This is a genomic window from Burkholderia sp. WSM2232 (genome assembly GCF_000472545.1).
Lineage (GTDB): Bacteria > Pseudomonadota > Gammaproteobacteria > Burkholderiales > Burkholderiaceae > Paraburkholderia.
Genome location: NZ_AWZV01000010.1, coordinates 1 through 113,691, shown reverse-complemented (window position 1 = coordinate 113,691; position 113,691 = coordinate 1). Strand labels below are relative to the sequence as shown.

General features: G+C 62.3%; 107 protein-coding genes and 7 pseudogenes (1 of these 114 only partly in view). 49 read left to right on the top strand and 65 right to left on the bottom strand.

Annotated elements, in window-relative coordinates; all coding sequences use genetic code 11:
- Positions 1 to 889: the 3' portion of a LysR family transcriptional regulator gene (locus F757_RS0110625; protein ID WP_027211377.1), read on the top strand. The gene continues 20 nt to the left of window position 1, outside the view; 889 of the gene's 909 nt are visible here — the last part of the coding sequence; its start codon lies off the left edge, out of view; its stop codon occupies positions 887 to 889.
- 212 nt (positions 890 to 1,101) lie between these two features.
- Here F757_RS0110625 and F757_RS0110620 read toward each other — a convergent pair whose 3' ends face one another.
- The 5 genes and pseudogenes from F757_RS0110620 to F757_RS0110605 form a co-directional block, all read right to left on the bottom strand.
- Entirely contained in the window at positions 1,102 to 1,863 is a 762-nt protein-coding gene (locus F757_RS0110620; RefSeq protein ID WP_027211376.1) for an SDR family NAD(P)-dependent oxidoreductase, read from the bottom strand.
- 27 nt (positions 1,864 to 1,890) lie between these two features.
- Entirely contained in the window at positions 1,891 to 2,631 is a 741-nt protein-coding gene (locus tag F757_RS0110615) for an SDR family oxidoreductase (protein ID WP_027211375.1), read from the bottom strand.
- Between the two features lie 206 nt (positions 2,632 to 2,837).
- Positions 2,838 to 2,960, bottom strand: a pseudogene (locus F757_RS36515) (aldehyde dehydrogenase family protein); the annotation flags it as partial.
- A 16-nt stretch (positions 2,961 to 2,976) separates the two neighbouring features.
- Positions 2,977 to 4,074: an ABC transporter ATP-binding protein gene (locus F757_RS33320; protein WP_035466626.1), complete on the bottom strand. Its 1,098-nt coding sequence runs from the start codon at positions 4,072 to 4,074 to the stop codon at positions 2,977 to 2,979.
- Positions 4,075 to 4,085: 11 nt separating this feature from the next.
- Entirely contained in the window at positions 4,086 to 5,474 is a 1,389-nt protein-coding gene (locus F757_RS0110605; RefSeq protein ID WP_027211374.1) for an aminotransferase, read from the bottom strand.
- 134 nt (positions 5,475 to 5,608) lie between these two features.
- Here F757_RS0110605 and F757_RS0110600 point away from each other — a divergent pair, with 134 nt between their 5' ends.
- Positions 5,609 to 6,286: a GntR family transcriptional regulator gene (locus tag F757_RS0110600; RefSeq protein WP_027211373.1), complete on the top strand. Its 678-nt coding sequence runs from the start codon at positions 5,609 to 5,611 to the stop codon at positions 6,284 to 6,286.
- A gap of 94 nt (positions 6,287 to 6,380) precedes the next feature.
- Here the strand turns inward: F757_RS0110600 and F757_RS0110595 are convergent, their stop codons facing one another.
- From F757_RS0110595 to F757_RS0110555, 9 genes are all read right to left on the bottom strand, one after another.
- Complete coding sequence (locus tag F757_RS0110595; RefSeq protein WP_051376737.1) at positions 6,381 to 7,421, bottom strand: ABC transporter substrate-binding protein; 1,041 nt, start codon at positions 7,419 to 7,421, stop codon at positions 6,381 to 6,383.
- 53 nt (positions 7,422 to 7,474) lie between these two features.
- Positions 7,475 to 8,497, bottom strand: a complete 1,023-nt coding sequence (locus F757_RS0110590; protein ID WP_027211371.1) for a histone deacetylase family protein — start codon at positions 8,495 to 8,497, stop codon at positions 7,475 to 7,477.
- Between the two features lie 16 nt (positions 8,498 to 8,513).
- Complete coding sequence (locus F757_RS0110585) at positions 8,514 to 9,272, bottom strand: SDR family NAD(P)-dependent oxidoreductase (protein WP_027211370.1); 759 nt, start codon at positions 9,270 to 9,272, stop codon at positions 8,514 to 8,516.
- Entirely contained in the window at positions 9,263 to 10,189 is a 927-nt protein-coding gene (locus tag F757_RS33315; protein WP_035466623.1) for an aminotransferase class IV, read from the bottom strand. Before F757_RS33315 ends, F757_RS0110585 begins: the two co-directional genes overlap by 10 nt.
- A 16-nt stretch (positions 10,190 to 10,205) precedes the next feature.
- Positions 10,206 to 10,961, bottom strand: a complete 756-nt coding sequence (locus F757_RS0110575) for an ABC transporter permease (protein WP_232221383.1) — start codon at positions 10,959 to 10,961, stop codon at positions 10,206 to 10,208.
- A gap of 70 nt (positions 10,962 to 11,031) precedes the next feature.
- Positions 11,032 to 12,375 (bottom strand): ABC transporter permease, encoded by a 1,344-nt coding sequence (locus F757_RS33310; protein WP_035466656.1) that lies wholly within the window; start codon positions 12,373 to 12,375, stop codon positions 11,032 to 11,034.
- Between the two features lie 43 nt (positions 12,376 to 12,418).
- Positions 12,419 to 13,462, bottom strand: coding sequence for an ABC transporter substrate-binding protein (locus tag F757_RS0110565; RefSeq protein ID WP_035466621.1), 1,044 nt, complete (start codon positions 13,460 to 13,462; stop codon positions 12,419 to 12,421).
- Positions 13,463 to 13,561: 99 nt separating this feature from the next.
- Positions 13,562 to 14,611, bottom strand: a complete 1,050-nt coding sequence (locus F757_RS0110560; protein WP_027211367.1) for a transketolase family protein — start codon at positions 14,609 to 14,611, stop codon at positions 13,562 to 13,564.
- Positions 14,608 to 15,501, bottom strand: coding sequence for a transketolase (locus F757_RS0110555; protein ID WP_084530802.1), 894 nt, complete (start codon positions 15,499 to 15,501; stop codon positions 14,608 to 14,610). The genes F757_RS0110560 and F757_RS0110555 overlap by 4 nt, the downstream gene beginning before the upstream one ends.
- A 198-nt stretch (positions 15,502 to 15,699) precedes the next feature.
- Between F757_RS0110555 and F757_RS35020 the strand changes: the two are divergent.
- A pseudogene (locus F757_RS35020) lies at positions 15,700 to 15,926 on the top strand (5,10-methylene tetrahydromethanopterin reductase); the annotation flags it as partial.
- A 243-nt stretch (positions 15,927 to 16,169) separates the two neighbouring features.
- On the opposite strand, the gene F757_RS0110545 reads toward F757_RS35020, so the two are convergent.
- The 3 genes from F757_RS0110545 to F757_RS0110540 all read right to left on the bottom strand — a co-directional run bounded on the left by F757_RS0110545 (position 16,170) and on the right by F757_RS0110540 (position 17,534).
- Positions 16,170 to 16,763, bottom strand: coding sequence for a DUF4865 family protein (locus F757_RS0110545; RefSeq protein ID WP_027211364.1), 594 nt, complete (start codon positions 16,761 to 16,763; stop codon positions 16,170 to 16,172).
- Positions 16,764 to 16,814: 51 nt separating this feature from the next.
- Complete coding sequence (locus F757_RS37020; RefSeq protein ID WP_442856639.1) at positions 16,815 to 17,141, bottom strand: rhodanese-like domain-containing protein; 327 nt, start codon at positions 17,139 to 17,141, stop codon at positions 16,815 to 16,817.
- 210 nt (positions 17,142 to 17,351) lie between these two features.
- The gene (locus tag F757_RS0110540; RefSeq protein WP_027211363.1) at positions 17,352 to 17,534 is read right to left on the bottom strand and encodes a hypothetical protein; all 183 of its coding nucleotides are present in this window, start codon (positions 17,532 to 17,534) and stop codon (positions 17,352 to 17,354) included.
- A gap of 164 nt (positions 17,535 to 17,698) precedes the next feature.
- Between F757_RS0110540 and F757_RS0110535 the strand changes: the two genes are divergently transcribed.
- Positions 17,699 to 18,580 (top strand): LysR family transcriptional regulator, encoded by an 882-nt coding sequence (locus F757_RS0110535; protein ID WP_027211362.1) that lies wholly within the window; start codon positions 17,699 to 17,701, stop codon positions 18,578 to 18,580.
- 244 nt (positions 18,581 to 18,824) lie between these two features.
- Positions 18,825 to 19,147 (top strand): annotated as a pseudogene (locus F757_RS35750) (IS3 family transposase); the annotation flags it as partial.
- Positions 19,148 to 19,178: 31 nt separating this feature from the next.
- Here the strand turns inward: F757_RS35750 and F757_RS0110525 are convergent.
- On the bottom strand, positions 19,179 to 20,072 hold the full coding sequence (locus tag F757_RS0110525; protein ID WP_027211361.1) for a LysR family transcriptional regulator: 894 nt from the start codon (positions 20,070 to 20,072) through the stop codon (positions 19,179 to 19,181).
- Between the two features lie 289 nt (positions 20,073 to 20,361).
- Between F757_RS0110525 and F757_RS33305 the strand changes: the two genes are divergently transcribed.
- From F757_RS33305 to F757_RS33300, 5 genes are all read left to right on the top strand, one after another.
- On the top strand, positions 20,362 to 21,525 hold the full coding sequence (locus tag F757_RS33305) for an MFS transporter (RefSeq protein ID WP_051376736.1): 1,164 nt from the start codon (positions 20,362 to 20,364) through the stop codon (positions 21,523 to 21,525).
- Positions 21,526 to 21,637: 112 nt separating this feature from the next.
- On the top strand, positions 21,638 to 22,261 hold the full coding sequence (gene paoA, locus F757_RS0110515) for an aldehyde dehydrogenase iron-sulfur subunit PaoA (protein WP_027211360.1): 624 nt from the start codon (positions 21,638 to 21,640) through the stop codon (positions 22,259 to 22,261).
- On the top strand, positions 22,258 to 23,214 hold the full coding sequence (locus F757_RS0110510; RefSeq protein WP_027211359.1) for an FAD binding domain-containing protein: 957 nt from the start codon (positions 22,258 to 22,260) through the stop codon (positions 23,212 to 23,214). Before paoA ends, F757_RS0110510 begins: the two co-directional genes overlap by 4 nt.
- Positions 23,211 to 25,409, top strand: a complete 2,199-nt coding sequence (paoC, locus tag F757_RS0110505; RefSeq protein ID WP_027211358.1) for an aldehyde oxidoreductase molybdenum-binding subunit PaoC — start codon at positions 23,211 to 23,213, stop codon at positions 25,407 to 25,409. The genes F757_RS0110510 and paoC overlap by 4 nt, the downstream gene beginning before the upstream one ends.
- 137 nt (positions 25,410 to 25,546) lie before the next feature.
- Complete coding sequence (locus tag F757_RS33300; RefSeq protein WP_027211357.1) at positions 25,547 to 25,900, top strand: cyclophilin-like fold protein; 354 nt, start codon at positions 25,547 to 25,549, stop codon at positions 25,898 to 25,900.
- Between the two features lie 119 nt (positions 25,901 to 26,019).
- On the opposite strand, the gene F757_RS0110495 is transcribed toward F757_RS33300, so the two are convergent.
- Positions 26,020 to 26,916 (bottom strand): LysR family transcriptional regulator, encoded by an 897-nt coding sequence (locus tag F757_RS0110495; RefSeq protein ID WP_027211356.1) that lies wholly within the window; start codon positions 26,914 to 26,916, stop codon positions 26,020 to 26,022.
- A 103-nt stretch (positions 26,917 to 27,019) separates the two neighbouring features.
- Between F757_RS0110495 and F757_RS0110490 the strand changes: the two genes are divergently transcribed.
- The 3 genes from F757_RS0110490 (at position 27,020) to F757_RS0110480 (ending at position 28,708) form a co-directional block, all read left to right on the top strand.
- Positions 27,020 to 27,430 (top strand): (R)-mandelonitrile lyase, encoded by a 411-nt coding sequence (locus F757_RS0110490; RefSeq protein ID WP_027211355.1) that lies wholly within the window; start codon positions 27,020 to 27,022, stop codon positions 27,428 to 27,430.
- 86 nt (positions 27,431 to 27,516) lie between these two features.
- Positions 27,517 to 27,915 (top strand): (R)-mandelonitrile lyase, encoded by a 399-nt coding sequence (locus tag F757_RS0110485; RefSeq protein ID WP_198021384.1) that lies wholly within the window; start codon positions 27,517 to 27,519, stop codon positions 27,913 to 27,915.
- Positions 27,893 to 28,708: a carboxymuconolactone decarboxylase family protein gene (locus F757_RS0110480; protein ID WP_027211353.1), complete on the top strand. Its 816-nt coding sequence runs from the start codon at positions 27,893 to 27,895 to the stop codon at positions 28,706 to 28,708. The genes F757_RS0110485 and F757_RS0110480 overlap by 23 nt, the downstream gene beginning before the upstream one ends.
- A gap of 315 nt (positions 28,709 to 29,023) precedes the next feature.
- Here the strand turns inward: F757_RS0110480 and F757_RS0110475 are convergent, their stop codons facing one another.
- Entirely contained in the window at positions 29,024 to 29,797 is a 774-nt protein-coding gene (locus tag F757_RS0110475) for an IclR family transcriptional regulator domain-containing protein (RefSeq protein ID WP_027211352.1), read from the bottom strand.
- A gap of 143 nt (positions 29,798 to 29,940) precedes the next feature.
- On the opposite strand from F757_RS0110475, the gene F757_RS0110470 reads away from it, so the two are divergent.
- Positions 29,941 to 30,750: a shikimate dehydrogenase family protein gene (locus tag F757_RS0110470; RefSeq protein ID WP_027211351.1), complete on the top strand. Its 810-nt coding sequence runs from the start codon at positions 29,941 to 29,943 to the stop codon at positions 30,748 to 30,750.
- Positions 30,751 to 30,832: 82 nt separating this feature from the next.
- A complete protein-coding gene (locus F757_RS0110465; RefSeq protein ID WP_027211350.1) occupies positions 30,833 to 32,233 on the top strand; it encodes an MFS transporter in 1,401 nt (466 codons plus the stop codon).
- 287 nt (positions 32,234 to 32,520) lie between these two features.
- Here the strand turns inward: F757_RS0110465 and F757_RS0110460 are convergent, their stop codons facing one another.
- The 6 genes from F757_RS0110460 to manD all read right to left on the bottom strand — a co-directional run bounded on the left by F757_RS0110460 (position 32,521) and on the right by manD (position 39,799).
- Positions 32,521 to 33,393 (bottom strand): AraC family transcriptional regulator, encoded by an 873-nt coding sequence (locus tag F757_RS0110460; protein WP_027211349.1) that lies wholly within the window; start codon positions 33,391 to 33,393, stop codon positions 32,521 to 32,523.
- Between the two features lie 427 nt (positions 33,394 to 33,820).
- Positions 33,821 to 34,666: a GntR family transcriptional regulator gene (locus F757_RS0110455; RefSeq protein ID WP_027211348.1), complete on the bottom strand. Its 846-nt coding sequence runs from the start codon at positions 34,664 to 34,666 to the stop codon at positions 33,821 to 33,823.
- Between the two features lie 30 nt (positions 34,667 to 34,696).
- On the bottom strand, positions 34,697 to 35,995 hold the full coding sequence (locus tag F757_RS0110450) for an MFS transporter (RefSeq protein WP_027211347.1): 1,299 nt from the start codon (positions 35,993 to 35,995) through the stop codon (positions 34,697 to 34,699).
- Positions 35,996 to 36,066: 71 nt separating this feature from the next.
- Complete coding sequence (locus F757_RS0110445; RefSeq protein ID WP_027211346.1) at positions 36,067 to 37,104, bottom strand: L-idonate 5-dehydrogenase; 1,038 nt, start codon at positions 37,102 to 37,104, stop codon at positions 36,067 to 36,069.
- A 65-nt stretch (positions 37,105 to 37,169) separates the two neighbouring features.
- Complete coding sequence (locus tag F757_RS0110440; RefSeq protein ID WP_027211345.1) at positions 37,170 to 38,540, bottom strand: MFS transporter; 1,371 nt, start codon at positions 38,538 to 38,540, stop codon at positions 37,170 to 37,172.
- Between the two features lie 50 nt (positions 38,541 to 38,590).
- Positions 38,591 to 39,799: a D-mannonate dehydratase ManD gene (gene manD / locus F757_RS0110435; protein ID WP_027211344.1), complete on the bottom strand. Its 1,209-nt coding sequence runs from the start codon at positions 39,797 to 39,799 to the stop codon at positions 38,591 to 38,593.
- Positions 39,800 to 39,896: 97 nt separating this feature from the next.
- Here manD and F757_RS0110430 point away from each other — a divergent pair, with 97 nt between their 5' ends.
- On the top strand, positions 39,897 to 41,366 hold the full coding sequence (locus F757_RS0110430; RefSeq protein ID WP_027211343.1) for a mannitol dehydrogenase family protein: 1,470 nt from the start codon (positions 39,897 to 39,899) through the stop codon (positions 41,364 to 41,366).
- 84 nt (positions 41,367 to 41,450) lie between these two features.
- Here the strand turns inward: F757_RS0110430 and F757_RS0110425 are convergent, their stop codons facing one another.
- On the bottom strand, positions 41,451 to 41,894 hold the full coding sequence (locus tag F757_RS0110425; protein ID WP_027211342.1) for a winged helix-turn-helix transcriptional regulator: 444 nt from the start codon (positions 41,892 to 41,894) through the stop codon (positions 41,451 to 41,453).
- A gap of 88 nt (positions 41,895 to 41,982) precedes the next feature.
- Between F757_RS0110425 and F757_RS0110420 the strand changes: the two genes are divergently transcribed.
- Both F757_RS0110420 and F757_RS33295 read left to right on the top strand, forming a co-directional pair.
- Complete coding sequence (locus F757_RS0110420) at positions 41,983 to 42,843, top strand: oxidoreductase (protein WP_027211341.1); 861 nt, start codon at positions 41,983 to 41,985, stop codon at positions 42,841 to 42,843.
- 244 nt (positions 42,844 to 43,087) lie between these two features.
- Positions 43,088 to 44,088: pseudogene (locus tag F757_RS33295) on the top strand (NADP-dependent oxidoreductase).
- 320 nt (positions 44,089 to 44,408) lie between these two features.
- On the opposite strand, the gene F757_RS0110410 reads toward F757_RS33295, so the two are convergent.
- On the bottom strand, positions 44,409 to 45,062 hold the full coding sequence (locus tag F757_RS0110410; RefSeq protein WP_442856638.1) for a carbonic anhydrase family protein: 654 nt from the start codon (positions 45,060 to 45,062) through the stop codon (positions 44,409 to 44,411).
- Between the two features lie 237 nt (positions 45,063 to 45,299).
- On the opposite strand from F757_RS0110410, the pseudogene F757_RS37015 reads away from it, so the two are divergent.
- The 4 genes and pseudogenes from F757_RS37015 (at position 45,300) to F757_RS0110390 (ending at position 51,306) form a co-directional block, all read left to right on the top strand.
- A pseudogene (locus tag F757_RS37015) lies at positions 45,300 to 45,693 on the top strand (FAD:protein FMN transferase).
- Between the two features lie 884 nt (positions 45,694 to 46,577).
- Positions 46,578 to 47,915: a glycosyltransferase gene (locus tag F757_RS33285; protein WP_035466618.1), complete on the top strand. Its 1,338-nt coding sequence runs from the start codon at positions 46,578 to 46,580 to the stop codon at positions 47,913 to 47,915.
- A gap of 221 nt (positions 47,916 to 48,136) precedes the next feature.
- Entirely contained in the window at positions 48,137 to 49,102 is a 966-nt protein-coding gene (locus tag F757_RS0110395) for a hypothetical protein (protein ID WP_027211337.1), read from the top strand.
- Between the two features lie 1,004 nt (positions 49,103 to 50,106).
- On the top strand, positions 50,107 to 51,306 hold the full coding sequence (locus tag F757_RS0110390) for an NnrS family protein (RefSeq protein WP_027211336.1): 1,200 nt from the start codon (positions 50,107 to 50,109) through the stop codon (positions 51,304 to 51,306).
- Positions 51,307 to 51,886: 580 nt separating this feature from the next.
- Here the strand turns inward: F757_RS0110390 and F757_RS0110380 are convergent.
- The 3 genes from F757_RS0110380 to F757_RS0110370 are packed head-to-tail and all read right to left on the bottom strand — an operon-like array spanning position 51,887 to position 53,861.
- Positions 51,887 to 52,384 carry a TPM domain-containing protein gene (locus F757_RS0110380; RefSeq protein ID WP_027211335.1) on the bottom strand — a complete coding sequence of 166 codons (498 nt, stop codon included), beginning with the start codon at positions 52,382 to 52,384 and terminating at the stop codon, positions 51,887 to 51,889.
- Positions 52,385 to 52,386: 2 nt separating this feature from the next.
- A complete protein-coding gene (locus F757_RS0110375; protein ID WP_442856637.1) occupies positions 52,387 to 53,238 on the bottom strand; it encodes a TPM domain-containing protein in 852 nt (283 codons plus the stop codon).
- A gap of 2 nt (positions 53,239 to 53,240) precedes the next feature.
- Positions 53,241 to 53,861, bottom strand: coding sequence for a LemA family protein (locus tag F757_RS0110370; protein WP_051376735.1), 621 nt, complete (start codon positions 53,859 to 53,861; stop codon positions 53,241 to 53,243).
- 285 nt (positions 53,862 to 54,146) lie between these two features.
- Here F757_RS0110370 and F757_RS0110365 point away from each other — a divergent pair, with 285 nt between their 5' ends.
- From F757_RS0110365 to F757_RS0110350, 4 genes and pseudogenes are all read left to right on the top strand, one after another.
- Positions 54,147 to 54,563 carry a hypothetical protein gene (locus F757_RS0110365; RefSeq protein WP_027211332.1) on the top strand — a complete coding sequence of 139 codons (417 nt, stop codon included), beginning with the start codon at positions 54,147 to 54,149 and terminating at the stop codon, positions 54,561 to 54,563.
- A 23-nt stretch (positions 54,564 to 54,586) separates the two neighbouring features.
- Positions 54,587 to 54,859: a DUF2933 domain-containing protein gene (locus tag F757_RS0110360; protein WP_027211331.1), complete on the top strand. Its 273-nt coding sequence runs from the start codon at positions 54,587 to 54,589 to the stop codon at positions 54,857 to 54,859.
- A pseudogene (locus tag F757_RS35005) lies at positions 54,843 to 55,258 on the top strand (methyltransferase family protein). Before F757_RS0110360 ends, F757_RS35005 begins: the two are co-directional and overlap by 17 nt.
- An 18-nt stretch (positions 55,259 to 55,276) precedes the next feature.
- Positions 55,277 to 57,682 (top strand): heavy metal translocating P-type ATPase, encoded by a 2,406-nt coding sequence (locus F757_RS0110350; protein ID WP_027211329.1) that lies wholly within the window; start codon positions 55,277 to 55,279, stop codon positions 57,680 to 57,682.
- 142 nt (positions 57,683 to 57,824) lie between these two features.
- Here the strand turns inward: F757_RS0110350 and F757_RS0110345 are convergent, their stop codons facing one another.
- The 4 genes from F757_RS0110345 to F757_RS0110330 form a co-directional block, all read right to left on the bottom strand.
- Positions 57,825 to 59,180, bottom strand: coding sequence for an LLM class flavin-dependent oxidoreductase (locus F757_RS0110345; protein WP_027211328.1), 1,356 nt, complete (start codon positions 59,178 to 59,180; stop codon positions 57,825 to 57,827).
- Between the two features lie 44 nt (positions 59,181 to 59,224).
- A complete protein-coding gene (locus tag F757_RS0110340; protein ID WP_027211327.1) occupies positions 59,225 to 60,574 on the bottom strand; it encodes an LLM class flavin-dependent oxidoreductase in 1,350 nt (449 codons plus the stop codon).
- 20 nt (positions 60,575 to 60,594) lie between these two features.
- Positions 60,595 to 60,939 (bottom strand): DUF3088 domain-containing protein, encoded by a 345-nt coding sequence (locus F757_RS0110335; RefSeq protein ID WP_027211326.1) that lies wholly within the window; start codon positions 60,937 to 60,939, stop codon positions 60,595 to 60,597.
- 144 nt (positions 60,940 to 61,083) lie between these two features.
- On the bottom strand, positions 61,084 to 62,673 hold the full coding sequence (locus F757_RS0110330; protein ID WP_027211325.1) for an ABC transporter substrate-binding protein: 1,590 nt from the start codon (positions 62,671 to 62,673) through the stop codon (positions 61,084 to 61,086).
- A 508-nt stretch (positions 62,674 to 63,181) separates the two neighbouring features.
- On the opposite strand from F757_RS0110330, the gene F757_RS0110320 reads away from it, so the two are divergent.
- From F757_RS0110320 to F757_RS0110310, 3 genes are all read left to right on the top strand, one after another.
- Positions 63,182 to 64,390: an LLM class flavin-dependent oxidoreductase gene (locus tag F757_RS0110320; protein ID WP_027211324.1), complete on the top strand. Its 1,209-nt coding sequence runs from the start codon at positions 63,182 to 63,184 to the stop codon at positions 64,388 to 64,390.
- A gap of 138 nt (positions 64,391 to 64,528) precedes the next feature.
- Positions 64,529 to 64,720 (top strand): hypothetical protein, encoded by a 192-nt coding sequence (locus F757_RS0110315; RefSeq protein ID WP_027211323.1) that lies wholly within the window; start codon positions 64,529 to 64,531, stop codon positions 64,718 to 64,720.
- A gap of 29 nt (positions 64,721 to 64,749) precedes the next feature.
- A complete protein-coding gene (locus F757_RS0110310) occupies positions 64,750 to 65,619 on the top strand; it encodes a MetQ/NlpA family ABC transporter substrate-binding protein (protein ID WP_027211322.1) in 870 nt (289 codons plus the stop codon).
- Between the two features lie 107 nt (positions 65,620 to 65,726).
- Here the strand turns inward: F757_RS0110310 and F757_RS0110305 are convergent, their stop codons facing one another.
- From F757_RS0110305 to F757_RS0110245, 12 genes are all read right to left on the bottom strand, one after another.
- Positions 65,727 to 67,427, bottom strand: coding sequence for an ABC transporter ATP-binding protein (locus F757_RS0110305; RefSeq protein ID WP_027211321.1), 1,701 nt, complete (start codon positions 67,425 to 67,427; stop codon positions 65,727 to 65,729).
- Between the two features lie 47 nt (positions 67,428 to 67,474).
- A complete protein-coding gene (locus F757_RS0110300) occupies positions 67,475 to 68,455 on the bottom strand; it encodes an ABC transporter permease (protein ID WP_027211320.1) in 981 nt (326 codons plus the stop codon).
- 33 nt (positions 68,456 to 68,488) lie between these two features.
- Positions 68,489 to 69,469 (bottom strand): ABC transporter permease, encoded by a 981-nt coding sequence (locus tag F757_RS0110295; protein WP_027211319.1) that lies wholly within the window; start codon positions 69,467 to 69,469, stop codon positions 68,489 to 68,491.
- Positions 69,470 to 69,480: 11 nt separating this feature from the next.
- Positions 69,481 to 71,088, bottom strand: coding sequence for an ABC transporter substrate-binding protein (locus tag F757_RS0110290; RefSeq protein WP_027211318.1), 1,608 nt, complete (start codon positions 71,086 to 71,088; stop codon positions 69,481 to 69,483).
- A 512-nt stretch (positions 71,089 to 71,600) separates the two neighbouring features.
- Entirely contained in the window at positions 71,601 to 72,818 is a 1,218-nt protein-coding gene (locus tag F757_RS0110280; protein WP_027211316.1) for an acyl-CoA dehydrogenase family protein, read from the bottom strand.
- A gap of 312 nt (positions 72,819 to 73,130) precedes the next feature.
- Positions 73,131 to 74,489 carry an LLM class flavin-dependent oxidoreductase gene (locus tag F757_RS0110275; RefSeq protein WP_027211315.1) on the bottom strand — a complete coding sequence of 453 codons (1,359 nt, stop codon included), beginning with the start codon at positions 74,487 to 74,489 and terminating at the stop codon, positions 73,131 to 73,133.
- 4 nt (positions 74,490 to 74,493) lie between these two features.
- A complete protein-coding gene (locus tag F757_RS0110270; protein ID WP_027211314.1) occupies positions 74,494 to 75,258 on the bottom strand; it encodes an ABC transporter ATP-binding protein in 765 nt (254 codons plus the stop codon).
- On the bottom strand, positions 75,258 to 76,139 hold the full coding sequence (locus F757_RS0110265) for an ABC transporter permease (RefSeq protein ID WP_027211313.1): 882 nt from the start codon (positions 76,137 to 76,139) through the stop codon (positions 75,258 to 75,260). The genes F757_RS0110270 and F757_RS0110265 overlap by 1 nt, the downstream gene beginning before the upstream one ends.
- 20 nt (positions 76,140 to 76,159) lie before the next feature.
- Positions 76,160 to 77,002 carry an ABC transporter permease gene (locus F757_RS0110260; RefSeq protein ID WP_027211312.1) on the bottom strand — a complete coding sequence of 281 codons (843 nt, stop codon included), beginning with the start codon at positions 77,000 to 77,002 and terminating at the stop codon, positions 76,160 to 76,162.
- 13 nt (positions 77,003 to 77,015) lie between these two features.
- The gene (locus tag F757_RS0110255) at positions 77,016 to 78,083 is read right to left on the bottom strand and encodes an ABC transporter substrate-binding protein (protein WP_027211311.1); all 1,068 of its coding nucleotides are present in this window, start codon (positions 78,081 to 78,083) and stop codon (positions 77,016 to 77,018) included.
- 52 nt (positions 78,084 to 78,135) lie between these two features.
- Complete coding sequence (locus tag F757_RS0110250) at positions 78,136 to 79,068, bottom strand: TauD/TfdA dioxygenase family protein (protein ID WP_027211310.1); 933 nt, start codon at positions 79,066 to 79,068, stop codon at positions 78,136 to 78,138.
- A 315-nt stretch (positions 79,069 to 79,383) separates the two neighbouring features.
- The gene (locus F757_RS0110245; RefSeq protein WP_232221389.1) at positions 79,384 to 79,941 is read right to left on the bottom strand and encodes a cytochrome P460 family protein; all 558 of its coding nucleotides are present in this window, start codon (positions 79,939 to 79,941) and stop codon (positions 79,384 to 79,386) included.
- Between the two features lie 545 nt (positions 79,942 to 80,486).
- On the opposite strand from F757_RS0110245, the gene F757_RS0110240 reads away from it, so the two are divergent.
- From F757_RS0110240 to F757_RS0110230, 3 genes are all read left to right on the top strand, one after another.
- Positions 80,487 to 80,732: a DUF4148 domain-containing protein gene (locus tag F757_RS0110240; protein ID WP_027211308.1), complete on the top strand. Its 246-nt coding sequence runs from the start codon at positions 80,487 to 80,489 to the stop codon at positions 80,730 to 80,732.
- 103 nt (positions 80,733 to 80,835) lie between these two features.
- The gene (locus F757_RS0110235; RefSeq protein WP_027211307.1) at positions 80,836 to 81,123 is read left to right on the top strand and encodes a hypothetical protein; all 288 of its coding nucleotides are present in this window, start codon (positions 80,836 to 80,838) and stop codon (positions 81,121 to 81,123) included.
- A gap of 74 nt (positions 81,124 to 81,197) precedes the next feature.
- Positions 81,198 to 82,469 carry an epoxide hydrolase family protein gene (locus tag F757_RS0110230; protein WP_027211306.1) on the top strand — a complete coding sequence of 424 codons (1,272 nt, stop codon included), beginning with the start codon at positions 81,198 to 81,200 and terminating at the stop codon, positions 82,467 to 82,469.
- A gap of 194 nt (positions 82,470 to 82,663) precedes the next feature.
- Here F757_RS0110230 and F757_RS0110225 read toward each other — a convergent pair whose 3' ends face one another.
- Positions 82,664 to 82,951, bottom strand: coding sequence for a DUF1330 domain-containing protein (locus F757_RS0110225; RefSeq protein ID WP_027211305.1), 288 nt, complete (start codon positions 82,949 to 82,951; stop codon positions 82,664 to 82,666).
- 287 nt (positions 82,952 to 83,238) lie between these two features.
- Between F757_RS0110225 and F757_RS0110220 the strand changes: the two genes are divergently transcribed.
- Positions 83,239 to 84,183: a LysR family transcriptional regulator gene (locus F757_RS0110220; protein ID WP_027211304.1), complete on the top strand. Its 945-nt coding sequence runs from the start codon at positions 83,239 to 83,241 to the stop codon at positions 84,181 to 84,183.
- A 21-nt stretch (positions 84,184 to 84,204) separates the two neighbouring features.
- Here the strand turns inward: F757_RS0110220 and F757_RS33275 are convergent, their stop codons facing one another.
- Complete coding sequence (locus F757_RS33275; protein ID WP_035466615.1) at positions 84,205 to 85,176, bottom strand: LysR family transcriptional regulator; 972 nt, start codon at positions 85,174 to 85,176, stop codon at positions 84,205 to 84,207.
- A 104-nt stretch (positions 85,177 to 85,280) separates the two neighbouring features.
- Here F757_RS33275 and F757_RS0110210 point away from each other — a divergent pair, with 104 nt between their 5' ends.
- Entirely contained in the window at positions 85,281 to 86,144 is an 864-nt protein-coding gene (locus F757_RS0110210; RefSeq protein ID WP_027211303.1) for an SDR family oxidoreductase, read from the top strand.
- A 50-nt stretch (positions 86,145 to 86,194) separates the two neighbouring features.
- Here F757_RS0110210 and F757_RS0110205 read toward each other — a convergent pair whose 3' ends face one another.
- The gene (locus F757_RS0110205; protein ID WP_027211302.1) at positions 86,195 to 86,986 is read right to left on the bottom strand and encodes an SDR family NAD(P)-dependent oxidoreductase; all 792 of its coding nucleotides are present in this window, start codon (positions 86,984 to 86,986) and stop codon (positions 86,195 to 86,197) included.
- 70 nt (positions 86,987 to 87,056) lie between these two features.
- Positions 87,057 to 87,821 (bottom strand): SDR family oxidoreductase, encoded by a 765-nt coding sequence (locus F757_RS0110200; protein WP_027211301.1) that lies wholly within the window; start codon positions 87,819 to 87,821, stop codon positions 87,057 to 87,059.
- Positions 87,822 to 87,953: 132 nt separating this feature from the next.
- On the opposite strand from F757_RS0110200, the gene F757_RS0110195 reads away from it, so the two are divergent.
- Together F757_RS0110195 and F757_RS33270 are read left to right on the top strand one after the other, a co-directional pair.
- On the top strand, positions 87,954 to 88,871 hold the full coding sequence (locus tag F757_RS0110195) for a LysR family transcriptional regulator (protein WP_027211300.1): 918 nt from the start codon (positions 87,954 to 87,956) through the stop codon (positions 88,869 to 88,871).
- A 290-nt stretch (positions 88,872 to 89,161) separates the two neighbouring features.
- Complete coding sequence (locus F757_RS33270; protein WP_035466613.1) at positions 89,162 to 89,440, top strand: hypothetical protein; 279 nt, start codon at positions 89,162 to 89,164, stop codon at positions 89,438 to 89,440.
- Positions 89,441 to 89,467: 27 nt separating this feature from the next.
- Here F757_RS33270 and F757_RS0110185 read toward each other — a convergent pair whose 3' ends face one another.
- Both F757_RS0110185 and F757_RS0110180 read right to left on the bottom strand, forming a co-directional pair.
- The gene (locus F757_RS0110185; protein ID WP_027211299.1) at positions 89,468 to 90,118 is read right to left on the bottom strand and encodes a BON domain-containing protein; all 651 of its coding nucleotides are present in this window, start codon (positions 90,116 to 90,118) and stop codon (positions 89,468 to 89,470) included.
- 76 nt (positions 90,119 to 90,194) lie between these two features.
- Entirely contained in the window at positions 90,195 to 90,620 is a 426-nt protein-coding gene (locus F757_RS0110180) for an Hsp20/alpha crystallin family protein (protein WP_027211298.1), read from the bottom strand.
- Positions 90,621 to 91,056: 436 nt separating this feature from the next.
- On the opposite strand from F757_RS0110180, the gene F757_RS0110170 reads away from it, so the two are divergent.
- Both F757_RS0110170 and F757_RS0110165 read left to right on the top strand, forming a co-directional pair.
- Positions 91,057 to 92,091, top strand: coding sequence for an Acg family FMN-binding oxidoreductase (locus F757_RS0110170; protein ID WP_027211297.1), 1,035 nt, complete (start codon positions 91,057 to 91,059; stop codon positions 92,089 to 92,091).
- Positions 92,092 to 92,120: 29 nt separating this feature from the next.
- On the top strand, positions 92,121 to 92,795 hold the full coding sequence (locus F757_RS0110165; protein ID WP_027211296.1) for a nitroreductase family protein: 675 nt from the start codon (positions 92,121 to 92,123) through the stop codon (positions 92,793 to 92,795).
- Positions 92,796 to 92,995: 200 nt separating this feature from the next.
- Here the strand turns inward: F757_RS0110165 and F757_RS0110160 are convergent, their stop codons facing one another.
- The 3 genes from F757_RS0110160 to F757_RS0110150 all read right to left on the bottom strand — a co-directional run bounded on the left by F757_RS0110160 (position 92,996) and on the right by F757_RS0110150 (position 94,974).
- Positions 92,996 to 93,946, bottom strand: a complete 951-nt coding sequence (locus F757_RS0110160) for a bifunctional enoyl-CoA hydratase/phosphate acetyltransferase (protein WP_051376750.1) — start codon at positions 93,944 to 93,946, stop codon at positions 92,996 to 92,998.
- A gap of 178 nt (positions 93,947 to 94,124) precedes the next feature.
- Positions 94,125 to 94,598, bottom strand: a complete 474-nt coding sequence (locus F757_RS0110155) for a universal stress protein (protein WP_027211294.1) — start codon at positions 94,596 to 94,598, stop codon at positions 94,125 to 94,127.
- Positions 94,599 to 94,635: 37 nt separating this feature from the next.
- A complete protein-coding gene (locus tag F757_RS0110150) occupies positions 94,636 to 94,974 on the bottom strand; it encodes a hypothetical protein (RefSeq protein ID WP_027211293.1) in 339 nt (112 codons plus the stop codon).
- 253 nt (positions 94,975 to 95,227) lie between these two features.
- On the opposite strand from F757_RS0110150, the gene F757_RS0110145 reads away from it, so the two are divergent.
- Together F757_RS0110145 and F757_RS0110140 are read left to right on the top strand one after the other, a co-directional pair.
- On the top strand, positions 95,228 to 96,859 hold the full coding sequence (locus F757_RS0110145) for an oleate hydratase (protein ID WP_027211292.1): 1,632 nt from the start codon (positions 95,228 to 95,230) through the stop codon (positions 96,857 to 96,859).
- A gap of 110 nt (positions 96,860 to 96,969) precedes the next feature.
- On the top strand, positions 96,970 to 98,292 hold the full coding sequence (locus F757_RS0110140) for an NRAMP family divalent metal transporter (protein ID WP_027211291.1): 1,323 nt from the start codon (positions 96,970 to 96,972) through the stop codon (positions 98,290 to 98,292).
- A gap of 28 nt (positions 98,293 to 98,320) precedes the next feature.
- On the opposite strand, the gene F757_RS0110135 is transcribed toward F757_RS0110140, so the two are convergent.
- On the bottom strand, positions 98,321 to 98,836 hold the full coding sequence (locus F757_RS0110135; protein ID WP_027211290.1) for a flavodoxin family protein: 516 nt from the start codon (positions 98,834 to 98,836) through the stop codon (positions 98,321 to 98,323).
- 222 nt (positions 98,837 to 99,058) lie between these two features.
- Here F757_RS0110135 and F757_RS0110130 point away from each other — a divergent pair, with 222 nt between their 5' ends.
- From F757_RS0110130 to madM, 9 genes are all read left to right on the top strand, one after another.
- Positions 99,059 to 99,895, top strand: a complete 837-nt coding sequence (locus tag F757_RS0110130) for a universal stress protein (RefSeq protein ID WP_027211289.1) — start codon at positions 99,059 to 99,061, stop codon at positions 99,893 to 99,895.
- Between the two features lie 34 nt (positions 99,896 to 99,929).
- On the top strand, positions 99,930 to 100,433 hold the full coding sequence (locus tag F757_RS0110125; RefSeq protein WP_027211288.1) for a universal stress protein: 504 nt from the start codon (positions 99,930 to 99,932) through the stop codon (positions 100,431 to 100,433).
- Between the two features lie 278 nt (positions 100,434 to 100,711).
- Positions 100,712 to 102,058 carry a PAS domain-containing sensor histidine kinase gene (locus F757_RS0110120; protein ID WP_027211287.1) on the top strand — a complete coding sequence of 449 codons (1,347 nt, stop codon included), beginning with the start codon at positions 100,712 to 100,714 and terminating at the stop codon, positions 102,056 to 102,058.
- Positions 102,055 to 102,705 (top strand): response regulator, encoded by a 651-nt coding sequence (locus F757_RS0110115; protein ID WP_027211286.1) that lies wholly within the window; start codon positions 102,055 to 102,057, stop codon positions 102,703 to 102,705. Before F757_RS0110120 ends, F757_RS0110115 begins: the two co-directional genes overlap by 4 nt.
- Positions 102,706 to 102,837: 132 nt before the next feature.
- Positions 102,838 to 103,269, top strand: a complete 432-nt coding sequence (locus F757_RS0110110) for a response regulator (RefSeq protein WP_027211285.1) — start codon at positions 102,838 to 102,840, stop codon at positions 103,267 to 103,269.
- Complete coding sequence (gene fnr / locus F757_RS0110105; RefSeq protein WP_027211284.1) at positions 103,262 to 104,050, top strand: fumarate/nitrate reduction transcriptional regulator Fnr; 789 nt, start codon at positions 103,262 to 103,264, stop codon at positions 104,048 to 104,050. The genes F757_RS0110110 and fnr overlap by 8 nt, the downstream gene beginning before the upstream one ends.
- A gap of 196 nt (positions 104,051 to 104,246) precedes the next feature.
- Positions 104,247 to 104,582: a c-type cytochrome gene (locus tag F757_RS0110100; RefSeq protein WP_027211283.1), complete on the top strand. Its 336-nt coding sequence runs from the start codon at positions 104,247 to 104,249 to the stop codon at positions 104,580 to 104,582.
- A gap of 696 nt (positions 104,583 to 105,278) precedes the next feature.
- Complete coding sequence (gene madL / locus F757_RS0110095; RefSeq protein WP_013338953.1) at positions 105,279 to 105,674, top strand: malonate transporter subunit MadL; 396 nt, start codon at positions 105,279 to 105,281, stop codon at positions 105,672 to 105,674.
- 14 nt (positions 105,675 to 105,688) lie between these two features.
- A complete protein-coding gene (gene madM, locus F757_RS0110090; RefSeq protein ID WP_027211282.1) occupies positions 105,689 to 106,456 on the top strand; it encodes a malonate transporter subunit MadM in 768 nt (255 codons plus the stop codon).
- A gap of 56 nt (positions 106,457 to 106,512) precedes the next feature.
- Here the strand turns inward: madM and F757_RS0110085 are convergent, their stop codons facing one another.
- The 8 genes and pseudogenes from F757_RS0110085 to F757_RS33260 all read right to left on the bottom strand — a co-directional run.
- On the bottom strand, positions 106,513 to 107,427 hold the full coding sequence (locus F757_RS0110085) for a LysR family transcriptional regulator (RefSeq protein WP_027211281.1): 915 nt from the start codon (positions 107,425 to 107,427) through the stop codon (positions 106,513 to 106,515).
- A gap of 113 nt (positions 107,428 to 107,540) precedes the next feature.
- On the bottom strand, positions 107,541 to 107,705 hold the full coding sequence (locus F757_RS36135; RefSeq protein ID WP_198021378.1) for a hypothetical protein: 165 nt from the start codon (positions 107,703 to 107,705) through the stop codon (positions 107,541 to 107,543).
- Between the two features lie 45 nt (positions 107,706 to 107,750).
- Entirely contained in the window at positions 107,751 to 107,948 is a 198-nt protein-coding gene (locus tag F757_RS0110075; protein ID WP_027211280.1) for a hypothetical protein, read from the bottom strand.
- 513 nt (positions 107,949 to 108,461) lie between these two features.
- The gene (locus F757_RS36130) at positions 108,462 to 108,665 is read right to left on the bottom strand and encodes a hypothetical protein (RefSeq protein WP_027211279.1); all 204 of its coding nucleotides are present in this window, start codon (positions 108,663 to 108,665) and stop codon (positions 108,462 to 108,464) included.
- A 156-nt stretch (positions 108,666 to 108,821) separates the two neighbouring features.
- Positions 108,822 to 111,656, bottom strand: coding sequence for a nitrate reductase (locus tag F757_RS0110065; protein ID WP_051376734.1), 2,835 nt, complete (start codon positions 111,654 to 111,656; stop codon positions 108,822 to 108,824).
- Positions 111,657 to 111,696: 40 nt separating this feature from the next.
- Positions 111,697 to 112,974 (bottom strand): NAD(P)/FAD-dependent oxidoreductase, encoded by a 1,278-nt coding sequence (locus F757_RS33265; protein WP_084530822.1) that lies wholly within the window; start codon positions 112,972 to 112,974, stop codon positions 111,697 to 111,699.
- Positions 112,971 to 113,324: a nitrite reductase small subunit NirD gene (gene nirD / locus F757_RS0110055; RefSeq protein WP_027211277.1), complete on the bottom strand. Its 354-nt coding sequence runs from the start codon at positions 113,322 to 113,324 to the stop codon at positions 112,971 to 112,973. The genes F757_RS33265 and nirD overlap by 4 nt, the downstream gene beginning before the upstream one ends.
- Positions 113,325 to 113,361: 37 nt before the next feature.
- Positions 113,362 to 113,691: pseudogene (locus tag F757_RS33260) on the bottom strand (nitrite reductase (NAD(P)H)); the annotation flags it as partial.

The window sequence follows — 113,691 nt, the reverse complement described above, 5'->3', positions numbered from 1 at the left end:
GGATCAATTGCGCACCTTCATTGCGGCCGCGGACGAAGGCAGCTTCTCTGCCGCCGGCCGAAGACTGCGCAGGGCACAATCTGTCGTGAGCCAGACGCTCGCCAATCTCGAAGGGCAGATCAACGTGCAGTTGTTCGATCGAAGCAGCCGCTATCCGCGCCTGACCGAGCAAGGCACTGCGCTGCTTGCGCAAGCGCGCCTCGTCGTCAGCGGGATGGACGGGTTCAAGTCGAAAGCGCGCGCGATTGCCGAGGGACTCGAGCCTGAGCTTTCGGTCGTGGTCGACGTCATGTATCCGATGGCCTCACTGACAGCGGCCGTTGGAGAGTTTCGTGATGCGTTTCCCCACACACCTTTGCGGCTCTATGTCGAGGCGTTGGGCGCGGTCGTGCGGCCGGTATTCGATCGCGAGTGCCGGCTTGGTATCAGCGGTTCAATGCCGGCCGTGCCCGAAACAGTCGATACAGAGAAACTGCTGGATGTCCCGATGGTCACTGTCGCGGCGCCGACACATCCCTTGGCATCGATCAGGCGGGTGATCCGGCAGCGCGAGCTGGAAGAACACGTGCAGCTCGTGCTGACTGACCGCACGACGTTGACCGAGGGCAAGACGTTCGGGGTGCTGTCGCCTTTGATCTGGCGACTCGCCGATCTCGGCGCAAAGCACGCGTTTCTCCGTGCAGGTTTCGGATGGGGGCACATGCCGGCGGCAATGGTGCATGGCCATATCGTTTCGGGCGAGCTGGTCCCCCTGCGGATCGAAAACTTTCAGCCGCAAACGCCGCCAATCGCGATGTTCGCGATCTATCGCAAGGACACACCGCCCGGTCCGGCCGGCCGGTGGTTTCTTGATCGGCTGAGGCAGCCTTCCGAAGCACCAGCCGGCTAGTAGCCGGCTAGTGCCCATCCATAGCCAGGCGGGCCTCTGGCGGGGCGCATCGCCTGCCGACCACGTCACTGCGCGAAGTCCGTCGCTTCAGAGGAGTCTTACCACGTGTCAATGCCGCGTTGGACCGCCGTGGCCTTCGGCGCTGCAAGCTCGTTCGCTGCTGTCCCGGCGAACAGGTGCAACGGTGTTGACGTCGAAAACGGAGCGCGACGTTACTTCAGTGCCACGCTCATGCCGCCGTCGGCCATCACCACCGCGCCGACGATGTAGCTGGCTTTTTCGGACGCCAGGAAGGCGATCACTTCAGCAATCTCCCGGGGATCGGCTGCGCGTTTGATGGGAGCGTTCTTACCGTGCTCGGCGAGAAAGGCCGGGCCGTCTTCGTGAAGATGGTTGGTGATGTTCGTCACGGCATCGCCCGAGCCCACGGCATTGACCCGGATGCCATGATCGATGGCTTCGAGGGACATTGCGCGAGTCAGCTGCGCAAGCGCACCCTTTGATGCCGCGTACGCCGCGATCAACGGAAACGCCTGATAGCACGCATACGACCCGACGTTCACTATCGCGCCGCTTTTCGCCGGCATCATCGCCCGCATTGCCTCGCGCGAAAACAGGAACGCGCCGGTGGAATTGACGGCCTGGATGCCGTTCCAGTCATCGAGCGTCATGTCGACGACCGGCTTGTTGATGATGATTCCCGCGTTGTTCACCAGAATGTCCAGCTTGCCGAAGCGTTGCATCGCGGTGGACACGGCACGCACGGCGCTCTCCTCTTGCGCGACGTCGGCGACGAGAGGGACGATACCGGGGCGAGTCAACGCTTCAACGTTCGTGCCGCGGTCCACGGCGATCACCGTCGCACCCTGTGCGTGCAGCAGTTCTGTGGTGGCATGTCCGATGCCGCTCGCTGCGCCCGTCACAATGGCGACCTTGCCGGCAAACGGCTGCTGTGCTGTTGCATGTGAAGTCATGGGGAAATCCTCCTTCAGGTTATGGGATCAGAAAGGGCTCGCTGTCGGACGCACGACAATCTCGCTGACATCGACGTCGGCGGGCTGATCGATTGCATATGCAACCGAGCGCGCGATGGCATCCGAAGTCAGCGCGACCCGGCGGAAATCGCGCATCGCCGCGCGCGCCGTCTCATCCGAGATCGACTCGGCGAGTTCGGACTCCACGACACCCGGACAGATGACGGTCACGCGGATCCTGTCCGTCTCCTGCCGCAGTCCGTCGGAGATTGCACGCACCGCGAACTTGGTTGCGCAGTACACTGCCGCCGTCGGCGACACGGACAGGCCGCCGATAGAGGACATGTTGATGACGTGGCCAGAGCCTTGTCGCTCCATGGTCGGCAGCACGGCCGCGATGCCGTGCAGGACGCCACGAACGTTCACGTCGATCATCCAGTTCCATTCTTCGACCTTCAGCGCGCTCAAGGGCGAGAGTGGCATCACACCGGCGTTGTTCACGATAACGTCGATGCGGCCGAACGCGTCGAGTGCGAACTGGGCGAAAGCGTTGACGTCGGCGGCCGATGTGACGTCGAGCGCCCGGTAGCGGACCGTGCCGCCGCCTGCTTGCAGTTCCTCTGCCAGCGCGGCGAGCCGATCCGCGCGCCGGGCGCCGATCACGAGCCGGTGTCCCTGGGCCGCGAGCAGCCGGACAGTGGCTTCGCCGATGCCGCTGCTTGCGCCAGTGACGAGGATGACCTTGCTAGTGTTGGCTTGCGTCGTCATGTTGCGTTCTCTCTTTGTTAGCCGTAGAAGTTGAGGGCAAGAGAGCGACCTCCCGCTTGCGGCACGAGGCCTCAATGCGGCGTTGCTCTCTGGCCCACTCGGCTTTGCGTCTGGCCGATGACCCATCTTATGAGCGGAAGGCGCGCGCGCGAATACACGCGACGATTGGGTTATTGCCTATTTCTATCGCGCTGGCTTGGCGCTGGCTTCGCGCTGAGCCATTCGAGCAACGCGTCGTAGATATCGAAGCGGATCAAGATCCGCTCGGCGCCGACGCAACTCTGCCCGGACTGGTGGAACGCACCAGGCGCCGTCCGGTCTACGACGTAAAAGCGATGGCACCGATTAATGCACTGATCGCTGAAACACGTGTGCATCCTGCGTTCTCCACCCGAAGCGAAGATCTTGACCCACGCCTGGCAATGCCCGGTAAGCTCCCGAAACCTTCGCGACGAATGAGTCCCCCGAGCCAGCCACCAATCGAACCCGCAGGTGGTCTCCCAAGTACGTCAGACCAGAAACTCGTCCTTGCAGCCATTGCCACTGACCGTCGGCAGGCCGCTGTTCGATCGACACGCGCTCAGGTCTGACTACAATTTCAACCGCTCGGTCAACCTGTCGAACCGGAGTCGTCGATGACACCTCGAGCATGAGGCCGGAAGCCAGACGAACGATGTCAACCATATTGCCCACGCTTACGACAGTACCTGTAAGCCGATTGCTCTCGCCGATAAAGCTCGCAACGTCGAGATTTGCCGGTCTTTCATAGAGTTCGTCCGGTGAGCCAATTTGGGAAATTGCTCCTTGCTGAAACACGGCAACCCGGTCCGACATCGTCAGCGCTTCGGCCTGATCGTGGGTCACATAGACTACCGTCACGCCCAACTCGCGATGCAACTGCTTGATTTCATACTGCATGTGCTCACGAAGATTCTTGTCAAGGGCACCGAGCGGTTCATCCATCAGAATCAATTCAGGTTCGAAAACCATCGCGCGCGCCAATGCCACACGCTGCTGCTGACCGCCGGACAGCTCCGCAGGCCGGCGCCTTTCCATGCCATGAAGCCGCACCATGTCAACGGCGCGTTTGACCTTTGCCAACGTCTCGTTGCGCGATACATTCCGCATCCGCAGTGGATAGGCGAGATTTTGCTCAATGGTCATGTGCGGGAATAGCGCGTAGTTTTGAAACACCATGCCAATCCCGCGCTTGTGCGCCGGAACAGTCTCAATCGGTTTACCGTTCATCCATATCCCGCCTCGCGTCGGCATCTCGAAACCCGCGAGCATCATCAGTGTCGTTGTTTTGCCCGATCCCGATGCCCCCAGCAAGGTCAGAAACTCGCCACGGCGAATAGACAAGTTGAGATCCTTTACGACCAGATTTTCGCCGTCGTAGGACTTCTGTACGCCGACGAAATCAATAATTGATTTGCTTTCCACCTTAACCCCTCTTAGCTCCGGTCGACCTGCGGGCTCCGCCCGGCTTCGTCAAGCGCACGCGCAAGCTTCTGGACAATCAAATCTATTTCGCCTGGCGTGACAATGAATGGCGGGCTCAGGGCAATCACGTCGCCCATATTCCGCACGATTAACCCGTGCGCCCTCGCCCGCGCTTCGACTGCGGCACCGACATGGGCTTTGGACGGAAAGCACGCTCGCGTCTCCTTGTCGCTGACAAGTTCGATTCCTGCTATCAAACCGCGCCCCCGGATCTCGCCAACGAGAGGATGCCCGGCTAGCGACGCGAGTCGGTCGTGCAGGTAAGCACCCAGCTCCCGTGTCCGCGCTGGCGCATTCATTTCCTGATAGATCGTGACTGCTTCCAGCGCGACGGCAGCCGCTACCGGATGGCCCGAGTAAGTGAAGCCGTGCCCGAATGGGCCGCTGTGCGCGCTTTCACTTTCGAGCGCGGAATAGATATCTCCGCTGACGACCACTGCGGAAATAGGTACATAGCCAGATGAAAACGTCTTCGCGCACGACATCATGTCCGGCACGAAGCCGGCTCCCTGGGCACCGAACCAGTCACCGGTGCGTCCGAATCCACAAATGATTTCATCGGACAACATCAAGATGCCATGTTTGCGGAGCACATTTTGAACAGCCGGGAAGTAACCGGCTGGCGGCACGATGACACCGCCCGCCCCCAGAATCGGCTCAGAAATAAACGCTGCGATCGTGCCCGCACCTTCGCGAGCGATCAGTGCTTCCAGATCGCCCACTAATCGAGCAACAAAGTCTGCTTCAGTCTCGTTCGCGCGGCCGTTCCTGTAGAAATGCGGGCACTCGACGTGCAGGATTCCTTCAACCGGCAATCCAAATGCCCCGTGCATATGCGGTAGACCCGACAGGCTTGCGCCCATGACCGTCGCACCATGAAAGCCTTTCGTGTGCGCGATCATCTTCCGGCGTTCCGGCTTGCCGCGCGCGCGATGATACGACCAGGCTATTTTGGTCATCGTGTCATTGGCTTCTGAACCAGACGATGCGAAGAAAATCTTCGGATCCACCACCGGCACGAGCGCCGCAACCCGTTCGGCAAGGCGCGCGACGACGTCGGGAACACGGTGGTTGAAGGTGTGATAGTAAGGCAGCGTTTCCAGCTGCCGTGTCGCAGCGGCGGCCAGACGCCGATCAGAAAATCCCAGCGCCGCGCACCAAAGTCCGGACATCGATTCGATATATTCGTTTCCGGCTTCGTCGTAGACGCGGATTCCGTCGCCCCGACACATCACAAGCGGCCCGCGATGCCGATGTGCCGGCAGGTTGGTCTGCGAATGCAGATGGAACTGCACGTCCTGTCTCGCCAGATCGCTCAGATTTGCGGTCTCAACACTCATTTTTGCCCCTTAGATGAATATAGAATATATCCTATATTCGACGGCAACAAATGGCAACCCGTTTCGTTGCCACAGCGGCGTTCAATCAAAGCCGCATCCGCTATAATTGGCCGCAATATACGATATAGAATCCCGTGAACGACCATCTTCAACCCATCGAACGCGCGAACATGTCTGCGCGCGTGTACAGCGAAGTCCGTGAAGCGCTGATCGCCGGTAGCTTCATGCCAAACGAGCGAATTCGCATCCACGAACTGGCCGAACGGTTTGGCACCAGTGCAACCCCGGTTCGTGAAGCGCTCATGCGGCTGGTCAGCGAGAGAGCGCTGGATATGCAAGCCGCCAAAATGATCAGCGTGCCGCCGCTCGATACGGCCCGTTATGTCGAGCTCCGAACCATTCGGCTCTCGCTCGAACCGCTCGCGACCGAGCTGGCCACTCCCCGGTTATCCAAACGCGACCTGGCCGAGCTGAACTCCATTAACAAGCGCTACATCCAGGCCGGGTTGAAGCATGACCCCGTCGAGCGGATGCGCCATAACCGTGAATTCCATTTCGGTATCTACAGTCGATGCGGACTTCCCACTCTGCTGGCGATCATCGAAACCTTGTGGGCTTCGACCGGCCCCATACTTCGCGCCTACTACAACGATGCCTATTCCGGGTCGAAGAACGATCCCGACAGTCATCGAGAAATTCTGGATGCCTTGGGGAAAGCGGACGCCCAGGCTGCCGGTGAAGCAATCCGCACCGACCTGCTCGGCGCGGGCTCCACCATCAGTGCATTCCTCGATCGGGTTACCGGTAATTGAAGCTTCGTGATGGCGCCTTATGTGATGGCGCCTTATGAGACGTCATCGACTCGGGTAGCCTGTCCTCGACGCAGCGCTACCCGCTCCCGCACTTCTAGTTGCTGCTCCAGCGTGCAAAACGTTGCTGCAATTCGTCGAGGTGATCCGCCCAGAAAGCGGTGTTTTGAAGAACCGGGCCCTGCAGGTTCTGCGGCGCGTTGGGCAGGTTAGCCAGAGCCGCCGCCGGCAAGGATGCCAACGCTTGCCGATTCGCCGGTCCGTATGGAACCAACTGAGAAAAGCGCACCTGCTGCTGCGGGCCGGACATGTAGTCAATCAACCTGACAGCCGCTGCCTTATTCGGCGAGCCCTTGAGCACGACCCAGAACGTGGGGCCGTAGATCTCATTCTTCCAGACGATCCTTAATTGCCTGCCTTCCTTATTGGCCGCGTCGATCCGGCCGTTGTACGCGCTGGTCATGGCGACCGCGCCCGAGGCAAGCCATTCGACCGGCTGCGCGCCCGCATCCCACCATTGGATATATGGCTTCAGTTGATCGAGCTTCGCGAATGCCCGGTCTTGCCCGGCGGGTGTGGCGAGCACCTTATAGACATCGGCAGGTGCGACGCCGTCGGCGAGCAACGCGATTTCCAGCGTTTGTTTGGCCTGCTTGCGCAGGCCCCGTTTGCCCGGCCATCGTTTGACGTCCCAGAAATCGGCCCATGACTTTGGGCCGTCCTTGATCCGACCGCCGTCATAGGCGAGAACATTGGCCCATATCATCGACGCAACCCCGCAGCGCGTGATCTCGCTGCGTGGGATGCCGGCGGTCGCCGGCGCGGCACGGGCCCAGTCGACCTGCTCCAGCAAGCCCTGATCGCAGCCATTGACCACGTCCTCTTCATCCATCTGCACGAGGTCCCACGTGACGTTGTTCCCTTCGACCATCGCCTTGGCCTTCGACAAACCTACGAGGTTGATATCCTCGATCAGGTGTTGCCCTGCCTGCTGTTGGTAGGGCTTCCAATAGGCCGCCCGATAAGCGTCCTGCAAGGTGCCGCCGACACTCACGACCGTAAGATCGCGAGCATAGGCAGTGGAGAATGCGCAACACAACAATGCCGCAGCGAGGGGCACTATTTTTAGTGGCTTCATTTGGGTTCCTAAGAAATCAGATCGGCAAAAGCGGCGCGGGGTTTTGAACCCGTCTAGCCGGCGAAACCGCGAAAAAAACTCAACAGGTTCGCCCCGATATTCGCGCGATCATAGCCACCTTCCTGAACCAGAACGGAAGGCAACTTGAGCGCCGCAAGCCTGGCCGCGATACGGGCAAAGCCGTCGGTCGTGATGCGTAATCCCTGAAACGGGTCGTGTTCGTGGGCATCCAGACCGAGTGAAACCACCAGCGCGTCCGCCGCAAATTTCTCGACCCGGCGCAACCCGAAATCCAGCGCATCGAGGTATTGATCGTCGCCAGTGCCAGCAGGCAGTGGCAAGTTGAGGTTGTAGCCAAGTCCAGCGCCTTCGCCGCGCTCCTGGGCGTAGCCGCAAAAATACGGGTGATAGTCGACCGGGTCGCGATGCAGGGAGACGAAGAATACGTCTGATCGCTGATAGAAGACCCCTTGGGTTCCATTGCCGTGATGGACGTCAATATCGACGATGGCGACCCGACGGGCTGTGCGCAGCAAATACTGAGCAGCAATTGCGGCGTTGTTGAGGTAGCACACGCCGCCTGCGCGATCCGCATAGGCATGGTGACCCGGCGGGCGGCACAATGCGTAAGCGGCGTGCTCGCCTGCGGCAACCCGCCTCGCGGCATCTGCGGCAAGGTTGGCTGCGGCCATTGCAGCCACGTATGTTCCCTCCCCCATCGGCGAGGCGAGATCCTGCATGTGATATCCCGCTCGCCCGACTATCCGCGTTGGATACCCGTGAGTCATGCCAGGTACCGCGAACACGTTCGGAACCACTTCGGGACCGGCGGCGGGAATCTGCCGCCATATCTCGTAGGCCTCTTCGAGAAAGCACAGATAGTCCGGCGTATGAATCGCGGCGATAGGCGCAATTCCAAGCTGCTCGGGCACAGGCGTCGGATATCCTGCGGCCTTGACCGCCGCAAGCAATTCGTCCGCGCGTTCGCGCTTTTCCTGCGCTTCGCCCATCGCACCTGCTTTGAAGAAAAAGCCAGGCTCGTGCAGGCGATGCGCTTCCGTGTATAGAACGGGAATCATAAAGTTCTCGCTATCAGACGAGGGTGTCGTTCCGGGCCGGACGAGGTGGTGTCTTCAGCCCCGCAGTCTCGCCACCGTCTACGGTCAAACTCGTGCCATTGACATAGCTGGAAGCCGGCGACAACAGCCAGTACACGGCCTCGGCTACCTCGGACGGGTCAGCCAGCCGTCCCGCCGGAATCCTGTGAGTCAGCGCAGTCAGACGTGCAGTATCAGCGAGTACGGTCTCCATCATCCGCGTTGCGATCTGCCCTGGACACACAGCGTTGAAGCGCACATGCTGGCCATATTCCAGCGCAAGAGCCTGGGTCAGGCCCAGCAATGCGGCTTTCGACGCACAGTAGACCGCGAGCCCTTCTTCGCCGACCTTGCCTGCAATCGACGACATATTGACTACCGCGCCGCGTGCCGCAATCAATGCCGGAAGTGCATGCCGGATAAACAGGAATGCGGAACGCGCGTTGACCGCCATCACACGATCCCAATCTGCCGCACTGGCCTCGGAAAATGCATTGCGGGCCGAGGTGCCGGCGTTGTTCACCAGCCCCGAAAGCTTGCCATGTCCGAGCGCCACAGTCGCTTGAACAATGCGCTGACAATCCGCTTCGCTAGCGACATCGCCCTGCATGAAGGTAGCGCCGGGAAGCTCCGCCTCGAGTGCCCGGCCGCTTGCCTCATCGCGTCCGGTGAAAACGACCTTTTCGTTATCGCGCACGAGGCGTCTCACGATCGCTTCGCCGATTCCATGTGTGCCGCCGGTGATCAGAAACATGGTACGGGTTCTCCATTTTGCAGTCTGTAGTCGATCGGTGTGCAGAGCCAGCCCGTTTCCTGGCGCCCCCAGTATTCACTTGCGAACTGCCTCGTGATGCCGCCGACGCGGCCGCCGCCCACCGGTTCGCCGTCCAGAACGGTGACCGGCATGATGCCGCCAGCCGTACTGGACAGGAAAATTTCGTCTGCCTGGCGTAGCTCCTCCACGCTGACAGGCCGAACCTCGCAACGCCGATCGAGCAAGGCGGCTAATTCAATAACGGTGCGACGTGTCATTCCTTCGAACACCCCGCTGTCCGGCGTGGCAAGGACACCATCCTTAACGAGAAAGACGTTGAACCCGGCACCTTCGGTGACATGTCCGTTGCCATCGCCCAGTACAGCTACGATCGCGCCACGGTCGTAGGCTTCGAAAATACCCATAGTCAGATCGAGCCAATGAAAATTCTTGACGCGCGGGTCTACCGCTGCGGGCGGAATGCGCTGGACGCTGCTGACGATCATGGAAAGGCCGCACTCGCGCTGTTCTTCGTTGGCGATCCAGACGAACGGCTGCGCAAAGGCATAGAAGCGATTGATACATTCTCGCGGATCGCGAGAACCGCGAGCGGGCACGCCACGCGTACAGGTCATCTGCACATACGCGTCCCGCAAGCCGCTTTTCCGAACACACTCGGTGAGTATTTGCTCAATCTGCTCCTTTGAGTACCGCAAGCTCATCCGCAAGCTGCGCATCGATTCGAAAAACCGGTCGATATGATCGCCCAGCCGGAAAAAGCTGCCCTTCCAGACATGGGCGACATCGTAAGTCGCGTCGGAGCGCACGAAGCCCCGGTCGAGAATGGGAATCGCGGCTTCTGATACCGGCATATATACGCCTTCGATGAAGGCAACGCCATTGCTAAAATCGGACATGGTCGGGACTCTACGGTCAGGTGGGCAGTTGCAACTGGCGGCGCGAACGATGCGTCATCCATGCGGCACAAAGCAAAGTGAGAAACGCGACCACCAGAAGAAAAGTGGACATCGCAACGGTGGACGGGTTGATGCTGTCGCGCATTCCGTCGAACATCTGGCGCGGCAACGTGCGTTGAGCCGGTCCACCGATAAACAGCGCGACCACGATGTCATCGAACGACGTCATGAAAGCGAACAGTCCTCCGGACACGATACCAGGCGCAATCAATGGCAGGGCGATACCAAAGAAGCTTCGCATCGGCGCCGCGCCGAGCGTCGACGCGGCTCGCAGGAGGTTCATGTCAAAGCCCTGCAGAGTCGCCGTCACGGTGACGACCACAAAAGGCGTCGCCAGCACGGTATGAGCAAGCACAAGCCCAGTCAGCGTGCTTGTGAGCCCAATCTGACCGAAGAAGAAATACATGCCGAGCCCACTAATGACGGGCGGCACGATCATCGGGGAGATCAGGAATCCGAGCATCGAACGCGCCGCAGGCAAATCGCGACGCGCGAAAGCAAACGCTGCAAGGGTCCCCATCACCGTCGCAAAGACCGTCGCGCTGGCACCGACGATCAGGCTGTTCAACAGCGCGTCCATCCACGGTCCGCCGGTAAAGACCTGCCTGTACCACTGCAGTGAAAACCCCGGCAGCGGATAGGACAAAAAGCTGCCCGAGCTGAACGAGATAGGCACAACGGCCAGCAATGGCGCGATGAGAAACACGATCATGATGCCGCCAAACGCATGATGGATCGTGCTGGCAAGCCGGCTTAATAATTGATGGGTCATTCCTTCCTCCCTAGCGCAAGCCGGCGATCTGACGAATGCCCACTGTTCGCGCCGCAATCGCGTAGATAAGTGCGACGCTGGCCAGCAAGATGATTCCGAGTGCTGAGGACATGCCCCAGTTCACCGTGGTGTTTGCATAGAAAGCGATGAAGTAGCCGAGCATCTGTTCTCGAGCGCTGGCAACGAGAGACGGCGTGATGTAGTACCCGATCGTGATGATGAAAGTGAGCAGTGCGCCCGCGCCGACGCCCGGCATGGTCATCGGCAGATATACGTGTAAAAAGCCGCGTACTGGATGCCCGCCGAGCGATGCCGAAGCGCGCATGAAATGCTTCGGTATCGCCTTCATGGATGTGTAGACCGGCAATACCGTGAACGGCAGCATGATATGGACCATGACGATATATAAGCCAGTCGAGTTGAATATCAACGTCAGCGGCTTTTCGACGACATGGAGTGCGATCAACGCATTGTTCACGAGACCATTCTCCTGAAGCACGACGATCCATGCCGTTGTCCTTGCCAGCAGCGACGTCCAGAACGGCAACATGACGGCGAGGAGCATCGCGAACGCAAACACCTTGTTTGCCTTCACCATCAACGCCGCGAGCAGATATCCCAGCACGAGGCATAGGGCCGTCACGACCGCGGCGATCCTGAAGGTGCGTGCGAGTATCTCCATGTAGATCCGCTGATCGCCCGATACACGGGCAATATGCCCGTTGTCGTCCACGTGCAGATCGAGCGCCGCCAGCAGGTAATACGGCGTGTAGGACGGTGCTGCGCGACGCAACGCTCGCCACGTCGACGCGGAAGCCCACTCGTGATCGATCGCGGTAAGCCTTTGCCTCGCGCTTATGTGATTCCCGCTCGTCCCGCTTGCCACACCCGCAGTTCCTGCCGCGGTCTCTGGCGTATCCGTCCCGCCAGGCTGTGCCGCCCAGCCGCCTACGTGCTTTGTGTCCTGGCCATTGGCAAGCGTGCGTGCCGTCTTTAGAAACAGCGTCCGCAAGCCGCTATGCTCATAGTTCATCCGGCGCGCTAGTTCGCCGAGTTCCCGCGAGCCATAGGACGCCTGGAGTTCGTTGGCAAGCGTTTGGTAAATCGCCTCAGGCGGCAACGCAATCGCGCTCTCCGGTTGCCATGCAAGGACCGCGTCCGCAGTATGGGGAAGCGCTGCCCGGACCTCGGGATTGGCGACCGCGCGATAAAACATGACACCAATCGGTAAGACGAAAAAGGCGGCGATGTACACGCTTAACGGCGCAATCAAAAAGAGCGACACCAGCCGCCGGCTACGCTTCGACTTGTGCAAGGCACGGCGCAATGGCGTCGGTATCGAGAGTGTGGTCACAGAAGTTTCCATTTGGAGCCTGGCCGTTTGATGCGTGCAAAGTTTATTGAGCAACCCACTTGTTGAATCGGGCCACGAGTTCTTCTTCATGGTCGAGCCAGAAATTCGTGTCGAGCAGCAAGGCGTTTTGCAGGTGATCCGGCGCCGTCGGAAGTTGCGACAGCAAGCTCGCGGGAATCATGGATGCGACCTGACGGTTGGCGACCCCGTACGGAATCGTCTCGACGAATTTCTTCTGATTGACGGAGTCCATCGTAAAGTTCAACAGATCGTAGGCACCGGCTTTGTTTGGCGTGCCTTTGATAATCGTCCAGTAGTCCATGCTGAAAAGCTGGTTTCGCCAGACGATGGGAAACTGCCGCCCTTCCTTCTGTGCGGCACTGACCCGTCCGTTATACGCGGCTGTGATTGAAACCGCACCTGAGGCCAGCCATTCGAGCGGTTGAGCACCCGTGTCCCACCACTGGATTTGTGGCTTGATCTCGGCGAGTTTCCTGAACGCGCGATCCTGGCCCGCGCGCGTGGCGAGCACCTTGTACACATCCGGCGGAGCGACGCCGTCCGCCATCAGCGCAATTTCGAGTGTCATGCGAGGTTGCTTGCGCAACCCGCGCTTGCCCGGATATTTCTGCAAGTTCCAGAAGTCCGCCCAGGATTGAGGCGGATTCGACGCGAACTTCTTCGGGTCATAACTCATCACCTCGGACCAGACGAACGCCCCGACTCCGCATTTGGAAATCGCCTGAGGCACATACTCGTTCGCATTCGGCAACTTCTTGCGGTCGAGAACCTCCAGTACGCCCTGGTCGCATGCAGCGGCCATCTCGTTCTCATCCATCTGCACCAGATCCCAGGTGATCGCGGACGATTCGACCATCGACTTCTGTTTGGCGATGCCGCCGTCATAGCTGTCCTGAACCAGATGCTGGCCGCGTGCCGCAGCAAAAGGCTTGAAGTACGCGGTATCGAACGCCTGCTGCAAGGAACCGCCAAAACCGACCACGGTAAGGTCGCGCGCCTGTGCGGCGCCCGAACAACCGCATGTTCCGAGCATCAACACGAGGCTGGCTTTTGTTAATAGATTCATTATCTGATCGTCCGCGAATAGGTGAACGAAAACCTGGAAACGTGCGCTCGAGCTGGAAGCACGCTCCTGTGCTCAAGCCCTTCCCAAGACAGAGGAATATCAGGCGGATCTGCCCGTTCGATATTTCGTCCCAGCCTCCGGACGTTGCAGTTGTTCCAGCGCCACCGCGCGGATCCCGTCTGCATCGAGCCGATAATGGCGGTACAAATGGGTGGGAGGTGCAATCAAGCTATATTCGTCATTGAGCCCGTGACGCTTCAAACGTACGGCCGCGCCCTCCTCGGTTAGCGCCTCGGCTACCGCACCTCCAAGTCCGCCAAGCACGTTGTGCTCTTCGACCGTCATCAGCGCTGCGCTCTCGTTGGCCACGGCGAGAATCGCATCACGATCCAGCGGCTTGATGGTCGGCATGTCGATGAGTCCCACCGACCACCCTTCCTGATTCAGCTGTTCCACTGCGGCGAGCGCCGCATGCACCATCGTTCCACACGCGATGATCGTCAGGTCGCTGCCGCGCCGATGAGTGATCGCACGCCCGAATTCAAATTCGACGTCCGACGCATAGACATCCGGCTCCTGGCCACGGCCGATGCGAAAATAGATCGGTTGCTGGTGCGTGACTGAAGCCCGAATTGCTGCAGCGAGTTGCGGGCCGTCAGCGGGCGCCACAACCGTGAGATCGGCGATGCTGCGCATGATTGCGAGATCTTCAGTGGCATGGTGCGAAGTGCCGTAAAACCCGAGCGTTATACCGGCATGGTGACCGATCAGGCGCACCGGCAAGGCCGAATAGGCGATGTCCGTGCGGATCTGCTCGCAGCACAGCAGCGCAAGGAAGGACGCGAATGTCGCGACAAACGGCATAGCACCCGTGCTTGCCATACCGGCAGCGGCCGACACCATGTTCTGCTCCGAAATCCCGAACTGCGTGAAACGCTCCGGATATTTTTCGGCAAACCGCACGAGGCCATTCGAGTATTGCAAGTCGGCCGTGCCGACCATGACAGGGTGCCCCTGATCCACCAGTTCGCAAAGAGCCCCAGACAGATAGCCGAGTCCCACAGCGCGCTCGTTGATCTGCCGATATTGCCAGGATGCAGGATTGAGCGGCTCCGCATTGTTCCGTTTCGCTGTGTAAGCCGTTGTCATAGCACCGCTCCATTGATCTCGTCGATTGCTCTGGCGGCGTCATCGTCGGCGAGATAGCCGAGATGCCAGCCAGGCTCTGTTTCCATATAACCGACCCCTTTGCCTTTCGATGTTTGCGCGATGAGGCAAGCGGGTCTGGTGCGCGAAGCGTCATCGGCCAGTTCGCGCAGTTTCAAGGTCAACGCGCCGGCATCGTGCCCGTCGACTGTGTGCACCTCCCAACCGAATGCGCGCCATTTTTCGTCGAGCGGTTCTATACCGATAATGTCGTCGACTTTGCCGTCGAGCTGGTAGCCATTGCGGTCCACAATCGCTATCAGCCGATTCGCCTTGTGGTGAGCAGCGGATAGGGCCGCCTCCCACACCTGGCCCTCCTGCATTTCACCGTCGCCGAGAAGCACGAATACGTTGAAATCGCGACCTGCGGCTCGCTGTCCAAGCACCATGCCGAGCCCGCCCGACAACGCATGGCCTATCGATCCGGAGCTGAAATCGATGCCCGGCACCTTACGCATGTCCGGGTGATCTCCCAACGGACTGCCAAGCCGCGTGTAGCTATCGAGCCATTCCGCGGGAAAGAAACCCAAGTTCGCGAGAATTGGATAGAGCCCCACAGCGGCGTGGCCCTTCCCCATCAAAAATCGATCACGCCCGGTCCATGCCGGCGTTCCAGGACGCAGATTCATCACGTCGTAGTACAACGAAGCGAATATCTCCGCGCACGAGAAAACAGACGTGTAATGGCCAACCTTGGCAATCGAAATCAGCCGCACCGTCTCAAGTCGTACAAAGCGCGCTCTTTCCTCTATCCGGGCGATGGCGGCACGGTCCAACGCAGCCCGCGCCGGTCGCCGGCCGTCAGGTGGCGATTCATTTTGTAGGTGTCGCATATGACCACTCGTTCAGTGAATATAGGATATATCCTATTCGGAAACAAAAAAGCGCACAACTACGGGTTTGCCCGCGCAACGCCTGGATGACTTTGCCTCCGCCCTCTCCCCGTTCAGAAGTGTGTCGGACCGAGGAAACCGTCCCCAAAAGGATATATGTCGGCGCGACGGAATACGTCGAATCTCGTATAAGCTGCTGGAAAGATATCCGCTGGGCAGCACGCCGAATAGGTGTTCGTCGCCGTGCCGACTCTGACCTTCCTGAAAACCACGGGACCGATGTGCGACACCAGGCAGCGGAAGCGGGACGCGATCGCGACAAGCTGCTGATCTACAACCTTGTCACCGTGATCGTCGATGAGACCGATGCGCAGGCGAAGTTCGAAGAATACAAGCGCTACGTGTCGTATGACGGCTCGCTCGTGATAGCGGGCTCGACGATACTCAGATGTCCGATCTAAGCCACGCGATTAGATCTTCGCGCGGGCAAACCGGCTGACGCCAAGCTTGGGCGAGCCGGTGTTTCACGCCTGAAGCGCGTTTCGCATTGCTTCGACGCCGCAGCGGGGGCTGCACTTCACCGCACTGCGGCGGCCAGCGCGTACGGATATGCCAATCGCCTCGTTGTCGCGCGATGTGATGGCGACCGGGCCCGCGCTGGCGGTTCGCTATACCGCAAGAGCACTGACAGACTCGGCCGGCAACAATGCTAAACCTGGTGCAGCCAGATATGCAATCTCGTAGCCGACCCCGCGCTCGACCGTTCGTAAAGGCGCGGAACTCAGCGTGAACCGCGTAATCCGCCAATTCAGCACGTCCAGCCCGACTATGGCCGCCACGGTATCCTCATGGGCGGCAACCTCAGCGTTGAGTTTCGTTTCAGTCTTACGCAACTCGCCCAAACTGGCTCCTTCCGGCACAACGACATCCTCGCGGTATATCGACAAAGCCGGGCCCGAGTGACCCGCGCGGGCGTCAACGGGCAGCCATGTCTGTATGGGTGGACGCCCGAACGACTCGATCACCGGCTCAAAGCGCGGCCCAGTTACGAACTGCGCGGCAGCGTCTTCGCGCAACCACAAGTAAATTGACGTATAGGCATTGTGGTGCGCACCATATTTTCCGCGTTCGCGCAGCGCGAACGCTTTGAACGCGAGCCCGTGTGCATCGTTCCAGACTAGCCCGCGAGTGCGCCCCCGCTCCCGAATCCGCTCCATGTCGTAGTCCGACGGCAACCGGTGCTCGTATTGTTTGATCAGCATGATGGCCTCTCGCGATGTAAAGCTTCACCGTGCCAGAGCGCATTGATGGATTCAATGCTCAGGCTCATATAACTGTGATGACAGAGGCGAATCGCCGAATTCAATCTCACGGGCTAGGTGCGCGTAAACCGGCCGGGCACCTTCGAACACGTGCGCATCCCAGCCGCGTTGGCGTAACCAGTAGGCGGTGGTGAGCGCGCGCGTTCCATCGTCGTCGACCAACACTACCCGGGCGCCGCGCGTTGCAAGCGTGCGATGCGTGACGCCAAGCAACTGCCCGCCGGGGGCGGAGATCGAACTGGCCAGATGGCCTGCTTCGAATTCCTGCGTTGATCGCACATCGAGCAGATATGTGGTGCGTGTATCGCTTTCCGCCAGCCACGCAGCTACGGTATCCTGGCTGACGACAGGAGTGCCCGCTCTTGCGTTGAGTTCACTGACGCGCTCGGTGCCGCAACAGGACCAGCAGCGAATGTGATAAGACGTGGAGCGACATGGGCAGGCAAAGAGTGCGAATCATGACATCAGTAAACGCGCGCCCACAACAGCCCCAACGGCTGGCGTCTGCTCACGCGACGCACCGCGGGCTCAAAGCAAACGCATCACCGTGCACACCACGACGGTCGTGCCGAAAATAATGAATGCGCCCGAACACAAACCTGTCACATAAGCGAACAATACCTCCCGTGCATCGAGTGGACCGTCGTCGCCGTCACGCCGAGGTGACGCATACGTAGGGTGGTCGTGATCAAACTGCGCAGTGTCGGACATGGCGTTCCTTCGGGACAAATCTGGCGCGGCAATGAAGGGCAAGCGCAAGGCAAGCGGCACGCCTGCTTGCTCAATGCCGCAGATAGCGCTAGCGTGTCACGGAACCTACCGCTCTCAAACCCGTTGCCGCGTATTTCTGTGATGACACATTCGAATGAACCGTCATGAAAACACTTGATCTGGAAGCGATACAGGCTTTCATACTGGTGGCCGATCTACGCAGTTTCACTCGCGCTGCGGACGCGCTCGACAGCACTCAATCGGCCATCAGTCTGAAGCTCAAACGGCTCGAGGAACGGCTGGGCCACCGGCTCATCGAGCGCACACCTCGCATGGTGCGTCTGTCGCCGAAAGGAGAAATCTTTCTGCAAGCCGCGCGCAATCTGCTGGGCGCGCACGATGACGCCCTTGCCGTGCTTGCACGCAAGCGCGCAACCCTCAAGGTGGGTATCAGCCATCACATTGTCGGCAGCGATCTGCCTGTTCTTCTCAGGCACGTGCATAGTGCCGATCCGGGTCTGCTGGTGGAGATGCGCGTCTCCAGTTCACGCGATATCGAAGCGCAATTCGATGGTGGTGCGCTGGACGCCGCGCTCGTGCTTCGTCACGACGACAGCCGCCGCGACGGCGAAACGCTGCTCAATGAGCCATTTGGCTGGATGGCGACACCCGACTGGCCGCATCGTGAAGGCGAGCCACTGAGGCTCGCGACCCAGGCTTACCCCTGCCGCGTGCGCGCAATGGCCGTCAGCGTGCTGGAGGAAGCGCGCGTGCCGTGGGTGGAGGTGTTCGTTGGCGGAGGCATTGCGACGATCGGCGCCGCCGCTCAGGCAGGACTCGCGGTGGCTGCACTTGCATTACGCGTGGCGCCGCCCGGCACGGTCGATGTCGGCCCGCGCCTTGGTTTGCCGCCGCTGCCCTCGCGCGAAGTAGTGCTGTATTCGTCGACCTCCGACCCGCAGCTACGCGCGGCGCTGCGCACGCTGGCCAGCGCCTTTCGCACGGCGCCCGCCGCAGTCCCGGTGCACGCGGCACAGCCTGCGTAAATCTGTAGCTGGGGGCGGCTGGTGCCCGGCCCCGCGGGGCCTACTTCTGCACGCCAGCTTCGAGTGGCACCGGCGTACGCGGCAGGTTCGGAGCCGGCTTCGTTTTTTCGAACACGGAGGCCAGCATGCCGAGGATCGTCTGGCTCGCCGAATCGTCACGCCCATGGGCGTCGTCAGGCCGTCGGGGACTTCTTGCAGCGTGCCGAATAACCGGTCCCACAAAACCAGGATCACACCAAACTGTCTGGATTGCGCGCTCGCCTTCATTGCCGGGGGGACGACCAGTGAAGCAGGCCTGTGAAGTTCCCGGCGTAGCGCGCTCAAATGTGTCGGCAAAGCTGGCTGGACCGGCTGACCGGTGCGACGGGCGCACGGCCAGGCAAACCAACGATGCTGCGTTGGTCGAAGAAATCCGGCGCATCGTCGCGCACCTGCCAAGCTGGGGCTATCGGCGAGTCCGGGCAGCTTCGAAAGGAGCGGGACCAACAAGGCTCGGCTCCGGTAAACGTTAAGCAAGTCTATGGGGTCATGCGCGTGCATGGTTTGTTGCTTGCGCCCAGGCGCACACATTGCCGCTCATAACCGAGGCTGCTTTCAATCAGCCGCGCAATCGCAACGCTTCGAGCACTATCGAGAAGGCCGGCGACGGCTGCCGCCTGCTCGGATAGTAAAGATGATATCCGCCGAACCTTGGGCACCACTCCTCCAGCACACGAACCAGTTTGCCTGAATCGATATGCGGCATCAGTTCATCTTCGGGCAGCAGTGCGAGGCCCAAACCGGCGAGAGCCGCGTCAATCTGAGGCTGAGTCGTATTGAAAACCAACTGACCGTCGACGCGCACGTTCAACTTTCGCCCGCGACGCTCGAAGTCCCAAACGTAGAGCCCGCCAGAGGTCGGCATGCGTTGATTGATACAGTTATGGTGCATCAGATCCTGCGGTGTCCTCGGCATAGGTCGATTCGCAAAATAGGCTGGAGAGCCGACGACTGCCATGCGCAAGGCAGGACCGATAGGCACAGCAATCATGTCCTTATCGATCGTGCTACCTAGACGTACGCCCGCATCGAACCGGTCGGCCACTATGTCACGAAAGCCATAATTGACGTCAAACTCCAGCTTGATGTCCGGATACTCGTGCAACAGCGAAGCGAGCTTTGGCAGGAGAACGCTGTGCAGCATGTAATCTCCGCAGGTGATGCGAACAGTGCCCGCAGGCTTCTCGCGCAGTTCCGTAAGCGCGTCGAGTTCTGCATCAATCTCGTCCAGGCGATGACCGATTGTTTGCAGTAGCCGCTCGCCTGCCGGCGTCGGCGAGACGCTGCGCGTGGTTCGCGTGAGAAGCCGGATCTGCAAACTCTCTTCCAATGCGCGAATGGTCTGGCTCAGCGCCGACTGCGTCACGCCCAAAGTTGCGGCGGCACGCGTAAAGCTGCCCTCCCGGGCTATGGTCACGAATGCAAAAAGGTCATTCAGATTGCGTCTTGTCACGCCTCCGCCCTCGCTGATTGATTAGCTGATCTTATAAGGCTAATCAGTCGCGATTAGCTAGTCAAATATACACCGGCGCAACAGAATGACGACTTGGGGCCCGGACATTCTTTTATGCCATGGCAGTTTTGCCGGCTGGGCCATTTCATCGTCGCGCCGGCGTAGCCGGGCTGCCGCACGCTTTCCCCTTTGTCCCATGTCAATAGAGCTATCCGATACTCCTGCGGGCCACGTCCATGCGCGGCAGACGTCTCCAACGCAGCCCGCTTACTGGAACGGCGTGTTTGCCATGACGCTTTGCGTCTTCGCTTTGATCGCGTCCGAGTTCATGCCGGTGAGCCTGCTCACACCGATGGCGACAGACTTCAACGTCACCGAGGGCCTCGCTGGGCGCGGTATCGCCATTTCCGGCGCACTCGCCGTCTTGACGAGCCTTTCTGTCTACCGCCTCTCCGGCAGTATGGATCGCAAGACGCTACTGCTTGCGCTGACCATCGTGATGGCCATTTCAGGTGCGGTCATCGCCATCGCGCCCAACTATGCAAGTTATATGGTGGGGCGCGCTTTGATCGGGGTAGTGGTCGGCGGCTTCTGGTCAATGTCGGCCGCAACCGCGATGCGGCTCGTACCCAGCGCCGACGTCCCCCGCGCCCTCGCGGTTTTCAATGGCGGCAACGCGTTGGCCACGGTCGTCGCTGCGCCGCTCGGCAGCTATCTGGGCTCGGTCATCGGTTGGCGTGGAGCGTTTCTCTGTCTCGTGCCGGTCGCGCTGGTCGCGCTCGCCTGGCAATGGAAAAGCTTGCCCCCGATGCCTGTTCGAGCGCAACCATCACGGACGGCCGGAACCTTCTCGCTCTTTCGGCGCCGCATCGTGACGCTCGGCATGATTGCCGCAGGCTTCTTCTTCATGGGGCAGTTTGCACTTCTTACCTATGTACGACCCTTCCTCGAAACGGTGACGCGTGTCGATGTCTCCACGCTTAGTCTGATCCTGTTGATCATCGGCGTCATGGGTTTCCTGGGCACCGCGGTCATCGGTGCCGTTCTCAGGCGCAGCTTCTACCCGACGCTCGTCGCGATCCCTCTGCTCATGGCAGCGATTGCGGCCGCACTGACGATCGCAGGCGGCCGCACCGCGGTGGTGGGCATGCTGCTCGGATCGTGGGGCTTGCTTGCGACCGCTGCACCGGTCGGCTGGTGGGGTTGGATTGCCAGAACGTTTCCTGATAACTCCGAAGCCGGTGGCGGGCTGCTAGTCGCCATCGTGCAACTGGCTATTGCGTCGGGTTCGACGGGAGGAGGCCTGCTTTTCGACAGCCTCGGTTACCGCGGGACCTTTCTCGCGAGTGCAGTGCTGTTGGCGATTGCGGCCGTCGTGACCTACCTGACGTCTTGCTGCGACACTCCGATGCCTGTCCGCGACAGAAGCGGCAGTAGCCGTAGCTGCCAATGACGCCGCGCTTGGTCGGCGTACTTCATTCTCAAGGGGATTCATGATGACCCACGCGTCTTCTGATGGGAAAGCTGCTGGTGAGAAATTTGCCGAGGCATTCGAAGGACCGCGCATGAGTCGGCGCGAGGTCCTGAAGCTGGCAGGCTCCGGCGCCGCGCTGGGCGTATTGCCGCTTGCGGGCCACGCCGCGACAGCCGGGAACGCCTCGGACAGCACCGGCGGTATGACTGCGACGGTCCGGCTCAAGGTGAATGGAACCGCGCATGCGCTGTCACTCGACACCCGCACGACACTGCTCGATGGATTGCGTGAGCATCTGCATCTCACCGGGACGAAGAAGGGATGCGATCACGGGCAATGTGGCGCCTGCACGGTCATCGTCGATGGCCGGCGAATCAACTCATGTCTGTCGCTGTGCGTGATGCACGAAGGCAGTGACGTGAGGACGATCGAAGGCCTCGGCACACGAGCGCGCCTCCATCCGGTCCAGGCCGCATTCATCAGGCACGACGGCTTTCAGTGCGGATATTGCACGCCGGGACAAATCTGCTCGGCCGTCGCGGTATTCGACGAAATCAAGGCAGGCATACCGAGTCATGTGACGGACGATCTCACGGCTGCCCCACGCGCGACCCGTCTGGAAATGCGAGAGCGCATGAGCGGTAACATCTGCCGCTGCGGCGCCTATTCGAACATCGTGGAAGCAATGGCGGAAGTCGCCGGGAGTCAAACATGAAACCGTTCACCTACGAACGCGCGACTTCAATCGCTGCCGCGGCTGCCGCCGCGGCCCGCTCGCCCAACGCGAAGTTCATCGCAGGCGGAACGAATCTGCTCGATCTGATGAAACTGCAGATCGAGACGCCTGCGCATCTCATCGATATCAACGGCCTCGGGCTCGACGCTATCGAACGCACTCCCGATGGCGGGCTTGCCATTGGCGCACTGGTTCGAAACACCGACCTCGCCGCCGATGTCACTGTGCGGCGCGATTATCCGTTGCTGTCGCGCGCGCTGCTGGCTGGCGCGTCGGGCCAGCTGCGCAACAAGGCGACGACGGCCGGCAACCTGCTTCAGCGCACGCGCTGCCCCTACTTCTACGATACGAATCTGCCGTGCAACAAGCGCAATCCCGGCAGCGGGTGCGCAGCGATGCAAGGGTATAGCCGATCGCTCGCGGTGATCGGCGGCAGCGATGCATGCATCGCGACGCATCCGAGCGATATGGCCGTCGCGATGCGCGTGCTCGACGCGACGATCTCGACCGTCAAGCCCGACGGCCAGACGCGCACTATCCGGATCGCAGACTTCCATCGCTTGCCCGGCAACACGCCGCACCTCGAGAACGCGCTAGGTGCCGGCGAACTCATCACGCAGGTGGCGTTGCCTCCGCCCGTCGGCGGCGTTCAGAGTTATCACAAGGTACGCGACCGTGCGTCGTACGCCTTCGCGCTGGTTTCAGTTGCAGCGATTGTCCAGAGCGATGGCAGCGGACGTGTGGGCCTGGGCGGTGTCGCGCCGAAGCCCTGGCGCCTCGAAGCGGCCGACGCTGTCATGCCGCAAGGCGCAAAAGCCGTTACATCGCGTCTGCTCGACGGTGCCAAGCCGACGGCCGACAACGCATTCAAGCAGACGCTTGTCGAGCGGACGCTAAACGCCGTCATCACCGAAGCGAGGAGCCAGGCATGAAATTCGACACACCGGCGACAACCAATCCAATCGACCGGATGACGACAGTAGGCCAGCCGGCCGATCGCATCGACGGGCGCCACAAAGTGACCGGAACCGCGACATACGCGTACGAGTGGCACGATGACTCCCGCGAACCCGCGTATGGCTTCGTCGTCGGTTCGGCTATTGCGCGCGGCCGGATAAGGGCGATGGACGTGCGCGCCGCCAGACGCTCGCCGGGAGTTCTCGCAGTCGTCACCGCGGATAACGCCGGACCGCTCGACAAGGGTGACTTCAACACGGTGAAGCTGTTGGGAGGACCGCAAATCGACCACTACCATCAGGCGATAGCCGTGGTAGTCGCTGACACTTTCGAGCAGGCGCGCGATGCGGCACAAAAGCTAAAGATCGATTATGTGCGGGAAGACGGACGCTTCGATCTGGCCGCCGCCAAAGAGTCTGCGCAGATGGCGAAGAGCGGTTACTGGGGCAAGCCGGCCACCGCGGTGGGCGACTTCGATGCCGCGTTCGCAGCCGCGCCCGTGTGCCTGGACGCGACGTACACCACGCCCGACCAGAGTCACGCGATGATGGAACCGCACGCGTCGATGGCCGTTTGGAGCGGCGACAAGCTCACGGTGTGGACGTCCAATCAGATGATCGCCTGGGGTGCAGGCGATGTAGCGAAGACCTTGAAGATCAAGCGCGAGAACGTCCGCGTCATCTCGCCTTTCGTCGGCGGCGGCTTTGGCGGCAAGCTGTTCGTGCGTGCCGATGCGATCCTGGCCGCCCTCGGAGCCCGCGCCGCCCAGCGCCCGGTCAAGGTGTCGCTAGCGCGCCCGCTTATGTTCAATAACACGACGCATCGTCCGGCGACCATCCAGCGCATCCGCATCGGCGCGACGCACAACGGCAGGATTACCGCGCTAGGCCATGAAAGCTGGTCGGGCGATCAGCCGAACGGACAACCGGAGACCGCCGTCGGGCAGACGCGGCTCCTCTACGCGGGGGCGAATCGCATGACAGCGATGCGCCTGGCGACGCTCGACTTGCCCGAGGGTAACGCCATGCGCGCGCCAGGTGAAGCGCCGGGCCTGATGGCGCTCGAAGTTGCCATCGACGAAATGGCCGAGAGGCTGCAGATGGACCCTATCGAATTTCGTGCCGTCAACGACACACAGGTCGATCCCGAACAGCCGAATCGTCCGTTCTCTCAACGGCAACTTGTCCAGTGTTTCCGGACCGGTGCGACGCGCTTTGGCTGGGAGAAGCGCAACACGCGGCCCGCACAGCATCGCGATGGACGCTGGCTGATCGGAATGGGCACCGCGGCGGCCTTTCGCAACAACATCGTCATGCCATCGGGCGCTCGCGTGCGGCTCGACAAACACGGGTTCCTCACGATCGAAACAGACATGACTGACATAGGCACGGGAAGCTACACGGTCATTGCGCAGACAGCGGCCGAAATGCTTGGCCTGCCACTGGACAAGATTGCCGTGCGTCTTGGCGACTCGACGTTTCCGGTCTCGTCGGGATCCGGCGGCCAATGGGGTGCGAATAGCTCGACCGCCGGCGTATATGCGGCCTGCGTTGCACTGCGAAAAGCGGCAGCGAGCAAACTCGGCATGGCGCCCGACGATGCCGTCTTCGCGGACGGACATGTGCGCGTGGGCGGTCGAAGCGTCCCCCTATCCGACGCGGCGGCAAGCGAGGACCTGATGGCTGAAGACAAGATGGAGTACGGAGACCTCGACAAGCGCTTCCAGCAGTCCACCTTCGGCGCACATTTCGTTGAAGTCGGCGTCGATGCTGCGACATACGAGATCCGCGTGCGACGGATGCTTGCCGTGTGCGCGGCTGGACGAATCCTGAATCCGAAAACAGCACGCAGCCAGGTGATCGGGGCAATGACGATGGGCGTGGGGGCCGCACTGATGGAGGAGCTTGTCGTCGACAATCGTTACGGTCTCTTTGTGAACCATGACCTCGCAAGCTACGAGGTTCCGGTTCACGCAGATATTCCTCAGCAGGAGGTAATTTTCCTCGACGAGACCGATCCCACTTCGTCGCCCATGAAAGCGAAGGGCGTCGGCGAACTCGGGCTCTGCGGCGTCGGCGCGGCCATCGCCAATGCACTCTATAACGCCACGGGCGTGCGGGTGCGAGACTATCCGATCACTCTCGACAAACTGCTGGCGGGCGTGGCATGAGTCAATCACGCAACCCTTCGGGACTCAGCTCGGCAATTGCCGGTGGGCTGTTGTCCGCTCTTGCAGCGGCAGCGGCAAATCACGCAGCCGCTGACGGTTTGTCCTCAACTTCGAACCCTGCGCTCAACGGACATACGATGAACATAGCCATCAAGTTCGCAGACAAGACCGTCATTGCGAAACTCGACGACAATCCGACCAGCCGCGACCTGATGGCTCAACTGCCCCTGAAACTGAGCTTCGAGGATTACCACGCCACGGAGAAGATCGCTTACCTGCCGCGAAAGCTTTCGGTGACCAATGCACCGGACGGATTTGATCCGTCAGTGGGAACGATTGCTTATTACGCGCCGTGGGGCAACATCGCGGTGTTCTATCGGGACTTCGGTTATTCGAAGTCGCTCATCAACCTGGGAACCGTTGTTGCTGGAGTCGACGCGCTTCGCGAAGCGTCTGCGTTTGAGGCCACCATCGAGCGGGCCAGTGAATGACCGCCGATGTCCACGGCGCGATAGCATAGCGAAGCGGCCCTTCACCTGCGAAACGACCGGTCCAGAGCCGGTCATTACAGCCAGCGCTCAAGAAACCATGTCTTGTTCAATCTCCAATGCTAAATTTGATAACCCGCCTTTAGCGCGTCGACTACAAGCTGGACCGCACGCGAAGACTTTCGCCCGGTCGAATAGTAGACGTGATGTCCAACGAAGGTCGGGTACCAATCTTCGAGTACCCAGTCAAGCTTTCCAGCGCGGACGTACTGCTCGACCAGGTCCTTCGGCACGTACGCAAGGCCAAAACCGGCAAGGGCCGCATCAACTATCTGATAGACGTTGTTGAACGTGAGCTGACCCTCGACTCTGACTTGTAATTCGCGCCGGCCTTTGGATAGCTCCCAAGGCAGTAACGATTCTCGCGTTGGCAAGCGCAGATTGATGCAGCTATGCAGCGTGAGGTCTTGCGGCCTCCTGGCCTGAGGCCTCGACTTGAGGTAGCCTGGCGAACCCACGATCGACATCGTCATGTCGTGCGCAATGCGCACAGCGATCATGTCTTTAGCGACCTGGTCGCCAAGCCTCACGCCGACGTCGAAGCGATCGGCCACTATGTCGGTCAGGCCGTAGTCGTTCACCAACTCGATCTTGAGTTCAGGATACTGGCGAAGCAAAGCCTGCAACCGCGGCCAGACATACGTGTTTGCGGCGTAATCCGTGGTGGTAATACGCACCGTGCCGCTCGGCCGATCTGTCATTCCTCGTAAAGCAGCGACTTCTGCCTCGATTTCGTCGAACCGGGGCCGGATTGCAGAGAGCAATTTTTCGCCCGCTTCAGTTAGCGAGACGCTGCGTGTTGTTCGAGTTAGGAGTTGCAGACCAATGCTTCGCTCCAAGCCTGCCACGGTTCGGCTTAGCGCCGACTGCGAAACACCCAGTTGCGCCGCCGCGCGGGTGAAATTGCGCTCGCGAGCAACGGTGATGAAACCGACGAGGTCGTTGAAGTCTTCCTTCATTAATGCTCCTGTGCATAAGGGCATCCCGATTTTGCCACCTAGTCGATGGCTCGACCAAGGCTTACATTATGGTCAGTGCATCTTTGACATCAGCGAGGAACTCATGCAACTGAAACGCGCTGGCTCACAGCCATCAATGAAAGGCCCCGAGGAATGGTTCACCGGTACCGTCCGAATCGATCCGCTCAACGCTCCTCCGCCGCCGGCGCGAGTGTCATGCGCTGCCGTTACGTTCGAGCCGGGCGCGCGCACGGCGTGGCACACCCATCCGCTCGGGCAGACGCTTCTCGTCACGGCGGGATGCGGCTGGACTCAATGTGAAGGCGAAGCACGGGTTGAGATTCGTGCGGGCGACGTGATCTGGTGCCCGCCGGGCCATAAACACTGGCATGGCGCGACATCCACCACGGCGATGACTCACATCGCCATTCAGGAAGCACTCGAGGGCAAGAATGTCGAGTGGCTACAGAAGGTGACAGAACAGCAGTATCTCGCGAGCGGTGAGCAGCAGTGAGCAAGCGCGCATCGACGACCGTCGCCATTGCGGTGCTGCTATCCGCGTCCTTCTCGGCCTTTGCTGCAGACACCGGGAGCAAATCAATCACAGTGGCTCACAGCGGCGCGCAGCCTTCCGTATCAGGCGACACGCAACGCTTTGCAGGTCAAGTGCGCATCGACCCGCTGTTCCAGTCCAACGCGCCATCTCGTTTGTCCGGTGGATTGGTGACGTTCGAGCCCGGTGCCCGTACCGCCTGGCATACGCATCCGCTCGGGCAAACGTTGCTCATTACGTCGGGCAGAGGATGGGTACAGCAGTGGGGCCACGAAAAGCACGAGGTGCTCGCCGGTGATGTGGTGTCAATTCCGCCGGGCGTGAGGCACTGGCATGGGGCAACGTCCACCACCGGCATGACACATGTGGCTCTACAGGAAGCCCTGGATGGAAAGAACGTCAACTGGCTCGAACAGGTAACTGATGAGCAATATCGTCAACCGTGACTCGCAGGCGCGCCGTATCGTGCACGTCGTTGTTGTAGCTGGCATGGCGGCATTTATGAGCGCCTGCGCTGATTCGCAAAGGATGAGAACGATGCAAGAACCGATTACATCTGCCTATTCGAAGTCGGGTTCTCCGGCGTTCGAGCGGTACACAAAGCAGACCGTGTTCGGCGGTTTGTGGAAGCGGCCCCAACTCTCCGCACGCGACCGGAGTGTGGTGACGCTGTCCGTGCTCATCGCCCGCAATCAAACCACCGGGATGCCGTTTTACTTCGGTCTTGCGCTCGATAACGGAGTGAAGCCCGCAGAGATTTCCGAAATGATTGCACACCTGGCTTTCTATTCCGGGTGGGCGAATGCAACGGCTGCTTCGCAGATCGCCCAGCAGGTTTTCGACGAACGTGCCATTAGTTCCGGCGAACTCGCCCCCGCCGATGTTGAGCTTCTGCCGTTGAACGAAGCGGCCGAGAAGCAGCGAGCCGAGATGGTTCAGGAAAATTTCGGCGCAGTTGCGCCCGGCGTCGTTGAATACACGACGGATGCACTGTTTCGCGACCTTTGGCTGCGTCCCGGACTCGCACCGCGCGACCGGAGCCTCGTTACCGTAAGCGCTCTGGTTGCCAATGGTCAGGTTGCGCAAATTCCGTATCACCTGAATCGTGCGATGGACAACGGGCTCACCAAAGCCGAGGCGTCTGAAGTGCTGACACAGCTCGCGTTCTACGCGGGCTGGCCGAACGTCTTCTCAGCGATGCCTGTGTTCAAAGATGTTTTGTCAAAGCGGCCGGGCTAGTCGTCGAGCCGCACGAACACCATCAGGCACAAACTCCGATCTCAACCGGCGCATTTGCCCGAGCCTCCGCTCGCTGGCACCGACGTGCAGGCATGAACAACATGGAGGTAAGTCATGAGCGAGAACATGAACGGCAAGCGGCCATTGGACCGACGCCTGGAACCGCCAAACGAGTGGCCGGAAATAGCCGAGTCCCGCCCCACGACGAACAATGTCGCGTCGCCCCCCGTGCGCACGGCATGGGCGACACGCTAGCCAGCGCACGGGTAAAAATTCGAAGGCTATCGGAAACCCAAGGATTCCCTGCGGGTGGAATCAAACGTCGATTATCGGACGAAGCAAAGCCTGGCCTTCATACAAGAATCGGAGGTACCGTTCGCGAATTTCCGCCTGGGTCATCGTCGACACCTGCATCGTGATGGTCAAGCTCGCGCGCATCTCGCCGTTACGGTTCGTAAGAGGCACGCCGAGAATGCGCATGCCGACTTCGTACTCCTGGTCGAGTTCGACGTATCCCTGCGTTCGAACCCGCTCGACCTCGTGCTTGATATCGCGCACCGACGTGCGCGTGAACGGCGTCAAACGTTGCAGCGCTACACGTCCGAGATACTCGTCCACCTCTTCGATGGATTCGGAGGCGAGCCATAAGCGGCCGCTGCCCGTGCAGTACATTGGCAGCCGATATCCCTGTCGTATCGAAAGCGAAGAGACGTTGGCGACACGGCTTCGGACGATATGAACGACCTCATCGCCATCGCGCACCGCCACGGAAACGTGTTCACGTGTTTCGCTGGCGACCTTCTCGACGATCGGCCTGAGCATGCGCGGCAAGCGCGCCGAATCCACATAGGCCTGTCCGAGCCGCAGGGTCTTGGCCGCAAGCCAGTAATGGCGACCATCGGTTTGAGCGTAACCGTCATGAACGAGAGTGAGAAGAAAACGCCGCGCGGCACTCGTCGTCATGCCTGCCAGCCGCGCCGCTTCGGGCACGCTCAGCCTGGGACTCTCATCTGTGAACAACTGGATGAGCGCGAGGCCTTTCTGAAGCCCGACGATCAAATCCCGCTCGCGAATTCGCGGAGTGTGCATGGTCTCCCTCTATCGATGCGTTGCCAGAGTGCGATTATCGCATCGCAAAGGCGATTGCCGGGCTACTCGTTCGTTTGTGGCGTTGCCCGTAGCCACCGGGTGGTTGCATCATCGCCGTTCATCAACGTCATCGAGGGCGCAACATGATCAGCGGTACGACCGAACTCCTGGCCATCGTCGGGTCCCCAGTCGCGCAGGTGAAGTCGCCGCATAACTTCAATTCGTGGTTCGAGCGTCACGGCAAGGACGCGTCGATGATTCCGGTCGATCTGGACCGAGGCTCCGTCGATCATTTCATCGACGCCATGCGCGCGTGGCGCAATCTGCGCGGATGTGTCGTTACCGTGCCGTACAAGCAGGACATGGCCAGACGCATGGACCGTTTGAGCGAACGGGCGGCGGCGCTCGGGTGCGTCAACGTGATTCGCCGGGAATCCGACGGCACGCTAATTGGCGACATGGTCGACGGCGACGGGTTCATGAATGCGGCACGCGGCCACGGCTTCGAGCCCCGCGGGGCGCGGGCGCTCGTCATCGGCGCCGGGGGCGTGGGCAGCGCCATAGCCTGGGCGCTATGCGAGCATGGGATAGCGGCCATCACGCTAATCGACCCGGACCACGCCCGCCTCGATCGACTCACCGCGCTGTTGGCAACTCACTTTCCGCACGTGACGACTGGTGCCGCGCATGCATCGCTGGACCTGTTCGATCTGGTCGTCAATGCGTCGCCGGTTGGAATGACGGGCAACGAAAGCCTGCCCCTCCCCGATCCGCTGCTGGCCACCCTTAACCCCCGCAGCCTCGTGGCGGACGTCGTGACCTCGCCGGACGTCACCCTTTTCCTCGAGACGGCCCGCGCAGCGGGATGCCGCATACAGACCGGCGGTGAAATGGCGCTGGCGCAACTCGGGCATCTCGGTGCGTTCATGAACATGACGCCGCTGCACATCTGAGCGGATCACGAGCCTTCGCGCCGCATCTGCGAATGCGCGCGGGTTCAGATGCAACACAGCAAGAACCATAGAGGAGACACACATGCAGGTCACAAGCAGGACAGCAAGTCCAACCACGCAGCAAACCCGGCGCGCGACTGCCAGCGGCTGGATCGGCTCCGCACTCGAGTACTACGATTTCTTCATCTACGCGCAGGCCGCGGCGATGGTGTTCCCGCAACTATTCTTTCCGGCCGGAAATCCAAAGCTGGCGATCGTCGCTTCACTCGCGACCTACGGTGTCGGCTACGTGGCGCGTCCTATCGGCGGCTTCATCCTTGGACGGCGGGGAGACACGCACGGACGCAAGCATCTGCTGCTGCTGTGCATGTTCCTGATGGGCGCGTCGACCTTTCTCGTCGGCCTTCTGCCGACCTATCACCAGGTCGGCGTTCTGGCACCGATCGCACTGGTGCTGCTGCGGCTCGTCCAGGGCTTCGCGGTGGCCGGCGAGATTTCCGGCGCCAGTTCGATGATCCTCGAGCAGGCGCCCTTCGGCCAGCGGGGGTTCTATGCGAGCTTCGCCTTGCAGGGCACGCAGGCGGGGCAGATTTTCGCCGCGGCTATCTTCATCCCTCTGGCGTATTACATGCCGGCGGAGGACTTCGCGTCGTGGGGCTGGCGCATTCCGTTTCTTCTCAGTGCACTGGTGCTGGTGGCGGGCTTCGTTATCCGGCGTAAGGTAGCGGAATCGCCGGCGTTCGTGCAGGAGGGTGCACAGGGCGGCGTCCCGTCATCACCTGTCACCATTGCACTGCGCGAGAACTGGCGCGATATCGTGCGCATCGCGATAATGGCGCTTGCCGCGGTCATTGCGATGGTCGCCACCATCTTCGGCGCAGCCTACGCAGTGCAGCCATCCTACGGAATCGGCTTTCACGCCAACACGTATCTAGTGATTCCGTTCGTCGGCAACATCGTCGCGGTAATCGTGATCCCATTCGTCGGAAAGCTGTCAGATAGGATCGGGCGACGCATTCCCGTGGTCGTCGGTTCTGTGGGCGCGGGCTTGCTTTCCTACGCTTATCTGTACGCGATCAGCGCGAAGAATGCGCCTCTGGCGATCGTCACGTCGGTGCTCATGTGGGGCGTGATTTACCAGGGCTTCAACGCTGTGTTTCCGAGCTTCATGCCTGAGCTATTCCCGACCCGCACTCGCGTTTCGGCGATGTCGATCGGGCAAAACATCGGCATGGCGCTGACGGCCCTCCTGCCTTCGATGTTCGCGGCGATTGCACCGCCTGGCACGAACGACATTCCGTTGGTGATCGGTACCGCGACGCTCGTCATCTCAACCCTCGCGGCGCTCGCCGCATGGACGGCGCGGGAGACGTATCGCACACCGCTCGATGAACTGGGCTCCCGTCCATCATCTGCGGGTCTCTATGCGAAGACCGCCGTGCAGAGCAGCAAGCGGACAGCGGCTGTCACTCGTGCCCGTTGAACGCCCGCGATTCTCGCGCTAAACGATAGGTCCATCGTAGCGGCCACGACGTGGTTGCACGCTGTCTCAGTTCTGGCACGGCCCTCGGATGGCCAGAACTTTCAGCCGGCTCGCCTGAGCCGGCTTTTTTTTGAAAAGCGCAGCGGCCGCTCCTGGCCGTCACTGTTGGCTGCCTTGAGCTGGAACATGGATCGACGAGGTCGCATGTACCCGGCCTCACCTTCGCATCTTCCGATAGCTGTTCATAACGCGGCGATCACAAGATCACCGCTGCAGATCGTCTCCAGTTACACGAGTGGGATATAAATGTCGGTTTGCCACTGCTCCTGCGGCGTTTCCGGAAAGACGCTCAGGTAGTGAAAGAACAGTGGATGGTCGCGAAGTTCTTCTCCACTTGTGGGAAGCCAGTCGCGATAGATCGGATAGACTGTCTCGCCGACGTGGTCGGTCGATCCGGCGTGTCGAACCACCGCACATCGCCCTCCGGGAATGACAAGTTCGCGAATACCGTAGCTGTTCGACGCAATCGGCTCGTCGATTTCTCCGCAAATGTCAAAGCGGAATGCATCTGCCGGCGCGGTGTCAGGGTTATTGCGCGGGATACCAAAAGTTCTGCTCCATGCAATCGGGGATTGCCCACTTTGCTTGCGCCAGTCAACGAACTTGCGCACGCTCTCGTTGACGAGCCCAACAGGTCCGCAGTGTTCAAGCGCGGCGACGCGCGTTTCTGAGAAATCGACAATTTGTACTTGCATGGTGAGTTTCCTCGAAAGATAGGGGATGACAAAAGCCGCACTCCAGATCTGCCAGTTCGGATGCTGTCGAAACGAACTCGGTGCCGTGCCGAATGCGCGCTTGAAAGCACGACTGAACGCTTCGGGGCTGTCGAAGCCCGCGTCGAACGCGGCATCGAGCACTGAACAGAACTCACGTGAAGCCAAACGGTGTGCAGCTTTGCGCAATCGCATCAGTTGCACAAAGCGTGCGACTGGCACTCCCACATAAGCGGCAAACTGTCGATGAAAATGAAACTTCGAGAAGTTCGCGACGCGACTTAGCGCTTCCACCGACAGGTCGCCATCGAGGTTCATTTCAATGTACGCGAGTACGGCATCGAAGCGCTTCGTGTAAGCGCGCGTGGTGTCAACTTGAGCTTGCATGGTCTGGATATTGAATCGTGCGACTGGCGTTATGGTCGCTCATGGTCGAGACATCGCACCTAGCCGCTCTTGCTCATCTTCAGACGGTGGTTCGATCAGGCCCCTGCTCACCAGGCCGGTCTTGCAGGAGTCGAGTAGCCAGGACTGGCTCCCGTTTTGTCAAGGCTGGCGCGACAGTCGGATGGATTGTCAACGATCTGGCGCATTCGTGTGTCCGTTCCGGCGACGTTGCCAGGGATGCGGTGGATCGCGGAAGGACACCTTGATGCCGGTTGCCACGCACCGGTACGACGGAATACGGCCGCATCACTTCAATGAAGGACTGGCGCCGGCCGTGGCGGAAAAAACTTCACGCAGTGTCCTGGATGGGCTGACCGCTACGCTTCGACAATCAGTCATCGGCGCTGCGATGGCAAACACTCAAGCCTCACCACGTCAAACTGGCATCTGCGGGCTCGTCCGGCTCGAACCAGTCCGGGTTGAGCTTCGCGACCGGCGTCAGCGACACCAGAATCTCGCGCAAATGCGCGCGCATCGCACTCTCCGCAGCGTCGGGATCATGCGCCTTCAGCCCGTTCACGATCAGCGCATGCTGCTTTATCAGAAGATCGAGCGGCGAAACTTCATGCAGGCTCAGATAGCGCACCCGATCCATCTGGGCCTTGATGTCCTGAATCGTCTCCCATGCCGCGACACAATCGATGGACTGTGCGATAAGAAAGTGAAACTGCTCATCGCAGGCGAGAAACGCGGCAGTGTCGTTCAGCCTGGACGCGGCCTTCTGCTCACGCAGATTCGCGGCAAGCTCGGCAAGTTGCTTGTCCGTGATCACGTCGGCCGCCTTGCGTACCACTGCAGCCTCGATTGCCTCGCGAATGAAACGCCCTTCGCGCACCCTTCGCGGCGAAATCCGCTTTACGAACGTTCCGCGTTGCGGCAACACCTGCAGCACGCCCGCCTCGACAAGCTTGATGAATGCCTCCCGAACCGGCTGCCGCGAAACCTGGAACAGTTCCGACACCTCCTTTTCCGAAAGCGGAGCGCCGGGCGCAAGCAAGCCGGTGAAGATCGCCTCGCGCAACGAGCGGAAAATCTGCTTGCCGATCGGCTCGTGCGATTCGAGCGACAAACCCGTCAGCGCGCCGCGCAGCGACGTCTTCGCGTCGCCAGGCGCCGTGCGTGCGCGGCTCGCGGCGGGCGACACCACAGTGAGCGCGGCGGTTCCTTTTGCGCGCCGCGATGCGGCCTTCGGGCTTGCTGTCTTCGTGTCCATACCGGGTCTATCAGAAATGATCGTGCGAACCTACCATACTAGCTTACGCTCTCGCGGTTCTTTTTGCGACCTGGGCTCACGGATGAACGCAAACGCAACGGCCGCGCCGATCACGGCGATCGCTCCTGCGAGGATGAACGCGCTCCCGTAAGCGCCGCGCGTCGCCTGAACGATGAAACCGGTCACGGCCGGTCCGATCACGCCCGCAAGATTGGCGATCAGATGCACGAATCCCCCGACGCCGCCCACGTTTTCGCGGCGCACTGTATCCTGAATCACCGCCCAGTAGACAGAACCGGTGACGTACAGGAAGAAGATCGACACCGACATCAGTGCGACTGCGCCCTGCATGCTCTGCACACGTCCCGCGAAGCCGACACACACGGCAGCAACGCCGAGACAAACCGTCAGTACTATGCGCCGCGACAGCAACGGCTTGCCGGTCAGCCGCAAGACGTAATCGGTGATGAAGCCGCCTGCTGCGAGGCCAATGCTGCCGAGCAACCAGGGAATCACCGTCGCGATACTCATGTCGTGCAGCGACATGTGGTGCGCTTCCGTCAGGTAGGTCGGAAACCACGACAGAAAAAAGAACAGCACGTAGTTATAGGAGAAGAATGCGAGAGCGGTCGCCAGAATGACCGGCTGCTTCAGATAGAAGCCGAGTCCCGGCTGCTTGCCACTGGGCGCGTGCTCCATCGACGGCGCCTGCTGCTGGCCCGCCACGATCAGTTCGAGTTCGGCTGGTGTCACACGCCGGTTTTGCTGCGGCTGCTCCGTTGTCGTCATCGACCAGAGCACGAGCCACGCAAGGCCGAACATCATGATCGCGACGAATGCCCAGCGCCAGCCGAACTGGATCGCCATGTAGCCGACGACGGGCCCCGCGAGCGCGCCGCCGAGCGGCGTCCCCGCACTGATCACGCCGATCGCGCTCGCAACCTCGCGACGCGGAAACCAGTTGTTCACCATCTTGCTGTTCGACGAACTGAAGGGCCCCTCGCCCATGCCGAACAGCACGCGCAGCACGATCAATGAGACGATGCCGCTCGCGAGCGCCGTCGCGCCGCAAAAGATCGACCAGACGCCCATTGCGCCGCCGAACACCTTCTTTGCGCCGAACCTGTCGGACGCCACGCCGCCGATAAAGTTAAACAACGCGTAGCCGATGAAAAAGCTGCTGAAGACGATGCCCATTTCCGCATGCGAGAAATTCAGGTCTTTCTGGATCAGCGGCGCGGCAATAGAAAGCGCCGCGCGATCGAGATAATTGATGACGCCCGCTAGAAACAGCAGGCCGACGACGAACCATCGCTGGCTCTTGATCATGGTGTGTGTCTCCAGTTGATCCGCCTCTTCTCTGTGCGGGCGGTTCATGGGAAAAAGTGAACGTAATGCGGTTAGTCGAAATGCAAATGCACCTTCATGGACTGCGTGCGGTCACGCGCGACTTCGAACGCGCGGTTCGCGTCTTCTAGCGGGAAAGAATGCGTCATTAGCGGGCGCAGATCGATCTTGTGCGCACCCAGTTCTTCGGCGGCAACGGCGTATTCGTCGGTGAAGCGGAACGAACCTTGATAGCGCAGTTCCTTCGACATCACCAGATTCGCGGCCACCGGCGACTGTCCCGCCGGCAGATTGCCAACCTGAATGACGGTGCCGCCCGCACGCGCGGCCCGCAGTGCAGTGTCGAGGCCCGCCGTGCTGCCCGAGGCTTCAAGCACGACATCGAACGTGCCGCGCTGCTGCGCCCACTGATCGATGCGAGCCTGATCCGTCGCGAGCACGGTTTCGTCGGCACCGAGCGTCTGCGCCATTTGCAACGCCTTTCGCGCGAGATCGAGCGCCACGATGCGATGTGCTCCCGCGCGTTTGGCCACCGCGAGCAGGATGCAGCCGATGGGTCCGCAGCCGACTAGCAGCACCTTGGCGCCGACCAGCGAACCCGCGAGCCGCAGCGCATGCAGAGCCACCGCCAGTGGCTCCGCCATCGACGCCTGCGCGAAATCGAGCGCGTCCGGGACGGGCACACACTGACGAGCACTCACCGCGATGAACTGTCGGAACATGCCCTGCATGTGCGGAAACGTCGATGCACTGCCCATGAAGCGCATGTTCAGGCAATGGTTCGGCATGCCCTTCACGCAGTATCGGCAGAGGCCGCAGTTGAGCCCGGGATTCACCGCGACGCGCTGACCGACAGTGAAGCCGCTCACGCCCTCACCAAGCGCCGCGATTTCGCCCGCCACTTCATGCCCAAGCACGAACGGCTCGCGTACCGCGAAATCACCGCTCCTGCCTTTGAAGTAGTACGACAGATCGGAGCCGCAAATGCCGCCGGCCCGCACGCGTATCTGCACCTGGTCAGCTTGTGGCTGCGGCGCATCGAGTTCGTCGATGAGAAGTTTTTTCGGTTCGTGGAGAACGGCTGCAAACATGGTCGTGATCCCGTATCAAGGTGCTGCGTGCGTACTCGCACGCGTGTTGGCGCAGTGCGGCTTGCCTAATGGCGCGCAGCGAAAGCGGTAGAGGCTCGTGCTTCGTGTGATGCCGGCTCGTGCCGCGTCGTGCCCCAGTCGTGAAGATCACCGCCGCGCCGCGCAGGGGCCGTCTCGGGGAGAAGAAACATGCACACGGCAGAAATGACGCCGAGCAAGACGACATAGATGATCAAACCGATCGGGTTTCCGTGCGTCGCCTGGATCAGCTTGACCGCGACGAGCCCCAGCACGCCGCTGCCGATCAGCGATCCGATCTGCCAGATGAGCGCTATGCCGCTGCACCGAACGCGTGCAGGGAAGAGTTCGGGGAACAGCGACGCCTGCGGTGCATAGCAGAGGCCGTGGCCCACGGAAATGGCAAGAATCATCGCCGCATGAATTGCAATGCGGTTGCCGCTGTCGATAGCATGAAAGAGCGGCACGACGAGCAGCACTTGCAGCACTGCGCCCGCGATGAAAGTCGTGCGCCGGCCAATGCGGTCCGATAACGCGCCTGCCAGCGGAATCGCGATTAACTCGAGCAGGACTGCCACGATGATCGTCTGCAGAAGCAAACTCTCGCTGATGTTATGCGCGCGGCCATAGGCGAGAACGATCATCGTGTACATCGCGAACGTGCACGCCTCGATCAACTTCGCGCCGACGCCTTTCACAATGGTCGGGCCAAATTGCCTGACCACTTCGACCACTGGCCGCGACTCGACGGCCTTCGTCTCGCGGATGGAGGCGAAGATCGGCGATTCTTCCGTGCGAAGCCGGATATACAGGCCGACCACCACCAGTACGATGCTGCCGAGAAACGGCAGGCGCCAGCCCCAGTCAAGCAGTTGCTCATGCGTGAGAGTCGCGCTCAGCAGCGCGAAGAGGCCCGATGGAATCAGGAATCCAGCCGGCGCGCCAAGTTGCACGAGACTTGCAAAGAAACCGCGTTCGCGAGGCGGCGCATATTCCGCCGTCAGCAGCACCGCGCCCGCCTGCTCGCCGCCCACGCCAAAGCCTTGTAGCACGCGAATCAGAATGAGCGACGCAGGCGCCCAGATGCCGATCTGCGAATAGTCCGGCAACAGACCGATGGCGAACGTCCCCAGCCCCACAATCAGAATCGTAACGATCAGTGCCTTCTTGCGTCCGATACGATCGCCGAAATGCCCGAACACGATGCCGCCGAGCGGTCGCGCCACGAAGCCCACCGCATAGGTCGCGAATGCCGCGAGCGTGCCGATCAGCGGATCGCCCGACGGAAAGAACTTTGCGCCGAACACGAGCACGGCGGCCGTGCCGTACACGAAGAAGTCGTAGTACTCGGCGGCGGTGCCGATTGTCGATGCCGCGGCGACGCGCCGCAACATCGCACTGGTTTGCCTGTCTGCCATGCCTGTCTCCTGGCCGTCGTTTTATCTGTCGATGCAGCTTGGGAATTGCCTCACCAGTTCCACAGCGTGCCGTCTTCGAGCCGCGCGACGGGCAGATACGCCGGATCGTACGGATAGCGAGCGGCCGCTTCTTCGTCGATATCGACACCGTGCCCCGGCGCCTCGCCGGGGTGCATCATGCCGCGCTCGAAAGTCCACGCGTGCGGGAACACGTCGAGCGCTTCCTTCGGGAAACCCATGTATTCCTGCACGCCGAAGTTCGGCACCCACAGATCGAAATGCAGCGCCGCGCCCATGCAGACCGGCGACAGATCCGACGGTCCGTGACAACCCGTGCGCACCTGATAGAGCGAAGCAAAGTCAGCGATGCGCTTGAGGTGCGTGATGCCGCCCGCGTGCGTCAACGTCGCGCGGATGTAGTCGATCAACTGCTCTTCGATCAGCTGCTTGCAGTCCCAGATGCTGTTGAACACCTCCCCTACCGCGATTGGCGTCACCGTGTGTTCGCGAATGAGACGAAAGCCCGCCTGGTTTTCCGCAGGCGTCGGGTCCTCCATCCAGAAGAGTCGATACGGTTCGACCGATTTGCCGAGGCGTGCCGCTTCGATCGGCGTAAGGCGGTGATGCACGTCATGCAGCAAATGCGTGTCAAAGCCAAACTTGCCTCGCACTGCTTCAAACAGCTTCGGCACGAAGTCCAGATACTTTTCCGACGACCAGCTTTGTTCTTCGACAGCGCCTTTCGTGGCCGGCTCATAGGTGCCGTTGCCCTTCGAAACGCCGTAGACCGATCGCATGTTCGGCACGCCGCACTGGATGCGGATCGCCTTGTAGCCCTGCTCGATGTGTTCTGCGTAACGATCCAGCGCTTCGGGAATGTCGCGGCCTGTTGCGTGTCCATAGACCATCACGCCTTCTCGCGACGCGCCGCCGAGCAACCTGTATAGCGGCAGATTCGCTACCTTGCCGAGGATGTCCCACAAGGCCATGTCGACCGCTGCGATCGCCGTCATCGTGACCGGCCCGCGGCGCCAGTACGCGCCTTTGTAGAGGAATTGCCAGATATCTTCGATGCGACCCGGATCGCGCCCAATCAGCAGCGGACACACGTGGTCCTTCAGATACGACGCTACCGCGAGTTCGCGGCCGTTCAGCGTGGCGTCGCCGATACCGTGAACACCCTCGTCCGTCACCACTTTCAGCGTGACGAAGTTGCGGCCCGGACACGTGACGATCACATCGGCACGGACAATTTTCATGGGGGAATTCCTTGAGTCGCATTCAATGTGACCGATGCTACCATACAAGTATATTCCACCGTCAACGACGGGTTTCCCCGCACTCAGGACCTGAAACATGACCAGCCGCCCTTTGCTCCGCCGCAGTGCCCTCGCCTCCTTGAGCCACCATGTATTGCAGCCGGCGTGGCACGATCCGCGCATTGGTATTGTTCATCTTGGGATCGGTAACTTTCATCGCGCACATGAGGCGGTCTACACGGAAGAAGCGATGCTCAGCGCGGGCGGCAACTGGGGCATCTGCGGCGTGACGTTGCAGGGCGACGTCGGCAAGCGCGATGCGTTGATGGCGCAGGACGGCTTGTATAGCGTCGTCGAACGCGGTCCCGACGGCCTGCGTGTCACCGTCATTCGCGCGCTGAAGGAAGTGCTCGCGATGCCGCACGACCGCGCGCGCCTGTTCGAACTGTTCGCCGACGCGAACGTACGGATCGTCTCGCTCACCGTCACAGAAAAGGGCTACTGCCGCGATACGCGAACGGGCGACGTGGATATGAATCACGCCGGTGTCGCTTACGACCTGGCAAATCCAGACGATGCGTCGACGGTGCCGGGCATTCTCACCGCCGCGTTGAAACAGCGGCGCGACGCCGGCACGCCGCCGTTCACCGTCCTGTCGTGCGATAACCTCTCGCACAACGGCGCGGCGTTGAAGCAGGCAGTCGTGTCGTTCGCGCGCGCACTCGATGCTGAGCTCGCCGCGTGGATCGACACCCATGTCGCTTTCCCTTCAACGATGGTGGACCGCATCGTGCCGTCCACGACCGATGCCGATCGCGAAGCGGCACACGCCGCGTTGAACGCCGACGATGCGGTGCCTGTGCCATGCGAGCCGTTCCGCCAATGGGTGATCGAGGACCGCTTTCCCACAGGACGTCCGGCATGGGAGCGAGTGGGCGCACAACTTGTCGGCGACGTCATGCCGTTCGAGCTCGCCAAGCTGCGCATGCTGAACGGAACACACTCGACCATTGCCTATCTTTCGATGCTGGCGGGATTCTCAACGATCGATGAGGCCATCGCTTATCCGCCTCTGAAAGCATTTGTTCACGCGATGATGACTGACGAGATCGCGCCGACGCTCGATATGCCGCCCTCCTTTGACGTGCTCGCTTACCGCGACGCGTTGCTCGAACGCTATGCGAACGCCGCGCTGAAGCATCGCACGGCGCAGATCGCGATGGACGGCAGCCAGAAGATTCCGCCTCGTTTGCTCGCAACTATCGAGGGGCGACTGAACGCGGGACGATCGATCAGGATGCTAACGCTGGCCGTAGCGGCGTGGCTGGTGTTTCTGCGCGGCCACGCCGATGACGGCACGCCTTACGACATCATCGATCCGTTGGCTGCGCGGCTGACTTCAGATGTTCCTGCCGACCCGGCGCAACTTGTCCAGACAATGCTTGCCATCGAGGAAGTGTTCCCGCCGAAGCTGGCGAACCATGAGTCGTTAAGGCGGCAACTGGTTGAGGCCGTCGGACTCGTTCAGCAAGGCGCATTGCGAGCGATCGAACTCCAGCGCGGCTAACGGCGACTCACATGGCCGCGATTTCCGCGTGAAGTGCTGGATGAGAGAGGTACGAGTCCTTGGTCCGGAAAGGCCATCGTAGCGTCAATCTTCGCCGGGGTAGACAACCCGTATCGGACGAGTCCCGATCTTCGCTCCCGTGACCTCATCGACCGCCACCGCTCTGATCTCTGTTCCTGTTTCGGCATCGAGGAAGCGAACCAGCTTGCCGTCGCCGCGATATCGCCGCCCCCATGCACCGATCATGAAGAGCACCGGCAGGAAATCTCGCCCGGCAGCAGTCAGTTGGTACTCCTCACGCGGCGGTCGCTCAGAATAGCGGCGTTTTTCCAATAGTCCCTCCTCTGTCAGCGTTGCCAGTCGCCGGGTCAGCATGGTCGGTGCAATGCCCAAACTTTTGCGGAACTGGTCAAAGCGCGTGAGACCGGCATGGGCGTCGCGCAGAATGAGGATGCTCCACGCGTCGCCCGCCACACCCAGGCTGCGCGCGATGGGACACGGTTCATCGCAGAAATTTTTGTCGTCCATACTGTTTTGATAGTGACATGTTCCTGATTTGCCAGTATAGTCGATTTCAATTTGATAGTGACTGAAATCCTCTTACATGGAGCTTCGCATGGTCGACAGAAGGAATTTGGGTGTGGCCCTTGTTACGGGGGCATCTTCAGGCATTGGGCAGGCCACCGCGCAGCGGCTCGCCGACGCGGGCTATACGGTGTTCGGCACCAGCAGACGGGCAGCCACCACCGGCGAGCGATCCTTCGAGATGCTGACCCTCGATGTCACGAGCGAAGAATCCGCCGCCGCCGTGGTCACAGAAGTCATACGACGGGCGGGTCGCATCGACGTGCTGGTGAATAACGCTGGCTTTGGTGTCGCTCCGGCCGGAGCAGAAGAAAGCTCGATCGAGCAGGCCCGCTCGATTTTCGACACGAACTTCTTTGGCGTGGTCCGGATGATTCGCGCCGTCGTGCCCCACATGCGGCACCAGCGCAGTGGTCGCATCGTCAACATCGGCTCGGTGCTCGGTTTCGTGCCGATGCCGTTCGGAGCGCTCTATGCCGCAACGAAGCATGCAATCGAGGGGTATTCCGAATCGCTCGACCATGAGCTTCGCACCTGGGGCATCCGCGTCTCGGTCGTTGAGCCCGCTTACACAAAGACGCCGTTCGACGCGAATTTCCTGGAACCCGACGCCAAGCTCGATGCATATCGCGAGGCTCGTACGGTCGTCAGCAACCGTGTCAGTGAGGTAATGGCAACCGCCACCGAGCCCAGCGTCGTGGCCGACGTCGTGCTGAAGGCTGCAGTTGCGGCTCGGCCGAAACTCCGGTATCCAGCCGGCGCACTCGCGAGTCGTCTGCAACTGCTGCGCAGATTCGCGCCGGCCGGCATGGTGGATGCCGCGCTTCGGAAGGACCTGCGGCTCGACACAATAGCGGCGTCACGATCTGGCAGTCCGGTCCCGCAAGAATAAGATGGCCTTGGGGTCTTCGAGCTCTTCACCCGCCATGCCAGGCCCAGCACCCTGGCTGCCACCCTGATAGAAGCTGCGCTTGCTTCGCGTTCGTGTGCGTCGCACGTATCGGGGACGCGAGCCACCAAACAGGAACATTGAGTTCGTAGCCGCGCAGCGAACTGCGGGCTGCTGGCTCAGGTCTCGATCGCTGCCGGGAAAAGAACGCATGGACCGACGAATCAAATCTGGGAAACAAAACACTATGCGAGCGTTTATTCTCGAACGTTATGGACGCAAGAATGGCGCGCGGATTGGCGAAATGCCAGAACCCGACCTACGCGACGATGACGTATTGGTCCAGGTCCACGCCGCAGGCGTGAACGCTCTCGATTCCAAAATCCGCGACGGCGAATTCAAGCTTGTTTTGCCCTATCGCTTGCCGCTCGTTCTGGGCAACGATGTGCCGGGGTGGTCGTGCGGGTTGGATCGCGTGTGCAGCGCTTCAAGGCCGGCGACGAAGTCTATGCGCGGCCCGATAAAGACCGGATCGGCGCGTTTGCGGACTTGATTGCAGTGAACGAGGCGGACCTCTCCATCAAACCGAAGGCGCTCACCATGGAACAGGCCGCCTCCCTTCCGCTGGTTGGCCTGACTGCCTGGCAGGCCTTGATCGAAAAAGCGCACCTCGCAAAAGGACAGAAGGTTCTCATTCACGCGGGCTCCGGCGGTGTCGGGACGGTTGCCATCCAGTTGGCGAAGCATGTCGGCGCGTTCGTCGCGACGACAACAGGCACGGCGAACGTGGACTGGGTCAAGGGCCTTGGTGTAGATGTTGTCATCGATTACAGGAAGGACGACTTCGAAAAAATCCTTGCCGACTATGACGTGGTTATAAATAGCCTCGACGCGCACACGCTCAGCAAATCGCTGCGCGTGCTCAAACCCGGCGGACAGCTCATCTCGATCTCTGGTCCACCGGACCCGGATTTTGCAAAGCAGCTTGGTTTGTCCTGGTTCCTCAGACTAGTGACACGCCTCTTGAGTTATCGGATCAGGAAGCAGGCAAAACGTCTTAAGGTCAGCTATTCTTTTCTGTTCATGAGGGCAAGCGGAGACCAGTTGCGCCAGATCACAGCCCTGGTCGATTCCGGTGTCATACGCCCGGTTGTGGATCGGATCTTTCCCTTCGAATCGATCAGAGAAGCGATGGCCTACGTCGATACCGGGCGAGCCAAAGGCAAGGTCGTTGTCAAGATGAGATGATGGGTGTGCCCGCCACAAGGGCGGACATTGCGGGGAAGCAACGGTGGCCCGCCGCTTTTGATCGAATTTCCCGGCCGGCAGGCCGTTATACCTTGAGAGCTGCCGCCCGCGCAGCGGAGGTTGAAACGGCAGATGTGGGTCGTGAGAACCTTGACCGCAACGCGAGCGGACATTCGTGATCGCGCAGTTGAGCCCCTATCGGTCTGAGGACTCGTGAGTCCGGTGGAATGGCCACGTAGCCAGAGCCCCCAGATTTTCAGCGTCCGTGATTCGAGCGGCTTGATGAGTCGTGCATCGCGCCGCATCGAGCCGCTGATCAATCAGCCATAGAACTGCACCTTGCCTCCCACGAGGTGGTACATGGACCCGACGATCCTGATTTTGCCGTCCTTTTCCAGCCCGGCCAGCACGTCGCTGCGGCGGCGGATTTCGTCGATGGTCTGCCGCACGTTGGTAGCGGCCACCGCATCCACGAACGCGTCGTTCTTGCTGCTGCGCTCACCGTCGAACTTCGTGGCATCAATGGCCGGCTTTATCTTGTCCAACAGGCCTGTGAGATTGCCGAGTTTGGCGCCGTCGATGGCGCCTTTGATCGCGCCGCACGAAGTGTGGCCCATCACTAGCACCACCTTCGAGCCGGCTACCGCGCAGGCATACTCGAGACTGCCCAGCAGATCGTCGTTGACGATATTGCCCGCCACTCGCGCATTGAAAGTGTCGCCAATACCCGCGTCCAGGATAATTTCGGCGGGAGCGCGCGAATCCATGCAACTCAGGATGACGGCTGCCGGATACTGGCCGTTCGCGCTGCTACGCTTCTGCGCCAGAAAATCATGCGTCTGAAATTTGCCCGCGCGAAAACGCTCATTGCCGCGCTTCATCATGGCGATCACGTCGTCGGGCGTCATGGCATCGCGCTGTGCCTTGCTGAGGGCAGCGGCGTGCGCGAGGCCAGGCAGGAGTTCGGCGGCCATGCCGAACGCCATGAGACCCAACGCGGTTTTGAACGAAGCGCGGCGAACCGCGTTCGGCGCGGCACAACAGGTTTGAGGCTGGCGATCCATTGGCATATCCCCGTGAATAATGGCCTGAATGACTCGAAGAAGAGCTTGAATTTATCTGTCCCGTTTTTAGGACTTTGGCAATTTAGTCTGAAATTTGCAATTAAGCAAAAGGTTCACTGAAACGTGCGGAATGAATATTTTTAAGTCATGTGTGCACGAGGCACAAAGCCTGGCCATGCACTGTGGGCAATCGCGGTCGAGCGCCCCGACTACGAACGCCGCGAGGCGCTCGGCGTGATCGAGCTCACGCATGTCGCGGTCGCAACTTCGGGGGACTATCGTCGCTGGAGCACATGCGAGGACAAGCGCATCTCGCATGTCGTGGATCCGCGCGCAGGCGAGCCTTTATGCAACGGTCGCGTCGGTCACCGTGCTGGCGAGGTTCTGCATGGACGCGGATGCTTATGCAGCCGCCCTCACGGTGTTGGGGCCTCAGAAAGGCTTGGATTTTGCACGCCGCAAGCACATGGACGCACTTTTTCTCCCGCGCGATGGCGGACAAATATGGGCGATAGGAACGGGTCTGTTTGATGTTCCGTAAGGGACTCGGATCGCCTCGACGCACCCCAGCCAGGCATTCGACTTCCTGTCCCGGTGGCATCGCTGAGTCCCGCCGCAACGGGTGCCATCATTAAGTGTCAGCGTTAACCTCCACGGGAGGTTGTTATTCACATACACGCTGATGCAGCATCTTCGCCAACCATGATGCCAGAGAGACCGAGCGCAATACCTTTCGCTGCAATCGTTGCTGCCTCAACACTCCCATTTACCGGGCGAGACACAGGCTCCCATAGACATTCTAGTGTGGAGGATCAGCGGACTGATCTGTGTCAAGCCTTTTGACACGAGCGTGTTCAGATCGGGCGGCCATCTGTCGATAAGTTGATGTACAGGAGGAAGCTGATGTCGGGAACCAATGTCTGAATGCGTGTGGCTCGCTGCCAACTGCCGCTTTAGTTGCCGGGCCCGAGGTCGCGAGATCCTGATTCAGGTCAAGGGACCGGAGAGATTTCTTCTTAGGATACGCGGCAGGAAATGCAGAAGCAGCGAAGAAGATTGAGGAGAAGCCTCAGGAAACCGCTCTTGTGTGGACTTGCGGTGCGCGAGGCGACGTAGAAAGCAGACATACGTGAGCGGACCAGTTGCCGGTTACACACAGGTCATTGTGCTGAAACGATACGAGCGAACAAAGCGCTGAATCTTGACGAAATCGATCCGGCACCCGCAAATCCGGATCACGTAGTTGGGCGATTTTTATGTCGAATAAGCGTGTCAATTTGATTAACCACAATGTTTTCGATGGAAATTCGCGCTTACGCTGGGCCAATCGCTACCGGCCGGGCTCTAATGAATTCAAGGCAACCGATTGCACCTTTACCGGAAGGAGCCTGGCTTTGAGTATGGCTCTGATGTCAAGTGAGCGGAATGAATAACAAAGCCCGCAGTGTCCATCGACATCATGTCTATCTGCCAGTACTCCGCAAATTCTTGCTAGCGCTGTGCGTAGCAATAAGCTGGACTGCGTTTTCCATCTGGGCCGCCCGACCATGGATGGCAGACCTGTCTGATTGGATAGGCAGTATTCCGGCTGTGCTTGCGGTCGGCGGCATTGCCATTATGCCGGGCTTCATGAACGCTTTTCTCATCATCAGCCTGTTGCTTGACCGACGCCCGACTCATGCGCCATTGGCGAGCTACCCGCCCGTGACAATTCTGATCGCGGCCTACAACGAGGAGGCTTCGATACACGATACGCTGGCCGCGATTGATCAGCAGCGGTATCCGGCAGAGCTGCAGGTGATCGTCATCAATGATGGTTCACGCGATCGCACCGCTCAGATAGTGCGCGCCGCACAGACTGAGTACGCGTGGCTAGAGATCGTCGACATCTCAACCAATGGTGGAAAAGCCAATGCGCTCAATGAAGGATTGCGTCGCGCCCGGCACGGCTTGGTCCTGACGGTCGACGGAGATTCCCAGCTACATGGCCGAGCGCTGGTGAACATCGTCGAAAGGTATGTGAACGATCCACCGAACACGCGAGCCGTTGCAGGGGCGATTCTGGTGAGAAATTCCCGTCACAACTGGCTGACCCGTTGCCAGGAATGGGACTATTTCGTCGGCATTGCGGCAATCAAACGCATGCAGTCGTTGTATCAGGGAACCTTGGTCGCACAAGGGGCATTTTCTTTATATGACCGACAGGCGCTGAGGGAGGTGGGCGGATGGCCCCCGTGCGTCGGCGAAGACATCGTGCTGACCTGGGCCCTTCTGCGAGCCGGCTATCGGGTCGGCCATTGCGAGGACGCTTTGTGCTTCACGAATGTGCCAACGACGGTACGGCAGTTTGTCCGGCAGCGTCAACGCTGGGCCCGAGGCATGCTAGAAGCGTTCCGTCAGCATCCCCGGATCTTGTGGACACCGCGTTTGTCGACGTTCTTTGTTTATTGGAACCTGTTGTTCCCCTGGTTGGATGTAGCGTTCTCATTTGCGTTCATTCCGGGCTTGGTGTGTGCCCTCTTCGGAAACTACTGGATCGTCGGCCCGATGACGGTCACGCTGATCCCGCTGGCGGGACTGATGAGTACCGTAATGTTTTCGGTGGAAAAAAAGACATTCAGGCAACTGCATCTGACCGTGCGGCGCAATAGCGCCGGGTTCGTCATCTATCTGCTGTTTTATAGCTTCTTGCTACAGCCCGCTAGCGTACTGGGTTACCTTGACGAGTTGCTGAAAACCCGAAAAACCTGGGGGACAAAATGAGACTCAGTCTTCGCTATGTGTCTTCCATGTCGAGATTAAGCGCAGCCGGTGATCTGATCGTAGGGTTATGAGCGAGTGATTTGAAGGCGCGCCGCCAACATGCTCACTTTCGTCGTATGCAGTCATGGCTGAAGGCGAGCATGTGCAGGAATTCATCGCGTGCGGCAAACGCCGACTTGCGGATAGCTAGCCAGCGCAAAAGAGAAAAGGATTAATCATTCATGTATGCATGCCGCCCCTATGTCGCGTGTGCGCTCCTGCGTGCGCTGACCGTCGCCGGCGTGCTGGCAACATACACGCCAGTGTTAACGTACGCCCAGTCGCGCGACGGGCCCGCAAAACAAGGTTGGCTGACCGCAGATGCACTGTTCAGCAACGACAGCGCCCGCTTCAACGAAGACAGGGCCAGCCTGGGCTATCTTTTCCCGAATGGCTGGGGGTTGGGCGCGAGCGCCACGCATTACGACGCACCGGACTGGTCAGCCTACGGGCGTGGTCTGTACGGGCAGTACCGACAGCGTGGCACACAGCACACCGTGGACGCGCGCGCTGGCATCATGGACACACGCGGCCACACCACGCTAACGGGCATGCTCGACTATATGCGGCGCACCAGCAGTGACACGTCGCTCGGTGTAAGCGCCGAGCGCGATGTCGTCGATTCGATCAGCGGAATTGAGCAGGGTCTGACGTATAACAGCCTCATGCTGGTGCTGGATCATCAGTTCACTCCGCGCTTTACCGTCGGCGCCGTGGCGGGCGCGATGTGGTTCTCGGATCACAACACGCGGCCAATGGCGCGCACCCGATGGAATTACGAACTACTGGCAAACATTGGGCTGAGCGCCTACATCAAAACCAGGAACTTCTACGACAGCAGCCCCAATCAGGGCAACTATTATTCGCCACGCTGGCTGGCCCAGTATCTCGGTGGACTCTCCTGGCGAACTGCGCTCGGCGGCAAGGCGGCATTTTTCGTGAGCGCAGACCTTGGGCGACAAAACACCGAGGATGGGGGAATCAACATCTGGGGCGCGCGCATGGGCCTGCAGAATCATCGCAGCCGGACCATACAGTGGCAGGTGGCCCTGGAGACGACCAACAATCACGCGGCTGGCTTCATGGGTGGGAGGCCCGACTACCGTTATACGAGCGTAACGGGCCGATTACTGTTCCCCATAAACTAAGGTTGCAGATCGTTGTCGAGAACGTTTCGCAGGCATCTGTGCTGGACTTGCTCACCTGCTCGCTAAACTGCCAGATTGTTCGCACTCCCTTATTTCCAGGAATGCGGCTGGTTCGCAGGTAGGGACGTCGCACTTCAGAATGCGCAGGTCCGTGCCGCAGATCGTAGGGTGCATAGACTTGGCGATGGCGTCGGTAGCGGACGGGGGCCGCTGTAAGCCAGTACTTGAAAGAGACGACTGCCAACAAATTTGACAGAACGGCGGCCAGCCATTCTCAGAGTGGCGCCTGAGGCTGTATCTCGGCTCACTGTGCGGCGTCGCCGGCCGTCGCCGTGATCGCGGGCGACGCCGTCAAGGGCTGAGACCCGAGGGATTGCGACGGATCGAAGCGCTAACTACTCGTCGCGACGCATCAGGCAGGAAGAGACATCTACCGCGCCCACGACGCCTTCCATGGCATCTATGCAGTGCGCGCGGGCTCGCAGATTGCTAGGCGCCATTCACACTCGTCAACGAACGGGCTGTACGGTTTCAGCGCCGCCAAGCATATTCGCGCCTGGGCCAGCAACTCGTGGCTCCGCGAATCAATGCCACCTGCCACACCTCACTTCTTTCACAGTCATGCTTATCGCTTTGTCGAGCAACTCCCTACGATGTCGTCCCGGCCCGAGGTGATCAACATGCGGAAAGCACATCAAACGGTAGCGGAGTTTTGCCAGAAGGGCGGCATTCGATGCGCATGGGTTTCGTGTCCAACGGCGACTGGTCTCGACCAATTGTATCGAGCGCTCGGACGCACTCCGCCTCGAGACCGTCAGTGCGATGAGTTGAACAAGGGCTACCAGCCGCGCATTGCCCGGCACGCGATATACCGTTTCGCAGCTCTTATTGGATTGACGTAGTTGCCATGCGACATTCCATCACAGCGGTAATGGAAACGGTACCCATGGGCTCACTGACGCCTTAAGATTCACTATCGGCATATATCTATCTGGGGAAGCAGGATGAAGATCAGCCAGCCTGTTGCAAGCAGTTCGATACAAGAGGTGGTCGGCTTGCCCGTCCTGCGGCTCGGATTGCGCCCTTTCTATCTTGGGGGCGCATGTTTTGGTGTTGTTGCCGTCGCGCTCTGGCTGATCGCTCTTCATGGCCACCCTGTCAGCGGTCGCGCGCCGACGATGAGCGGTGTGATCTGGCATGCGCATGAAATGGTATTTGGATTTGTCGCTGCAATCGTCGTGGGATTCCTGCTTACGGCTGTTCGCGCCTGGACATCACTCGATACCCTACGAGGTACCGCGCTCGCGGCGCTGTGGTTATTGTGGGTAGCGGGACGCGTGCTCGTGTGGTCCGGACCGGAACCTCTGGCCGCGGTCGTCGACTCCGCTTTCTTGCCAGTAGCCGCCCTCGTCCTGTTGCGCGTGCTGATCACCGCGCGCAATCGCCACAACATTTTTCTGGCGATGGCATTGGGATTGTTCGGTGGGCTAAATGCGCTTTTTCACTGGTGGGCATGGCACGGACGCGTCGACTTGTCATTGCGCACGGCTTATGCGGCAACTGGGCTAGTGATTATGTTCGTCACGGTCATTGCCGGACGCGTAGTGCCAATGTTCACCATGAACGCTATCCCCGGTTTTTCCGTAAAGCGCTGGAAGATCATCGAAAGGCTCGCGGCGCCAGCTGTCGTCCTCACGTTCATTGCGGACGCGGCAAAAGCTCCGTCAACGTTGGTCGTGGCGTGTGCGTTCGGCGCAGCGATGGTTCACGGAATCAGAATTGCTGGGTGGCATTCATGGCGCGTAGGTCCCCGCCCTCTTCTCTGGATCCTGCATGTCGCCTATGCCTGGATTCCGGTCGGCTTAATAATGCTTGCGTTGGCGTCCGTCGATGTCGTGCCCCATTCTCTTGCCATTCACGCATTGACGGTCGGAGCGATCGGGTGTGCAATCATTGCGATGATTACCCGCACGGCGCTTGGACATACTGGGCGCGCGCTGGTCGCGGGCCGCTCGGAGATAGCGAGTTACTGGCTGATGATCGGTGCCGCCTTCGTGCGCGTAATCGGACCTTGGCTCACCGGTGGCGCTCCCGACGTCTGGATGGACGCCGCGGGAGCCTGCTGGTGTGCGGCATTGATCCTTTATCTCATCAAATACGTCCCATATCTGACCGCGCCCCGTGCCGATGGCAAGGCCGGTTAGCGGTGTCCAGGCGGCTGTTCCCGGGCTTTGAGCGACGACGCAACTAGAGCCCTCGCGCGCCTTGGTCACGCATTAGTCTGCGGATCTGCTGCGTCGTCAGCCCAAGGTGCTCGGCGGCACGCCACGGCCTGAGCACGCCATCGGCTGCCTCCTATATCACCTCGCATCGTCATCGTGATCGTCCCATTCTTATTCACCGTCGACTCCTGGTGAGTCACCCTACGGACAAAGAGAGAGCAACGAATGAGCACATCAATCGGTTCGACAAGTTCAAAGGTGGCAACATTGACCCAGCTCGTGCGGGGTTCTCCCGGCTTGATGCATTCTGTGCCAACCGCGAAAGCGTCGCTGGCGCAAGCCACGGTGAGCGCCGTCGACCCGTCTGCGACGGCGGCTTGCTTCGCAAAGCATCTGGATGTCCCAGGTGCACCGTTGAAGATGTAGAACGCCCTCTCCTGTTGATTGACCCGATCGGTGCAGTGTCAGCGTGATGGGGTAACGCGCTAATGCCGCGCCTGGGGTGCCGGACAAGAAGCACCGACAACATGCGCATACAAACTGAATGGGAATCCAAACGATGTCACAACACCGTTGGCGAACTCGGCAGTTCATCCGCCTGGAAACGGGTGACAGGAAAATGCCGCACCAGCAGCTCGGTCACTGTCCGTACACCTCCGACAGCACCGGCTTCGTATCGGCCACGCCTGAACTCGCTTTCCATCTCGCGGCAGATTGCCTCCCACTCGCACGCACTGACTCTCGCATTAATGCCGCGGTCAGCCACAATTTCTACGTCCCGGTCGGCCAGCAGTAGATAAATGAGGACACCGTTGTTGTGCTCCGTGTCCCAGACTCGAAGGTCCGAAAACACCTCTATCGCTCGTTCTCTCGCGGACTTCCCTTTCAGCAAGGCTGCGCTGTGCAACGCGCCCTCGACGGCGAACCGGACCTGGCCGACGTGGCTCTGATGGCTCTCATGAACCGCCTGGGCGATTGCAAGAAGAGACCGACGAGAGAAAGCGGAATTCAGACGCCAGCGGGTCATGAAAAGGTGTCTGACAAATCGTCTTAGGTCCATGACTACCACCTGCCTGACGCGCCACCGCCACCGAAACCGCCACCGCCGCCCCGGAAGATGTCCCGATTCGACCCGCCGCCGGATCCGCCCGAGCGGCCACCGATAAACCGCCCGCCCGCGTGCGCGCCCATTCCACTACCCAGCAGCGTGAAGACCAGCGCTACTGCGCCGGCAACAGCGGCGACCAGAATCGCACCAGACAGCATCCACGCCAATACTCCGATCGCGCCCCCCGTCACGACCGCTCCAGGGAGTCTTCCAAGTATCGAGCGCAGTACACCGCCGGCTACCACGGTCAGCACGAATAGCACGGGCAGCAGTTGCCCGACGCCGCGATGTTCGTCGCGCCGCTGCCGGGGAGCAGGCAAAGGCTCGCCGCTGACCACGCGCATGATGCTGTCCACCCCGGCTGTAATGCCGCCATAGAAGTCGCCCTGCCTGAACCTGGGAACAATCGTCTCATTGACGATGCGGTTGCTCGTTGCGTCGTTGAGGGCGCCCTCGAGGCCATATCCAACTTCGATGCGAAGTGAGCGGTCGTTTTTGGCGACAATCAGCAGCACACCATCGTCGACGTTCTTGCGCCCGAGTTTCCATTGTTCGACAACGCGCATCGAGTATTGCTCGATGGTTTCGGGCTGGGTCGTTGGAACGATAAGAACCGAAATCTGACTGCCTTTTTGCGCCTCGAAGGCTTTCAGACGCTGTTCGAGATCGGCGCGCTGTTCTGCAGTGAGCGTGCCCGTTTCGTCGGTGACGCGAGCAGTCAGATCCGGCACCAGTGCATCGGCGGCAGCGCCCGTCCCGACCAACGTCAGCACTGCAGCTAACAGCACGATCGCAGCGCGGAGCATGTTCAATTGGCGACTCCACTCGCTGCTACCGAAGGCGCGGCAAAATCAACGCGCGGCGGTTTCGCCAGTTCGGCTTCGTTAGTAACGGAGAAGTTCGGTTTCTCCTGGTAGCCGAAGACCTTCGCGGTCAGATTGTTCGGAAACGACCTCACCGAGACGTTGTAATCCTGCACGGCCTTGATATAGCGATTTCGGGCAACGGCAATCCGGTTTTCCGTTCCTTCAAGCTGCGCTTGCAGATCCCTGAAGTTCGCGTCGGATTTCAGTTGCGGATAGTTTTCGGAGACCACCAGCAGCCTCGACAACGACGAGCTGAGTTGTCCCTGAGCCGCCTCGAACCTGGCAAACGCCTGCGGGTCCGCCAGCAGCTCCGGCGTTGCACGAATGGAGCCGACCTGAGCACGGGCTTCAGTGACGCGCGTCAGGACGTCCTGCTCCTGTTTTGCGTAGGCCTTCACCGTGGCGACAAGGTTGGGCACAAGGTCGGCACGCCGCTGATACTGATTCAGCACCTCCGACCAGCTTGCCTTGACCTGCTCGTCCCGTGCCTGGATGCTGTTGTAGCCACATCCGGACAGGACGGCCACGAGGGCCATCATCATGGAAACCAGTAACGCCCGCATTCCTATTCTCCGCGTCAGAAGCACAACTGATACGTCCAGAGTCGTCGCTGACCTGAAGGGAGAGTCAGCATCCGGGTAGACCACAAGGATTCCTGATAAACGGTACGCCAGGTTGGGCCCGCCTGTTTGACTCAGGTCAATCGCGCGCCGTGATGTCGTAGCCCACGACTCAGATCAGCGGTTTTGAAGGGGCGCAACACCTTGAGTTAAGTCAAAACTATCGGTCGTTATGAAAATAGACTGGTATTGCACTCGTTGCAGAAACACACGCTCAGGGGAAAAAGTATGACTTTTATGAAGCGATCGGCATGGGTGGTCTTGCTGGCCGTATCAATGGCCGGTTCGTCAGCGTTTTCGGCGGAATCGTCCCAGCATGCCGCCCATGGACATGCTGCCAGTAGCCCGGCCGCCAAGAAAAACAAGCCGTCAGCGTTCGAGGGGCAGATGCGCGACATGCAGGCCATGCACGAAAAGATGATGATGGCAAAGACACCGGAAGAACGTGCTGCGCTCATGGACGAGCAGATGAAAACCATGCAGAACGCAATGGCGGTGATGGACATGATGAAGCAGGATTCGGCCGGTCGCCCTATGTCTGCGCAGACGCACGAGATGATGGAAAGGCGCCTCGACATGATGCAGATGATGATGAAGTCGATGATGGACCGTCAGGCGGCTGAGGGCCAATCCACGCACCACTGAGTACAGGCGCAAGGAGCACTGCGATGAACGATATGCCACAAGGCTCACGCCCTTTCTGGAAATCGCGCTCGGCCATCGTGCTCGCTGCGTCTGGCAGCATTGCCGTTTTCCTGCTTTTCTCCGAACATCGCGCGCACTTTCTCGGGGTCCTGCCTTATCTGCTGCTGCTTTCGTGCCCATTGATGCACGTCTTCATGCATCGGCGCCATCACAGCCATCACGGCCACGGCAGCCACGTGCAAGCACAGCGCGCTGGGCGCAAGGAATCAGGAGACAGCCATGAACGGGACAGGTAGCGGGTACGGGTCGCGGGGCCTTGTAATCGTCAACTCACTGGTCTTCATGATCTGTGCGTTCAGCTTTTTCAAGCCGGCGACAAAGCGGAACTCGCGGACCTTTGGGGGATTTTCTGCGTTCGTTGTCGCGCTGTTCGCCGAGATGTATGGCCCTACGCGAAGATCCGGCACCCCCAGTACGTCGCATTCGTCGTTATCATGTTCGGGTTTCTGCTTCAATGGCCCACCCTCGTTACACTGGCGATGTTCCCTATACTTGCCTTCATGTACGTAAAGCTCGCGAAGCAGGAAGAGCGCGAATCGGAACAACGTTTCGGTCAAAGGTGGCTCGATTACACGGCGCGCACGCCTCGGTTCATACCGAAGCTTTCGGGCGATCACGCACGGTGCGCCCACTGATAACCGGCAGGCAATGCAATGTCAGAGTCTCAGGCCCACCTTCGCAATGCCGGCGGCGATGCACACCGGCACGATGCCGCTCGCCGCGACGCGACCGAGGTCGTCGACCCCGTGTGCGGGATGACCATCACGACGGACTCCAGGCATCGGTACTCTCATCGAAACGAGACGTTCTACTTCTGCAGCAGCAAATGTCTGGAATCTTTCCGCAGTACACCGGATAAGTACGTGGGCAAGGTTGCCAACACCGCTACTGCGCCGGCTCCGACAAGAGTCGTCTATACGTGCCCGATGCATCCGCAGATACGGGCTTCCGCTCCCGGCGCCTGCCCTATCTGCGGTATGGCTCTGGAGCCTCTCGCGCCGCTCGCGGAAGAAGGCCCCAACGTCGAGTTGGAGTCGATGACGCGACGCTTCTGGGTCGCGCTCGTGCTGTGCGTTCCACTACTTTTCATGACAATGGGGCGCATGGTGTTGCCGTTCGACCTCGACGCGCAACTGGAGCGCCTGTTCGCCGCGTGGCCGCTGCCTCACTGGATGCGCGCGTCGTGGTCGGAATGCGTGCAGTTAGTGCTTGCATCGCCCGTTGTGCTGTGGGCGGGATGGCCGTTTCTCGAGCGCGGGTGGAAATCCTTCGTGACCTGGCAGTTGAACATGTTCAGCCTGATTGCCCTGGGTGTGGCTGCCGCCTACGGCTTCAGCGTGTTCGCGCTGTTCTTTCCCGGGGCGCTGCCCCAGGCCTTCGGGCGCGGTCACGAGTTGCCTCTGTATTTCGAGGCTGCATCTGTGATCGTGGCGCTGGTGCTGCTGGGTCAGGTACTGGAGCTTCGCGCGCGCACGCGCACGTCCAGCGCCATTCGCGATCTGCTGCATCTTGCTCCTCACACGGCGGTACGCGTCAGATCAGACGGTACGGAAGAGACCGTGCCGCTGGAAGAGGTTGTGGTCGGCGAAACGCTTCGGGTCAAACCGGGTTCGAAGGTACCGGTCGACGGTGTTGTCCTTGAGGGCGCTTCGAGCGTCGACGAATCGATGATTACGGGCGAATCGATCCCAGCCGAAAAAATCGCGGGCAGCAAGGTAACTGGCGCGACGGTCAATCAGACAGGCACGTTCCTGATGCGGGCCGAGAAAATCGGCTCAGACACGCTGCTCGCGAGAATCGTACAGATGGTGGCAGAGGCTGGGCGTACGCGCGCGCCTATCCAGAAGCTGGCTGACCAGGTCGCGGGCTGGTTCGTGCTTGCCGTCATCGGTATTGCGGCTGCTTCCTTCGTCATATGGGCACTGGTGGGTCCGGCGCCTGCTCTCGCGAATGCGCTGGTGGTTGCGATCAGCGTTCTCATCATCGCCTGCCCGTGCGCGCTCGGCCTTGCCACACCGGTCTCCATCATTGTCGGCGTTGGCCGGGGCGCCAAGGAGGGCGTGCTCATCAAGAACGCGGAAGCGCTAGAACTGATGGAAAAAGTCGATACGGTGGTTGTCGACAAGACCGGCACGCTCACCGAAGGCAAGCCGCGCGTGCAGACGGTTGTTGCGCTACGCGGTGAACCGGAATCCGTCGTGCTCGGCCACGCGGCCAGTCTGGAGGGCGCGAGCGAACATCCTCTCGCCCAGGCCATTATCACGCGTGCCAAAGAATTGGCCGTCACGACGAGCCGGGTCGATTCGTTCGATTCGATTCCTGGCAAAGGCGTGAAAGGAAAAATCGATGGTCACGTCGTGGCACTCGGTAATGCACGGCTGATGAACGACGCGGCTGTCGACTGTTCGTCGGTCGCGGTCGATTCGGACAAACTGCGCGAGGCCGGGCAGACGGTCATGTATCTCGCGATAGACGGCGAACTGGCCGGCTATGTGGGTGTCGCGGACCCGGTGAAGGAAACAACGCCCGACGCGGTCCATCAGTTGAGAGCGTCCGGCATCAAAATCGTAATGCTGACCGGAGACAACACGGTCACGGCGAACGCGGTCGCGAAGGCATTGACGCTCGACGGCGTCAAAGCCGGCGTTCTCCCCGAGGACAAGTACAAACATGTGCAGGAACTTCAGCAACGGGGACACGTGGTTGCGATGGCTGGGGACGGAGTCAACGATGCACCGGCGCTCGCGCAGGCCAACGTCGGCATCGCGATGGGAACGGGAACTGACGTGGCCATGAACAGCGCGCGCGTGGTGCTGGTGAAAGGCGACTTGCGCGGCATTGCCCGGGCACAAGCATTGAGCGTCGCCACGATGAAGAACATCCGGCAGAACCTTTTCTTCGCGTTCGCGTACAACGCCGTGGGAATCCCGGTCGCGGCCGGTGTGCTCTACCCGTGGCTCGGCATTGTCCTAAGCCCGATCATCGCGAGTGCTGCGATGGCATTGAGTTCGGTTTCCGTCATTGGAAATGCACTTCGCCTGCGAACTGTGCGCACGTGAGACGCAGTCATGCATTCGAATTCTTTCGGGCGCATGGCGGCGCTCGCGGCGAGCCAGAAGCCTTAACCGATCCGGCATTCGTTGTCGCGCAACTGAAAACAGCGAATCAGATAGCCGCCTCGTGCTGACGCCAGAGTGAGCGTCAAGCCGCGGCGGTTTCTCGCTGATAGCGCGAAACCGGCCGCCGCAAGCCGAGATTCTCGCGCAGCGTGCGCCCCTCGTATCCGGTTCGAAAGAGCCCTCTGCGTTGCAACTCGGGCAGCACGAGCCTGATGAAGTCGTCGAGACCGTCCGGCAGTAACGCCGGCATCACGTTGTAGCCGTCCGCGCCGTAGTTGACGAAGCGTTCCTCCAGCGCATCGGCAATCTGCGCGGGCGTACCGATCAGTTGCCAATGCCCGCGCGCGCCTGCGACGCGCAGATACAGTTCGCGGATGGTCAGATTCTCGCGCCGCGCGAGTTCCAGCGTCAGCGACTGCCGGCTCCTGCTCGCGTTAGTCTCGGGCAACTCGGGAATCGGACCGTCCAGTGGATAGCTGGACAGATCGAAGCCGCCCGTGAGCCCGGAGACGAGCGAAAGCCCGACTGCCGGATCGATCAGCGCCTGCAACGCGCCGAACTTGTCGTGCGCCTCCTGCTCCGTGCTGCCGACAATCGGCATGACGCCCGGCATGATTTTCAGATCGTCGAAATCGCGTCCGTACTGCGCGAGGCGGCCCTTCACGTCCGCATAGAACGCGACCGCGTCTTCCAGCCTCTGCTGCGCGGTAAAAACGACTTCAGCGGTGCGCGCGGCGAGCGCCTTGCCCGCCTCCGACGATCCCGCCTGCACGACGACGGGTCTGCCTTGCGGCGAGCGCTCCACATTCAGAGGACCGCGCACGTTGAAAAACTCGCCGCGATGATCGAGCACATGGCGCTTTGCCGGATCGAAGTAGCGCCCGCCTGCCTTGTCGCGCACGAAGGCGCCTTCGTCCCAGCTGTCCCACAGGCCCTCGACCACCTCCGCGAATTCAACCGCGCGCTCGTAGCGCCGCGCATGCGCAAGGTGTTCGTCGAAGCCGAAGTTTTTAGCCTCGTGGGCGTTCGACGAAGTGACGAGATTCCAGCCGGCTCGCCCGCCACTGATGTGATCGAGCGACGCGAATTTGCGCGCGATGTGATACGGCTCGTTAAACGTCGTCGACGCCGTGCCGACGAGACCGATATGTTCGGTGACGGCGGCCAGCGCCGACAGCAAGGTGAGCGGCTCGAACTGCGCCACGTAGCTATGCGCGGTGCGGCTTAGAAAGTCCACGTTGTCGCCCCGTGTGCCGGAGCCGTCCGCGAGAAAGACCAGGTCGAACTTCGCGGCCTCGGCGCTCTGCGCAAGCCTCACGTAGTGGCGGAAGTCGCGCCCCGCCTCTGCGTGGGCGGCCGGATGACGCCATGCGGCGATGTGGTGCCCGGTTGGGTAGAGAAACGCGCCGAGGTGAAGATGTCCTGTACGTTGGCTCATGATGGGTGAAATATCGTTGCGGTTTCAACGAATGCGCGCCGCGCTCACGCGCGCGCTCGCCAACGCTGCGGATTGACCGGACGCGCGAGGCCGAGGTGTTCGCGCAGGGTCGTGCCCTCGTAGTCGGCACGGAAAATGCCGCGCTTTTGCAGTATCGGCACCACGCCTTCGACGAAATCGCGCAGGCCGTGAGGCAGTGCGTCGGGCATCAGGTTGAAGCCGTCGGCCGCTTCGCCGTCGAACCAGCGCTGGATATCGTCAGCAATCTGCTCCGGTGTGCCCACCACTACGCGGTGCCCTGTGCCGCCCGCCAGCGCGCGTATCAGCTCGCGCACCGTATGGCCGTGACGACGCGCCTGCGCAAGCGTCGCGTGGAAGAACGTATGGTTGCCGTTGCCGCCGCCGGGCAACGCGAGATCGTCAGGCAAACGCGCGTCCAGATGGAGCCGCTCGACCTCGACGCCGAGCGTGCCGGCGAGCCGCCGGAGGCTGTAGTCCCACGGGATCTGTTCGACGAGTTCGTCGCGCCGGCGCAGTGCCTCGCGCTCTGTCGCACCGATGATGGTGGTGAGCCCCGCGAGCACCTTGACGCCCGCGCGGCCGTACGCGGCCGCGCGCTGATTCAGCTCGCGCCGGTAAGCGGCCGATTCCTCGACCGATTGCGACGCCGAAAACACCGCCTCGGCATGGCGCGCTGCAAGCTCGCGGCCGTCAGGCGAGCCGCCCGCCTGCACGACCACGGGATGCCCTTGCGGCGGGCGCGGCAGGTTCAATGCGCCCTGCACGTCGAAATGCCGGCCGCGATGTCCGATGGGATGCACCTTGGCGGCGTCCACGAAACGGCCCTGCGCCTTGTTGCCGACGAACGCATCATCTTCCCAGCTGTCCCACAGCGCCTTGACGACCTCGGTGAATTCGGCGGCGCGCTCATAGCGCTCTGCGTGATCCGGCACCGCGGTGCGACCGAAGTTGCGTGCCGACGGCAGATCGGCGGTCGTCACGACGTTCCAGCCTGCGCGTCCTCTGCTCACGTGATCGAGCGTCGCGAAACGGCGTGCGATGTTGTACGGCTCGTTATAGCTCGTCGACGCGGTGCCGATCACGCCAATATGCTTGGTTGCCGCCGCGATGCTTGCGAGCACAACGGTCGGCTCGAGCGCCGTAATCGGGCGGAAGTCGATCTGATCGACAATCGCGGCGTTGTCGGCGAGAAAGACAGCATCCAGCTTTCCGGCTTCGGCTATGCGCGCGACGTTCACGTAGTGGTCGACGTCGACGAAGGCGAGCGGATCGGCTTCTTCGAGCCGCCATGCGGACGGCACGAACCCCGAGTGCAGGATGTTGACGTTCAGATGCAGACGACGCGCAACGGCGCGTGAAGGCGGGCGATTCATCGGCGGCTCCTGTGGGTCGCTCAATGTACTTTTGGAAAGCCGTGCCGCTCAGCAAGCAGATCGAGAATGCGCCGGGGATTCGTGACGAAGCGCCGCTCGCCGAGCGTTTGCGCATCGGCTGGAGCGGCCTGCGCGTCGCCGAGCACGAGCACAGGCAGGCCCTGATGCGCTTCGTCCAGCACGTCGATCATCGCCTTGCGCGGGCGCTCGAACGGCACGCGCAGCACGTCGAGTCGCGCGACGCGTGCAGGGTCGCTCGCCAGCAAGCCTTCTATCGGCGCGCCGTCGGGGCAGATGAAACGCTCGCCGGGATGTTGCGGGTCGGTGAATGCGGGTTCCAGCAGGATCAGAAGGTCGCGGCTCATTTCGTAGTTTGCTATTCGGTTCAGTGGCGCTCAGAGAGCGTGGGAAAGCGGCGCTCGTGCAGCCCGCAACCGGATGCGGCGAGAACGCAGTCACTGCGCGGCCTCTGCATCGTGCGTTGACGTTCGGGGCCGGTCTCGTGCACTTCAGCGCTCGATATACAGGTCGGCGAAACTGCCGCGTATGCCCTCGCCGCCCGGCGCATAGTTCTTCACCTTCTTCGACGAGATCGTGATGTTCGGATTCGCGCCGAACTCGATCGACGGAATATCGTCGTGCACGATCTGCTGGAACTGCAGGAAGAGCTGGCGGCGTTGCTTGTCGTCGGTCGCGACGGAAGCGGCCTCGAGCAGACGGTCGACCTCGGGGTTCGAGTAGTGTGCCGCGTTCGAGAACGGCAGACCGATCCTGAAGTTCTTGGACCAGAACACCCGCTGCACGCCCACGGTCGGGTCGAACGTGTTGGACAGCGCTTCGAGCGTGATGTCGAACGCGCGGTCCGTATAGGCCTTCTTCACGTAGGTGGCGAAGTCGTAGCTTTCGATCTCGCCGTCGATGCCGATCCGCGCGAGCGACTGGCGCACGAAGTCTGCCGCCCGCGGGTCCTGGAACGGGTTGAAGAGCAGGCGCAGTCTGAAGCGCTTGCCGTCCGCACCGCGCCTGTAGCCTGCTGCGTCCAGCGCGGCGTTCGCCTGTGCGACGTCGTACGGAAAGTAGTGAATGTCGGCGTTGTGATATTTCGCGTTGGCGGTGCCTATCGCGGCCGCCGACACCTGACCGTAGCCGTACCAGACCACCCGGTTCAGCGCGTAGACGTCGAGCGCCTGTGAGATCGCCTTGCGCACCGTTTTGTCTTTCAGTACGGGAGTGTCGAGATTGAATATCAACTGCTGATGGTTGCTGTTGTATGCCCAGTTAGTTGTATCCACATTGAAGTTAGGCAGCGCGCCGAAGCGCTTCACATCCGACAGCGGGATAGCCTGATCGCCCAGATTGGCGGCGCCCGACTCGAGTGCCGCGGCGCGCGCCGCGCCGTCCGGCAGGAAGCGTATGACGATCTTGTCGATGTACGGTTTTGGTTTGTCCCAATAGTCCGGGTTGCGCTCGAGCACGATGTTGCTGCCGTGCACGAACGACCTGAACACGAACGGACCCGTACCGACAGGTGCGCTGTTGTACGCACTCGCCGCGATGTCGGTGCCTTCGTAAAGGTGCTTCGGAATGATCGGCGACTCGGTGCCTGCGAGCGCAGTGAGCAAGAACGGCGCGGGACGCGAAAGCTCGATGATCGCGGTGTACGGGTCCGGCGTTTTCACGTCGGTTACGTTGGCAAACGTGCTGCGCCCACGCGGATGCACCTGCTTGAGCGTCAGGATCGAAAACGCCACGTCGGCGGACGTGAAGGGTTTGCCGTCATGCCACTTCACACCATGACGCAGATTGAAGCGGTATTGCAGACCGTCTGCGCTGACCACCCATGAGGTTGCGAGCAAGGGCTTCGGGTTCAGGTTCGCGTCGTAGGTCAGAAGACCTTCCACTATCTTGGGGCCGATTTCGGCATTGCCCCCGGCGGTCGTGGTGAGCGGAACAATGGAAGCGGGCTCCGGCGTGACCAGCCAGGTGAGCGTTCCGCCGTGCTCGGGCGCCGCGCGAACGCCCGCAGCCGCAATGGCAAGCCATGCGCTCGCCAGCAGCGCGGCAAGCCTCGCTGCGTGTGCCCCATGAGTCGGTTTCATTGTTGTCCTTGATCGTTGCGCGCAGCTTCGCGTTTGGCGAGCCAGGCGGCGCGCTTTTGCACCAGATACTCGTTGAACGTGGTCATGTGTAAGTCGTCGGATTGATCGGCGAGTGGACGAGGCCAATACGCTGCACAGCATAGCCAGCCGCTGCGCGCGAGCGAACCAAGCGATTCTGCTTTGCTTACGCCGCTGCGTCATTTCCCCCGGGGCAGGTGCGGCTCGCAAATAAGGATAGAAATTATTGTTCGTTGTCCGACAGGACGGTATGCCGGTAAGTTTTCCGGGCTTGCGGCGCACTCTCCTGAATGCGACGCCGGACCCTGAACTTTGTCTGTCACAACGTCGGATATGTCCGGCAAAACCGCTTTTTCGGGCCTTCGGTGCGCTTTCCCGAATCGTGGCGGCAGCGCCGCTGCGCTCGTGACTGTGGATCATGTCTCAGCCATGGCCCGCGCGATGCTCGCCCGGCCCGTACGTTAGAACATCAAGCGATCGACCAGAATCCATGACCGAAGCCACTTTTGCCACCCACCGCGAGGCGTCGGCACAGTCGCCCAATGCAACGCCATTCGTGCCGGTGCTCTCGCCTGCCGGGTTCCCCGCCAGTCCGGTCGCGCGCGCGCTCCAGCAGCCACTGATGCTCGGGCTCTTCCTGCCGATCCAGGCCGGCGGTTGGAGCGCGTCCACGCTGCCGCGCACGACCGACTGGAACTTCGACTACAACCTCGCACTCGTGCAGAAAGCGGAAAGCCTCGGCTTCGATCTGGTGTTCGCGCTTTCGCAGTGGCTGCCGAAGGGCGGCTACGGCGGCGTGTTCAACGGCGAGGCGCTCGACTCCTTCATGTCGCTCGCTGCAATGACCGCGTGCACCGAAAGAATCATTCTTGTCGCGACGAGCCATGTGCTCTATGGGCCGTGGCATCCGCTGCACTTCGCGAAGTTCTCCGCCACGCTCGACCACATTTCGAAAGGCCGCTGGGGCATCAATGTCGTGACCGGGCATCGCGCTATCGAACATGAGATGTTCGGCTGGCATCGCATCGAACACGACCGCCGCTATGAGCTGGCGGGCGAGTTTCTCGACGCCGTCCAGCAGTTGTGGGCGCAACCGGAGAACTTCAGCTTCGCGCCGCTGCTCTCGAGCTGGAAGCTCAACCAGGCTTTCGTCACGCCGAAGCCGCAATTCGGCCGCCCGCTGCTGGTCAATGCAACCGGCTCGGAGGCAGGAATCGAATTCGCTGCGCGTTATTCGGACGTGGTGTTCATCACAAGTCCCGCCGGCCCGGAAATAGAAGCCGCGCTGGCCGCGTTGCCCGCGCATACGGCACGTGTGAAGGCAGCCGCGGCAAAGTACGGCCGCAAGATACGCACGCTCATCAACCCCATGGTGATCTGCCGCGAAACGGCGGCCGAAGCACTGGCCTATCGCGAAGCGATCGTCGCGCATGGCGACGAGGGAAGCTTTCATCGCTTCGAAAGCGACGCACATGCGTGGCGAGGCAACGCCGAGCAACGCAATCAGGCAGCCGCGCGCGCGGTGGGCGGCAACATTTCGATTGTCGGCTCGCCCCAGCAGATTGCCGATTACATCGTGCGGCTTCATCGAGCCGGAGTCGACGGCGTGCAGTTGAGCTTTTTCGATTTTCAGCCGGACCTCGAGTTCTTCGGCGCACGCGTGCTGCCCTTATTGCGCGAAGCCGGCCTGCGCGCCTAGCCGCAGCGACGTTCTCGCGCCGTCCGCCTACTCCCATGGAGGTGCCGATGGTGAAACACATGAGCCGACTCTGGCACACCCGCAGCCCTGCAACGTTAAAAAAGCTTCGCACTCCAATCTTGCTGAACCTGAACTCACATGGAATACAGACAACTCGGCCGCAGCGGCATCAAGGCCTCGACTCTGACGCTCGGCGCGATGATGTCCGGCGGCCCGACGACCGGGCATTTGTCCACGCCGGGTTTTGACGACCCGGAGCATCCGTTCTTCAGACGCCTCGTACGCTCGACCCCACCGCGGCATGACGAGACCTTGCCGCAACAGCGCTAGCCTCCTCCACTCTTTCGAACGCCACCGCCATGATGAAACCCCTCTCTCCTACTCCCCTGCTGCTGCGGCTCGCGCGCGCAGCGCTTGTCGCGCTCCTGCTTGCCAGCTTGAGCAGCGCACCCGCTCTCGATGCCGCGGCCGCAGACAACAACGCTGCGGCGCGCGAACTGCGGCTAGGTTTCGTTCCCGGGCCCTACGCCGAAGAGTTCAAAGCCGGGGTCGAGCCGCAATTGCGCAGGAAAGGCTACACCGTCAGATACGTCGAGTTCAGCACCGGTCTCGAAGCGAACCAGGCGGTCTATCGCGGGGACATCGTCGCCGACGTGATGCAGCACGAGGTCTACCTGAAGTCTTACAACGATCGCAACGGCACCGACCTCGTCGGCGTGGTGCAGGTGCCAACGCCGCCCATGGGACTCTACTCGACGCGCCACCGCTCGCTTGCCGAGGTGAAGCCGGGCGCCCGCGTCGCGGTACCTAACGATCCCGTCAATCTCGAACGCGCGCTCAAGATCCTGCAGCGGATCGGCTGGATAAAGATCAGGCCGAACCCCAATCCGGTCGACGTGACCGAGCACGACGTGATCGCCAATCCGGCCGGTATCAAGATCGTTCCGCTCGAATCGGCGCAGGCTCCGCGCGCACTGGAGGACGTCGACTACGCGGCGATCCAGGGCAACTTCGCGATTTTCAGCGGCCACAAGCTGACCGATGCGCTTGCACTCGAACAGATGGCGCCGCCTTACATCAACCAGGTCGTGGTGAAAGCGGCGAACCGCAATGCCAGGCAGACGCGGGACATCGTCGAGGCCTATCAGTCAGCCGAATTTCAGCGGGCGATTCGGGGCAATCACTTCTACGACGGATTCCGCTTGCCGGCGTATTTCGGCAACGAGTAAGGTCTCACCGGAAAACGGCGCGCGTTGCAGCGCTGCGCGCCGCGACACACCGCAACACGCGCCAGGCCGCCACAAACCACGGCAAGCCGGCGCGCGGCGCGGCCGTTTCACGCCGCTTGCGCGTTCTCGAAGCTGCGGCCGGGAATCGCGTCGAGCAACGTGCGTGTGTAGGGATGCTGCGGCGCGCGCCAGATATCGCGGTGATCGCCGCTTTCGACGATGCGTCCGGCCTGCATCACGTGCACGCGGTCGGCGATATAGCGCACCACCGACAGATCGTGCGAGATGAAGAGATAAGCAAGGCCGAGTTCGCGTTTCAGGTCGACGAGAAGGTTCAGGATTTGCGCCTGAATCGACACGTCGAGCGCCGACACCGGTTCGTCGCAGATCAGCAGATCGGGCTCCAGCACGAGTGCGCGCGCAATGCCGATGCGCTGGCGCTGTCCGCCGGAGAACTCGTGCGGATAGCGGCCGAGTGCGCTGGCCGGCAAGCCCACTCGGTCGAGCATCGCGGCAATCCGCGCGCGGCGCTGTTGTGCCGTGCCGATCCGGTTGACCACCAGCACCGTGTCGAGTATTTCGGCCACCGTGCGACGCGGATTGAGCGACGCATACGGGTCCTGAAACACCATTTGCACATGACGCCGCAACGGCCGCAAGTCGCGTTCGCCGAGCGCGACCAGATCGGTGCCGCGCAGACGAATCTCGCCTGCGGCTGCGGGAACGAGCCGCACTATTGCTTTGGACAGTGAGGACTTGCCGCAACCAGACTCGCCGACGAGGCCCACCGTTTCGCCCGGCGCGATCGAAAACGAAACGCCGGCCACCGCCGGCAAAGCGGCGTGGCCGCGCCGCTGCGGGTACTCCACACGGAGGTCGCGCACGTCGAGCAGCGGTGTGTCCAAGCCGCCATCGGAAGGCGCAGCGCGAGGCTCCGTGCGCACAGAGCGCGGCACCACCGCGAACGAGGGCTTGCCGTCCTCGCCGAGACCATGGCGGATTTCCGGCAGTTTCCAGCCCCGATAGTGCAGATCGTCCGCGAGGTTCAGCGACGCACCGAGGAGCCCCCGCGTATAAGCATGCTGCGGTTGCGTGAAGAGCCGGGCGACGGGTGCGTCCTCCACCTTCTCGCCGGCCAGCATGACCGCGACGCGGTCCGCATGCTGCGCGACCACGCCGAGATCATGCGTGATGAGCAGCAAGGACATCGCCAGTTCTCGCCGCAGGCCGTCGAGCAGTTCGAGAATATGCGCCTGGATCGTCAGGTCGAGCGCCGTAGTCGGCTCGTCGGCAATCAGCAGACGCGGACGGCAAGCCACGGCCATCGCGATCATCACGCGCTGGCGCTGGCCGCCCGACAATTCGTGCGGATAGTCGAACACGCGCCGTTGCGGCTCGGGAATCTGCACGAGTTCGAGCAGTTCGACCGCGCGCCGCCATGCCGCCTGTTTCGACAGACGCTCGTGACGACGCAACGTCTCGACAATCTGCGCACCGACCGCAAGCACTGGATTGAGCGATGTCATCGGCTCCTGAAAGATCATCGACATATGCTGCCCGCGCATTTCTCGCACTTCCCGCGGCGTCAGATCGAGCAGCTCCCGCCCGTCGAAGCGCACACTTCCGCTCACCCGTCCCGGCGCGGGGACAAGACGCATGAGGGCGAGCGCCGTCGCGGACTTGCCGCAGCCCGATTCGCCGACGAGCGCAAGCGTCTCGCCTTGCGCGATATCGAAACTCAGGCCGCGCACCGCCTGGTGCGCGCCGAAATTCACGCGCAGATCGCGTACTTCGAGCAGATTGGCCACCGTGGTTTCCTCGCTTGGTTGCTTGCCGCGCAGCTTGCGCGCTTAGGTCAGGCTCGTTCGCGCAGGCGCGGGTTGAGGGCGTCGTTCAGGCCGTCGCCGAGAAGGTTCAGCGCAAGCACGGCCAGCACAATCGCCGCGCCGGGCACCGCGGTCAGATACCAGGCCGTGCGCAGAGAATCGCGCCCTGCCCCGATCATCGCGCCCCAGCTCACCACGTTCGGATCGCCCATGCCGAGGAACGACAGCGACGATTCGATCAGGATCGCGCTCGCCACCATCACCGACGCGGTGACGATGACCGGCGGCAATGCGTTCGGCAGGATCTCGCCGAAAATGATGCGCGCGTTACCGAAGCCCTGGCTGCGCGCTGCCTGCACGAAGTCGGAGCGGCGCAGGCTGCGGAACTCCGCGCGCACGATGCGCGCCACCGTGGGCCACGACGCGATGCCGATGGCCAGCGCGATCGTGGTCACGCTGGGATGACCAATGGCGACGATCACGATGACGAGCAGGAAAGCCGGCACCGTCTGGAATAGTTCGGTGATGCGCACGAGGACATCGTCGACCACGCCGCCGAAATAGCCCCCCACTGCGCCCACCAGCGTGCCGATCACGAGACCGATGCCGGCCGCACTGGCGCCGATCAGCAGGGACACGCGGGCACCGTGCGCGATGCCCGCCGCAACGTCGCGTCCCAACGAATCCGTGCCGAGCCGGTATTGCGCATCGGTGCCGGGCCATTCGAACGGCGCGGCCACCATGTCGAGCGGATCGCCGGGAAACAGGTGCCCTGCGGCAAGCGAAAGCGCGATGAAGGCTGCGAGCAGCACCAGCCCGGCCACCGCAGACGGATTGCGCAGCAACGTGCGCCATGCGCCGCCTCCGGCCCGGCGCGCTGAAGCATCGGCCGCGGCACGCGCGGTACTGCCACGGCGTGCACCGAACAGCGCGCCGCCCAACTGGCGCCGCCATGCCGAGGTGCGCGGCTCACGGGGCGGCGAAATCAGATTCGAAGAGTCGGAAGCCATGTCATTTCTCTTTGAAGAAACCTGCACGAACGCTCATCCAATGCGCGGATCGAGCCATGCCTGCAGCAGGTCGACCAGCAGATTCGCAAGGATCACCAGCATCGACGACAGCAGCAGTACCCCGAGCAGTACGCTGAAGTCGCGCGCCATCACCGCGTCCAGCGCGAGGCGGCCGAGCCCTGGCCAGCTGAACACCGTTTCGGTGACGGCCGCGCCGCCGAGGAGCGTGCCGAAATGAATGCCGACGATGGTCGTAAGCGGAATCAGCGCATTGCGCAGCACGTGACGCACCGTGACCTGCAACGGATGCAGGCCTTTTGCCTGCGCGGTGCGCACGAAGTCCTGGCGCTGCACCTCCAGCATCGCCGCGCGCGTGAGCCGGGCGTAGATCGCCACGAAAAAGGTCGACAGCGTCGCGGCCGGCAGCAGCACGTGCCTGAATGCGTCGGCGAAATACGCGAAGCCGTGTAGTTGCACGCCGAGCGTGACATTGCCGCCGCTTGGCAGCCAGCCGAGGTGCACCGAGAACAGCACGATCGCGAGCAGGCCGATCCAGAAGCCCGGCGTCGAATAGAACAGCAGCGCCAGCACCGAGAGCACGCGGTCCGGCCATTTGCCGGCCCAATGCGCCATCACCGTGCCGAGCACGACACCCAGCGCGATCGCGAACGACAGCGCGGCGCCCATCAGCAGCAACGTATTGGGCAGGCGCGACAGGATCAGTTGCATGACCGGCATGTCGTAACGCGGCGAATAGCCGAGGCTGAAGTGCGACAGATGCACCAGATAGGACCAGAGCTGATGCAGCACCGGCTGATCGAGACCGAACTTCGCGCGCAGCACCTGCATGGTCTCCACCGTGGCGGAACCCGCTTCGCCGGCAAGCACGTCGGCCGCATCGCCGGGCATCAGCTTTAACAGCAGGAAATTCAGTACCACGATGCCGAGCACCGTGGGTAGCGCCTGCCAGGCCGTGCGCCGCGCGATTGCGGCAAATCGCAAACCTCGGCTCATGGTTCTCTCCGTTACGCGCTCAGATAAACATCCGCCAGGTTGCCTTCGAGGCCCTGGGCAGACACCGTATGATTGTTCACCCGCCGGTTCGCGAGCGTGACCATGCGCGGTGCGACGAGATTGAGAATCGGCAGATCGCGATAGACGATCCGCTGGAACTGCTGATACAACGCCACGCGCCTGTTCTCGTCGGTTTCGATAGCGGCGCTCTCGAGCAGCCGATCGACCTCCGCGTTGCTGTAATGCGGCGCGTTGGAAAACGGCACGCCGGGACGAATGTTGCGCGACCAGTAAAGCCGCTGCACGCCGACGCTCGGATCGAACAGCGTATTTACGCCGATGCTCGTGAAGTCGAACTGGCGGTCGGCGTACACACGCTTGAGGAACGCGGGCAAGTCCTGCGAGCGGACCGTCACGTCGATGCCCACGCGTGCCAACGCCGACTTCACATACTCGGCCTGGCGGCGGTACATGTCGCCGTAGGGCAGAAAGTCGTGCGTGAGGTTCAAACGCACGCCGCCCGCTTTGCGCGGATAACCCGCTGCGTCCAGCAGTTGTTCGGCGGCGGCAAGGTCGAACGCGTAGGGTGCGAGCTTCGCGTCGTGGTACGGCGAGGCCGGTGTGATCGGAGTCGGCGACAGCTCCGCGTAGCCATACGCGACCGTGCGCAACACCACCTGAGGGTTGATTGCATGCGCGATAGCCTGACGCACTCGCAGGTCCTTCAGGATCGGATGCTGGAGATTGAAATCGATCTCCGCGAGCGGTTCGAGAAAGCGGTAGCCGCGCGTTTCGACGGCCAGTTGCGGCAATTGCGTGAGGCGCGGGAGATCCGTCAGCGGCACGGGATTTTCCCCGCCCAGATCGAGCGCGCCGGTTTCGAACGCGGCCGAGCGCGCGGCGGCGTCCGGAATCACTTTCAATACCAGAGTGTCGATATACGGCTTGCCGTTGTCCCAGTAGTCCGGATTGCGCTCATAGACAATATTCGCACCGCGCGTCCACGACTTGAAGCGAAACGGGCCAGTGCCGATGGGCGCATTGTTATGCGGATTGCCAAGCGGATCGCCCGACGCGTACAGGTGCTTCGGCACAACGGGCGATTCGCCCGCTGACAGCGCCTTCAGCAGATACGGCGCCGGTTTGGACAACTCGATGACCGCGCTATGCGCGTCGGGCGTCGACACTCGCGTGACGTTGGCGAAGGTGCTGCGCCCGCGCGGGTGAATCGACTTCAGAAGCTCGATCGAGAACGCCACGTCCGCCGATGTGAAGGGCTGCCCGTCGTGCCATCTGACGTTGCGACGCAACGTGAAGCTGTACTTCAGGCCATCGGGACTGACTGTCCACGCGGTCGCCAGTTGCGGCTTCGGCCGCATATCGAAGTCATAGGCAAGGAGCCCTTCGAGCACTTTGGAACTCGCGACCAGTGCGGGGCCCGTGGTCTGAAAGATCGACACCAGTACCGGCGGCTCCGGGTTGATCAACATGTTCAGTGTGCCGCCGCGGCGCGGTACGGAAGCCGCAGCGGCTTGCGCGAAAGTTCGGGCCGGAAGCCCGGCAGCCGCTAACGCGGCAGTCGAAGAAAGCAGAAAGGTGCGGCGGTCGAGCCCGGCCATTGCTTACATCCTTGTATTCGTGCATCGGCCGGTTCGGTCGGCCTGTTAAGAAGAGGTCGAGCGAGCAATGCCGCTCGCGCAGCGCTTACGATAAAGGCGCAGTCCCGCTAAATGAACCAACGGTTCGGCATATGCAAAGTACGGTGCGGACAAAGGCTCTTCACGCGAGCGACGCGCACCGTGCGTGCATGCGCGGGATGTTGCAGGCCCACGACACAACGCTTCGGCGCACACAGCCGGACGTTGTTCGGACTCAGCGCCTCCGTCCTTTCCAATCGATGCAAAAGACGCGCGACGACTCATCGAGCAGCGCACCGTTAAGGGATCAAATGAGGAATGTCAATGTATTGCCGAGGGCCGAGCAGGTCGCGGTATTGGCAGGCATCAAGCATCTGTTCTGATACACATTGCCCGCTCCGGGCAAGGACGCTGCCGCCCTGCCGCGGATAGGGCTCATCTTGCGCGGCCGGCACGGCCGGCGTTGCGATATGCGGATGCGGCGCGTTGCCCGTTCAGAACACGCGTCCTTCTGTGAGATGCGTGGTGACGCCGTTCAACTCGTAGTCACCTACCACCCGCGCTTTGTGCAGCAGCGGATTGTGGCTGAAGATAGTCCGCAGATTGCGCCAGTGCCTGTCGAAGTTATGCACGCGCCCAGTAGCCGATGCGCCACCCACTTCGAACAGACGCTCGCCGGCATGCAGCGCAAGTTTGCTGACCACGAGCTGCGTCTTTGCCGTGGTCAACGCGCCTTCGAGCACGCGCTCCTCGGCGTCTGCAGCGCCGCTGTGGATGGCCTGGGCGGAACGATCGAGCGTGCGCGCATTGTTGGCGATCAGCGCATCAATCGAAAGACTGTGCGCGGCCAGCTCGCCCACCACCTGCTGCACGAATGCGTCTTCCCGAGCGGAAGGCGCCGCGCTGTGCAGCACGGGCCGCCCGTATTGCGTGACGTAGCGCCGCGCATCCGCGACGATATTGCGCACAATTCCCGCGGCCACCGATACGAGATGCAACTGACGCACCGCGCTGCCGTGACGGCCCGCGAGCGTCGTGTAGCCGCGCGGGGCGATCTCGTCGGCGAAAACCTGCACGTTGTCGAGCACCAGACTGCCGCTCGCGGTCATTCTCTGGCCCATTCCGTCCCAGTCGTCGAGCACGCTCAGACCCTTGCGCGAAACCGGAATGACGATGGACACCTTCTCGTCGTTCTCGTCCTGCACGTTGATGCGCGCATAGTCGGAAAACGCCGTGCCGGTCGAGTAGTATTTTTTGCCGCTCACGCGGAAATGCTCGCCGTCGCGAACCAGCTTCGTGACGATCTCGCCTGGGCGCGAGGTTCCCAGTTCGGTCGAAGCACCGCCGAAAATCGCGCCGTTGCGAATTCGTTCGATCTGCCTGTCGTTGAACGCGGAACGCGGCGACAGCAACAATTGCTCAGTCTGGTCGAAGTGAATCCGCAACGCATGGGCCACGTTCGACTCGTGTGCCGCGAGCGTCGCGACGACGTGAAAGAGATCTTCGAGCGATCCGCCGAGGCCGCCCCATTCAACTGGAAATCGAAGCACACCCAGCCCCGATGCGCGGAAAAACGCAAAGCGGTCGAACGGCAATTCACGCCGTAGCTCGCGTTGCGCAGCATCTTCTCCTAGCGCCTCGGCGAGCGCGGGCAATGCGGCGAGCGCGCCTTCCAGCGTTGTCTGAATACGATGTTGCTGAGCTGCGTGCATATGCTGGGTCCTTGTTTTGAAGCGCGCGGTATCAAATGGCCGGGCACGACTTCGCGGCAAACATCTGCACGGCGGCCGTGTCCGTGGATTCGACGCCGCAGTATAGGCACCGCATTTTCACGGCGGAACCAGCGAATCGAGCTTTGAATATGCGCGATTGTGGATTGTCGATTGTGAATCGTGGATGGCGGCGGAAAAGCGACACCGCAGATCGGGGCGCGCCAGGGCGGCGTCGCGAGAGCAGCGGACCGCCGCCCAACGGCTAGCGCGACACGCGGCACCGGGCGGTGCGTGTACCGACCGGCAGAGGCATCATCCAGCCGCTGGAACGCGCTCGGCGCGTTCCAGCGTGTGACGATTCGCAGGCCGCCGCAAGCCGAGGTTCTCGCGCAGCGTGCGCCCCTCGTATTCGGTTCGAAAGAGCCCTCTGCGTTGCAACTCGGGCACTACCTGATCGGCGAATTCGACCAGCCCGCCTGGCAGCCACGGCGACATGATGTTGAAGCCGTCCGCGGCGCCCTCCTCGAACCACTGCTGCAACTGGTCCGCAATGCTCTGCGGTGTGCCGACCACCTGCTGATGTCCGCGCGCGCCCGCTATGCGCAGATACAGATCCCGAATCGTCAGGTTTTCCCGGCGCGCGAGGTCGAGTAGAAGACGTTGACGGCTCCTGCCGCCGTTCGTCTCGGGCAGGTCCGGCACGGGACCGTCGACGGGAAATGACGAGAGATCGACGCCGCCCGTCATCTTGGAGAGTAACGACACGCCCACGACCGGATGGATCAGCGACTGCAATGCCTCGAACTTCTCGTCGGCCTCTTGCTGCGTGCGACCAATCACCGGGAAGATGCCCGGCATGATCTTCAGGTCGTCGGCATGGCGGCCGTATTTGCCGAGCCGTCCTTTAACGTCGCGGTAGAACGATTGTGCTTCGTCGAGCGTCTGATGCGCGACGAAGATCACCTCCGCGGTCTGCGCGGCCAGCTCGCGCCCCGCCTCGGACGCACCCGCCTGCACCACAACCGGCCAGCCTTGCGGCGCACGCGCGACGTTCAACGGCCCCTTGACCTTGAAGTGCGTGCCCCGATGGTTCAGCGCATGAAGCTTCGCCGGATCGAAGTAGAGGCCGCTCGACTTGTCGCGCACGAATGCGTCGTCTTCCCAGCTATCCCACAGGCCGGTCACGACGTCGTAGAACTCGCGTGCACGCTCGTAGCGCAGCGGGTGATCGAAATGATGATCCAGGCTGAAGTTATGGGCTTCTGCTTCGCTGCTCGACGTGACGAGGTTCCAGCCGGCGCGTCCAGCGCTCAGATGATCGAGCGACGCGAACTTGCGCGCCACGTTGTATGGCTCGTTGAAGCTCGTCGATACGGTCGCCGTGAGTCCGATGTGCCTGGTGACGGCGGAGAGCGCCGAGAGCAGCGTAATGGGTTCGAAGTGATCGGCTCGCGCGGTGCGCGACAGCGAAGCAAGGTCGGTGTCGCGCACACCCACGCTGTCGGCGAAAAAAATGGTGTCGAACTTCGCGCGCTCCGCAATCTGCGCGAGTTCTGCGTAATGCGCGAAGTCGAGTCCGGCTGTGGCGTGCGCCTGCGGATGGCGCCATGCGGCGATGTGGTGGCCCGTCTCCATCAGGAACGCGCCGAGCTTGATCTGACGTTGGCTCATGTTCTCACGGTTGAACTGTAGGTGACTGGCCGAAGCCAGCGAGGAGCTCGTCGCGCAGGGCGACGTAGCGCGGATCGGTGCGCTCGCGCGGCCGCGGCAGATTCACGTCGGCAATGCGCTCGATACGGCCGGGACGCGGCGCCATCGTGACGACGCGGTCGCCGAGGTAAATGGCTTCGTCGACGTCGTGCGTGACGAGCACCATCGTGATCCGTTCGTGTTGCCAGATGCGCTGCAGTTCGTTCTGCAAGCGCCCTCGGGTCTGCGCGTCGAGCGCACCGAACGGCTCGTCAAGCAGGAGCACACGCGGCCTGTTCACCAGTCCGCGCGCAATCGCCACGCGCTGCGCCATGCCGCCAGATAGCTCGTGCGGATACGCATTTTCAAAACCTTCCAGCCCGACCAGCGCAATATGTTCGGCCACCGCGCGGCGCTTCCCGGCGAGCGACAGCGGCGCGTTGCGCAGTGCTGCCATGACGTTCTGCGCGGCGGTGAGCCACGGGAACAGCCGGTGATCCTGGAACACGATGCCGCGTTGCAGCGACGTGTCGCGCACACGTTCGCCGGCTACGCGAATTTCGCCGCTGTAGTCGGTGTCCAGTCCCGCGATCAGGCGCAGCAGCGTCGACTTACCGCAGCCGCTCGCGCCCAGCACGCTCACAAATTCACCTGCGCGAATCCGCAGCGAAACGCTGTCCAGCACCGGCAGCGTTGCATAGTGCTTGCTGACGCGGTCGATCTCCACGCCTTCTGCTATCACACTGGTCATTACACGCTCTCCTTCAGTGACGCGCCGCCACGGCGTTTGAGCACTGCACGTTCGGCTGCACGCGCGAGCCCACTCAGCAGCGAACCGACCACGCCCACCACCACGATGCCGAACAGCACAAGGTCCATGCGGAAATTCTCGCTGCCGTCGATCAGCGTGTTGCCGATGCCGCTGCCGGCAACCAGCAGGTATTCCGCGCCGAGCGTCGCCAGCCACGAATAAATGAGCGCGAGATAAACGCCCGTAAAAATGGACGGCAACGCAGCAGGAAGGACGACGTGCCACACCAGTTGCCAGCGCGTATAGCGGAACACCCGCGCCGCTTCGACGTAGGAACGCGACACCGCGTGGATGCCGTCGCAGGTATGCGCCGCGACCGGCAGCAACGCGGCGAGCGACAGGAACACGACCTTTGCCGCGTCGCCGAGACCGAACCACACGGAGATCAGCGGAATCCACGCAAACAGCGAGATTTGCTTGAACGTGTCGAAGCTCGGGCCGATCATGCGAGTGGCGAGGCGCGACAGACCGAGCGAAATACCCAGTGCAAGGCCGAGAACGGTGCCGATCGCAAAGCCGCTCGCCTCGCGCGCGAGCGATGCGCCGAGCGCCTTCGCGAGTGCTCCGCTCGTTATCTGCTGCCACGTTGTATGCCAGACCTGCTCCGGCGTGACGAGCAGTCCGCCCTTGCCGCCGTTTATCGCGCTCACGGCCCACCAGATTGCGAACGCAAGCGCCGGCAAGACGAAGCCACGCAGGTCGGGCAGGCGGTGCTTTTTCGCTGAACTGCCGTTGACTTTGCCATTGACCTCGCGATTGACGTCGCAATCGCATCGCGGCGGCGCATTGCGCGACAGGAACGTTTGAGCGAATCTGGCCATCGTCTTCGACCTCCTGTCGGTTAGCGGAACGCCGAGGGCAAGCCGCGGCGCAGCCGCCGTTCGAGCGCATCGAGCGCGCGGTTGATCGCGAAGCCGATTGCCCCGACGACGACGACCGCCGCCATCACGAGGTCCAGCTGGAACAACTGGCGGCCATACACGATCAGGTAGCCAAGCCCTTCGGACGAGGCAACCAGTTCGACGACCACAAGCGCAAGCCACGCCTTGGTGAACGCGAGCCGCACGCCGGTTGCGAGCGTAGGCACGGCGCACGGCAACACCACATGCACGATGCGCTGCCAGCGCGTATAACCGAACACGCGCGACGCTTCGACCAGCGTGACGGGCACATTGCGAAAACCCTGCAACGTACTGAGCGTGGCCGGCACGAGCGCCGCGTGTGCGATCAGGATGTACTTCAACGGCTCGCCCACGCCCACGAGCAGCAGTAGAAACGGCAGCCAGCCGAGCACCGGAATCTGCACGATCGCGTTGAAAGACGGCAGCACGTAGGCCTCGAACGTACGCGACAAACCGAGCGCCGTTCCGAGCAGCAAGCCGCCCAGCGTTCCGGCGACGAACCCGCACAACACGCGCTGCAGGCTGATGAGCGTGTTGTGCAGCAGATCGCCGCTTTGCGCGAGATCGACGAAGGTCGCGTACACGCGTGCGGGCGGCGGCAGGATCTGCGGTGCAATCCAGCCGCGCTCGCAGCCTAGCCACCACAGCGCAAAGAGTGCCGCCGGCAGCGCCCACGGCGCGAGTGCCCAGCCGAGCGCTCGCCAGCGCCGCGGTAGCGTCCGGGGCTGTGCCGGAATCTGGCTGTTGGCTGTTTGCAGATGTAGGGTGACGGTATCGCTCATCGGCGCTCTCCGGTTAGCCGAGCGGCTTGCCTGCCGCGTCGTACGGGGTCCATTCGTGCTCGAGCTTCAGCGTGCGAAGCGCGTTGTCGAGATAGCGCGTCTCGAACCAGCCGTCGACCTGCACAGGCTGACGTATCAGCTTGAGTTTCAGCGCGTCCTGTGCAACCGCCTTGTAGCGCGCGACGATGAATGCATCGACAAGCGGCGAATTGCGCGACTTGAGCGAGCCGGGCGGAAACTCCGCATTCCACGACGATTCGCTTACACCGCTGCGCGCCCACGACTTGAATAGTGCCTGCCGGTTGGCTTCGTTCGACGACCATTGCGCGCCCTTCACGAAGCTGGTCACCACGCGTTGCACGATGTCCGGATGCGCATGTTCGAAGTCGTCGGTCACGAGCAGATGAGCCTGACGGGTAAACTGCGGACCATCGTTCTGCGATTCGTAGATGATCCTTGCGAGGCCCTGGTCGCGCAGCTTGTACAGGTGGTAGTCGTTGACGCTCGCGTCGATACCTTTCGATGCGAGCGCGGCAAGCGCGCTTGCGGTATCCAGATTGATCACGCGCAGCTCACGTTCGTCGAGGCCGTTTTTCGCGAGTGCGTTGTCCGCGACAGTCTGCAGGTTCGTGCCGCGAAAGAGCCCGACGCGCTTGCCTTTCAGATCCTTGATCGAGTGCACATCCGAGTCCGGCGGCACGCCGATCTTCACGCCCACCCTCACGCCGGACTCGAGCAGGATGCGTGTTTTCAGGCCGTTAGCGCGGCCGAGAACCGAAGGCAGATCGCCCTGAAACGCGAAGTCTATTGACTTGTCCGCGAGTGCCTCGTTGACCGCGGGACCCGCGCCTTTGAAGAAGAGCCACTCGACCTTGATGCCGTCGGCGGCAAATTCTCTTTCGAGCAGTTGTTGCTGCTGCACGGTTGCCGCCGACGATCCGCCGAATGTCGGCGGGTCGCCGTTGCCCTGCTGCGCGACGCCGATGCGAATGGTGGACGGTTTATCGGCGAAAGCGGTAGTCGCGGCGAGACCGCACGCGCACGCAATCGCGACGCTTCTGATAAGACGCAAAAAGCTCATCGGGCGAAAATCCAGGTAGGGGAAGCAGCGGCGCGAGCGCCGCTCGTGTGCCTTATGCCGGCGTCTTGAGCGCCACGCTGCGCTTACCGTCGATACCGACCGGCACGTCGCCTTTCACCGTGGCACGACGTACGACGCGGCGCGAATCGCCGTAGTCGTTGATCGCATAGTGCTGAGTTGCGCGGTTGTCCCAGATCGCGACGTCGCCTTCTGCCCATTGCCAGCGCACAGTATTCTCGAGACGCGTGATGTGTTCGTGCAGCACCTGCAGCAGGCTCGCAGAATCCTGAGCCGACAGTCCCCTGAAACGCTGCGCGAAATGGCCGAGCACGAGCGTGCGCTCGCCCGTGACCGGATGCACGCTGACCACCGGATGCTCGGTCTCGTAGACCTTCGAGATGAATACCTCGCGGTAACGCTTGAGTTGCGTATCGTCTGCTTCAGCGTGCGACGAAGCGTAATCGTAAGCGTTGGTATGGATAGCGCGGGCGTGGTCGGCGAACGCGCGCAGCGGCTCGGGCAGACGCTCGTAAGCAGCGGCCGTGTTGGCCCAGACCGTGTCGCCGCCGACAGGTGGAATGGTGATCGCACGCAGAATCGACAGTTTCGGATAGGCATCGACGAAAGTAATGTCGGTGTGCCACGAATTGGCGCGTGCGCCATGTGCCGAGTCGAGATCGAGCAGATCTGCACTGCCTGCATGTGAGGGCACGGTCGGATGCGCGACTGTTTCGCCGAAACGACGCGCGAAGCCTTCCTGGCTCGCATCGTCCAGATGCCCCTGGCCGCGGAAGAACAGCACCTTGTGCGTGTAGAGCGCCTTTTCGATTGCTTCGAAGGTCGGCTGATCGAGCGTGGGCGACAGTGTGACGCCTTCAACCTGCGCACCGATCCGACCCGCCAGGCGGCGAATGTTCAGCGACGCACGAGCGGCGGATTCGACGCTGACTGATGCGTCGGGACGTGTGGACTGGACTTCTGACATCGACTCTCTCCCAGACATGGTTGAGGTCTTATTCAAACAGCGCAGACCGAAAAGCTGAACTGACTATTTGTGCGTCGTTAAGTGCGAGGCACGTAATAAGCTAAGAAGGGTTTTGGGTCTGGCTGTGGCGGGGACTAAGCAAAGGGGGGCGGGCGGTGTGCTGGAATGGTCATCGCTTCGACAACGGCTTGCCGATTGGTGCGTTGACGCCCTGCCGTCGGTTCCGAAGGCGCCACCACCCATTACGCCCGAGCTTCAGTACGCCCGATCCACAGTACGCCAAGACCCCGCGAGGCAATCCTCTCCCCCGGCGGTTCACGGCGCAAAGCGCGTGAAGACATAGTCGCGATCCTTCACACGTGCCGCATGACAGGCGAAACATGTCTCATGTTGCGCGGCGTCCACCGGCTGGCCGTTGATGAAGCGCCCGAAACCCCAGCCGCCGGTGGATGCATAGCGCCGCGAATCTTTCACCATCACCTGTACCGTCGTGGGTGCGCCGGGCACCGTAGCCGATGGGAATTCGGGCGACTGCATGCGCTTGTACGCGAGTTTCACCAGGATCGTCCCGTCAGGATAAGGAAGCGTCGAATTCTCGATTGCCTTCATCGCTGCGGGATTGCCGAGCACGACGCGCAATTCGTCGAGCGGCGCCGCTTCTTCTGCCGGGGCGATCATTTGCCATTGGCGGTAGCCCTCGGGAATCGCCACCCCGTAGATCGGCGAGACAGGCCCTTTGCCGGGCTCGGCGAGCGCGTGCCCCGACGCACTCAGCAACAGCGCCACGTTCAACACAACATTCGCAATCCCAACTGATCGCTTACGCCTGTCTGCCCTGTGCACGGCCGTGCGCGGTAGACGGCGGGGCCGCATGTTGTTCTGTTCTGACATGGCTCATTTCCTTTTATCTAGAGAGCTTGGAAAGAAGAACGCGCAGTCGAAGGCCCGCATCATTCACGTCACACAAGGACAGGACTTGCGCTCTTTCGCGGCAACGCCGATTCGACTCGCGGAAAGTTATTAAACGCCCTGGACGTATCTGCTTTATGTCGGGAGCGCCTGCCGAAGCAACATTATGTATCGGCTCCCCTTCCAGATACGTTTCGATACAAAGCAGCGCCAGTCGCCGCGTCTCGATGGCTCCTGCTTGCAGCGCCGAATGCGGGCTTCACGTCTCGCGTGGGGTCGCGAATTCACCGCCTTAACGGCAGATTTGTTTCTCATTGTGTATGCCGCTTTAGCCGATACAGAGCGTTGCAATAAGCCACGCCCACGACACAAGCCAGATACGTCGTCCCGGTTTAATGCATCCAACGACGCGATTCAATCCACGCATTCACGCAGACAGCGACGTTCTGCGCACCGCACGGACCGCCGCGCTCGGATGCATCCAACCCGACCCGCTTCTGGAGAACGACATGAAAGTATCGACCATCGCCCTGACCTTTGCTGCATGCGCTTTGACTGCTTCCGCTTACGCGGCCACTCCGGCCAATTCGGCTGATAAGCACACGCAGACCTACGACGCAACACACACCGTGCAATGGACGCCCGCAGCCAACGCGCCGCACGCGAAGACCCGCGCCGAGGTTCGCCAGGAACTGGTGCGCGCAGAGAAAGATGGCCAGCTCGCCGCAATCAACAAGTTCTACCAAGGCAGCTAACCCACGACTTCACCTGGCATTAGGCTCGCGCGACGTCGTCCACGAGCCACCCAAACCATGCAATAGCGAACAGCTTTTGCCAAATCAACATCTGGAGGTTGTCATGATCAAGCATCTCTTTGTTGCCGCAGTGGTGGCCGCCGGCGCCGCCTTCGTTTCTCCCGTTTTCGCGAGCAGCGGCTACGGCCCCGCGCCTCATTACGACCCGCTCGTCGGTGCGCCGGCTTCGCAACGCGGCCAGAGCGCCCTGACCGTGCAGGCCGATTCAGCCATCGCCATGGCGAGTGCGGACGACGTGACGCAAGCGTATGGCGGCATGCCCGACTCTACTTCGCAAGCCGGTGCTCGCATCGCGCACGCAGCTTCGCCCACGCCCTACTCGCACCACTGATAAGTGCACTTTTCGCACACGCGCCGGCGCGTTGATATCGCGCGCCGGTCTTTTCCAGTGCAAGGACAATAAACATGCCTTCAACACCGTTTTCGCCTCGCCGGCGTCATCTTCTTGCGGCTTCCGCCGCAGTCGCTGCCGCCGGTCTGATTCCGGGATCCGTCTTCGCCGCGTCCGGCGACAACCGGATCCGTCCGTTCAAAGCGAATGTACCGGAAGCCGCGCTAGTCGATTTGCGTCGGCGCCTTGCGGCCACGCGTTGGCCCGGCAAGGAAACCGTCAACGATGATTCACAAGGCGTGCAACTCGCGCGAATGCAGTCGCTCATCCAGTACTGGGCTACGGACTACGACTGGCGCAAAGGCGAGGCGAAACTCAACGCGCTGCCGATGTTCATGACCGAAATCGACGGGCTCGACATTCAGTTCATTCATGTTCGCTCGCGGCACAAGAACGCTTTGCCGTTGATCATGACGCACGGCTGGCCAGGCTCCATTTTCGAACTGATCAAGGTAATTGCACCGCTGACCGATCCCACCGCGCATGGCGGCAGTGCCGACGACGCGTTTCACATCGTCATTCCGTCGCTGCCGGGATTCGGCTTCTCCGGGCAGCCGAAGGCCACCGGCTGGGGCTCCGACCACATCGCACGCGCGTGGGGCGAACTGATGGCACGGCTCGGCTATACGCGCTTCGTTTCGCAGGGTGGCGATTGCGGATCGGTGATCTCACATCGCATGGCAATGCAGAAAGTGAAGGGGCTAATCGGCATTCATGTGAACATGCCCGCGACTGTTCCGCCCGACCTCGCGAAACTGCTATTGCTGGGCGAGCCCGCACCCGCGAATCTGTCTGCGTCGGAAAAGGCGGCCTACGACGCGCTCAATGTGTTTTATCGCGACAATTGCGGCTATTCGGCAATGATGGTGACGCGACCGCAAACCGTGGGCTACGCGCTTGCGGACTCACCGGTAGGACAGGCCGCCTGGATGTACGACAAAATCTCGCAATGGACGTATAGCGGCGGCGTGCCGGAACGCTCGTTGACGCGCGATGAAATGCTCGACGACATCTCGCTCTACTGGCTGACCGATAGCGCGACCTCTGCTGCGCAGATCTATTGGGAGGACCACTCGAACAATTTCAACGCCGTCGACATTTCCCTGCCCGCCGCCGTGACCGTCTTTCCCGGCGAGATCTATCGCGCTCCGCGCAGCTGGACGGAGCGCGCGTATCACAACCTTATTTACTTCAACGAGGTCGACAAGGGCGGACACTTTGCGGCGTGGGAAGAACCGCAGCTCTTTTCGAGCGAGGTGCGTGCCGCGTTCCGGACACTGCGCTGACCTGCCGTGGTGAGTGGCTGAGCCGGGCCGTGTGCCCGCTCGCGCGGCTTGCCCTGAAGTCCCGTCCGCACGTTCAGGCGTGCGGGCGGGACTCGCATTGCGGCGCTGCGGTTGCCATGCGATGTGTACCGACCTCTGATACACATAGCCCAGTTGCGCGCCGACTTCTGGCACTCGACGCGCGAAGCCTTTTCTCACACGCCTTCGACAAGAACGGCGCGATAACGCGCACCCTTGAACCGGTGCTGCGCGACTTCCTGATACGCCGGGCCGTCGTACCACGCACGCGCCGCCTCAGTCGACGGAAACTCCACGATCACGACGCCCTCTGGCGCTTCGCCCTCGAACACCTGTTGCGGTCCGTATGCAGCGAGAATCTTCACAGGATGACCTTTGAAGGTTTCACCCACCTTGCTCTGGTAGATGTCCAGTTCACCCTGATCCTGCGTGCTTTCTTTCGTGAAGACAATGTAAGTTGCCATGGCGTACGCTCCTGCAGTGGTGGGAAGGTCGGGTGATGATGCCATGAAATCCGGTCTGGCTTCGTGCGCGCACCCATGATGACGGATAGGCCAAGTCCCGGCAGCACCGCCGCGCCTGTCGCCCGAGGGGCGGCCGCTTTGAAGGTGCGTGCCGGGCAAGATGTCCGGGCTGCAATGACGCAATGCACGCCGGGATGGCACGCGCATCGCACGTTTCGGGCTGCATTGCTTAACCCCGGCTTGTCGAATGCACTGCGAATGACAGCAGAACCCACTATCATCGGGTAATGGATCTTCTCAAAGCGATGACCGTGTTCGTGCGCGTGGTCGAAACCGGCAGCCTCACTGCGGCCGCGGTAGCCTGCGACCTATCGCCGACGATGGTCGGTAATCACCTGCAGGCACTGGAAGCGCGGCTCGGCACGCGGCTCATTCATCGCACCACGCGCAAGCAGCAGTTGAGCGCATTCGGGCGGACTTACTACGAACGGTGCGTCGACATACTTGGACTGATCGACGACTCGGAGCGGCTCGCGCTCGATCATCTCGCGACGCCTCGTGGCCGCCTGCGCGTCACTGCGCCCGTCGTGTTCAGCAACGAATGTCTGATCCCGGCAATCGGGGACTACTGCGAGCGGTATCCCGAGGTCAAACTCGATATCGTTGCAACAGACGCGCTGTCCGATCTGGTCGACGATGGCTTCGAGGCCGCGATTCGCATCGGTGCGTTGGGCAACCCGGACCTGGTGGCACGGCAGCTTACGCCGTATCGGCTCGTGCTGTGCGCTTCGCGCGCGTATCTGCAAGCGCATGGCACGCCGTCGACGCCCGAGGCACTCTCGACCCATCAGTGCCTGACCTATGCGTATCCGCCGCGTTCGGAATGGCACACGGCACAGCCCGAATGGGTGCTGCGCGGGCCGGACGGTCGAGTGAGCGTACCCGTCAACGGCCGCCTGAAAATCGACAACGCCGAGGCACTGCGCCGGGCGGCGCTGCGAGGCCTTGGTATCGCGATGCTGCCCGCAATACTGGTCGACGACGATCTGCGCGCGCAGCGTTTGACCGAAGTACTGCCTGGCTATGTGGCACCGGAGCGGCAGTTGAGTCTGCTCTATCTGCGCGAGCGGCAAATGTCGAGCAAGCTGCGCAGCTTCATCGACTTCGTGGTTGATCGCTTTGGCGCGGATGCAAGATCGCACCACGTTGATCAAGCGGTAAGCCGCGCGTAAAAGTGTCCTGATCGAACCGCATTAAAGACGCGCCTGGTCACGACGGCGACCAGCATTTCGCCGAGTGGACCGCATCACGTTTGCTTCCGCCTCTCCTGCTTCCAATCCTATGAAGCCAGCCAGTTCTTCTGGTTTTCCCAACGGGAACGCTTCCTTGATGTGATCGAGAAACGCGGAAACGCGAGCGCTCAGCAAGCGCCGCGACGGATAAAGCGCCCATAGTGCAATGTCCGGGCCGTCCACATCGCCCCAATGCGCAAGCCGGCCCGCTGCAATGTCGTGGCTCACCAGCGACAGCGGCAGGCGCGCGGCGCCCACACCAAGGCGCACCGTGTCGCGCACCATGATCAACGACGACAGGCAAGCGACGGGCGTGACCGCAATGCGCGCCTGGCCCCTGGGTCCGGTGACCTGCCACGAGGCAACCCGCTCATGCTCCGCACGAACGACAACAGGAACACTCGACTTGCCCTTCGGCCTCGCCATGTCGGGCCTCGCGACCACCACGAGCCTGTCGCGCATGAACACGCGGCCAATCAGGTTCTCGTCCGGGTCGGGGTTCACGCGGATCACGAGGTCATAACCTTCCTCGACCATGTCCACGGGACGATCTTCCGCCGTGACTTCGAGCCGCACATCCGGATACTTCAGCGCGAAGGTGGCGACCAGCTTGCCCATCGCAATCTGTGAGAAAAGCGCCGGCGCGCTGATGCGCAGCCGGCCGCGCGGCTGTTCGCCGCCCGACGCAATCGCAGCGGCGCTCTCGGTGAGTTCGCTGAGAAGCGCCCCGGTCCGCTCATAAAGGGCTCGCCCTTCCTGCGTGAGTTTCAATCCTCGCGGCCCACGTTCGAAGAGCCGCAAACCCAGGTTGCTTTCGAGTTCCGTGACCCGGCGCGACAGCGTGGCCTTCGGACGCCCCGTTGCACGCGCAGCCTCGCCGAGGCTTTCATAGCGGGCGACCAGGTTGAAATCGGCAAGCGCAAGAAGGTCCATGTGTTCCACCAGTGAGATACCCCGTCTCTTTATAGCATCTTCCGGACCGTCGGTGGATCACTTACCTTAGAGACACCCCAACCGAACTTTCAGGAGTGAACATCATGACTATCCTCGTTACCGGCGCGACTGGCCGAGTCGGCCATCAGGTCGTCAAGCAACTCGTGCAGCGCGGCGCCGATGTGCGCGTGCTCGTGCGCGATCCGTCCAAGGCCGACTTCCCCGCGAGCGTGACGCTCATGCAAGGCGACATGCTCGACATCGACTCGCTGCGCAAGGCATTCGCCGGAGTCCGCACGCTGTTCCTGCTCAACGCCGTGGCAGGCGACGAATTCACCCAGGCGCTCATTTGCCTGAACGTGGCTCGCGAGGCCGGCGTCGAGCGGGTGGTCTACCTGTCGGTCATGCACGCCGAGCGCTTCGCGAACGTGCCGCACTTTGCGGTGAAGTCCGGAGCCGAGCGAATGATCAGGGAGATGGGCGTGAGCGCCGCGATCTTGCGCCCTGCCTACTTCATGGACAATGAGAGCATGATTCGCGATGTGATCGTCGATCACGGCGTCTACCCGATGCCCATTGGCAGCAAGGGACTCGCGATGGTCCACACCGGCGATATCGCGGAAGTCGCGGCCATCGAACTGCTGCGCCGGGACGCGGCCCCAGGCACACTGCCAGTCGACGTCATCAACCTCGTCGGGCCGGACACGTTGACGGGCTCCGGGCTCGCCGCCATCTGGTCGGAGGTGCTGGGCCGCCCGGTCGCCTACGGCGGCGACGATCCCAGCGGGTTCGAGCAGAACCTCGCGAGCTTCATGCCAAAGTGGATGGCCTACGAAATGCGCCTGATGGCCGAGCGCTACGTGAGCGACGGCATGGTGCCGCAAGCCGACGATGCCGCGCGACTGGTCGGCATACTCGGCCGCCCGCTGCACTCGTACCGTGAGTTTGCGCAGCAGCTGGCAGGCTAGGCGCGGGGCCTTGCCGCCCTCGCCGAAGCCTGCCCCGTGCCCACCCCGCTTTAAAAAGCGCTTTTCACCACGCCCCCATCGGCCCGCAACGCAGCGCCCGTCGTCGCCGACGAAAGCGGGCTGGCGATATACGCGACGAGGGACGCAATCTCCTGCGGCGAAGTGAACCGCTTGATGAGCGAGGTGGGACGGACCTTCTCGAAGAACTCCTTTTCGAAGGCTTCAAACGATTTGCCGTCGGCCCGCGCAAGCGTCTCCACGAATTCGCCCACTCCGCGCGATTTCGTCGGTCCGGGCAGGATGCTATTGACCGTAATGCCAGTACCGGCAACGGCTTCGGCGAGCCCCCGCGCGACCGCAAGCTGCGCGGTTTTGGTCATTCCGTAGTGGATCATTTCGGCGGGGATCTGCACTCCGCTTTCGCTCGAAATGAAAATAATGCGCCCCCAGTCGGCACGCCTCATCGCAGGCAGAAAGAGGCGGGCAAGGCGTACCCCGCTCAATACGTTGACGTCGAAAAAACGCTGCCAGTCTGCGTCCGGGATCTCTTCGAACGGCTTGGGCTCGAAAATGCCCAGGTTGTTGACCAGAATTTCCACATTGGGGTAACGCCGCACGAGTTCTTCGGCCGAGGCTGCCGCACTCAGATCGCCCGCAAAGCCAAGCACTTCGTTGCCGGTCTTCTCTTTCAGGCGCGCCACCACCTCGTCGACAGATGACTGCGAGCGCCCGTTCACGATCACGCGCGCGCCCTCCTCGGCCAATGTACTGGCGATAGCGAAGCCAATGCCGGCTGTGCTGCCACTCACCAATGCCAGTTTGCCGGTCAGATTCAGGTCCATGAGTCGTTCCTTGAATGAAATGGAAAAAATGGCGGCATCGCGTCTTCAACGTCAGATGCCGCCGGCAGGTTCACGTACGTGTGATGGAGATGCCGCCATCGACGAGAGATGCCGTCCCTGTCACGAAGGACGAATCGTCCGACGCGAGATACAGCACCGAACGCGCCAGCTCTTCCGGTTTCGCAACACGCTTGAGCGCATGCAGGCCGGTCACGAACGTCTGAGATTCGTCAGAGTCGTTCATGCCGCGGTACATCTCCGTGTCGACAGCGCCCGGCAATACCGCGTTCACGCGCACGCCTTGCGCGCCGTACTCGGCGGCGAGTGCCTGGGTGAGTCCGATCAGCCCGGCCTTGCTCGCGGCGTAGGCCGCCGTGCCCGGAAAGGCGAACGAGTAGCCGACGAACGTGGACGTGAAGATGATCGATCCGCCGCCCTGCTTCAGCATCTCCGGAATCTGGTGCTTCGCTCCGAGAAAGGCGCTCGTCAGGTTGGTGGCAAGCGCAGTGTTCCAGCCCGCTTCCGAAATGCCGGTAGTTGGGCCCATTTCGCCGAGGATACCAGCGTTGTTAAAGGCAATGTCCAGACGGCCGAAACGGCTCACCGCGAGCGCGACCAGCGCCTTCGCGAAGTCTTCCGATTGCACGTCGCCCGCCAGATATGCGGCCTCGCCGCCTTCGCCAGCGATCTCCGCGACGAGCGTTTCGAGTTCCGCCGCGCGGCGCGCCGCCACGACCACTTTGGCCCCCTCCCTGGCGAACAGCTTTGCGGTGGCGCGGCCAATTCCTGCACTGGCGCCGGTGACGATAGCGACTTTGTCGGTCAAACGTTGCATGTTGCTCTCCTGATGCATTCGGCCAGTGCCCGATGCCTTGGCCCGTGCAAGCACTATAGGCTTCAGTCCCGATGGCAGAAAGGCCAAAAACATGGTCCCATCGGTCAGTTTTTGTGAACGATGGGGAGTGACATGGATCGCCTGCGCGCCTTCGAGGTCTTCGTGACGGTGGTCGCCCGCGGCGGCTTTGCGCGGGCGGCGGACGTGCTCGGCACGTCGCCGGCAAACGTAACCCGCTATGTGAACGAACTGGAAGCGCACCTCGGCACCCGCCTGCTTAACCGCACCTCGCGCACGCTGTCCCTCACCGAAGGCGGCGAAACGCTTTACGCCCGCTGCAAGTCGATTCTCGACGACGTCGCGGAGACTGAAGGGCTGGTGTCCTCCGCCTCGGTGGAACCGCGCGGACGACTGCGCATCAATGTGCCGGTGAGCTTTGGCATTCTGCATCTGGCGCCGCTATGGCCCGCGTTCATGCAAAAGTATCCCGGCATCGAACTCGACGTTGGGCTGATCGACCGGGTTGTCGATATCGTGGACGAGGGCTATGACATCGCCATTCGCATCTCCCGCGCCGGCTCGACTAACCACGCGGCCCGCAAACTGGCGACGTCGCAGAACGTGCTCTGTGCGTCACCGGCTTATCTGGCTCGCTACGGAGCGCCCGCAACGCCCGCGGACCTGCTCGGGCATCGCTGCATCGGATACACGTATGCAGCGACTGGCGATGAATGGCAACTCACCGACGGCCGTGGCAAAGCCCACCCGGTGAAGGTTGATTGTCAGATGCACACGAATAACGGCGATACCGCACGCGCAGCCGCGCTCGCCGGGCAAGGCGTGATCTGGCAGCCGACCTTTCTGATCGGCGGCGATCTGCGCGCCGGCACACTCGTTCGCGTATTGCCGGATTACCACCTGCCGGAGATCGACATACTCGCCCTGTACCCGAGCCGCCGGCACGTGAGCGCGCGAGTTCGCGTGATGATCGATTTCCTGGTCGATGCTTTCGCCGGCGTGCCGCCGTGGGATCGCGACGAGCACAGGTGAGCCGGCGCTGCTCTAAAGCGGATTGCAGGTGCGTTGCGGCACTAACGTTGGAGAGGTTCCTATCATCGGTTCTTCAGGCGTGGGCCTTTTCACGCGACCCGCGGCGCAGATCCAGCCGACCCACTTCAAAACCCGGCGCTTGACTCAGATCAATTGCCGATCCGCAGACACACCTATCCTGAGCGGACGGAAGCACCAAGTCCTTGCATCGCGGCATTCGCGTGGCAGTCGTGGCTTCCCCTTCCCATCCGACGGCCCCCACGCCTTGCGCAACCGGACCCGCCCATCTCATGGTGCCCAATAGCCACGCCGAGCGCGAGCTTGCCCACATCGTCTCGATGATCGGACAGCTGGAACGATTGCTGGAACAGGAAGCACGGCTGCCCCCTCTTGCCGTGTTCGAGCTGGCCTACTGGCGAGCCCGCATCCAGTGCGTGGCCGATGCGACGGATGCCACCGACGCGACAGGGCGCCTAACCGCCCGCGCCTGCGCGCTGCTCGCGCGGCTCGACGCGCTCGACGATGCCGCCGCCTCCACTGCGCTCAAGTTACCCCGGAACAGCGGCTGACCTCTGGCGCGATGATCGGGCGCGCCTCTACGCCACCGTCAGATCGTCGACGACCGCATGCACGCCCGGCGCCGACCAGGCCGCGCCGCGCACCGCCGAGCGCTCGGCCGCGGAGCCGACCTTGCCTGTCAGCGTGACCGTTCCCTCGTGCACCTTGACCTCGATGTGCTTCGCCTCGCGTTCGGCATGACGCTGCAATGCCTTGCCGATCTGTTCGCCGATATCCTGCGCGGCTGCCTCGCCGCCGATGCGTATCAGGTTCGATACGCCCGTCACGCCGCGCATGTGCGAAATGGTTCGGGTCGCGACATGGCTCTGATAGGCGCGGTCGACCTCGCCGCTTAACGTCACCCAGCCTTTCTCGACCTGCACCTTGACGGCTTCTTCGCTCAGGCCGACGGTCCAGCGCATCATGGTGCGAACAGCGTTGGCGATTTCTTCGTCGGTGCGCACGTCCGCGTGCGGCAAGCGAATGCTCATCTCGATCACTACGGCCTTGACACCGGCTACGCGTTGCGCCGCCTTTTCCGCCGCGAGCTTCTCTGCGTAGCTGGATGGATGACCCGACAACGTCACGATGCGATCGCGCACTTCGACGCCGATGTCGGTGCTGTCGACCGCCGGATCCCAGGCCAATTCTTCCTCGACCTGACGTTTCAATTCGAAGTCCGACTTCATTGCGTGCTCCTTGTTGGCGTAACAACGTGCGCGTCGCGGCATACGCGAGCTTGCGGCGTGCGCTGCACCCTCGGGCTCAGTTGATCTGCAGGCGCTTGCGCTCGGACGATGCCTTTTTCGGCAGTGTCAGCGAGAGCACGCCGTCCTTGTACTCTGCTGCGGCGGAGCCCTCGTCGACTTCGCTCGCCAGCGAAAAGGCACGGCTGACCGCGCCCGCATAGCGCTCCCGGCGAATCACCCGTTCGCCTTCCTTCATTTCCTGTTTCCGCTCGACTTTTGCGCTGATCGAAACCAGGTTGCCGTCGATCTTCACATCGATGTCCTTTTTCTCGACTCCCGGCAATTCGGCCTTCACGGTGTAGGCGGTGTCGCTCTCCGTTACGTCGAGCTTGATATCGGCAAGCGGCTCGCCGCCCGCGCCGCGCATCGGGCGGAACAGTCCCTGGAACAGTTCGGACATGGGCTCCAGCGCAAAGGGATCGAATCGTGTCAAGTTGCTCATCATCGTGCTCCTGGCCTCGTCATTGACGTTACGAAAGAGAATTGCGTTGCACGCGCAACCAGTCGCGCAAACGCGAACAGGAAACGGCGCGCTGCAGCGTGCCGCGATGCATCACCTACGCTCACGTCTGGCGACAGCACCGGTTCGCTGTATGAATGACTGTAGGCCTCGCTGCCGGGCGCCGATTGACATGTGTCAAGCGGGCCGCATGGCGAGCGATGCGCGCAATGCCGCAGCTCGTGCGCTGCGACACATCGAAGCAATGGACACCGGCATTGCGACCTGCCGATCCAGCTTCAGCCTTCGAGTTACAGCAATGCCGCCGAGGCGCATGTCTGCCGCGAATTCGCCCCTTGCACGCCGGCTGATCCAGATCAATCCCCGCGCGGCTCAGCCTGACACAGTGACAACACGGAATCGTGCAGGAGACCACGACATGAGCCAACTGCCACAGTCGGCCGCCTGGGCCGTCGACGAACATGAACTCGACAGCACCGCGAGCACTCAGGACAAGCTGCGCTTCGCGCTGCGCTATGCGGTGCTGGCGCCGTCCAATCACAACACGCAGCCGTGGCATTTCATCGTGGACGGCGACAGCGCGACTTTGTGCGCCGACCGGCTGCGGGCGCTGCCCGTGGTCGATCCGTTCGATCGCGAGCTGATGATCAGCTGCGGCGCGGCGCTCCTCAATCTGCGCGTGGCGCTCAGCCACTTCGGGCTCGCCTACGCGATCACGCTGCTTCCATCTCGCTTCGATCCGGACGTGCTGGCGCAACTGCGGATCGTGCCCGACGGCCATTGCGATGCCGCACTGGCAGCGCTCTTTCCTGCGATTGGCCAGCGCGTCACGACGCGCGAAATCTTCAGGGACGAGCCGCTGCCCGTGGGCGTGCTGCAACAACTCGTCGACGCGGCCGAGGCCGAGGGCGCGGACGCCGTGTGCATCTCGAGCGCCACGGTGCGCGAGAAAGTGGCCGAACTGGTCGCCGAGGCGGACCGCATCCAGTTCGACGACCCGCGCTTTCGTCGCGAGCTGGCGAGCTGGATTCACCCGCGCCGCCGCGATGACGGCATGCCCGCAATGTCGCCGCGCATGAGCGCGCTGCTGGATCTCGCGGCGCCGCTGCTTGCCTCGGTGGTACGCACCTTCGATCTGGGCGGGGGGCTTGCGGCCGCGCATCATGCGCTTGCGGAAGGCTCGCCGCTGCTCGTCTGCCTCGCGACGCCGAGCGACGACGCGCCGGCATGGCTCGCCGCCGGTCAGGCGCTCGAACGGCTGCTGCTGGTTGCGGCCAATGCGGGCGTCACGGCCTCGTATCTGAACCAGCCGATCGAGGTGAGCGCGCTGCGCGAGCGGCTACGCACGCTGCTCGTCATGGAGGCGATTCCGCAACTCATGTTGCGCCTCGGCCGCGGCGCGCGGACAGCGGCTCATTCGCCGCGCCGCCCGCTCGCCGAGGTTGTGTCGTGAAGCACCCACGTTTGTCCGGTGAAACTGCTATGAAGCACTATTTCAGACTTGGCACGACAAGACCCGACGCGACGTGTGCGCGTCCTGTGCATGGCGAGGCCGCGCCGCGCATTGCGTTGCCGCCGCCGGTGTCGAGCGGCGGCATGCCGATCCTCGACGCCTTCGCGAAACGACGCACCACGCGCCGCTTCGCGTCGACCGAACTTAACGACGCCACGCTCGGGCAACTGCTATGGGCTGCCAACGGCGTGAACCGCACAGATCCGGAAGGCAACGACAGACGCACGGCGCCGTCCGTGCTCGCCTTGCATGAAATCGACGTGTATGCGGCGCTCGCGCGCGGCATGTATCGCTACGATGCGCGGCAACATTGCCTTGATCTGGTGATTGCGGCCGATCTGCGCGCGCTGACCGGCTATCAGGACTTCGTCGGCGAAGCGCCGCTCGAACTGGTGTACGTGGCCGACCTCGCGCGCATGCAGGACATCGCTCCGTCTCAACGCGAGCTGTTCGCTTATGCGAGCGCTGGCGCCATCGTGCAGAACGTCTATCTGTTCTGTGCCGCGGCCGGACTTGCCGTGACCGCGCGAAGCTGGCTGAACCGCAGCACGCTGGGCGCCGAGATGCGTCTGTCGCGCGACAGCGTGCCGGTGCTTGCGCAAACCGTCGGGCATTTCGAGGGCGGCGGGTCGTCGGCGGCGTGAATTGCGCTCGAAGGGTTGGGCTTGGACGTTGCGCTTCAAGGTTGCGGTCGAACGTTGCGCTTGAACGTTGGGCTTCGAAGCTTGCGCTCGAACGCGCAAAGGCAAGCGCGCTGTTCCGGCCAAGCGAGACGGCCGCCGCCCGAGTGCTTCACGCGCTCCGCCTGCGGCGTCCCACCCGCGGGCGACTTGCAGCCCCGAGTTCAGGCAGAGCGCAGATGGCCCGTCCCGTCTTCGCGATCCTCGCGAGGAGCCATCAACGCCGCCAGCGCACACGAGGCGATGCGCGCAGACACACTGTCCGCCCGGCTCGTCAGCACGATAGGCACCTTCGCGCCGATGACAATGCCCGCGCTCGCCGCCCCGCTCAGAAACTCGAGCTGCTTGACGAGCATGTTGCCGGCTTCGAGATCGGGGACCACCAGAATATCGGCGCGCCCCGCGACCGGCGAGGCGATTCCCTTCAGACGCGCGGCTCGCACCGAGATGGCATTGTCGAATGCAAGCGGCCCGTCGACCAGCGCGCCGCTCAACTGCCCGCGGTCGGCCATCTTCGAGAGCGCTGCCGCATCGAGCGTCGAACGCATCTGCGGATTGACGGTTTCGACCGCGCTGAGAATCGCGACTCGCGGCAGCGCAAGGCCGAGTGCGTGCGCCAGGTCGATTGCGTTCTGAACGATGCCTCGCTTCTGTTCGAGGTCCGGCGCGACGTTGATCGCGGCGTCGGTCATGATGAACGGACGCGCATACGAAGGCAGTTGCACGAGGAAGCAGTGGGAGATGCGCTTGCCGGTCCGTATGCCGGACTGCGCGTCGACGACGGCGCCCATCAGTTCGTCTGTATGCAGGCTGCCTTTCATCAGCGCCCGCACTTCGGCACGAGCCGCCAGTTGTACGGCGCGCGCCGCGGCCGCGTGACTGTGCGGCACATCGTCTATTTCGATGCCGGACAGATCGATATGTGCCGCTGACGCAAGCGCCTTGATGCGCTCGCGCGGACCCACGATCAGCGCATCGATCAGGCCGGCCCCGCGGGCCGCACTGAGCGCGGCAAGGCTTGGGCTGTCGCACGGATGCACCACGGCGACCCGCAGCGGCGCGCGCGCCAGCGCCAGTTGCAGCAGGAGCGACGGCTCGCCGTGCGGCCCCTGCATGAGTCCAGGTAACGCGTTGGCGGCCGGCACGGCGGTTGGCTGATATGCGTTCGTCTGCGATGGGTCGTTTTGCACCTTGGGAGTCACTCGTCAGGAGCTACGCGGGGGCGCTGCTTGCAGCATGGCGTCGACCGTCAGGAAGACGGAGAAGACCGGCGCGAGCAGCGCCCGCAGCGCTTTAAGCCCGCGCCTCACGCCCGGCGTCCTCGGGCTCGCGAATCAGCAGCACAGGACACGTCGCGAAGCGGACAACGCGCTCCGCCACGCTGCCAATGACCATGCGCCGCAATCCCCGCCTTCCATGCGTGCCCATCACGACGAGGTCCGCGCCGCGCCGCTCGACACAGCGCAGCAACGCGGTCGCGATGTCATCCGAAATGCCTTGCGTTTGCACGATTTCGGTTTCGCCCGCCAGGTTCAGTTCGCGCATCTGCTCGAGCGCCCCATGCAACAGCGTGACGCCGACCTGGCGCGCGGCGTCCGTCAGAAGATGCGGATCGCAGGCGCCCGCGTACGTGAATGCCGCCGACTGGTCTACCACGTAGACAGCCGTCACCTTGCCGCGCGAGAGCTTCGCAAGCTGAATCGCTTCTGCCAGCGCGCGTTTGGCCGCATCGCTGCCGTCGAGCGCCACCACAATGTTCGAATACATAACCGGCTCCAGAAAAAGGTAAGCGGCAGCGCTGCCTTCAGCGCCGTGCGGTCTCACGCTCGAGCAAGCGCTCGGCCGCGTCGAAAGCCTCATGCACTGCCCGGTCGGCGTCCGCACTCTGCCGATGTTCGACCGGCACCAGTTCCCCGCTGCGGAGCACGAGATCGAGGCGCGCGTCGAAAAAGCGCTCCTGCGGCCCGCGAATCGCGCTGGCCGCATCTTTCGGTGCATGCTCGCGGATCGCTTCGAGCGCAAGATGGCATCCGGAAATGGCGCGACTGAAACGCTCCAGGCGCACCAGTTGCACCGCGGCCTCGGACTCGATTTGCGCAGACCCGGCAAACCCGAGGTACACGATCTGCATATCGATTCCCATACTGCCTCCACGCGTGCTGTGCCTGATCCCGACCGTCGGTGCAGCGAAAGCCGCGTGCATCGGCGGGTCGATGACAGGATCATGGGCGTGTATCCATTTCTGTCGATTGACCTGCATCAACGGCATCACAGTGCTGCGACCGGCGTGCAACCGTCCTGCCGGAGGCCGCCTCCGATTGATCCAGCGCAACGAGCGTCCCCGCTGCGCAGGTAAGGTCTCTACGTTCACGGCCATTACCCGCGGGGAACCCCAAATGAATCACAATGAACACGCCGGCATGCATCCGCTCACGGCTGCGGCCCGCGCAAAAGCAGGCGAATCAGGCCATTTCTATCTGGTCGGCGGCGGCATTGCGTCGCTCGCTGCGGCCGCGTTTCTGATTCGCGACGCCGACGTGCCCGGCTGCCGCATCACGATTCTGGAATCGCTCGGCAAGGCGGGCGGCAGTCTGGACGGCGCGGGCACGCCCGAGCATGGTTACGTCGTGCGCGGCGGCCGCATGCTGGAAAGCAAGTACCTGTGCACCTACGACCTGTTCGACTCGATTCCGACGCTGGACGGCAGAAGCAGCGTGACGAAGGAAATCTTCGACTGGAACGAGACGCTGCGCACCTCGTCCAAAGCGCGGCTCGTGCGCGACGGCAAACGCGAGGATGCGCCGGCCTACGGCCTCACCGAAGCGCATCTGCTCACCCTCGGCCGTCTTTCGTTCGAACCGGAAGCCCTGCTCGGCAACAGCCGCATCTCGGATCATTTCGAGCCCGACTTCTTCGAGACGAACTTCTGGATCATGTGGTGCACGACCTTCGCCTTCCAGCCCTGGCATAGCGCCGCCGAGTTCCGCCGCTACCTGTTGCGCTTCGCGCACATGACGCCGGGCTTCAACCAGTTGCACGGCATCATGCGCACGGTCTACAACCAGTACGATTCGATGGTGCGGCCGCTGCGCAAGTGGCTCGACGAACACGGCGTGGTGTTTCTCAACAACACGCGGGTGGTCGATCTGCGATATGACGAAAGCGGCGAATTGAACCGCGTCGCGGGCATTCTCTGCGAACACGACCGGCGTCGCGACGAAATCGTGCTCGGCGCTCACGACCATGTCATGGTCACGCTCGGCTCCATGACGGCGGGCTCGAGCCTGGGCGCCACGGACCGCGCGCCTGTTTTCAATAGCGAAGACTGCAGCGGCGCGTGGGCGTTGTGGAAGACCCTCGCCGCGGGCCGCGAAGAGTTTGGCCATCCGTCTGTTTTCGCTGATCACGTCGACGAATCGCGGTGGCTCTCATTCACCGCGACACTGCACGACCCGACGCTCTTTCGCCTGATCCGCGATCTCACCGGCAATGTGCCGGGCGAAGGCGGTCTGATCACCTTTGCCAAGTCGAACTGGCTGGCTTCGATCGTGCTGCCGCATCAGCCGCATTTCATCGGGCAGCCGAAGGACGTGCAGGTGTTATGGGGCTATGGGCTCTTCATCGACCGGCCCGGCAACTTCGTCGCCAAACCAATGGCCGAATGCACAGGCCGCGAGATCATGACGGAACTGCTTGGACATTTGCATATCGACGCACAGGCTCAGCGCATTCTCGACGACGCGATCTGCATTCCCTGCCTGATGCCCTTCATCACGAGCCAGTTCCTGCGGCGCAAGCACGGCGACCGGCCGCAAGTGGTGCCCGAGGGCTGGGCGAATCTCGCATTCATCGGACAGTTCTGCGAGTTGCCGAACGACGTGGTTTTCACCGTCGAATATTCGGTGCGCTCGGCGCAGACCGCGGTGTACCGACTACTCGGGCTCGACAGATCCGCTCCCGCTGTGTACAAGGGCCAACACGATCCGCGCGTGGTGTACGGCGCGGCCTCGGCTTTGTCCGGCCACTGAGCGTAGGCCGCGGAGCACGCGAACAAGCACGCAAACGAGCACGTCAGCAATCACGCCGCACAGCGCGGTAGCAATGTGCGGCAACACGCACGCCTCCTGAGGGACATGCCGTGGAGCCCGATGCAAGCCAGCCGAAACAGCCGCGCGCCGAATCCGTCCTCAACGGGCTGCGCGCGCCGCTTGCGCGCTTGCGGGAACTCCCGCTCGCGCGCGTCGGGCCGGGCCTCATCACCGGCGTCGCCGACGACGACCCGAGCGGCATCGCCACCTATTCGCAGGCCGGCGCGCAATTCGGCTTCGGCATGCTGTGGACAATGCCGCTCGCCTTCCCGCTGATGGCGGCCATGCAGTTGATGTGCGCGAAGCTCGGCCGCGTGACCGGCAAGGGCCTCGCCGCCAACATCAAGGACGCCTTCCCCCCTGCCGTGCTCTATGGTGTGGTGGCGCTCCTGCTCGTCGCCAACACGCTCAACATTGCCGCCGACATCGCCGCAATGGGCGAGGCGGCGCAACTTGTGAGCGGCATCGACCGGCACCTGAGCACCGTCTTTTTCGCGCTCGCCACGCTGGTATTGCAGATCTTCGTGCCCTACCACCGCTACGTCTCCTTTCTCAAGTGGCTGACCGTTTCGCTGCTCGCCTATGCCGCGGTGCTGTTCGTCGTGCATGTGCCGTGGCACGAGGTAGCCTTGCGCACCGTGTGGCCGCACCTGGAGTTGGACGCGAACGCGGCGGCCATGGTGGTTGCAGTATTCGGCACCACGATCAGCCCGTATCTGTTCTTCTGGCAGGCATCGGAAGAAGTCGAGGACATGCATGCCCACGCGGGCAGCGCACCGCTTGTCGACGACGCGCGCGAAGCGCCCGCCGAATTGCTGCGCATCGGCTGGGATACGTGGAGCGGCATGCTGTATTCGGACCTGACCGCCTGGTTCATCATGCTCGCGACCGCTGTCACGCTGCACGCGGCGGGCGTCACCGACATCGCCACGGCCGCCCAGGCCGCAAGCGCACTGCGCCCGCTTGCCGGCGACTTCGCTTACCTGCTGTTCTCGCTCGGCATACTCGGCGTGGGGTTGATCGGCGTGCCGGTGCTGGCCGGTTCGGGCGCGTATGCGTTGACCGAGGTTCTCGGCTGGCCCGAAGGACTCGAGCGCAAACCACGCGATGCGCGCGGCTTCTACGGGATCATCGCGGTAAGCGTGCTCGCTGCGCTGGCGATCCAGTTTTCGTCGATCAGTCCGATGAAAGCGCTGCTGTTTAGCGCCGTGGTCAATGGCGTGGTGGCCGTACCGTTGATGGTGGTGATCCTGCTGCTGGTGTCCAGACGCGCGGTGATGGGAGCATTCACCGCGAGCCGGCCGGTGCTTGCGCTCGGCTGGATCGCCACCGCGGTGATGGGCGCCGCGGCGTTGCTGCTGCTTCTGCTCTAGGCAGGCCGCGAGTTAGCGAAGGGCGCAGTCAGCAGACCCATTCGAGCGCCCGGTCATGCGCGAGATGCTGCTTCAGTGTCGCTGCAAACGCTTCGAGCGAAGCCGCGGCCGTACCGCCCTGAATCTCTGCTGCGCGCACCTTGCATTGCGCGACGGGCGCCTTGCCGGCCAGCGCGCGCATTTCGTCGAAGACACCTTCGGCGCCGAGCCCACCCAACGTGCAAAAGAAGGCGACGTGGCGCAGCTTCGCGCGGTTTTGCAGCAGGTACGCGCGCACCGGCGCCGACACCGCGCCGGCCCATATCGGCGTGCCGAGCACCACGAGGTCGTACTGCGACGGATCAAGCCCCGTCGGCACGATCTCCGCGGGCCGCTTGCGCCACGAGTCGAACACACAGTGCAGATAGCCGGACGCTCCGCGGCGCTCGGTGTAGTCGCAGATCTCCTCGACGTCGGCGGACAACAGGCCGGCGAGCGCGATGGCGAGCGTGCGCGTCGTGCCTGTACGCGAGAAAAAGACAATCAGGACACGGGGGTCGGACATGGCTCGCTCCTTCGATGTGGAAAACACGCACGGGCGCATACGCAAGCGCCCTGCATGTGCGCAGCTTAGGCGCGAGCGCGCGCCGGTTCATGACACAGGTCAAACATCGCCGCGACGCGGGCCGCCTTGGCCGCCGTTGATCTGCGTCAACGCCGCAGACGGCATGGTTCCTAGACTCGAACTCATCCGCCGCTGCGTCGCCCTCTTTGTGGAGCATTCGCCATGAGTTTCAAGACCATCGTCGTTCACCTCGACACCAGCCCGAGCGCCCATCCGCGGCTCGAAACCGCGCTGTCTCTCGCCAAGCAGTTCGGCGCGCATCTCACGGCCGTGTTCGCCGTGTTTTCGCCAGACCCGCGCTCGCTCTACGTGATGGCCGGCACGGCCGAGTACTACCGCGAGCACGAAGAGCGACGCGCAGAACGGCGCGCCGCGCTCGAGCGGCTCTTCCACGCGGAGCTGCGGCGCGCGGAAGTCCAGGGCGAATGGATCGCCACGGAGGAGTCCGCCGGCTTTGCCGTGCCGCGTCTTGGCCGCTGCGCCGATCTGATCGTGGCTGGCCAGGACAATCCAGGCGACGCCGAATCCTATGTCGGCGATCTCTTCCCCGAGAACCTGATCCTGACCAGCGGACGTCCGGTCTTGCTGGTGCCCTATGCGCGCAGCGAACGGTCGACAGGCAGCCGCATTCTCGTGGCGTGGGACGGCAGCCGCGAGGCCGCACGCGCCGTGCACGACGCCTTGCCCTTCATGCGCCACGCGAAGAAGACCACGGTGCTGACCATCAACGGCATGTATCACGGCGGCCGTGCCTGCGTACGCGGTGCGGACATCGCGGCGCTGATCGCCCGGCACGGCGTGCCGGTCGAAGTCGCGGACCTCGAAACGGCGAACGACGATCCGGTCGGCGAGGTGCTGCTTTCAGCGGCCGCGGACAGCAGCGCCGATCTGCTGGTGATGGGCGGTTACGGCCACGCACGCTGGCGCGAGCTCGTGCTGGGCGGTGCCACGCGCACCATTCTCAAGTCGATGACCGTGCCCGTATTGATGTCGCATTGAGTGCGGCTTTTTTTGACGTTCAGGAGTGTTCGCCATGTACAAAAAGATTCTGGTTGCCGTGGACGGCAGTGCAACGTCGTCGCGGGCGCTCGCCGCCGCCGTGGACCTCGCGCGCGAATCCGGCGCGCGGCTGCAGCCGGTCTTCGTCGTGGATGTGCCGCTCATGGCCTACGACGTGCCTGGCTACGATCCCTCGTCGATACGCAATGCGCTCGTCGACGAAGGCAAGCAGGTGCTCGCCGACGCCACCGCGCTGATGGCCGCGTCGGGCGTCAAAGGGCCGCCGCGCATGCTCGAAACGGAGCTCACCGGCGACGACGTCGCGCACCGCGTCCAGCTCGCCGCGCAGGAGTTCGGCGCCGACCTGGTCGTGATGGGTACGCACGGGCGACGCGGCGTGCAGCGGCTGATGCTTGGCAGTGTCGCGGAACGGTTTGTACGCATGGCCACCTGTCCGGTGCTGCTGGTTTCGGCTCACTGTGAGGCGTCGCCGGCCGCCGCCAAGATTTCGGACGACGCCGTCAAGGAACCGTCGTAAGCCGGGCTACCGGCGCGCAGCGCTGCAGGGCCCGCTTGTGTGCCCGATTCCTGTCGCAGCACCAGTGTTGCCGGCTTCGCGCGGCACCGCACTGGCATGATTGCGCCGTTTCGCGGACAATGAGCGCAAACATCAGCTTTGCGCGCGGCAGGTTCGGGGCTCACCGCCGGTCGGACCGTGCACCTGCCGGCAACTGAAGGTCTCGCCTGCACGCGCCGCGGCGGCGGTCTCAGGCAGCGCAAGCTGAACTGGTCCGCACTCATTGCCAGGAAGCGCACATGTCCGCGAGCGGTAAGACGCCCCCACCGCGCCGTGCCGTAACGCACGAACAGTCGAATGGATTCGCCACGCGGCCCGCGTTTGCCGCGGCGGCCGCGTTCGTCGTGACGCTGGCGCTCGCGCTGGCTGCCCGGCGCTGGTTCGATCCGGTGCTGCTCATCTGCGTCGCCGGGGCCCTGCTTGTCGCCACCAGTGCGTTCGTGCTCGTGCGCGCGCGGCGCGAGGCTTCTTCCGCCTACAGCGAAGCGAGCGCCGCGATCAGCCAGTCGGGCGTGAACGAAGCGCGCATGATGGCGATCATCCGTTCGTCTATGGAAGCCATCATCACCATTGACGAACAGCAGCGCGTCGTGCTCTTCAACCCCATGGCCGAACAGGTTTTCGGCTGCTCGGCAATGGACGCAATCGGCGCGCCGCTCGCGCGCTTCATCCCCGAGCGGTTTCGCGCGGCGCACGCGCGGCATGTCGAACAGTTCGGCGTGACGGGCGTGTCCGACCGGCAAATGGGCCGGCAACGCGTGCTGTCCGGCCTGCGTGCAAACGGCGAGGAATTCCCCATCGAGGCCTCCATCTCGCAGATCCGCGACGGCGACGCACGTCTTTATACCGTGATGCTGCGCGACGTGACCGAACGGGTCAGAGCCGAACAGGCGCAGCAGCGCGCGCGCGAAGAACTGCGCGAACTGTCCGCCAACCTGCAGAAGATTCGCGAGGACGAGAAGACGCGCATCGCCCGCGAACTGCACGACGACCTCGGCCAGCAACTGACCGCGTTGAAAATGGACATCTCGACCGTTGAAGAAGCGCTGGACACGTCCGCGAGCGCGCAAGTGCGCGAACATTTGCAGGGCATGCGCCGTTTGATCGACGTGACGGTGGCGTCGGTTCGCCGCATTGCCGCCGACCTGCGCCCGGTGATGCTGGACGACCTCGGCCTGATTCCCGCCGTGGAATGGCTCGCGAACGACTTCACGAACCGTTACGGCATAGACGTGGAGCGCGACATCGAAACCGGCGACGCGCGCTTTAGCCCCACCGGCGCCACCGCGCTGTTCCGCATCGTGCAGGAGGCGCTGACCAACGTCGCGCGCCATGCCGACGCCACGCTCGTCACGCTCAGCCTGCGCGCGGCACACGACGGCTTCGTGCTGCGCATCGCCGACAACGGTCTTGGCTCGCCTCACGCGGGCGAGCCGGCCGGCAAGTCGTTTGGCCTGCTCGGCATTCGGGAGCGCGCGCATATGCTGGGCGGCACCGTCGACATTCACACTGCGCAAGGCAAAGGCTTTGTGTTGAGCGTCACCATTCCAGCCGAGGCTGTGCAAATGCAGGAGTTGCAATCATGACCCGGGTCCTGCTGGCCGACGACCATGCGCTCGTGCGCGACGGGCTGCGTCACATTCTCAAAAGCGCGAGCGGCTTCCAGGTGGTCGGCGAAGCAAGCGACAGCGCGAGCACCGTCGCGCTGATCCGCGCCTGCGCGGCAGACGTGCTGGTGCTCGACCTGTCGATGCCGGGCCGCAACGGCGTTGAACTGATCAGGCAGATCAAGGACGAAAAGCCGGCGCTGCGCATTCTCGTGCTGACCATGCACGCGGAGCAGCAGTACGCGGTACGCGCGTTCAAGGCCGGCGCGTCCGGCTATCTGACCAAGGAAAGCGCGAGCGCGGAGCTCGTCTCGGCGGTGACGAAGGTCGCAGCGGGCGGCGTCTATGTGAGCCTCGCGATGGCCGAGCGGTTCGCGCAGAGCCTGAACGAGCCCACCGACCTGCTGCCGCATCAGCGCCTGTCGGATCGTGAATTCGACGTGCTCAAGCGCATTGCCGCGGGTCAGACGATCACCGAGATCGCGACCGAGCTGTGTGTCAGCGCGAAGACCGTCAGCACTTACAAGACGCGCATCCTCGAAAAAATGCAGATGCCGCACGAAGCCGCGCTGGTGCGCTACGCAATGCGCCACAAACTGGTCAACGACGAAGAAGACGACATCTGACCGCCGGCGAGCGCCCCGCTCGCTACTCCGACGCTTGCTGTAGGAAATTCCCTACAGCCTTTCCCGCTTACCTACCCGAAGTTCGCTGCGCGCCGATTTTATTTTGAGACAGCGCGCCCGATACTTCGAGCCATGAACTCAAGCCTCACTCACCCCGCACTGCGTGTGTTTCTGGTCGACGAAGCATCGCCCGTGCGGCGCCGCATCGCCGCGTTGTTCGGCGCACTGGACGGCGTGCAGATCGTCGGCGAAGCCGAGGAGCCCGGCGCCGCGTTGGCCGGCATAGAGGCCGGCGCCGCCGATCTGGTGGTGACGGAGTTGCGTCTGAACGGTGGTAGCGGTCTCGAATTGCTCGCGTTGCTCGCGCAACGTATGCCGCACGTGATCGCGATGGTGCTAACCAACCGTTCCGGCGCGTGGTTCCGGCGAGCATGCCTGACGGGCGGCGCTCACTATTTTTTCGACAAGACCCGCGAATTCGAACTTGCGCGAGCCACGGTCCAGCGGATCGCCGGCCAGCATCATGCACGCGCCGTTCTTCAATCTGGAGCTCATCATGTCTGACGTCGCCGCGCATCCGCTTAGCTCGCGCACTTTCATTCCGCTTCACGCGGCGTCCACGCCTGCGCAACGGTCCGCCACCGAGCGCGCGCCGCGTAACGACGCGCTGCGCTGCACGTCGTGCTCGATGCGCCCCATCTGCATGCCGCAAGGTCTCAGGCCCGAGGAATTGCAACGGATCGAAGCACTGATCTGCCCGTCGCGAACCATCAGGCAGGGCGAGACGATCTACCGCGCCGACGACGCGTTCCAGAGCATCTACGCGGTGCGGGCGGGCTCGTTCAAGACGGTCGTCATGCACCGCGACGGTCGCGAGCACGTCACCGGCTTCCATCTGGCCGGCGATTCTCTGGGGCTCGACGGCGTCTGCTTCGGCCGCCACAGCTGCGACGCCGTCGCGCTGGAAGACAGCAAGGTCTGCATCATTCCTTTCCATCCGCTCGAGACCATGTGCCGCGAAGTGAAGGTGCTCCAGCAGCACGTGCACCGCATGATGGGCGGCGAGATCGTGCGCGAATCGTCGCAGATGATGCTGCTCGGCACGATGTCGGCCGAACAGCGCGTGGCCACGTTCCTGCTGAATCTGTCGGATCGCCTGAGAAAGCGCGGCTATTCGCCGGCCGAATTCCACCTGCGCATGACACGCGAGGAAATCGGCAGCTATCTCGGGATCAAGCTCGAAACAGTGAGCCGGATGCTGTCCCGATTCCAGCGCGACGGTTTGCTCGACGCGCAGGGCAAGAACATCCGGATTCTGGATCACGAGGGCCTCATGCGGGTGTGATCGCTCGCGTGCAGTCTGCCGCCGGTCATCTGACCGCGCGCATGCGGGTAGTCGACGCGTCGCCGCGCATGCACGAGGCCCCGATAGCGAGGACCTTGCACAGGGCAACCGCATCGCAACGCTACGCAACGCAACGCGCAACGCATTGCATCGCTTAACCGGCCACTCACTCAATCTCCGCACAGGAGCGCATGCGATGAACGCCTTATCCCGTAGCTGTCGGCTGGCATGTGCCGCGTTCATGCTGTTTGCCGCCTCCGCACAGGCCGAGCCCGAGCCGGCCGCGCTGGTGGACCAGCATCACTGCATGTTCTGCCACACACGCGACGCGCCGTTCCTCGCGCCGTCGTTCGAGCAGATTGCCGCACGCTATCGCAACGAGCCCAACGCGCGAACCATGCTGGAACACAAGCTGCGGCTGGGCGGCAAAGCTCACTGGGGCGACATGGCGATGCCGCTGCCCGCGGATCGCGGCGGGCCGATATCGGCCGAAGATGCGCATACGCTCGTGCAATGGGTACTCAGTCAATGACAGCCGTCTGAAAGCAACGGCACTGCTCTGGTGCGCATGTGCGCTCGAGCCCCTCGCTCCAATCGCATCACACACTGCTCGGGCGTGTTGACTGCGCCAGTTCGATAGCGACGTGCGACACGGTCTGCTGGTCTGCTCGAACGCGCTCGATGCCGGTGAGACCAAACCAATCCACGCGGCGTTTCCGCCCAGGCCATCCGCCAATGACCCTGCATTCCGCCCGCGCCGCGCCGGGCGGCGCTAAACGGTCAGATACATCCGCGTGACATGCAGTGGCTCAACGGCGGTCCGCACCCTGCTCGTCCGGCAACCCCAATGAAACATCAAACGCGCCGACACGCCACGATGGTTCTGGAAGTCCTCAGCGCACCCGCGAGGGAAAACCCCTAAGCGCCGCCGCATGCTGCGTGCGCCCCGCCCCACATGGCTTTGCACGCCGCGCGCCGCGAATCGTTAGCTTCACGATAACAAACGCTTGCCGAAGGTGATTGAAGCCGCTTCGCTGTCTACCCTAGACTCGCGCCATGTCGTGGGAAAAACCCGCTGCCCGGCAGTCGCTGTGCCGACCGCATGCGCCACAGCCCACACAAAGCCGCCTCGCAAAAAGGCCGATAAAACCCGTTGGCAAGGCGCCTCGCGCGAAAGCCGGGCAAAACACCATAGCAAGCGTCGACCGCAGTCGACAGGAGACAAGAGATGATCATCTACGGAACAGCGTTGCTCGCTTTCTGCCACCTCGCCGGGCTTTTTCTGGGCGACCTGCTCGGAGCCGCGATAGGCGTCAAGACGAATGTCGGCGGCGTCGGCATTGCGATGCTGCTGCTGATCTTCCTGCGGCTCTATCTGCACGGCAAAGGACTCCTGCCGAAAGAAACGGAAGCCGGTGTGGGCTTCTGGGGCGCGATGTATATCCCCGTCGTGGTGGCAATGGCAGCCAACCAGAACGTGGTGGCCGCGCTCAAGGGCGGGCCCGTCGCGCTGCTTTCGGCCCTGGGCGCGGTGGCCTTGTGTGCCGGCTGCATCGCGGTGCTCTCGCGCACCGGCAGCGACAGCACCTCGTTCGCCAACGTTGCGCAACCCGAAGAAATCTGAACGAGGACCTAGCCATGCTCCAGATGCTCGACAAAGTACTGATACACAACGGCCTCGTCACTGCGTTCGCGCTCGTCGGGCTCATCATGTGGGTGTCCTCGCTGATCTCGCGCAAGCTCACCTTCGGTCGCGTGCACGGCTCGGCAATCGCCATCCTGATCGGCCTCGTGCTCGCCTATCTGGGCGGCGCCTTTACCGCCGGTCAGAAAGGTCTGGCCGATCTGCCGCTCTTCGCGGGCGTCGGCTTGATGGGCGGCGCGATGCTGCGCGACTTCGCGATTGTCGCGACCGCTTTCGAAGTGCAGGCCACCGAGGCTCGCAAGGCCGGGCTCATCGGCGTGGTGTCGCTGCTGCTCGGCACGGTGCTGCCGTTCATTGTCGGCGCGAGCATCGCGCACGCGTTCGGCTATACCGATGCGGTCAGCATGACGACCATCGGCGCGGGCGCGGTCACGTACATTGTCGGTCCGGTGACAGGCGCGGCAATCGGCGCGAGCTCGGACGTGATCGCGCTCAGCATTGCCACGGGACTCATCAAGGCTATCATCGTGATGGTCGGCACGCCGCTCGCGGCCGGTTTCATGGGGCTGAAAACGCCGCGCTCGGCGATGATTTTCGGCGGCCTCGCGGGCACCGTGAGCGGCGTGAGCGCGGGACTCGCGGCCACCGACCGGCGGCTTGTTCCTTACGGCGCGCTTATCGCGACGTTTCATACGGGCGTGGGCTGCCTGCTCGGACCTTCGCTGCTGTTCTTCACCACGCGGGCCCTGATGGGCGGTTAAGCGCGGGCGGGTCGTCCGCTCGCGGCAATGTGCGCGGGCCAACGCTCAACGAGCACTCACCCTTCGTTTCTCGTGCGCAGACGGCACACGGCCATCAGCGCGAGCAGGTTGGGGTCGCGCTCACGTGCCCGCAGGAAACTGACGCCGATGGTCTGGCGCATCAGATATTGCGGCTTGAGCGGGATGAACTGCACCTTTTCGCCGAACACGCCCCGCACGCGGCCCGGCAGCAGCGTATAGCCGACGCCACCGCTCACGAGGTTCATCAACGAGAAAATATCGCCTACCTGCATCGTCACGTTCGGCGTGAACCCGGCGACGCGAAACGCCTCCTGGAAGCCGTGATAGGTCGCGAAGCCCTCCCCGAGCGAGACGAAGGTTTCGTCACGACAGTCGCGCAGGTCGACCGCTTCCAGGTTGGCATACGGCGAATTGGCGGGCGCCGCAAAGAAAATGTCGTCTTCGAAAAGCGGAATGGAGGCAAGTTCAGGCTCGGCCTCCGGCAAGGCCATAAGCGACGCGTCGATCGCACCCTGCTTGAGTTTGTCGATCAACTCCGCGTTGGGTCCGAGCACGAGCTCGACCTGCAGCGTGGGCCGCCGCACCTTGATGTCGACGACAATGCCGGGCACGGTCCTGATAGTGAGCGAATAGAGCGAGCCGATCTTCAGGCGATCCGACGAATAGCCGGCCGCCTCGCGCGTTGCGCGAATGCCGTCGGACATCAGCGTGAGGACTTCGTCGGCCACGTCGGCAAGCATCTGCGCGGCATCTGTCGATTTGAGGTTACGGCCTTCGTGGCGAAACAGCGCGCAGCGCACGCCCTTTTCGAGCGAATGCAGCGCGCGGTGCACGCTGACCGTGCTCACATTCAGCACCTCGGCCGCCTTGCCGAGGCTGCCGGTCTGCATGAATGCGAGCAGCACTTCCAGCTTGCGGAAGGTAATTTCGTCGTCGATTCGGTCGCGCATGTCGAGCCAGGGTCCGGTCTGAACCGTCCATTATCAGCTCGTGCGCGCCGGCCGCAAATAGCGTCAATCCCTCACGCGCCGGAACGCGGCAGACCCACACGGGCCGGCTCGCCTCAATTGCGGTGATGATGCCGCGGCCAATGCCAGATGGGCGTGTGATCGAGTTGCCGCAGCAGTTGCGTGCGGCGATGCTCGCGCCGATAGTGGCCGACCGCGAAGATGATGCCGATCACGAGGACCGCCAGGCCCATCACGATGCTAACCAGTTCTTCGTCCATCACTACCTTTCCTGCCAACGTTTCGATGCGACCTGCACTGCGCGACTAGCGTTTGCGCGCCACTGCGTTGAGCACTGAATTCCCGGCGCCGGTGACATGCAGACGCTGGTGTCCGGAAGCGAGTTCTTCGAGTGCGACAAGCTGACGTTCCAGCAATGTGTCCAACTCCTCGCGACACATATCTATCTGATCGGGAGCCGCCTTGACCAGCATGAGGGTGGCGAACTCCTTCGGGCTTAGCATAATCTGTCTCTCACAATGTTCTATTAATCTGCGCGGAGGGAGGAATTACCGGCCGCCACCCCGAGAAAGGTGGAAGCGGGTCAGTCTTTCCGCGTTTTATTTGATTTGGCAGCGCCGTGCCGAATGCAGATTGTAATCTGGAAACGCACCTTTCAAGTGAATAATAAATGCATTGAATCGCCGCCTGCCATAGGGGCGGTTTAAGCATATCGTATGGAGGATATCGCGGCAGCCGCGCCAGACAAGCCGCTGGACAATGAGACGCTATAAGAAAGCCAGCGTTCCGCCGAATGCGGAGTTCAGATATGCAGGTCTGATTTACATCTGAACTAAAAAACAGACTATTAATCACACTGGGCGTCGCGTGTATGGGGCAGCGCAATGGTTATGCGTTTTAACGATTATTCGCAAAATCGACGCATCGAATAACGCGAATAACGTGGACACTTACAATTACCGCGGACTTCAATAACCGCTCGCAGCGCTTCACGCGCTTCCGCTCCTACGCCCGCGCTATCTCGACCCGACGCTGCGCCGCCGTGTACGTGCGGGGCGCCGCGGGGCGCGCAAGCGCGCCGGGCGCAGACTCGCCGCATGACGCTGGTGTGAGCCGCCGTCATCCTTGGCCGGCGACAGGGCGAGACCGGCTTCGTGCTCGTCGTTGAATGCGCGGCTCGGGTCGATCGCGCGCAGCAGCGTTTGCAGTTTCTTCATCATCGCAGCAGAGGTTCTCTCGTCAGCATGGCATTTATGGCTGGCTAGTCGAGACGGTTACCCGGCGAAGGCGCTTCACACGCCACTCATGTCGCGGCCATGCCACGCGCGGTCATGCGCGGCCGCGCTCGATCATGCTCACGCCACGCGCAGTCCCGATCAAGCGGCGTTCAGTCGCGCCAGCTCCGTATCGACCAGCAGCTTCTTCAACTCTGGCACGCACGAGCCGCAATTGCCGCCGGCCTTCAGACACGCGGTAATCTCAGCGGCGCTCTTCAGACCTTGCTCGCGAATCGCCGTGCATATCGTGTTGCGTCCCACGCCGAAGCACGAACAGACCGTCGGCCCCGTATCGGCGCCCTTGCCGAGCGATTGTCCGGAGAGCACGCCGATGCGCTCAGCCTCGTCGAGCCTTTCCTTTGCAAACAGGCTCGCGAGCCATTCGCGCGCCGGCAGTTCGGGACGTGCAGAAAGAAACACGCAGTTCTCGATACGGTCGTCAACGAGATGCACCGCGCGATAGATGCCCGCCGAGCGGTCCTCGTATTCGAGCCAGTCGGCATGCGCGTCGTCCACGCCGAACAGCTCGCGCGCCCACGCGCCGCGATCGCCCTGCTGCCCGAACGGATTGCGCCCTGCGAGTTCGTAGCGCACGAACCGGGCCCCCTGCACGCGCGTCCAGTACGTCACGCCGTCGAGCCGCGGCGCGCGGCGGCTGAGCGAAAAGCCATGCCACGCGACATGAAACTTGTCGACCCGCACCGGCGTGTGCTTGAACTCCGGCTCGCCGGAGACGGGGTCCACCGACGGATTCACCACGGCTCCCACGCGCGCGTCGGAGGCCACCTGATCGTTCCAGTGAATCGGCACGAACACACTGCCGCGCGGCATGCCGCCGCCGTACTGAACGCGCGCGACCATCGCGCCCCAGCGGCTCGACACGCGCGCGAGGTCGCCTTCGCGCACGCCGCACAGCAACGCATCTTGCGGATGCATGTCGACGAATGCCTCGGTCACGTGCCCGGCGAGTTTTTCCGATTTGCCAGTGCGAGTCATTGTGTGCCACTGGTCACGCACGCGGCCGGTGTTCAGTGTGAGCGGATAGTCGTCGTCCGGCGCATGGGCAGGCGCGCGCGGCGGCGTGGCGATAAAGCGCGCGCGGCCGTCGGCGTGGCTGAAACGGCGATCGTCGAAAAGACGCGCGGTGCCCGGCGCGATCGCGTCGCCGCTCGGGCGCACGGGCCACTGCACCGGCTGCAGTGACGCATAGCCGTCGCGGCCGAGACCCACGAGTCCCGCGAGGTTGAAAGCGCGATGCACGCTGTCGCTGTTCTGCACGCTGTTCTGGGCGTCGTTCTGGACGTCGTTGTCGACGCCGCCCTTGTCGCCGCCCTTGTCGCCCGCTTGCCGTGCCGCCTCCCCGCCTGCGTTGCGCCATGCGCTCAACCGCGCATGCTCGTCGAAAATCTCATGCTGGCTCGCGAACTCGAAGCCCGCATAACCCATGCGCCGCGCCACGTCGCAGATGATCCGCCAGTCCGCGCGCGCTTCGCCCGGCGCCGGCAGAAATGCGCGCTGGCGCGAAATGCGGCGCTCCGAATTCGTTACTGTGCCGTCCTTCTCGCCCCAGCCGAGCGCCGGCAACAAGACATGCGCGAGCGCATTGGTGTCCGTGCTTTCGACAATGTCCGAGCAGACCACCAGTTCGCAGTGCGCGAGTGCCCGCTTTGCCTGATCGCTGTCGGGCAGGCTCACCACTGGATTGGTGCCCATGATCCAGATCGCCTTGACGCGCCCCTGCTCGACGGCTTCGAACAGTTCGACGGCCTTGAGTCCCGCGCGCGACGCGATAACCGGCGCGCCCCAGAATTGCTGAACGAGCTCGCGATGCCGCGGGTCGTCCAGTTCCAGATGCGCGGCGAGCGTGTTGGCGAGGCCGCCGACTTCGCGCCCGCCCATCGCGTTCGGCTGTCCGGTGAAGGAGAACGGCCCCATTCCAGGCTTGCCGATGCGCCCCGTCAGCAAATGGCAGTTGATGATGCTGTTGACCTTGTCGCTGCCCGAGCTCGACTGGTTGACGCCTTGCGAATATACCGTGATCACCCGCTCGGTACGGGCGAACAAACGGTAGAACTCGAGCAGATCGTGCGGATCGACCTTGCACGCCTTCGCGCATTGCGCGAGGTCGAAGCCGCTTGCCGCGTCCGCCGAGGCGGCCGCCAACGCCTCCTGGAAACCGCTCGTATGCGCATCGACGAATTGTGCGTCTGTCGCGCCGTGCTCGGCGAGAAAGCTGAGGAGTCCATTGAAGAGACGCACGTCGGTGCCCGCGCTGAGCGGCAGATGCAGATCGGCCATCTCGCAGGTCGCGGTGTAGCGCGGGTCGATCACGACCACCTTCAGAGCGGGCCGCGCCTCCTTCATCTTGAGGATCCGCTGGAACAGGATCGGATGACACCACGCCGTGTTCGAGCCGACCAGCACCACGAGGTCGGCGAGTTCGAGATCTTCGTAGCAAACAGGCACCAGGTCTTCGCCGAACGCGCGCTTGTGTCCGGCAACCGAAGACGACATGCACAGACGCGAATTGGTGTCGATGTTCGCGCTGCCGACGTAGCCCTTCATCAGCTTGTTCGCGACGTAGTAGTCCTCGGTCAGCAACTGCCCCGACACGTAGAGCGCGACCGCATCCGGTCCGTGTTCGTCGATGATCCGCCGGAAACCACCGGCGACTGCATCGAGTGCTTCGTCCCACGACACGTTGCGCAACGCGCCGCTCGCGGGCTCGCGCATCTTCGGGTGCAGGAGCCGCCCTTCGAGCCCGATGGTTTCGCCAAGCGCCGAGCCCTTTACGCACAGGCGACCAAAGTTCGCGGGATGCGACTCGTCGCCCGCGATGTCATGCCCGCCGTCCGGGCGCGCGCTCGCGCGCACGCCGCAACCGACGCCGCAGTACGGACAGGTGGTCCTGACAGCTTCGCCGCTGCCAGACATGCTCGAAATTGCGATGGGAAAACTCACGGTGTATTCCAGGTCAGGCAGCCTGCGCCTCGCACAAGGCTTTGCCGAACAGCAGGTGGCTGCGCAGCGATGAAATGTCGGTGCGGTTCTGAATCAGTTCGAAGTACCACGCGCCTTCCTTGACGTCGCCGTACAGCACCGCGCCGATCACGCGGTTGTCTTCGATCACGAGGCGCTTGTAGACGCCGCGTCGCGGATCGCGCAGCACGAGGTCTTCGCTATCCGGCCCGCCGATAAAATCGCCGGCTGAGTACAATTCAACGCCGGTGACCTTGAGCCGCGTGGCCGTCGCGCGCTGCACATAGCGACGATGCCCCGCCCCTGCGAGATGCGCGCCGCACACACGCGCCTGGTCCCAGATCGGTGCGACGAGACCGAAAGTCGCGGTGCGGTGCTGCACGCATTCGCCCACCGCGTAGATGCGCGGATCGTAGGTCTGCAAAGTGTCGTCGACCACAATCGCGCGTTCGCAATGCAGTCCTGCCTGCTTCGCAAGGTCGATGTTAGGGCGCACGCCAGCCGTCATCACGACGAGATCGGCGGGAATTTCGCTGCCGTCGTCGAAACGCACGGCGCGCACACGTTCGGGCCCGACGATGGCCGTGGTGTTCGCCTTGAGCAGGAAACGCAGCCCCTTGCGCTCGAGCGCCTGTTGCAGCAACGCCGACGCGCTGCGATCCAGCTGGCGCTCCATCAGGCTGTCCATCACATGCACGACCGTGACCGACATGCCCTGGCGCAGCAGTCCGTTTGCGGCTTCCAGACCGAGCAGTCCGCCGCCGATCACCACCGCATGGCGATGATTGCGCGCGGCCTCGAGCATCGTTTCGACGTCCTGAATGTCCCGAAATGCGATCACGCCAGGCAGGTCGTGACCCGGCACCGGAATCAGGAACGGCTTGGAGCCTGTGGCGATCAGAAGCCTGTCATAGCCCACCTCGATGCCGCTTTGCGCACGCACGATGCGGCGCCGGCGGTCGATTGCGACCACCGGATCGCCCGCATACAGCCGAATGCCGTTCTCGGCATACCAGTCACGCGTATTGAGGATGATGTCGTCGACCGTCTTCTCGCCTGCCAGCACCGGCGAAAGCAGAATGCGGTTGTAGTTGCCGTAAGGCTCCGCGCCGAATACGGTGATCTCGTAGAGGTCCGGCGCGAGCTGGAGTAGTTCCTCGACGGTGCGCATGCCGGCCATGCCGTTGCCGATCACCACGAGCCGCGCACGCGCGGGCGCAGGAGCGGCTAACGATGCACCCCTCGATGTCTGCGCGTCGGTGTCGTGTGTCATGCGGCGACCCATACTTTGCCGCTTTCCACGCGCACTGGATACGCGCTGACTGAATTCTCGGGGGCTTCGAGACACTCGCCCGTGCGCAGGTCGAAGTGATGCTTGTAGATCGGCGAGGCCACCACGATGCGCTCGCCGAGGCTGCCGATCAGGCCGCGCGACAGCACCGCCGCGCGCGAGCCCGGATCGAAGTTTTCGATCGCGTAGACGGCGGCTTTGTCGTTGCCCGCGGTCACGTGAAAGACAGCAACCTGCTCGCCGTTGACGAGCGCGCAGACACCCGTATTCGGAACGATGTCGTCAAGCGCGCACACGGGCAGCCAGGATGCCGAAGTCGGATTGTTGCTCATGCTGGGTTCCTCACGTCAGGTTGGGCTAAACAAAGGGTCAGGCGGTTTCCACGACGACAGGAATCGCAGCAAGCTTCGACTGACGCTCGTCCGGCGTCGCCGGCCGGATCTGTCCGCGCTCCTTCACGAAGCTCACCGTGCTGTCCGCTGCGTCGCTGTTGACGAAGTGACGGAAGCGCTTGCGCGTTTCGGGATCGCTCACTGCCTTCTTCCACTCGCATTCGTACGTATCGATCACGCGCTGCATGTCCGCTTCGAGTTCCGCGGCGACTTCGAGCCTGTCATGCACCACCACGTCGATCAGATACTGCAGACCGCCCTCCAGACTTTCGCGCCACACGCTCGTGCGTTGCAGACGGTCCGCCGT

Coding starts and splice junctions, on each gene's coding strand:
- F757_RS0110315 (WP_027211323.1), top strand. CDS start 64,529: ATGGAATACAGACAACTCGGCCGCAGCGGCATCAAGGCCTCGACTCTG.
- F757_RS0110375 (WP_442856637.1), bottom strand. CDS start 53,238: ATGCTCCGCGCTGCGATCGTGCTGTTAGCTGCAGTGCTGACGTTGGTC.
- F757_RS0110185 (WP_027211299.1), bottom strand. CDS start 90,118: ATGAAGTCGGACTTCGAATTGAAACGTCAGGTCGAGGAAGAATTGGCC.
- F757_RS0110160 (WP_051376750.1), bottom strand. CDS start 93,946: ATGCAGGGGCCGCACGGCGAGCCGTCGCTCCTGCTGCAACTGGCGCTG.
- F757_RS0110495 (WP_027211356.1), bottom strand. CDS start 26,916: ATGAAGGAAGACTTCAACGACCTCGTCGGTTTCATCACCGTTGCTCGC.
- F757_RS0110120 (WP_027211287.1), top strand. CDS start 100,712: ATGTCCGCGAGCGGTAAGACGCCCCCACCGCGCCGTGCCGTAACGCAC.
- F757_RS0110330 (WP_027211325.1), bottom strand. CDS start 62,673: ATGAAACCGACTCATGGGGCACACGCAGCGAGGCTTGCCGCGCTGCTG.
- F757_RS0110350 (WP_027211329.1), top strand. CDS start 55,277: ATGTCAGAGTCTCAGGCCCACCTTCGCAATGCCGGCGGCGATGCACAC.
- F757_RS0110340 (WP_027211327.1), bottom strand. CDS start 60,574: ATGAATCGCCCGCCTTCACGCGCCGTTGCGCGTCGTCTGCATCTGAAC.
- F757_RS0110220 (WP_027211304.1), top strand. CDS start 83,239: ATGGATCTTCTCAAAGCGATGACCGTGTTCGTGCGCGTGGTCGAAACC.
- F757_RS0110295 (WP_027211319.1), bottom strand. CDS start 69,469: ATGAGCCGAGGTTTGCGATTTGCCGCAATCGCGCGGCGCACGGCCTGG.
- F757_RS0110195 (WP_027211300.1), top strand. CDS start 87,954: ATGGATCGCCTGCGCGCCTTCGAGGTCTTCGTGACGGTGGTCGCCCGC.
- F757_RS33300 (WP_027211357.1), top strand. CDS start 25,547: ATGAACATAGCCATCAAGTTCGCAGACAAGACCGTCATTGCGAAACTC.
- F757_RS33315 (WP_035466623.1), bottom strand. CDS start 10,189: ATGTCCGATTTTAGCAATGGCGTTGCCTTCATCGAAGGCGTATATATG.
- F757_RS0110250 (WP_027211310.1), bottom strand. CDS start 79,068: ATGTCAGAAGTCCAGTCCACACGTCCCGACGCATCAGTCAGCGTCGAA.
- F757_RS0110100 (WP_027211283.1), top strand. CDS start 104,247: ATGAACGCCTTATCCCGTAGCTGTCGGCTGGCATGTGCCGCGTTCATG.
- F757_RS0110425 (WP_027211342.1), bottom strand. CDS start 41,894: ATGGACGACAAAAATTTCTGCGATGAACCGTGTCCCATCGCGCGCAGC.
- F757_RS0110465 (WP_027211350.1), top strand. CDS start 30,833: ATGCAGGTCACAAGCAGGACAGCAAGTCCAACCACGCAGCAAACCCGG.
- F757_RS0110605 (WP_027211374.1), bottom strand. CDS start 5,474: ATGAGTGTTGAGACCGCAAATCTGAGCGATCTGGCGAGACAGGACGTG.
- F757_RS0110235 (WP_027211307.1), top strand. CDS start 80,836: ATGATCAAGCATCTCTTTGTTGCCGCAGTGGTGGCCGCCGGCGCCGCC.
- F757_RS0110135 (WP_027211290.1), bottom strand. CDS start 98,836: ATGTCCGACCCCCGTGTCCTGATTGTCTTTTTCTCGCGTACAGGCACG.
- F757_RS0110420 (WP_027211341.1), top strand. CDS start 41,983: ATGGTCGACAGAAGGAATTTGGGTGTGGCCCTTGTTACGGGGGCATCT.
- F757_RS0110460 (WP_027211349.1), bottom strand. CDS start 33,393: ATGCAAGCTCAAGTTGACACCACGCGCGCTTACACGAAGCGCTTCGAT.
- F757_RS0110280 (WP_027211316.1), bottom strand. CDS start 72,818: ATGCACGCAGCTCAGCAACATCGTATTCAGACAACGCTGGAAGGCGCG.
- F757_RS0110180 (WP_027211298.1), bottom strand. CDS start 90,620: ATGAGCAACTTGACACGATTCGATCCCTTTGCGCTGGAGCCCATGTCC.
- F757_RS33285 (WP_035466618.1), top strand. CDS start 46,578: ATGAATAACAAAGCCCGCAGTGTCCATCGACATCATGTCTATCTGCCA.
- F757_RS0110085 (WP_027211281.1), bottom strand. CDS start 107,427: ATGCGCGACCGAATCGACGACGAAATTACCTTCCGCAAGCTGGAAGTG.
- F757_RS0110480 (WP_027211353.1), top strand. CDS start 27,893: ATGAGCAATATCGTCAACCGTGACTCGCAGGCGCGCCGTATCGTGCAC.
- F757_RS0110205 (WP_027211302.1), bottom strand. CDS start 86,986: ATGGACCTGAATCTGACCGGCAAACTGGCATTGGTGAGTGGCAGCACA.
- F757_RS0110125 (WP_027211288.1), top strand. CDS start 99,930: ATGTACAAAAAGATTCTGGTTGCCGTGGACGGCAGTGCAACGTCGTCG.
- F757_RS0110225 (WP_027211305.1), bottom strand. CDS start 82,951: ATGGCAACTTACATTGTCTTCACGAAAGAAAGCACGCAGGATCAGGGT.
- F757_RS0110320 (WP_027211324.1), top strand. CDS start 63,182: ATGACCGAAGCCACTTTTGCCACCCACCGCGAGGCGTCGGCACAGTCG.
- F757_RS0110595 (WP_051376737.1), bottom strand. CDS start 7,421: ATGAAGCCACTAAAAATAGTGCCCCTCGCTGCGGCATTGTTGTGTTGC.
- F757_RS0110545 (WP_027211364.1), bottom strand. CDS start 16,763: ATGCTGATCAAACAATACGAGCACCGGTTGCCGTCGGACTACGACATG.
- F757_RS0110510 (WP_027211359.1), top strand. CDS start 22,258: ATGAAACCGTTCACCTACGAACGCGCGACTTCAATCGCTGCCGCGGCT.
- F757_RS0110245 (WP_232221389.1), bottom strand. CDS start 79,941: ATGCGGCCCCGCCGTCTACCGCGCACGGCCGTGCACAGGGCAGACAGG.
- F757_RS0110170 (WP_027211297.1), top strand. CDS start 91,057: ATGAGCCAACTGCCACAGTCGGCCGCCTGGGCCGTCGACGAACATGAA.
- F757_RS0110300 (WP_027211320.1), bottom strand. CDS start 68,455: ATGGCTTCCGACTCTTCGAATCTGATTTCGCCGCCCCGTGAGCCGCGC.
- F757_RS33305 (WP_051376736.1), top strand. CDS start 20,362: ATGACGCTTTGCGTCTTCGCTTTGATCGCGTCCGAGTTCATGCCGGTG.
- F757_RS0110240 (WP_027211308.1), top strand. CDS start 80,487: ATGAAAGTATCGACCATCGCCCTGACCTTTGCTGCATGCGCTTTGACT.
- F757_RS0110075 (WP_027211280.1), bottom strand. CDS start 107,948: ATGCTAAGCCCGAAGGAGTTCGCCACCCTCATGCTGGTCAAGGCGGCT.
- F757_RS0110110 (WP_027211285.1), top strand. CDS start 102,838: ATGAACTCAAGCCTCACTCACCCCGCACTGCGTGTGTTTCTGGTCGAC.
- F757_RS0110370 (WP_051376735.1), bottom strand. CDS start 53,861: ATGCGGGCGTTACTGGTTTCCATGATGATGGCCCTCGTGGCCGTCCTG.
- F757_RS0110620 (WP_027211376.1), bottom strand. CDS start 1,863: ATGACTTCACATGCAACAGCACAGCAGCCGTTTGCCGGCAAGGTCGCC.
- F757_RS0110395 (WP_027211337.1), top strand. CDS start 48,137: ATGTATGCATGCCGCCCCTATGTCGCGTGTGCGCTCCTGCGTGCGCTG.
- F757_RS0110390 (WP_027211336.1), top strand. CDS start 50,107: ATGAAGATCAGCCAGCCTGTTGCAAGCAGTTCGATACAAGAGGTGGTC.
- F757_RS36130 (WP_027211279.1), bottom strand. CDS start 108,665: ATGATGAAGAAACTGCAAACGCTGCTGCGCGCGATCGACCCGAGCCGC.
- manD (WP_027211344.1), bottom strand. CDS start 39,799: ATGAAAATTGTCCGTGCCGATGTGATCGTCACGTGTCCGGGCCGCAAC.
- paoC (WP_027211358.1), top strand. CDS start 23,211: ATGAAATTCGACACACCGGCGACAACCAATCCAATCGACCGGATGACG.
- F757_RS0110440 (WP_027211345.1), bottom strand. CDS start 38,540: ATGGCAGACAGGCAAACCAGTGCGATGTTGCGGCGCGTCGCCGCGGCA.
- F757_RS0110290 (WP_027211318.1), bottom strand. CDS start 71,088: ATGGCCGGGCTCGACCGCCGCACCTTTCTGCTTTCTTCGACTGCCGCG.
- F757_RS0110565 (WP_035466621.1), bottom strand. CDS start 13,462: ATGAATCTATTAACAAAAGCCAGCCTCGTGTTGATGCTCGGAACATGC.
- F757_RS36135 (WP_198021378.1), bottom strand. CDS start 107,705: ATGGACGAAGAACTGGTTAGCATCGTGATGGGCCTGGCGGTCCTCGTG.
- F757_RS0110535 (WP_027211362.1), top strand. CDS start 17,699: ATGAAAACACTTGATCTGGAAGCGATACAGGCTTTCATACTGGTGGCC.
- F757_RS0110365 (WP_027211332.1), top strand. CDS start 54,147: ATGACTTTTATGAAGCGATCGGCATGGGTGGTCTTGCTGGCCGTATCA.
- F757_RS33265 (WP_084530822.1), bottom strand. CDS start 112,974: ATGACACACGACACCGACGCGCAGACATCGAGGGGTGCATCGTTAGCC.
- F757_RS0110575 (WP_232221383.1), bottom strand. CDS start 10,961: ATGATCGTGTTTCTCATCGCGCCATTGCTGGCCGTTGTGCCTATCTCG.
- F757_RS0110150 (WP_027211293.1), bottom strand. CDS start 94,974: ATGGGAATCGATATGCAGATCGTGTACCTCGGGTTTGCCGGGTCTGCG.
- F757_RS33275 (WP_035466615.1), bottom strand. CDS start 85,176: ATGGACCTTCTTGCGCTTGCCGATTTCAACCTGGTCGCCCGCTATGAA.
- F757_RS0110585 (WP_027211370.1), bottom strand. CDS start 9,272: ATGTTTCTGATCACCGGCGGCACACATGGAATCGGCGAAGCGATCGTG.
- F757_RS0110475 (WP_027211352.1), bottom strand. CDS start 29,797: ATGCACACTCCGCGAATTCGCGAGCGGGATTTGATCGTCGGGCTTCAG.
- F757_RS0110335 (WP_027211326.1), bottom strand. CDS start 60,939: ATGAGCCGCGACCTTCTGATCCTGCTGGAACCCGCATTCACCGACCCG.
- F757_RS0110555 (WP_084530802.1), bottom strand. CDS start 15,501: ATGCGACACCTACAAAATGAATCGCCACCTGACGGCCGGCGACCGGCG.
- F757_RS0110455 (WP_027211348.1), bottom strand. CDS start 34,666: ATGGACACGAAGACAGCAAGCCCGAAGGCCGCATCGCGGCGCGCAAAA.
- F757_RS0110490 (WP_027211355.1), top strand. CDS start 27,020: ATGCAACTGAAACGCGCTGGCTCACAGCCATCAATGAAAGGCCCCGAG.
- F757_RS0110155 (WP_027211294.1), bottom strand. CDS start 94,598: ATGTATTCGAACATTGTGGTGGCGCTCGACGGCAGCGATGCGGCCAAA.
- F757_RS33270 (WP_035466613.1), top strand. CDS start 89,162: ATGGTGCCCAATAGCCACGCCGAGCGCGAGCTTGCCCACATCGTCTCG.
- F757_RS0110445 (WP_027211346.1), bottom strand. CDS start 37,104: ATGTTTGCAGCCGTTCTCCACGAACCGAAAAAACTTCTCATCGACGAA.
- F757_RS0110230 (WP_027211306.1), top strand. CDS start 81,198: ATGCCTTCAACACCGTTTTCGCCTCGCCGGCGTCATCTTCTTGCGGCT.
- F757_RS0110270 (WP_027211314.1), bottom strand. CDS start 75,258: ATGACCAGTGTGATAGCAGAAGGCGTGGAGATCGACCGCGTCAGCAAG.
- F757_RS0110360 (WP_027211331.1), top strand. CDS start 54,587: ATGAACGATATGCCACAAGGCTCACGCCCTTTCTGGAAATCGCGCTCG.
- F757_RS0110450 (WP_027211347.1), bottom strand. CDS start 35,995: ATGATCAAGAGCCAGCGATGGTTCGTCGTCGGCCTGCTGTTTCTAGCG.
- F757_RS0110430 (WP_027211343.1), top strand. CDS start 39,897: ATGACCAGCCGCCCTTTGCTCCGCCGCAGTGCCCTCGCCTCCTTGAGC.
- F757_RS0110410 (WP_442856638.1), bottom strand. CDS start 45,062: ATGGCCGCCGAACTCCTGCCTGGCCTCGCGCACGCCGCTGCCCTCAGC.
- F757_RS0110200 (WP_027211301.1), bottom strand. CDS start 87,821: ATGCAACGTTTGACCGACAAAGTCGCTATCGTCACCGGCGCCAGTGCA.
- F757_RS0110470 (WP_027211351.1), top strand. CDS start 29,941: ATGATCAGCGGTACGACCGAACTCCTGGCCATCGTCGGGTCCCCAGTC.
- F757_RS0110615 (WP_027211375.1), bottom strand. CDS start 2,631: ATGACGACGCAAGCCAACACTAGCAAGGTCATCCTCGTCACTGGCGCA.
- nirD (WP_027211277.1), bottom strand. CDS start 113,324: ATGAGCAACAATCCGACTTCGGCATCCTGGCTGCCCGTGTGCGCGCTT.
- F757_RS0110260 (WP_027211312.1), bottom strand. CDS start 77,002: ATGAGCGATACCGTCACCCTACATCTGCAAACAGCCAACAGCCAGATT.
- madM (WP_027211282.1), top strand. CDS start 105,689: ATGCTCCAGATGCTCGACAAAGTACTGATACACAACGGCCTCGTCACT.
- F757_RS0110255 (WP_027211311.1), bottom strand. CDS start 78,083: ATGAGCTTTTTGCGTCTTATCAGAAGCGTCGCGATTGCGTGCGCGTGC.
- madL (WP_013338953.1), top strand. CDS start 105,279: ATGATCATCTACGGAACAGCGTTGCTCGCTTTCTGCCACCTCGCCGGG.
- paoA (WP_027211360.1), top strand. CDS start 21,638: ATGAGTCGGCGCGAGGTCCTGAAGCTGGCAGGCTCCGGCGCCGCGCTG.
- F757_RS0110540 (WP_027211363.1), bottom strand. CDS start 17,534: ATGTCCGACACTGCGCAGTTTGATCACGACCACCCTACGTATGCGTCA.
- F757_RS0110265 (WP_027211313.1), bottom strand. CDS start 76,139: ATGGCCAGATTCGCTCAAACGTTCCTGTCGCGCAATGCGCCGCCGCGA.
- F757_RS0110345 (WP_027211328.1), bottom strand. CDS start 59,180: ATGAGCCAACGTACAGGACATCTTCACCTCGGCGCGTTTCTCTACCCA.
- F757_RS0110130 (WP_027211289.1), top strand. CDS start 99,059: ATGAGTTTCAAGACCATCGTCGTTCACCTCGACACCAGCCCGAGCGCC.
- F757_RS0110275 (WP_027211315.1), bottom strand. CDS start 74,489: ATGAGCCAACGTCAGATCAAGCTCGGCGCGTTCCTGATGGAGACGGGC.
- F757_RS0110115 (WP_027211286.1), top strand. CDS start 102,055: ATGACCCGGGTCCTGCTGGCCGACGACCATGCGCTCGTGCGCGACGGG.
- F757_RS0110560 (WP_027211367.1), bottom strand. CDS start 14,611: ATGACAACGGCTTACACAGCGAAACGGAACAATGCGGAGCCGCTCAAT.
- F757_RS0110380 (WP_027211335.1), bottom strand. CDS start 52,384: ATGGACCTAAGACGATTTGTCAGACACCTTTTCATGACCCGCTGGCGT.
- F757_RS0110065 (WP_051376734.1), bottom strand. CDS start 111,656: ATGTCTGGCAGCGGCGAAGCTGTCAGGACCACCTGTCCGTACTGCGGC.
- F757_RS0110210 (WP_027211303.1), top strand. CDS start 85,281: ATGACTATCCTCGTTACCGGCGCGACTGGCCGAGTCGGCCATCAGGTC.
- F757_RS0110145 (WP_027211292.1), top strand. CDS start 95,228: ATGAATCACAATGAACACGCCGGCATGCATCCGCTCACGGCTGCGGCC.
- F757_RS0110165 (WP_027211296.1), top strand. CDS start 92,121: ATGAAGCACTATTTCAGACTTGGCACGACAAGACCCGACGCGACGTGT.
- fnr (WP_027211284.1), top strand. CDS start 103,262: ATGTCTGACGTCGCCGCGCATCCGCTTAGCTCGCGCACTTTCATTCCG.
- F757_RS0110310 (WP_027211322.1), top strand. CDS start 64,750: ATGATGAAACCCCTCTCTCCTACTCCCCTGCTGCTGCGGCTCGCGCGC.